Origin of the sequence: Natronobeatus ordinarius, assembly GCF_024362485.1 — an archaeon.
Classification (GTDB): domain Archaea; phylum Halobacteriota; class Halobacteria; order Halobacteriales; family Natrialbaceae; genus Natronobeatus; species Natronobeatus ordinarius.
Genome location: NZ_CP101456.1, coordinates 1 through 110,403, shown reverse-complemented (window position 1 = coordinate 110,403; position 110,403 = coordinate 1). Strand labels below are relative to the sequence as shown.

Below are 110,403 nucleotides of genomic sequence, written 5' to 3'. Positions count from 1 at the left end.
TGTTCCTGTCCTGCTTCGTGTTCTGTTCCGTGCGCTTGCTCTGACTCGTGTTCCTGTCCTGCTTCGTGTTCTGTTCCGTGCGCTTGCTCTGACTCGTGTTCCTGTCCTGCTTCGTGTTCTGTTCCGTGCGCTTGCTCTGACTCGTGTTCCTGTCCTGCTTCGTGTTCTGTTCCGTGCGCTTGCTCTGACTCGTGTTCCTGTCCTGCTTCGTGTTCTGTTCCGTGCGCTTGCTCTGACTCGTGTTCCTGTCCTGCTTCGTGCGCTTCTGTTTTATTCTCTGATTCCGTCCCATTCTGTTTCTCGACCGTTATTGTTGCCGATTCGTTGTCATCGGGTGAGCTAACTGTGTGCTGATACTGTCCTGCTACAGCTGGAACAACACTGCCAAATTCAACTGTGACCGTCTCGTTTCGCCTGACATCCGTAGTACTCTCGTTCTGTTTTTCACCATCGAACGTGTGTGTGACCGTTACCGTTCCGTTGGCCTCACCTGTATTCGTAATCGTTGCTGTTACGTTGTGGAGCGTTCCTGGTGTTACGTTCTCAGAGACAGTAAGCTCGGTTACTTCGAAGAACGGCTCAGAGTGTGTCGACACGTTGATCGTTGTAGTGTTCGTGTCCACGTTTCCTCGTTCGTTTTCGACAGTCAGCTCGATCTCTTTCTTCCCGGGCTTCTCGAAAGTCGTGTTGGTCTGCTTTCCGGTCAACACCTCACCGTTAACGGTCCACTCATAGGCAACGATGGCTGTGTCGCCGCCAGTGGATCCACTGGCCGTTATCGTCACATTTTCGCCGGTGACTGGTTCTGACGGTACTGTATCGATAACGGCCTCCAGCTCTTCTCCGTCGGACCGGTCTCTCGGAGCGTCTTGGGAGGGTGCAGAGTCGACGTTCTCTCCATCAGTAAGCTCGAGGACGATCGTTCCATCGTCAGGTGTTTCGACTTTGATATACTCCTCGAGCGTGTCACAGTATTCGTCGGCAACATCTCCGCTCTCGAGGACGTCGGCCTCGGTGGGTTCGACCGATCCATCGGCCATATAGAAGACGAACGGCCCATCGTACCAGTGGTCGGTAGCGTCGAACGTGACGTAGCCCGCAGTTCCTTCGTATGTTACACTCCAGATAACGTGATCGTCACTTTCGACGGGTGCGGACTCTGGCGAATTGCCTGCTTCGAGGGGCGTTCGGTCGTCGTAATCGCCATGAAGACAAGCGTGATCGTGGTCTACGCTTTGCTCGGCAAGTAGTTCGAGGACGTATTCATCCGAGTCAGGATCGGGATCGGGATCCGGCTCAGGCCTCGGTTCGGGGTCAGGTGCAGTCGAATCGTCTTCGAACGTGTCTGACGGGAACGTGAGTGGCTGTTCACTCGTTCCTGGGCTCAGGTTGATCGGACTCTCGAGCGCTTCTGGGCCTGCTGGCTCTCCGACGTGGAACGATACCTCGTCGCCTGCAGCGCTGTCGAGACTCAGTTTCTCGTCGAACGCGTCAGGGCCTCCGTACTCACCTGCGGTATCGACGGTGACCTGTCCCCGAACGTCGCCATCGACGACAGCGACGATCGTTGTACCGACAGCTGCAGGGTTGCCATCTTCGTCAACGGCCTCACCGTAGAAACTCGCGGGTTTTCCTGGTGGCTCCTCTTGCCCGACTGCAATCGCCACGCTACCGGCTGTGACGATGGAAATCATCACGAGAGCAATAACGAGTGTGCTGTAGTTTTTCATTGGAATTGTGTCATGAGTGGGTTTTAGCTCTGCTTATTCGTCCGTTTCGTGGAGAATCGCCGAACGCTCAGCTGGGTCGTAGCTTGGGCTGACTACCCCACGTTCGGTTCGTTCGGGATCGTCGACGAACATCCAGTAAGTGTCGAACGTATCAACTGTCGATGATGTATCCAACTGCGTCCGCTGCTGGGTGTCGACGACCGTGACACCGTTGGCAGCCGGCTCAACGTTCACCAGATCTGTGTCGAGGGTTCGGATACCGTCGTCCGCATCGACTGCGAAGTTAGAACTCGCAAGATGCCAGCCGTTGGATAGGTGGACGTCACCAGGCGCTGGGACGCTACTCGTCTCGAACTCGTATCCGATTCTGCCATCGTGTTCCCCACTGATGTAGAATCCGCGGTGGAGATCATCCGGATCATCGATGAGTTCACCGTCGTCGTACTGTGCTCCGAGACTGACGTACGTCCCGTTTTCAGTGTCCCATCGTTCGATCGTGTCTATCGATTCGGTGTGCAGGATTGCCGGCTGTGGCAGCGACTTCGATGCAGATTCGGTTTCGAGAGTGTACGCTTCGTGGACGAGTTCGACAGTGGCTTCGGTTTCGGTTTCGACTCCCGCTATCACGACAGTCGCCGGCCCGGGTTCGACGTCGTCGTTGATCGCTTCGGTGTCGATCGTCGCTCCGGAGATTTCACCGTCCTCGATCGACACGCCGTGGGTTTCCGCGAGCACCGTCCCGTTGCGAACCAGTTGAACGGTTGCCTCGTCGTCATCGATCGTGGTTCCATCCGCGTCGGTCAGCCCGTCGGCTGCGACCGGCAGCGGCTCGTCGTCGGCAACGATACCAGCGAAGTCGTTCTCTACAGTAGTACCGTTCGCTGTGACGTCTCTGCTGACTTGGAGGTGGATCTTTCCATCTTCGGGCGTTTCGACTTTGATGTATTCCTCGATAGTGTCGGTCTCATATACGGTACCCGTGTTGGTTTCAATCTCCTCGACTTCACCGCGTTCGAGAACCTCTGCGTTGACAGGTTCTACTGAACCATCAGCGGTATAGAAGACGAACGGACCGTCCCAGAAGGTCTCATCCGAGAGAGCATCGAACGTGACGTAACCCGCACTGCCGTCGTACGTCACGTTCCAGTAGACGTGATCGTCCTCTAGTACTGGCCCGTCACCGGGTGCAGCACCAGCGTCGATCGGTGTCCGCGGATCGATTTCACCGTGGAAGGCAGCATGATCGTGATCAACGTTCGTCTCTGCAAGGAGTTTTACTCCCTGTGGCGCGTCAATATCGATGGTGGTGACTGGAGTCTCATACTCAGTGCCATCTGCATCGCGAATCTGGAAGGCAACCTCGGCCGTAGCGTTCCCTTCACCATCTAGTACAACGCTGTCTCCGCGTTCATCAATGCTCAGCAGTTTTTCAGCGGTATCGTCGACGGGCTCGACTCCGAGTTCGTAGGCAGAGTCGGGACCGAGCTCGATTTCGTTTCCGTGTTCATCTTCAGCCGCGGCGCTGAGGGTAACAGCGATGAAGTTACCGTACCGCTTCTCGCCCGGTTCGAAGACGATGCCAGGCAGTTCGCCATCCCACCCGTCATCATCGACCGAGGCGACTACCTTACCGTCCTGGTGAAGTTCAAAGACGCCGACCTCGTCGAATTCGGTCCCGTCTCCGTGGTCGTGGTGTTCGACCTCGACTTCTATCGAGGGCGTCTCGTAGTCGACGTGGTCGTCGTGAACGAGCTGGAAGACAACCTCAGTGTGTCCTTTCTCTTTACCCTCAATGTGCACGTGATCGCCATACTCGTCGAAGGCGACGACACCTTCCGCAGCTTCGTCGGCGAGTTCGACGCCGAGCGAGTATTCGTCACCGCTCAGGTCGATTTCCTCGCCGTCGGCGGTCTCGATGTTCGCACCGAGCGAAACGTGCTCTCCCGCATCGACGTGTGGTAGTTCGCCGTGCCAGTGGTCACCGTGAACGTACGCAGCCACTTCGTCCGTGCTGCGGTCAACTACCTCGAACTCCTCGATCTCGTCACCGACAGCCGCGTCGACGGTCGTGCTGTCGGTGTCGAGTTCGTTCTCCTGACTGTCGCTTTCGTACAGCGTTGCGGTAACGTCCTCTCCGTCGTTGAGGTCGAGCCCAGCGCCGCTAACGTCGACGATGAGCGTCTCGCCCTCGCCGACTGAGTCGTAGGTTTCCTCGTTACCCTGGCCGTCCTCAACGAGCACGACCCCGTCAGTGAGCTCCGTGTAGTTCGACGTCGTTACGTCGAAGCTCTCGTCGTCAGCGTTGATGTCGTCTTGCACGCCGACCGCACCGTCAGCGTCGTCGTCAGCGTGTTCGTCGCTCGTGAGCTGTAAGTTGAACACACCGTCCTCGGGTGTTTCTACCTCGACGTAGCTGTCGAGGCCGCACTCAGGCACGTCTCCGGTTTCCAGAACCTCGCCGTCGGCGGGCTCTAGGTCACCGTCAGCGTAGTAGAAGACCCACGAGTCGAGGCCAGGGTACACCTCGTGCTCAGTGTTATCGAATTGAACGACTCCCTCGCCCCCGTCAGTGGTGACGTTCCAGATAACGTGATCGTCCGTTACAACAGGTGCATCCTCGGGCGAATCACCCGCGTCAAGCGGTGTCCTGTCGTCGTGTTCATCATGTGTGCATGCGTGGTCGTTATCGACGTTTGTTTCGATAAGCAGCTCAACGCCGTCAGCTTCTTCGGGCGCGATATCCCCGCTCGCCCCAGTTCCCGTGACGAGTGCCACACTGCCAACTACCAGTGCAACGAGCAGGATCGCCCCACATTTGCGTGTCCGTCGGCCTACCTGTTGGTTATCGAGACTCCTCACAGTAACAGAATATTTCCATTTGTTTAAAGATATTATGGTGCGGGCCGATTTTAATATTGATTCGAGGTAATGATCGATCGAGAAGGATGGCTGTCAACGACACACGCAGGCGAACAGCCAACGCTATAGTAAAAATTAGAAATAATTGCTCACTTTTGGTATAGGGATCTGGTCAAGAGCTGTATCAATCGCCGTTGTAAGATCGTCGAGTGACTCAAAGAAACGGTTGCTGAGAGCGGCTTGGAGTTGTCTCCAGCACTCCTCGACAGGATTGAGCTCTGGCGAGTACGCCGGTAACGTGACGAAGTCGAGGTCGTCACGGGCCGCCAGGTCCGTGACGGCCGACGCCTGGAAATACGACGCTCCATCCAGCACGATGAGCAAATCATCTTCAAATTCTTCGCATAATGCAAGAATGAAATGTTTGGCGTGTTCGGCGGTTACGTACTCTTCGAATCGAGCGAAAAAGCGATCACCGTCTTCGGTGATCGCGCCCAACAGGCACGTCCAGTCGCGTTGGCCGGATAATTCGACGGCCGGCCGCGTGCCGCGAGGAAACCACGCGGCACGCGGCTCGACTTGCACGGATTTCTTGGTCTGATCGATACAGACTACTGTGGCGTCCATCTCCCGCCGCTTTTTTTGAACTCTTCGCGGAAGGTTTCTTGCTCGTCAGCATCAGATTCGGCGGCTGTACGGCGTGGTTTTTGATAGCTCAATCCCGCTTCTTTGAGTAACCGCCGGCAGCTCGGGATTGAGTACTCGACATCGTAGGTTTCCTCAAGATATTGCTGGACGAGCGCCGGCGTCCACGCCGGCGCGTCGATCCCGACTTCCTTGGGAGGTTCGTGAACGGTTTGTTCGAATTCTTCCTGCTGTGTTTCTGAGAGCTTCCGGTTTCTTCCGGAGCGGTGAGCATCAGAAACGGCTTGCTCAAACGGTTCGTCCGTATCGAGTCGCATGAGCCAGCTGTAGATCGTTCTTCGACCGGTGTCGTGCCACTCTGCAAGTTCGGTCTGCGTAACGCCGTTTTTGTACGCGATCGCCGCTAGTAACCGCTGTGTCGGCTTGTTCTCCTCAACCCTGTCGAGAGCGTCTTGGAGTTCTTCGACGGAGATCTCGTCGAGATGGTCCATTGACTACAGTAACAATATCTGGGCGGAAAATTCTAACGGTTACTATAGCAAGAGTCACTCGTTCTCGATACTGGTCGTGAAGGGAGGTCCGGGATCGGTGCCTCTTCTGACTCGCCGACTCTCGTGAACAGTTACTCCGCGGCGGTCAACTCGAGGACGATCTGGCCGTCCTCGGGTTCGACCTGGAGATATTCGTCCAGCTCACTACAGTCCTCGTCTGGAACAGTATCCTGTACGACTTCGGTTCCGTCGACAGGGGACGCTGACCCACCGGCTGTATAGAAGACGAACGCGCCGCCATAGGCGTGCTTGTCTGCATCGAAACGCACGTATCCGATATCGTCTTCGTACGTCACCTCCCAGATGATATGCGTGTTGCTCACCGTTGGAGCGTCGTCAACCGAGTCACCTGCCTCGAGAGGGGTGCGCTCGTCATACTCGGCGTGAAAGCACGCATGGTCGTGATCGACGTTCGCTTCTGCAAGTAGCTCTAACGAACGCTTTGCGGATTCCGCTCCAGCTTCATCCTCCTCTTCGTCGTCCTCTTCGTTGCTGCTCTCTGGTTCTGGCTCTGTCTCTGGTTTCTCGTCAGCGTCAGTTTTCTCTTCTGACTCTGTGGTCGGTTCTGACTGTGAATCGTCGTTGCTCTCCTCTTCTGAACTAGCAGACGTACACCCAGCGACAGTTACTATCGACAGGATGGTACCACTCGTTTTGAGTGCCTTCCGGCGTGATAGTTCCATGCCTATCACTTCGACTACTTGTTTAAAATTGTGGGGTGTCGAGTCGTGGGACGATCGGGCGGCCTCGAGTGACCAGCACCGGCCAAACCGTGAGGGCTTTGGCCGCGGAGTCGTAACCGTCGACCGTGAACTCGAGCGACGACGGCGGCTACGTCCACGACCCTGGCCGGTTCGACGAGGATGGGACGGACCAGGTGGCGGACGACGACGCGGACGACGACTGGCTCCGCGATCCCGTCCATCCCGAGGCGGCCGACCGGGAGTTCGACTGGCGTGGCTGGGCGCTCGTCGGCGTCATCGTCTTCGCATTCGTCGTCTGTCCGATCGCAATTTTGCTCTATCCGCCCGAGGCGGCCGGCTACCGCTTCGCGCTGATCATCCTGCCGCTGGCCCCGGCGCTGGCACTCGCCGTCACTGCAGTGTGGGCGACGACGCGACCGTAGCCCCCTCTCGCGAAACGTGAACTGGCGGGGGCCGATTTCGACGGCTACGCAGCACGTAGCGTCAGCTCGAGAACGAACGATCGCAGGATCGCGGGCCGCCGGGGGGAGGGCGGCCCGCATCGACAAACGGGAGAACGCCTCGTTGCCGCTGGTGTGGCAATAGTGGGGGGAAGGGGTGCTATGGTGGGTTGCTGGAAGTCACGGGTCGACGAGGCGTTAGGGGGGTGCCTCCGCAGGTGTGTAACCCGTCGACCTCCACTTCTTCATAGCGGTCGATGCTACTTGAACGGGGATGACGGTATACCGTTTTTACGCCGAATTCCCCCGCAATTTAGGCCAGTTCAATCGGCCGGATTCGCCACGGAGACCGTTCACAGCGCCGATGTTCGAACGTAATTCTCTCGAGACAGACCATCGCGTCCAATACGAGATTACCGTTCTACAGGTGTAACGGCCTCACGTCACAGTCCCTTCGTGACGACCATCTCGGATACGAACTACTGCAAGACGGTGCCATCGAACCCGCCTCCGGCGAGGGCGCCGGTCTCTCGGTACAGCGAACCGACTCAGTCGACCAGCTCGTCGGCGACCACGTCGACGCCGATAAGCCGCGGATCGACGGCCAGGTCGAGTTGCCCCTTCACGAACTCCGGGACCGAGTCGCGGGCGTAGACGACCGTCCGGAGCTCGTCGGTCAGGTCGCGAACGATCGGAATCGTCGTCGCCTGGGAGACGTCGGTCAGTACGTAGAGGTCGGCGTCGACGATCCCCGCTTCCTCGAGGTCGGGTCGCGTGAGCAGCCCCTCGAGTCGTTCGACGTCGGCGCCCGCGTCCTCGAGCGCGTCGGCGATACCCTCCTCGTCCGGTCCGGCGACGATCACCTGCATCGTCACTCGTACTCGATGGTCGCGGGCGGTTTGTGCGTGACGTCGTAGACGACGCGGGCGACGGTCTCGTTCTCGCCCGTGATCCGGGACTGGATGCGCTGGAGGGTCTCCCAGTCGAGTTCCTGGGCGCGGGCGGTCATCCCGTCGCGGGAGTCGACCGAGCGGACGGCGACGACCCAGCCGTGGACTCGGTTGTCGCCCTTGACGCCCGTCGCCTTGCCGATGACGGCGGCGAGCGCCTGCCAGGGCTCGTACGCCTCGAGTTCGTCCTCGACGACGTGACACGCCTCGCGAGCGACCTCGAGTTTCTCCTCGGTGACCTCGCCGATGACGCGGACGGCGAGTCCGGGACCAGGGAACGGCATCCGCTCGGCGACGATCTCCTCGAGCCCAAGGTGGCGCGCCACTTCGCGGACCTCGTCCTTGTAGAGGTCACGGACGGGTTCGACGATGCCGTCGAAGTCGACGACCTCGGGCAGGCCGCCGACGTTGTGGTGGGACTTGATGCCGCCTTCACTCTCGATGCGGTCGGGGTAGATCGTCCCCTGGACGAGGTAGTCGGCGTCGGTGTCCGTGGCCTCGCGTTCGAACTCGCGGATGAACTGCTCGCCGATCACCTTCCGCTTCTCCTCGGGATCGGTGACGCCCTCGAGGGCACCGAGGAATCGCTCTTTGGCGTCGACGATGCGCAGACTCTCCATGTAGGAGAACGTCTCCTCGATCTGGGCCGTCTCGCCTTTGCGCATCAGGCCGGTGTCGACGTAGACCGGGGTGAGCTGGTCGCCGATGGCCTCGTAGGCCAGGGCGGCGGCGACAGAGGAGTCGACCCCGCCCGAGAGCGCGATGACGGCGTTAGCGTCGCCGATTTCGTCTTCGATCTCTGCCACTGCGTCGGGTACAAACGTCTCCGTGTTTACCATCAGTGAGTCACCTCGTGTTCGTTCGCGTCGGCGTCACGCGCCTCGAGCGCCGCTTCGACCAGCCCGAGAAACGGCGGGCTCGGGTGGCCCGGTCGGGAGCTGTACTCGGGGTGGAACTGCGTCCCGAGGAAGTACGGGTGATCCTCGAGTTCGAGGATCTCCATTCGGTTGCCGGCGGTGCCCGAGAAGACGAGCGCCTCGTCTTCGAACTGCTCGAAGTACTCGGGGTTGACCTCGTAGCGGTGGCGGTGGCGCTCGTTGCACGACGTGTCGCCGTACAGCTCGTAGGCCAGCGTTTCGGGTTCGATCACCGTCGTGTGCCCGCCCAGGCGCATCGTCCCGCCCAGATCCTCGACCTCGTACTGCTCGGGTAAGATGTCGATGACCGGGTGGGGCGTCTCGGCGTCCATCTCCGCGGAGTGGGCGCCCTCGAGGCCCAGCACGTTGCGGGCGTACTCGACGACGGCCATCTGGAAGCCCAGACAGAGGCCGAGGAAGGGGACGTCGTGCTCGCGGGCGTACTGCACCGCGTCGATCTTGCCCTCCGTCCCACGCATGCCGAAGCCGCCGGGGACGATCACCGCGTCCGACTCGCGAAGCCGTTCTCTGTGGTGGTCGGCCATCTCGTCAGCGTCGACCCAGTGGACGTTCACGTCGACGCCGAGTTCGAAGCCGGCGTGCTTGAGTGACTCGTGAATCGACATGTAGGCGTCCTCTAAATCGTACTTTCCGACGAGTGCGACGTCGACCTCGCCTTCTTTATCGGTGGTGACGACCTCACGCCACTCGTTGGCACGCTCGCCTGCCGGCAGCGCCTCCTCGGCGAGCCCGAAGTGCTCTAAGACGTACTGATCGAGACCCTCGTCTTCGACCATCAGCGGCACGTGGTAGACATCATCGACGTCGGGATTCGAGAAGACGGCGTCAGTCGGGATGTCACAGAACAGCGCGATCTTCTCTTTGGTCGCGGGCTCGAGTTCGGTCTCACAGCGGCCGACGATCACGTCGGGCTGGAGGCCGATCGATCGCACTTCCTTCACGCTGTGCTGGGTCGGTTTGGTCTTCTGCTCGCCGTTTTTCGAGTACGGGACGAGCGTGACGTGGACGAACAGCACGTTCTCCTCGGGTTCTTCGTGGGCGAACTGGCGCAGCGCCTCGAGGTAGGGCATCCCCTCGATGTCGCCCACCGTGCCGCCGACCTCGACGATACAGACGTCGCTTCCCTCGGCGGCTTCCCGAACCCGGCGCTTGATGTCGTCGGTGATGTGGGGGATGATCTGGACGGTCTTCCCGAGGTAGTCACCGGCACGCTCTTTCTCGATGACGTGCTGGTAGGTCTTCCCCGTCGTGATGTTGTGGTCTGAGGTCATCTCGATCCCGAGGAACCGCTCGTAGTTCCCCAGGTCGAGGTCGACCTCGCCGCCATCCTCTAGGACGTACACCTCCCCGTGCTGGAAGGGGTTCATCGTCCCCGCGTCGACGTTGAGGTAGGGGTCGATCTTTACGGCCGTCACGTCGAACCCGGCGTTTTTCAGGAGCCGGCCGGTACTCGCGGCCGTGATCCCTTTTCCGAGTCCCGACATGACGCCCCCGGTGACGAAGATGAATTTGTTCCCGAGGGATGGGTCATAATGGGTGTCCGCTTCCGTCGGCATACCGAGTGTCCGCGGGTGCAGTTGAAAACGATTTCGGGAGTGATCGGCATCGGCTGGCGGTGACTAACACGCCGAAAACTCGGCCGCCGTCAGTCGTTCCAGATACGCTTCGCTCACGTATCGGTACTCGATCTGGTCCGGAAAGCCGTACTCCGGAACCAACGTTTCTGCGGCCCGTCCAGCGGGCTTGTCTGTCGTTAGCAGGACGACCCGTTCAGCGTCGCCGTCGTCCAGAAGCTGCGCTGTGAGGCCAACGAGTGCCGTATCGGCCTTTTCGATCCGATCCTCCGGACGGCCGGTCTCGTTCGCGATGAAGCGCCTGGCCGCATCCATGATCCCGGAGACGAGCGGATTCGCGTACTCGAGTTCGTCGGCCACGACGATCCAGCCGTCGTCGATCCCCGCTTGCCACGGACTCTCACTTGAGGGGTAGGGTTCGTCAGAACCGCCCAGCTCGAGGTACACTCGCCGAGGGACGAGGAGTGAGGCGCCTGCCCCCCGAACCGCGCTTCGGAGCCGTCGATACTTCTCGCCGCCGGGTCCACCGCACCGGACGAACACACCCGTGTCCGCGACGTACGCCCACGTCATTCGTCGTCTCGATGCTGAAGGACGACCGGTTCGAGCGCCTGGAGGACGACTTCCGCCTCGAGCGGGGAGAGGTCCAGTTCGCGGGCCATGATCCGGTGGTTAACTGTCCCGTCCACGTACTCGTGGGCGTACTCGAGTGCGGTCGCGAGACCGTCGACTCCGTGGCGCTCGAGGTAGCGGTCGACGTCGGCGTCGGTCTCGCGTCGACCGACCGCGTCGACGAGTTCGGCCGTGATCGTTCGGGTTTCCCCGTCCGTTGTGAGCGTGAGCGAGATCGGCTCAGCCGTGAATTCGTACGGCCGTTCGTTTCGGGTCTTTCTCACCAGTCCGGCCTCCTCGAGGTCGCCGACGTAGTCGTACGCCGTTCCCTGCGGAACGTCGAGTTCGGTGACGAGGTCGCTCACGGTGGCCCCATCTGAGCGAAGCAGGCGGACGTAGATCCGGGCGAGCATCGGGTTCTCGAGGAGCGCGACGAGCGTCCGGAGGCGCTCGATCGGGGGCGTCCCGAGGGGTGTCTCGGATCGGGACATCGTATTCTGAGTTATACACAACTCGTAATAACGGTTCCGTCGTCGAACCGTTGAACTCATCCCCGCCCGTACTCGTCGTCGATCGATCTATGGCAGACCTTCGCGTCACCGTCGACGGAATCGACCTCGAGGCGAGCTGGAGCCACGACGCCCCCGAGACCCGCGCGGCGCTCGAGGAAGCGCTTCCCCTCGGCGGAGACGCCACGCGCTGGGGCGACGAACTGTACTTCTCGGTGCCGGTGGACGTCGAGTCAGAGAACGCCAGCGCCGAGGTTCCCGAGGGAGCCATCGCCTACTGGCCGGCTGGGAACGCACTCTGTCTGTTCTGGGGGCCGACGCCCGCCAGTCGAGGCGACGAGCCGCGAGCGGCCTCGCCCGTGAACGTGGTCGCCCGACTCGAGGACGTCGCGCCGCTGGCCGGCCTCGAGGGCGGCGCGCGGGTGAGCCTCGAGCGGCCGTGACTGCGGTGTCAGTCGCCAACAGACACGCGTAAGTGCAGGCGCTCCTAACGGCGCCTCATGGCCGAAGCGACCGATCTCGAGGAACTCCGACGCGGGACTGACCTCGTCAAGCGCGGCTTTGCCCGGATGCAGAAAGGCGGCGTCATCATGGACGTCGTCGACCCCGAACAGGCGCGAATCGCCGAGGACGCGGGTGCCGTCGCGGTGATGGCGCTCGAGGCCGTCCCCGCCGACATCAGAAAGCGTGGCGGCGTCGCCCGGATGGCCGATCCGGCGGACGTCGAGGCGATCATCGACGAAGTGTCGATCCCCGTGATGGGCAAAGCCCGCATCGGGCACACCAAGGAAGCGCAGATCCTGGAGGCGATCGGCGTCGACATGATCGACGAGTCCGAGGTGCTCACGCCCGCCGACGACGCCTACCACATCGACAAGCGCGACTTCACCGCACCGTTCGTCTGTGGCGCGCGCAACCTCGGCGAGGCCCTGCGCCGAATCGACGAGGGCGCGGCGATGATCCGCACGAAGGGCGAGGCCGGGACGGGCGACGTCAACCAGGCCGTCCACCACCAGCGGACGATCAAAGGCGAGATCCGCAAACTCGAGGGGATGAAATACGAAGAGCGCGAGGCCTATGCCCGGAAGATCGAGGCGTCCGCCGAACTGGTCCACGAGACGGCCGAAATGGGTCGCCTTCCCGTCGTCAACTTCGCCGCCGGCGGCATCGCCACGCCCGCCGACGCCGCGCTCATGATGCACCACGAGTGTGACGGCATCTTCGTCGGCAGCGGCATCTTCGGCGCCGAAAACCCCGTCGTGATGGGTGAGGCAATCGTCGAGGCGACGAACAACTGGGACGACCCCGAAGCGCTCGCGGAGATCTCGAAGAACCTCGGCAAGGGGATGAAAGGCGACGCGAACGTCGACCTGCCCGAAGAGGAGAAGCTCCAGGGCCGCGGCGTCTAGACGCCTGTCAGCCGTCCAATTCGAGAATTTACCTCCATTCTCTGTCACCGTCTCTTTCCCTTTCCAGCTCCGTTTTTCGTTCTCCACTTCCGTATTCTGAGCGGCGACGTTCTCTCATGGTAATAGTTATCTCGGTGCACAAAGAACGACCGAGCATGACGGAACCCGAACACGTTCTCGTCCCGGTCGACGACTCGGAGCCAGCCCGCGACGCACTCGAGTTCGCCGTGACGAACTTCGCCGACGCGACGCTCACGCTGTTGCACGTGATCAACCCGATCCGGACGCTCGACGCCGGCAATCCGAACCTCTGGGACGAGAGCCACGTCGATTCCGAACGCGAGCGAGCGGAGGGGCTGCTCGAGGCGGTCGCCGCGGACGTTCCCGACGACGTCGACGTCACGACCGTCGCCGAGTTCGGCGACCCAGCCGAGACGGTCGTCGAGTACGCCTCGCGAAACGGCGTCGATCACGTCGTCATCGGGAGCCACGGCCGATCGGGCGTCAAGCGGCTGGTGCTCGGAAGCGTCGCCGAGGCGGTCTCCCGGCAGTCACCGATCCCGGTGTCGATCGTTCGCTAGGTGGCTCAGCCACCAGCCGGATCGAGCGCTCCGAGCCAAACGAGCGCCAGGTACAGCAGATAGGTCACGAGCGTGCCGATCCCCGCCGAGAGGACGCTCGAGGGGGCGATCAGCGCGCCGAGCCCGGCAAGCGCCACCGCGAGCGCGAGCGACGCGAGTTGCACCGGCCGACGATCCCAGTACTCGCGAACGGCCGCGGGGTCTCGGGCGGCGAGGAGCTCGAAGGCGATCGTCCCGGCGCCGCCGAGGGCCAGGAAGGGAGCCGAGAGGGTGGCATCGACGGCGAGAAACGCGACGACGAACGCTCCGAGGGCGAGTAGCGTGAGGGCGGCGTCGGTTCGGCGCCCCATCGGTCAGCCGCGGTGCAGCGTCGCCCCGTCTCCGACTGCGGTCTGGTAGGCTCGACTCTCGACGCCGACGTCGTCGAAAGCGTCGACCATCGCGCCGGCGACGGCCCGGCGATCGGGTCGGTGACAGACCGCGAGCACCGTCGGTCCCGCGCCGCTGACGGTGACGCCGGTGGCGCCGACCTCGAGTGCGGCCTCGCGGACTGCGTCGTAGCCGTCGATGAGGGCGGCGCGCTCGGGCGTGACGATCCCGTCGCTCATACCGCGGCCGACGAGGTCGGGATCGTTGCGAGCCATCCCGATGGTGAGCGTCGCGGCGTGGCCGACGGTTTCGACGACGGCCGACATCGGGGCCGACTCGGGGACGACCTGTCGGGCGTCGCGCGTCGAGACGGTGATCTCGGGGAGGCAGGCGACGAGGGAGACGGCGGTGTCGACCTGGGTGACGCCGTCGTCGGTGACGATCGTGAAACCGCCCAGCAGGGCGGGAGCGACGTTGTCAGCGTGGGCCTCTCCCGACACCAGGGCTTCGCCCTCGGCGGCGACGGGGACGAGTTCTTCTCTGGTGAGTCCGCGATCGTACAGTTCGTTGAGCGCGACGGCGGCTGCGGCCGCGCTCGCGGCCGACGAACCGAGGCCCGAGGACGGCCTGACGCCCTTATCGATCCGGATGTGCGCGGGTGCGTCGAGTGCGTCGGCGACCGCCCCGACCGTGTTCTGTTCGGGGTCTTCGGGGATGTACTGACTCCCGACGCCGGTGACCGTGATCGTGGTCTCCGCCGCGCGTTCGACCCGAACCACGTCGGCAGGCGTCTCGAGCGCGACGCCGAAGACGTCGAAGCCACTACCGAGGTTCGCGCTCGTCGCCGGGGCCCGCACAGTGAGCATGTCGTGTCATTTCCACACCGAACGCAAAAAGGTAGCGAACCGGCCGGTGTGTCGACCCTGCCGTCCGTCTTCGACTGCGGCCGTCGTCGGCTCGTACGGGTTGCAGTACCGCGACCGTGGGGCGGTTGCACCGGAACTGACGGACGGCGGTCCGTCTCAGTCGTCTGAATTCGCCCCGGCCGGCCCACCCATCGTCAACCCGAGTCGGTCGACCCCGACGAGCAGCCCTACAGAGAGGAGGGCCCCGGCGAGAGCGAAGCCCGCGACCAGGTAGAAAAACGACGACACCGACGCTCCGAGGGCGAAGCCGCCGATGGCGATGCTGGCCGAGCCGAGGCCGAACTCCCCGAGGTAGGTGTAGCCGTAGGAGAGCCCCCGGCCGTCAGGCGGCGTGTAGACGGCGACGGCCTCCTGGTAGAACGGCTGGATCGCAAAGAGGAAGAAGCCGAAGACGCCACAGAGGAGGACGATCGGTCCGATTCCCATGTTCACGACGGGGACGAACGCCAGCGCGAGCAACGCGAAGACCCCGAACAGGACGGTCAGCCCGCGGGCGGGCGAGATTCGGTTCGTCAGCTTCCCGCCGGCGTACTGACCGGCCATCCCGACGACCAGCAGGCCGACGTAGACGTAGAAGCCGGGATCGATGTCGTAGGCCTCGAGTGCGGGGAACACCTCGATGTCCCCGATCGCGGGCGTCCCGTGGAGGATCTCCGGGAGGTAGGTGAGCATCCCGCGGTAGTACAGCCCCTCGAAGGTGACGATCACGAACACGAGCGCGAACGCGCTGGCAAAGAGCGCCCGTGAACTCGAGACGAGGTCGGAAAGCGACGCGGCCTCGGGGCCGACGTCGACGTCGTCGTCGACGGCAGCGGTGGAATCGAACCGCGCCCGCAGGCCGTAGGCGGCCGCCAGCAGCCCCGGGATCGCCAGCAGGGCAGCCACGACCGGCCACTCGAGGAAGATGAGCAGCGTCGCGGCGACGAACGGTCCGAGCGCGATGCCGACGTTGCCGGCGATGCCGTGCCAGGCAAACACCGTCCCCCGGTCCTCGACGCCGGTGCTGATCAGCGCCAGCCCAGCCGGGTGGTAGACGCTGGCGGCGACGCCCCACAGGATCAGGCCGGCGGCGATGGCGTAGATTCGCGTCGCCGGATCGAGGACGATCGCGACCGCGAGCACGAGAAACGAGAGGCTCATCCCGACCAGACAGACCAGGACGAGCCGCTTGGGTCCGTACCGATCGGCGAGGATTCCCCCGGGAAGTGCGCCGATTCCGAACGGGGCGTAGCCGAGCGCGACGACGATCCCCAGCAGCGCGACGGAGACCTCGAGTTCGGCGAGCCACACCACGAGGAAGATGGGAATCGACGTCTCGAACCAGTGGACGAGGGCGTGGCCGGTCATCGTGAAGCCAGCGATCGATCGGTCGTTCTGAGACAGGGTCATGACGGACTCGAGGTTCGTACCTCGTACCCGAACGTCGCGCGTACTTAGCGGCTCTGAAAGGAACTCGGTGTGGCGGTCACGACGCCGTCGACAGCCGTCGCTCGGGCCAGGAACCCCGGCTTACGCCGGATAGTGGTCGTGCCAGGGTCGTTCGCGTTCGAACGCGGCGCCCGCCGCCAGCACGGCCTCGTCCTCGTACGGTTGGCCGACGATCTGCAGTCCGACGGGGAGTCCGTCGTCGGTGAGTCCGGCCGGCACCGAGACCACCGGGTGTGGCGTCTGGTTGAACAGCCAGGTCAGCGTCCACTCGAGCCAGGGGTCGATCGGCTCACCGTCGACGTCGCTCGGGCCAAGCCGAAGGTCAACGTCGAACGGCGGGACCGTATTCGTCGGCATCACGAGGAAGTCGTACTCCTCGAAGAGCGCCTGGACGGCCTCGAAGAGCTCCGTACGGACGACCTGTTGCATCCGGAGGTCGACGGCGCTGTACTCGAGGCCGCGTTCGATCTGTTCGACCAGTTCCGGTTCGACGTCGCCGTCGTCCGCGCCGAGGAAGTCGACGTTGAACGGCTCGTGTTTCCACTGCATCGCGGTTTCGGCGACGAACGTGGTGAAGTTCGCGTCCCACGCATCGCGGAGTTCGGTGACGCTGTAATCGATGCCGACCGTCGTCTCCTCGACCGTGGCACCTGCCGCTTCGAACGCCCCAACGGCGTCGTCGACGACCGTCGAAACGGACTCGGCCACCGGGAAGACGTCGAAGTCGGGCGTGTACCCGATCGTCGAGCCTTCGATGGATCGCTTCGTCGCCGCGAGGAAGTCGGCGTCGTCGGTTGGTCGGCTCCGTGGATCGTACGGGAAGTACCCCGAAAGTACGTCGAGAAACAACGCGACGTCCGCGACCGTCCTCGCCATCGGGCCGGTGTGCAGGTACGGCTGGAACTGCACGAACGCGTCCGGTCGCATGTCGATCGGCACCGTGCCGGGGGTCGGCTTGATCGTCGCGACGTTACACATCGACGCCGGCATCCGTAACGACCCGCCGACGTCAGAACCCTGTGCGAGCGGGACGTAGCCGGCCGCGAGCGCGGCCGCGCTCCCGCCCGAGGAGCCGCCAACCGACTTCGTGGGATCGAACGGGTTTCTGGTCGCCCCGACGAGCTTGTTGTCCGTATGACCCTTGTGTCCGGACTCGGGCGTGTTCGTCTTCCCCACGATGATTCCGCCCGCCTGCTCGATCCGTCGGACGAGGACGCTGTCCATGGGAGCAACGAAGTCCTCGAGGAGTTTCGAGCCGAACGTGTGTCTGACCCCCGCTTTCATCGCCAGCAGGTCTTTGACGGCCACCGGAACGCCGTGAAGCGGGCCGAGCTCCTCGCCGGATTCGACGGCTGTCTCCGCTTCCAGCGCGGCCTCGCGTGCGTCCTCCTCGATGACGGTGATGAAGGCGTTGACCTCGTCGTCCTGGGACGTTATGCGTTCGAGCGACGCGTCGACTACGTCGACCGGAGACAGTTCTCCGTCGCGGATTTGCTGAGCGAGTTCGGTCGCCGACGAACTGGCTATGTCGAAAGACATTCTCTAACACCCTCTGGCACACTAAGTAATCGTTTCGGTATACTGGTAGTGCTCAGCCCTCGACACTTGTTGGGCTCGTGTCAGTAATCGGCGTTATTGCGGCTCTCCTCGCCAAATTGGAGCTCGGTTTCGCCACCTGCCGGCCCTCGGTCACTCTCGAATCAATTCTTCACTGACACTTAGGGTATCGTGGTGGACACTTCAGGTTCTGCCCGTGGTGATTTCAGTCCCGCCCGTGGTGGACAGTTCAGGTTCCACTCGTGGTTGACGTGTCGATGACGTGCGCTCGGAGCCGAACGAACTGTCCGTCTCGAGCGCACGTAACCGGTGGCTCGCCAGCCAGCGGCCCCCGGTCGTCACAGGAGTAGCGACACGATGGCCAGGACCAGGAAGATCAGCACGAGCCACTTCGCGATGCTCATCGAGATGCCGGCGACGCCGGTGGCGCCGACTGCAGCGGCGACGATTGCGATGACGAAGAACAGGATTGCCAGTTCTAGCATGGGTGGACACAGCGCCGTCGCAAGCAAGTGGGTTGGGGCTGAATACGCCAGCCGTCGCGCCGTTCGCGAGGCTGAAGTGCCCGATTGAGCCCCGCTTCCGTCACGCGACGAGCTCGTCCACTACCGCTGTCACGTCGCTTCGTCGACCGCGTCGACGATCGCCTCGACGTCGAAGGCGTCCTCGACGTGCGTGCCGTCGACGATCACCGCTGGGGTCCCCTGGACGCCCGCCGCGATGCCGCGCTCCCGGTCCGCCAGGATCGTCGAACGGTACGTCTCCTCTTCGAGGGCGCTCGTGACGGCGTCGGGGTCGACACCGACCTCATCGGCGAGTGCCGCGAGACCCTCGTCGCTCCAGTCCTCGGCCTCGAGTACCAGCGATTTGTACTCGAAGAACGCACCGGCCGGATCGTCGTCGCGTCGCGTCTCGTCCTGGACGGCGCGGGCGGCGGTCGCCATGGCCATCGATCGCTCGTGGGCGGGGATCGGGAGGTCGAAGTGGCGGTACGTCGCCTCACCGGTGTCGATCAGCGCCTCCTCGAGTGCGGGGAAGACCTGCGCCTGGAACTGGTGACAGGCCGGGCAGCCGAAGTCCTCGTAGACGTCGACCGTGACGGGGCCGGAGCCGAGCGTCGGGGTCGGGAGTTGCGCTGCGTCGGTGTGATCCTCGCCCGCCGCCGGCTCACCGTTGTCGGTCCCGTCGGTCGCTCCACCTTCGTCGCCGCCCGTTCCGTCCTCGCCGCCGTTCACTCCACCCTCGTCGTCGGTCCCGTCGCGTTCGGTCTGATCCCGCTCGCCGAGACAGCCGGCGATGCCGAGCACGCCGACGGCGCCACACGAGTGGAGCAGCCGACGACGAGAGATAAGCGGTGCAGTCACCATACGACACGGTCGTCGGTTCCGAGCTAAAGTATTTCGTGACCGTCGGTCAGTTCGTCACGACGGACGCTGGCTGGTCGACGACGGCTGCTCGATCTGCGACACCTCTCGGGCATGGTGACACTCGTCGAGCAGTTCTATTCCGCTCGAGGCGGTCCCGACCCGTCCGTCGTCGGATCTCCGCCCGATCGTCACTGTGCGTCTTCGACTGCGCTGGTGATCTCCTGGAGGTCGAAGGCGTCCTCGACCTCGGTCCCGTCGACGACCACCGACGGCGTTCCGCCGACGCCGTCGTCTCTTCCGCGCTGCCAGTCGGCTGCCAGGGTTGGGTAGTACGTTCCCTCCTCGAGCGCGCTCGTGACTGCGTCCGGGTCGGCACCCACGTCCTCGGCGATGGCCGCGAGACTCTCGTCGCTCCAGTCGTCGGCGGCGAACACCCGCGACTTGTACTCGAAGAACGCGCCGTTCGGATCGTCGCCGGATCGCGTCTCGTCCTGGACGGCGCGAGCAGCGTTCGCCATGGCCATCGATCGCTCGTGGGCGGGGATCGGGAAGTCGCGGTGGCGATACGTGACGGCGTCCTCGTCGATCAGGGAGCTCTCGATCGGCGGGAAGACCTGCGCCTGGAACTGGTGACAGCCGCCACACCCGAAGTCCTCGTAGACGTCGAAGGTGACGTCGCCGGCGCCGAGCGTCGGCGTGGGGAGCTGGTCGGGGTCCGCGTCGACGTCGGCGAGATCGTCCGGTGAGCTCCCGCTGCAGCCCGCAAGCGGAGCGCTCACGCCGATGCCGGCCACGGCGACGAGAAACGAACGACGGTTCATAGATGGCGCTACGAAGTCGTCGCTGTTAGACGTGTCGACACGCGATCGATTCCCGGACCGGCGGAGCTGCCGACTCGAGCGAGCGGTTCGAGCCGCCGAATCGCTCCGTGGGAGCCCAGATAGCAACCCACTTTAACCCCCGTTACGAAGCGTGTAATCATGACCGAGTACGTCATCATCGGGGACGGGATCTCGGGCAGTTCGGCTGCCGAGACGATCCGGGAGGAGGACCCGGACGGCGGGATCACCGTCATCACCGATGAGGGGGAGCCACTGTACAACCGCATTCTGATCAAAGAGCACGCGAAAGGCAAGCTCCCCGAAGCGCCCATCTCGATCCACGACGAGGAGTGGTACGAAGAGCGCGACATCGACCTCTCGCTCAACACGCACGTAACGCGCGTTGACGTCGACGGGAAGGTCGTCCACACCCACGAGGGCGAGGAGATCCCCTACGACAAACTGCTGATCGCGACCGGCGGGACGCCGACGCAGCTGCCGGTGCCGGGCAGCGACGCCGACGGCATCCACCACTTCTGGACCTTCCAGGACGCCCGCGGCATCCGCGAGGCCGCCGAGAACTCCGAGGAGGCGGTCGTCATCGGCGCCGGCCTGCTCGGGATCGACTTCGCCGCCGTCTGTGGCGCCCAGGGCGTTTCCGGCAAGTACCTGATGCGCGGCGACCGCTGGTGGCGCTACGCACTCTCGAGTGAGGGCGCCGAGATCATGCACGAGGGAATGCGCGAGGTCGGCGTCGAGCCGGTGTTCGACAGCGGCGTCGACCACTTCGAGGTCGACGACGACGGCCACGTGACCGCGGCGGTCGACCCCAACGGCGACCGCTATCCGTGTGACTGGGCCGGCGTCGCCATCGGGCTGACGTTCAACACCGAGTTCCTCCGCGACTCGGGCATCGAACAGGACAACGGCATCGTCGTCGACGAGTACATGCAGACGAACGTCGAGGACGTCTACGCAGCGGGCGACATCACCCGCTTTTTCGACGTGCTGCTCGGCGAGCAAGCCCAGAACGGCTCGTGGGGCTCGGCGAAAGAACAGGGCCGCGTCGCCGGCGTCAACATGGCTGCCGACGACGAGGCCGAGGTCTTCGAGTGGGTTTCTTCGTACTCGATCACGCACTTCGACTTCCCCTTCCTCTCTTTCGGTCACCCGACGATCGGCGACGAGCACGCCGAACGCAAGTACTCCGACACCGAGTGGCGCCGCATCGCCTTCAAGGACGGCAAAGTCGTCGGCGGCGTCCTCATCGGCGACCTCTCCCCCCAGAGCAAGCTCAAACAGCTGATGCGCGAAGGACGCGTCGTCTCCGATCAGAAGGAGGTCTTACTCGAGAAGACCGTCGACCTCGATAACCTCGCGCCGACCCAGGAACAGTAACGGGCTCACTCGAGGTCGTCCACCTTCGCACGGTCGTGCTTTCGACCAGTGGAGTCCCCCTTCTCTTACTCGACAGCTACCGGGACGACCCGTAGCGGGCTGACCGAACCACCGAATGGTCGCTGAACGGAACGTTTAAGCCGTAGTATGTCAATAGATACCAAGTAGCATGCCGACGACCGATGCGGCCACCCGAACGCTCACCCTCTCCAGAACCGACTCGATCCACGAAGCGCCGCGGATCCGGCACGTCGACGAACTGAGCGACGCCGCCCGTGAGCGGTTCTACGGTCTCCTCGAGTCCGGCTCGTCTGCTCCCGCGGTCGGCGACGCGGCCTTCTCCGACGGCGAGGTGATCGTCTTCACCGACTTCTACCGGGTCGATCTCGCCTGACCGATCTGCCGTATCGAAGCCGTTTTGCCCCGCGCGGCCGTCGGTTCGGACATGAACGGCGGCAGCGACATGACCCTCGCGTTCGAACTCGCCGCGCTGGAGAACTTCGCCTACCCCGAGGGCGTCTTCAACGACGCCCGCGAGTGGAGCACGTACATCGGCATCGTCTCCGACGAGCCGACGTACGTCGTCACCAACTTCACGCGCAAGAACCGCGTCCGCCAGGACTTCTTCTCCGGGCCGCGGGGCAAAGCCGAGAGCCTCCAGAGCATCAAAGAGCAGTTCGACACCGAACGGCACGTCTTCGTCGGCGCGAGCGAGGCGGACGAGGAACTCGCCGAGGAGTACGGCTGGGAGTTCCTCCACTACGAGGACGCCGGCGAGGCCGCGGGCTGGCCGCTGCTGGCCGAGAGCCCGACCGAAGCGGAAGGGAGCGAGCCCGCCCGGGACGACTGGCCCTGAGATGGCGCTCTCCGCCGGTGACGCCGTCGGCGACGGGATCGACCGGCTCACAGACCGCCGACTCGTCGCCGTCTTCGTCGCGTTCTACGCCGCCCACCTCGCGCTCAACGTCGGCACCCAGAGCCAGCTCGCCGCCCAGCGCGAGACCTTCGAGGAGGAGGCGTTCCTCCTCGGCCCGGAGTTTCTCCCCCCGGAACTCCCGCTCGCACTCGAGCTCCCCCTCGGCGTCGCGACGCTGCTGTGGACGCTGGCGATGATCGCGCTCGTGACGGTTTCGATGCTCGCTCTGCGGGCGTTGCTCACCGACGACCGACCCGGAAAGCTGACCGACGGCCTGCTCCTCGCAACCGTCCACGGCCTCGTCGGCGGACTCCTCGTTAGCGTCGGCGTCGGCGTCGGCCTCCTCTTGCTCGTCGTTCCTGGCCTCTTTCTCGCCGCAGCGTTCGCGTTCACCTACCCCTACGTCGCCGTCGACCGCGAGAACGCCCTCGAGGCCATGCGCCGGAGCTGGTCGCTCACGAGCGGCCACCGGTTGCGGGTGTTCCTCGTCCTGGTCGCCATCGGCCTGACCTTTTTCACCATCTCTTTCGCCGGCGGCGTCGTCGCGCTCGCACTCGGCGCGTTCCCGCTCGTCGCCGAGGTGACGAACGTCGCCTTCGTCGCCCTCGCGTGGCTCGCCTCGCTCGCGATCCTCGCCAGCGCCTTCGACCAGCTCGAGGACGCGCGGGCGGAAGCCGAGGCGAAGTGGGAGGGGATCGACGACGAACTCCTGCCCTGACCGGGAGCGTCGGGCTTATTGGCGCGCCAGCCAAAGTCGGGTCGATGGTAACGCCTCGCGTTCCGGGTGACGAGTCGGAGACGATCACGCTCCCCTGTGGCGAGTCCGTCGACCCGCGCGAGCTCGACCTGGGGATGCGCGAGTACACCTGCTCGAACGGCCACCGCCACGCCGTCGTGATGGACATGCATCCGCCGTCGCGGTTTTTTCCCGAGTCGCTCGTCGCGATCTTGCGCGAGACGATCGAGCCGGCCGACGAGTTCGATCAGTTCGGGACGCCACACCTGATGGGGATCGTCCTGGAGGAGTTCCCCGAGAAGGTCGTCGTCCACGACGCCGCCGAGAACGGCGCGGTCGGCTACGCCATGGTCTGGGTCACCGAGTTCGACGCCCGCCGCCTCCACGAGATCGTCGTCGAACTCGTCGTCGAGTTGATGGACCACGCCGTGAGTCACGCCGAGGACGACACCGTCGCGGCGGAGTTCGAGTCCCAGCTGCTCGAGTTTGACGTCTCGGCGTTCGTCGAGGAGTACCGGCGGGTGCGTGACTTCGAGAGCGAACACGATCGCCCGGTCTGATCGGAGCGAAAAACGGGCTCAGACTGGCTCGCCGAACGCGTAGACGGTGTTGTGCCCCGTGACCTCGAGGTCGACGAAGTCGCCGGGCTCGAGGCCGTGATCGCTCGCCTGCTGGACGATGAGCTGCCGATAGGCCGAATCGCGACACTTCACGGAGTCGCCCGTGCCCTCCTCGACGACCAGCACGTCCTCGCGGACGTCGCCGACCATCGCCTCGTAGGCCTCGCCGACGACCGCCATCTTCAGTTCGCTCATCTCCTTCGAACGTTCCTTCTTGATCGTCCCGCCGAGCCCCTTCAGCGTCGCGGCGTCGGTCCCCGGCCGTTTCGAGAACCGGGTGACGTTGAGCTTCTCCGGACGGGTCTCGCGGATGAGCTCGAGCGATTTTCGATGATCCTCTTCGGTCTCGGTGGGAAAACCGACGATGAAGTCCGTCGAGAGCGTCCAGTACTCGAGGGCGTCGTCGAACGTCTCGACGACCTCGAGATACTCGGCGACCTGGTGCTGGCGGCGCATATCTCCGAGCACGTCGTCGCTGCCCGACTGGACGGGCGCGTGCAGGAAGTCATACAGTTTCTCGTTCGCCGCGAAGACGTCAGCGAGCTCCTCGCGGATGCCGTGGACGCCCTTCGGGTTGGCCATGCCCACGCGAACGCGGAAGTCGCCGTCGATTTCACAGATGCGCTCGAGCAGCTCGTGAAGTGTCCGTTCACCCGTGTCCCAGCCGTAGACGCCGGTGTCCTGGCCCGTAACTCGAAGCTCCTTCGCCCCCGCGTGGACGAGCGCGCGCGCTTTCTCGACGTTCTCCTCGATCGGCGGCGAGTCGATCTTACCCGTCGCGTGCTTGGTGATGCAGTACGAACAGTCCGACATACAGCCCCGGGCGATGGGGAGAATGCCGACGACGCCGTCGAGGACGGGCGCGGCGTCGGGCGTCGTCGTCGGGCACTCGCCGTTCGTGACGGCCTGTGGAACCTCGTCCCAGTGAAGCACCTGTCCGTCGATGCCGGCCTGGGCGAACTCCTCACCCTGGGCGAGGGCCATACAGCCCGTGATGAAGAGGTCGACCGTCTCGTCGGCGAGTTCTTCGGCCCGCCGGAGCATGTTCCGTTCGGTCTTCTCGACGACGGTGCAGGTGTTGAGGATCGCCACGTCGGCCTCCTCGGGGCCGTCGACCCGGTAGTGGCCGGCGTCGCGGAGCCGGCGCTCGATCTCGCGGCTCTCCCCGCGATTGGACGTACAGCCGTACGTCTCGATGTGATACCGGGCCATTCGGTACGTCTATCGGGCCCCGCAAGTCAAAAGGGCGACGGATTCGTTCGAGTCCGAGGCTCGGGATCACCCTTCGGATCGGCTCTCCCTCGCCGTCGCTTGCGAGCTTTTTCTGGTAGAGAAATCAATAGAAACGATTAATGTCTTAAGGTTGTGACCTTCGGGTATGAGTTATCGTACAAAACTCGGAGCATTACTGCTCGCCATCTTGCTCGTGACGAGCACTGGCGCAGTCGCGGTCGGTGGCGCATCGACCGCAAGCGACGACACCGACATGGACGTCGCAGACGAAGTGTACGTCGACGACGACGGGAACGCGATCCTCGTCTACGTTGACGAAGACGAGGAGTTCGACGCGACCGCCGTCGGCGAGTTCGGTATCGATACGCAGGCGGGGCTGCTCTACTTCCTCTACACCGGCGAGTACGAGGACGACCTCGACGCTACCGGCCAGTTCGACGCCGCGATGGACCCCGACAGCGTCGTCAGCGATGGCGAGTTCACCGCGGACAGACCCGACGAACTCGTCGACCTCGACGTCGACGTCGACTACACGCAGACACAGGTGACGTCGGAGGCGAACGCCGAAGCGACGATGATCGTCGACGCGGCGGAGCCCGACCCGATGATGCAGGACGTCTCGTTCGACCTCGAGGCAGCTATGACGACGTCCGCGTCGACGCTCTCCTCGAGCGGTGTCGCAACGATGGAAGCCGGCGCAGGCATGGGTGGCGGGATCGAAGAGTCCTTCGAGCTCACGCTCACCGAGGTCGACGACGGCTACGACCTCGAGGTCGCCGAACAGCAGCTGGTTTTCGACTGGGAGCGGGCGAACTGGGAGAGTGAAGCCGCCGCCGAGTCGACCCTCGAGAACCAGTACGCCGGTATCGCGATGGGCCTCGGTGGAACGGCCGACGTCACGCTCGAGGAGTACCAGTTCGGCGAGACGGCCAGCGGCGACCTCGTCTCGGTCGAGTACACCGTCGAGTTCGAGGGCGTCAAAGAACAGGTCACCGAGATGTTCGCCCAGGAGCTCGCCGACGATCCCGAGGTTGACCTCAGCCAGCAGGAAGCCCAGGCGATCGCCGATCGCATGGCCGAGCTGCACATCGAGGAGTTCTCGGTCTCGATGCACACGACCGGCACCGACATGTCCTTCGAGTGGGACGCCGAGATCGAAAACTACGACGAACTCGTTCTCGGCTTCGTCGAACTCGCCGAGTCGGTCGACGAACTCGAGGATGGGCTCGCAGACCAGTACGACGACATCGGCGAACTGCTCGAGGCACAGGCCGATGCCGATCTCGTTCATGAGGCGTGGATGGACCTCTCAGTCGCCGTGGAGGGTGAACGGACGACCGTCGAGTTCGAAGCGGCGTCCGACACCGAGAACTGGGAGGCCTACGTCGACGAACTCGAAGCGCGCGGCCTGATGGAACACACCGCGGAGACGACGTTCGGCTTCACGGCCAACACCGTCGGCGACGAGGTCCAGGTGGCGTTCGACTTCGAGTCCGTCCAGGAGCAGTGGCTCGAGCTGGCGCTCGACGAGATGCTCCTGCTCGCCGAGCAGGACCCCGAGGTCGACGACGAGATGGTCGACGCGATCGAGAACTTCCGGGACGCCTCCTTCGAGTCCGCGGAACTGCTCGTCTCGGTCGACGACGACGTCGTCGACGTCGACGCCAGCGCACAGTTCGGCGACCTGATGGCGTTCGAGGGCTTCCCGATCGAGACCGACGAGGGCTTCCTCGTGACGGACATCGAGGGTGAGATCCACGACGGAACCGCCATCGTGGAAGTGACCGCGCTCGAGTTCGTCGGCGCGAACCCGACCGAAGACGACGTCCGAAGTAGCGACGCAGTCGGTGACGAGACGGTGATTCACATGAACGTGGACGACGTCACCGACATCGAACTGGATCACACCGACACCGACACTGCCACAGAGCAGGTCGAAGGCACCAGCAGTGAGGACGACGGGGCCGACGACGGTGCAGATGACGGGGCCGACGACGCCAGCGGTGCTGCTGACGGAGACGACGATATCCCCGGATTCGGTGCTGTCGTCGCTATCGTCGCGCTCGCGAGTGCGCTGCTCGCGATGCGTCGGCACTGACGCGGACGCACCGTACCCGCAGTTTCGATCCGATTTTCGACCACACTTCGCTTTTTTCCGTCACGTCGGTGACTCGTCCTCGAGTCGGTCGTAGTGGTCGTCGACGACGGTGAGCGTCGCGGCGAACGCGCCGAGGACGACGGGGCCGAAAAAGAGTCCCATGATGCCGAAGGCGTAGACGCCGCCGAGGACGCCGAGGATGATGATCGCGGGACTGAGGTCGGCGTAGCGGTCGACGACGATCGGCCGGAGGTAGTCGTCACAGAGGCCGACGACGATCGCGCTGTAAACGAACAGCCCCGCGGCGAGCAACGGTTCGCCGGTGAGGAGGAGGTAGCCGACGGCGGGTCCCCACACCAGGAACGCCCCGATTAGCGGGATCAGCGAGAGGATCACCATCACGAACGTCCAGAACGCGGCGTTCGGAATGCCGGTCGCGAACAGTCCCAGCCCCGCGATGACGCCTTCGACGATCGCGATCAGGACGTGTCCGGCGAGGACGGCCCCCATCACGTCGTCGAGTTCTCCGTAGAGGTCGTCCTGGACGTCCGCCGGCAGCGGCGTCGTCTCGCGAAGCCAGTCGACGAACGCACGTCCGTCTTTCAGCAGGTAGTACAGCAGAAACAGGGCGAGGCCGATGCCGATGAGGGCGTGGGTGGCGACGCCGACCCAGGCGGTCGTCCGCTCGAGGGCGATCGTCCCGAGTTCCTGGCCGGCCGAGAGCAGTTCGGACAGCAGGTCGACCTCGATTCCCGTCGTCTCCTCGATCGTCTCCTCGAGCTGGGCGAGTTCGAACGCGCCGTCGTCGATGGCCTGGGCGATCCGGACGGCGTCGTCGGCGATCATGCCGGTGACGACGACGAACGGGATCAGAAACCCCACGACGGCGAGGGCGACGAGTGCGAACGCCGAGATCGTCGGCGACGTTCGCGGCGCGAGCCGCTTCTGGAGCGGGTGGAGGACGTAGGCGATCAGGATCGCCGCGAGGACGTACTGGAGAAACGGGAGGAGGAGTAACAGCGAGAGGTACGCGAAGACGACGACGAGGACGAGGAGGTAGCCCTTCCGGAGGTTCACTGGTAGCGACTCCACGGAGGAAACCACGTCGGATGGAATAACCTCTCGGCGCGCGCTCGCAGGCACCCCGTTTCGGACGCACCGTCGGCAGTCGGCACCGCCACCGTAGCGCTCCAGCGTCGCCGGGGGCGACGATAACGTATCCGAGCGTGCGACTGTCTGGAACTGGCGACACACGGCTTCAAGACGCTGGTCGGTGAACGATTCGGTGGATGTCGACCCAGCTCGACCCCCTCTCGATCTCGGCCGATCTGCTGTACGAGGTCAAAACCGGGGGTGACGTCGCGCCACTCCGGACACAGCTCGCCACGTTCGACCGTGACCGGCTGGCCCGTGCCCTCTCGAGCCGGCAGCGACGGCTGGCGTTCTGGCTCAACTGTTACAACGCCTACGCACAGCTCCTGCTCGAGGAGGAGCCGTCGGTGCTCGAGGGCGGACCCCTCGAGCGGTTCAAATTTTACGCCCGCGATCGCGTCCCGGTCGGCGGCGTCTGGCTGAGCCTCGCCGACGTCGAACACGGCATGCTCCGGGGATCGAAACACCCCTGGGGGCTCGGCTACCTTCCCCGCCCGTTTCCGTCGTCGTTCGAACGCCAGTTTCGCCTCGAGTCTGTCGACCCGAGAATTCACTTCGCGATCGGCTGCGGGGCCGAGTCCGGGCCGCCGATCGCCGTCTACTCCCCGGCCGACTGCGAGGCGGAACTCGACGTCGCGACCGAGTGGTACCTCGAGGAGAACGTCAGCTACGATCCCAGCCGGGAGCGCGTGACCGTCCCGCGGCGGTTTCTGTGGTATCACGGTGACTTCCGCGGTGACGGCGGGATCGTCGGCTTCCTGCGCACCTACGGTGCCGTCCCCGAGAGCGCGACGCCGTCGCTCGAGTACGAGACGGTAGACTGGTCGGTGGACGTGAACGATTACCGGCCCTAGGGCTCCAACTGGTCGATCTGTGCGTCGGCCGTCGCCCGCATCACGCCGCGCGCCGCCCGGGTCGCGTTATACCGCGAGGCGTACCCTTCACCGCTGTCGGCGATGATATTGCCGTTCCAGTGAACGAGCCGCCAGCGCCACTCGCCGGCTCGATCGCGATAGACCTCGAACCGGGACCGGCGACCGTCGGTCGACGGCTCGTCGGCGTCGACCTCGTCGTCGGGACCTGTCGGATCTGTACCCGAGGCGAACGCGTTCGACGGCATCACGCTCGACGCCGGTTCGGGTGGGGCGGACTCCGCTTTCTCCTCGTCGGCCGTGGGGGCGGGTTCGATCTCCGCGACGGGAGCCGACTCGTCCTCGGCCGACGTGAACCGGACTCCTCGCGTCCCGGCGGCGTCCCACTCGAGCGCGAGCTCGATCCCTTCGGTCGGTGGCGTCTCCTCGTGGACGCTGGTGAGCCTGACGCTGACCGGTGACGGAAACGTGATCTCTGCGGTTCCGCCGTCGACGTCGATCGTCGCCGGCCGGTCGTCCTCGAGCGCCGCAGCGAACTCGCCGAAGAGCGCCGCCAGTTCGGACTGGTCGTACGGACGGTCGAGTGTGAACGGTGAGGGTTCCATACGGGGTCGTACATCGAGGCGTGGGATATACTGTCGGGTCACATGGTGCCGGCAGGCGCCCAGAATCCATCAGCCGGAGCACTTTTCTCACCGCCCGCCAATCGGTGTGCAGTGGATTCCCGCGAGCGCCGAGCGGCGATCGATCGAGACGGATTCGAGTGCCAGCACTGCGGGACGATCGACGTCCTCGCCGACGACGGTGGGCTGGAGGCCCACGCCGTCGGACCGACGACTCCCGGTTCGGCCACCCGTCACTCGCTGGTCACCGTCTGTGGAGACTGTGCCGACTGGCTCGAGGAGTCAGCGCCCGTCTCGAGTCGGGACGTGACCGACGCCGAACTCTTCCAGGCAGTTCGGACCCTGACACGAGCGCAGGCCGCCGCAGTCTCGGACGCGGGCGAGTTCGCCACGGCCGCGACGTCGCTTCCGAACGACCTCGAGTCCAACGCCGAACGCGCGTATCCCGCCGATCGGCGGGCGCTACTGCTCACCCTCGACGTCGTCGACGCCCGACTCGAGGCCGTCGCCACGGTCGATCGATCGTCGTTCGACGTGACGGTCTGCGAGGCGCTCGACGCGTTTCTCGAGGAAGCAGGCACGCTCCAGGCACAGCTCCGGACGGTCGTCGGCGTGGTCGCGGTGCTGGCGTCGGCACTCGAGCGCTGTCACGTCTGTCTCGCCGAGCTCGAAGCTGGTGTGTCGTGTTCGCGGTGTGAGACGGCGCCACTCGACGTCGACGACCTCCGGGACGCCGACGGCGCCATCCGGTTCGATGCGGTGCAGTCCGTGATCGGCGACTCGCTCGAGGAGACCTCGAAGATCACCGACCGGGTCGTCGAGCGGACGACGGTTCTCGCCGAGGCTCTCGTCGGCTAAAGTTGGGTCGACGCCTCGAGGGCGATGTCGATGGCGCGGGCGACGTTGTCTTTCGCCTTCGCGGGCAGTTCGTCGTCCTCGACGTCGGTGCCTTTCTGGGTGCCCTCGACGAGGTTGCCGTCGACGGTGCAGATGGCACCGGCGCGCAGCCCCTTCCGGCGAGCGAGGGTGAAGAGCGCGGCGGCTTCCATCTCGACGCACAGCAGGCCGGCGGCCTCCCAGTCGGCGACGTACTCGTCTGTCTCGGCGTAGTAGGCGTCGTCGCTGGCGATCGGGCCGACGTGGACGTCTTCGTCGTTGCCTTCCGCGGCGTCGACCAGCGCCGAGAGCACGTGATAGTCGGGGACGGCGGGGTACTCGACGGCCTCGTACCGTTTCGTGGTTCCTTCGTTTTTCGCGGCGCCGGTGGCGACGACCATGTCGCCGATCTCGATGCCGGACTGCAAGGCGCCGGTGGTGCCGACGCGGACGAACGTCTCGACGCCGACGGCGGCGAGCTCCTCGACGGCGATCGCCGCGGAGGGACAGCCGATTCCCGTCGAGCAGATCGTCAGCTCGCGGCCCCCGTACGTGGCGTTGACGACTTTGTACTCGCGGTTTTCGGCGATCGTCTCTGCTGTCTCGCAGTGGTCGGCGATGCGGTCGACGCGACCGGGGTCGCCGGGGACGAGCGCGAGGTCGGCGACGTCGCCCTCGTCGACCAGCAGGTGTGGCTGGGTTGCCATACCGTCGCGTTTCGCGGGTGATGAGAAAAAAGACCCGCTCCAGATCAGCCGCCCGGGTACACCTGGACGCTGTCGGATCGGACGACGACGGCCGCCCCGTCGACGGTGAACTGCACCGTACCGCTCGAGCGCGCTCCGCCGTCGTACCTGTCGGCGAAGAGCGTGTCGAGGGCCTCGGGATCGACGTGGTCGTACAGCCGCGTGCTCGCCTCGACGACGTCCTCGTTGCGGTAGCGTGCGAGTGCCGTCGCGACGGCGACGCTCGGCGGTTCGCCCTCGTCCCGATCGTATCGTACCTGTCCCGGGCGCCCCCCGTTTCCGTTCTTCGGCCTGCCTGTAACCTGTCTACTCATGCTCTCACCGTCACGGTGACGTGACGTTCTGCTTCAGTGACCAACGGCCCGATAAATATAGCTATCGTCAGACATCAGCCGATGAGAGCTCATGCGAGTGCTGGGCCAGCACATACCATGAGCTTATACATATCGGTGTCGGTTATCGTCACGATTCGAGAAATGCCGCCACGGTTGACGCCGTCGGTGCGCTTCGGGCGCCATCACGGCTCGCGGCCAGCGCTCCGCAGGCGTTGGCGTACTCGAGCGCCCGCTCGAGGTCGCCGCCCGCGAGCCGGGTGGCGATGAAGCCGGCGGCGAAGGCGTCGCCTGCGCCCGCGGTGTCGACCGCCTCGACGTCGAACCCGGGGTGGACGTGCGTGCCCTCCGGCGTTCGGACGGACGCCCCGTCGCCGCCGTGCTTGACGACGACAGTGTGGCCGTCGACGTCGGCCGCGACCGACTCGAGGAGCGTCTCGGCCTCGCGGTCGGTCGCGAAGAGCACGTCGGCAGCCGCGACCGTGTCGCGATAGTCGCGGTCGGCGAGGCGGCGTCCGGGGTCGAAGCTGACCGAAACGCCGGCCTCGCTCGCGACCTCGGCGAGGGTGGCGGCGGTCTCCGGCCGCTGGCTCGTGAGGTGGACGTGATCGACCGCCCGAACCCGGTCGGGATCGACGTGCTGGGGCCGGACGGCCTCGTTGACGCCGTCGGTTCCGAGGACGGAGACCTCGCCACCGTCGTCGACGAGCAGGTACTTCACCGCCGTCTCACCCTCGACCACGCGCAGGCCGTCGAGGTCGACGCCCGCTTGCTCGAGCTCGCGACGGGCGAGCAGCCCGTTCTCGTCGTCGCCGACGCTGCCGATCAGGGCGGCGTCGACCGCGAGTCGGCAGAGGGCTGCTGCGACGTTCGCTGCACTGCCGCCGCCGGACGCACGCTGGGACCGGATCGACGCCTCGCCGTCGGGCTCGGGGAGCCTGTCGACGCGGAGGGTCACGTCCCAGTTGACGTGGCCGGCCGTGAGCACGGAGACCATTCGGACTGGGTGAACGACTGCCGGTGACAAAACCCTGACGGCTCATCGCAGCCGACGCGTTCGACGGCTGCTCACGTAGCCGCAAAGAGGAGGAGGTTGTGTGTACCGGGCCCGAGTCCGACGGCGGCGATCAGTGCGAGGAGGATCCGTCCCTGACGGGGCGCTTCGCGGACGTACTCTTTGAACAGGCCGACGACGACGAGCGCGAGGGCGACTTTCACCAGGACGAACAGCCAGCCGGCGCCGACGTACTCGTAGGTGGGGAGGTCCGCTCCCGCCTCGAGGACGAGCCGCGAGAGCGGGATCTCCTCGTGGGCGCCGAGGACGTCGTAGCCGATGGCGGTCGAGACGCCGTCGAGCGCCTGGGAGAAGACGACGAACGCGCCGGTGACTCCCGTCACGGCGGCGACGTCGGTGTACCAGAGGCTCAGGGCGATCCAGGCGATCGCGGTGACGATTCCGGTGACGACGATGGCGATCGCCGGCCAGAACGGCTGGAGCGTGCCGAGTTCCCAGCCGGTGAAGAGGACGAACATCGCGAAGACGGCGAAAAAGCCGGTGCCGACGACGCCCACGACCCGCTCGATCGACGGCTGTAACCCCGCAGCGTAGACGAAGCTCGCGACGATCCAGACGAACCCCGCGACGACCGCCGTCGTCAGGTAGACACTCGGGGCGCTGAACAGCGGTTCGACCGTCGAGGGGTATGAATCGAGCTTGTGAAGGACGTGTAACGTCGAGCCGAACATCATCCATGGCGCGAACGCGACGACGGTCGCGTCGGTCACCGGTGGCTCGAGTGCCCACAGGAGCGCCACGATCCCAGCCAGCACCAGCACCAGCGGTACCAGGAGGTACCACGGCGGAACGACGAATCCCTCCGGGACGACCATGCTATGACTGGGACATAGCTGGAACTAACACTTTCCGGTTTTCTTCGATTGAGTGGTCGAATAATTGTAGGCGGTTGCTGGATCACGATTCCTGGCTCCTGATCGACTCACCGATCCCAGGGCTCTCGCGTCGTCTCGCCGAACAGTTCGCGCATGAGCGTCACGATGCTCTCTGGCGGGAACTGGCCGTGTTCGGTGACGATCGCGTCGACGTGACGCGGCGGCGTGACGTCGAAGGCGGGGTTCTCGACGGTGAGTCCGTCGTCGTCGAGGTCGCCGCCGGTGAGCTCGCGCCGGTCGGCCGGTGAGAGCACTTCAGCCTCGTCGCGGGTCTCGATCTCGACGGTGTGGCCGGTCATCGTGTCCGGGTGGAGTTTGATCGTCTGGGCGGCGACGACGATCGGGACGCCGCGCTCGCGGGCGCTCACCGCGAGCCCGCTCGTGCCGATTTTGTTGACCACGCTGCCGTCGGCGGCGATGCTGTCCGCGCCGACGAGGACGTGGTCGACCTCGTCGAGGTAGCGGTGAGCGGCGTTGTCGACGATCAGCGTGACGGGAACGTCCCACTCGCGCAGCTCTCGCGCGGCGATGTGTCCCTGGTTGCGCGGCCGAGTCTCCTTGACGATCGCCTCGATCCGTTTTCCCTCCTCGACCGCCGCCTTCACGCAGGCGAGGGCGTCCGTCGAGTGACAGTGGGTCATCACCACGTCGCCGTCACGCAAGCGGTTCGCCCCGACGCGACCGAGCGTCTCCTGGGCGTCCTCGAGGTCGGCGCGGAACCGTTCGGCGCGCGCTACGGTGGACGCTCGAAGTTCGGAGACCGTCTCGCCCTCGGCGCCGACGAGGACGTACCGGAGCGCGTTCGGCAGGCTGACGGCCGTCGGCCGGGTCTCGTAGAGCGCCTTCGCGGCGGCGCGAAGCTCTCCGCGGAACGCCTCGGGTGTGGTCGCCTCCGAGCGCTCGGCCTGCGCTGCGAGGGCCGCGGCCGCTGCGTCGGCGATGGCCGCTGCGCCCCGGATCTCCATCGAGGCGATCTGTTCAGCGGTCTCCTCGACGACGGGGGCAACGGCGGGCCGGTGGTCGCTCATACCCGGGCGTTGGTCGCGACGGACCAAAAACGACGTGGCAGCGCTCCGAACGGTCGAAACCGGCCGGGTTTTTGGTCGTCGGCCGAGTCCGGCCCGTATGAACCGACGCGAACTCGCGCCGATGATCGACCACACCGTCCTCGGCCCGGAGACGACGATCGCGGACGTCGAACGACTCCTCGAGGAAGCCGCCGAAGACGGCATGAACGCCTGCGTCCCGCCCTGTTTCGCCGAGGAAGCGACCGAGTACGCCCCCGACGTCACCCTCGCGACCGTGGTCGGCTTCCCCCACGGCCAGCACGACCACGACGTCAAACGCCGGGAAGGCGTCCTCGCGTGGAAAGCCGGCGCGGACGAACTCGACGTCGTCATCAACGTCGGCCGACTGCAGGCGGGCGAGTACGAGGCCGTCGCCGCCGAACTCGAGGAACTCGTCGCCGCGGTCCCGATCCCGGTGAAGGTGATCCTCGAGACGGCGCTGCTTTCCGACGCGGAGAAGCGACGGGCCTGTGAGGTCGCCGTCGCGGCCGACGCCGCGATGGTGAAGACCTCGACGGGATTCGCAGCTGGCGGCGCGACCGTCGAGGACGTCGAGCTTATGAGCGAGTACCTCCCCGTCAAGGCCAGCGGCGGCATCGGCACGTACCAGGAGGCGATGGCCATGATCGACGCCGGCGCCGAACGGATCGGGGCCTCGAGCGGCGTCGCGATCCTCGAGGGTGCGCCAGAAGCCTGATCGACGAGCAGTCTCCGATCACTCGCTCTCGAGCAGGCGCTCGACCACCGGCGACTCGTCGGTCCCCAGCGCCGAGCGCACGAGCAGGTGGCCGCCGAGTTCGGCCAGCCCGATCACGTCGTCCGCGCCGGCGCGCTCGAGTTTGCGGACGTTGCGCCGGTCCGTCGCTGCGGTGACGATGCGGACGTCGGGGTTGAGCTCCCGGGCGGTGAGGACGGCGAGGGCGTCCTCGGCGTCGTGGTCGGTGGCGACGAGGACCGCTTTCGCACGCTCGATCCTCGCGCGACGGAGCGGCTCCTCGTCGCTCGGGTTGGCCGTGAGTGCCTTGATCGCGCGATCCGAGAGGGCGTTCGCTGCGGTTTCGTCGCTCGTCACGACGACGAACGGGACGTTCGCGTCGTCGAGTTCGGTCACGATCGGTTCGGTCAGGTCCCCGTAGCCGAGCACGAGGACGTGGTCGTCTAAGAGTTCGAGTTCTGAGTCGGTCATCTTTCCGAGGGTCTTCGAGATGCGAGCCTGAATCGCCGGGCCGACGAGCGCCCCGATGGCGATACCGAAGCTGGCGACGCCGAGGACGACGACGGACATCGTAAAGAGCTTCGCCTGTTCGGTCTCGGGGCCGATGTCGCCGTAGCCGACGGTGCTCGAGGTGATGAGCGTGAAGTAGAAGGCGTCGAGTGGGGTGTCGATCCCGTCGAACTGGTCTGCGAGGGCGAACGCACCCAGGGTGCCGTACAGCTGGACGCCGACGAGCGCCCCGCCCGCCGCCAGCTGCGTCGTCGTGAGCGAGAGCGAGCGGTCGAACCGTCTGCGGGTGAGCAAGAGGGTGGGAATCGACGCGAGCGAGAGGACGACCAGAGGGACCGAGTACGGACTGCCCTGCAACACGCCCTGGATCGCCGTGATCGGCATGAGGATCAGCGTGGTGTACCAGCCGGCACGCAGCCCGCGGCGCAACGCGAACGCGCTCGCGACCATCAGAAAGCCCGTCAGCACGCCGGTGAAGCCGACCGCCTGCTGAACGGCGGCCGGGACGTGCGGCGCGAACGGTCCGAAGTCGGCGGCTCTCTGTTCGATGTTGATGAGCCCGGTCGCGACCGAGAGGAGCGCCACCAGGAGCGCGAGGGCGACCGCTGCCCGCGTCGTGACGGCCCACTTCCAGTTTTCTGGAAGTCGTTCGACCAGCTGCTCGCCGACCATATACACGATCCAGGGCGGAACGGAATAAGTATCATCGGTTCCTCAGCTTCCGTCCACCCGCGAAGCCGCCGCTCACGCGACCGAGCGGTAGCTACTTGCCTCCGGGAGCGAAAACGCCGGATATGGAGTGGAAACTGTTCGCCGACCTCGCCGAACACGCGGGCGATCGACGTGTGACCGTCGACGCCGGGCCCGGCGAGACCGTCGGGGACGCCCTCGACGCGCTGCTCGCCGACCGGCCGGCACTCGCAGATCGGGTGCTCGACGAGGACGGCTCGCTGCGCTCACAGATCAACGTCTTGCGCAACGGCAAAGACGTCGGTAGCCAGGAGCAGGGCCTCGAGACCGAACTCGAGGCGGGCGACGAACTGGCGCTGTTCCCGCCGGTCAGCGGCGGCTAGCCGGCTTTTCAGTCGAACACCGACGCGACCCGGGCGAAAGCGTTGCACCTGCACGTTCCGGGACTGCGGACATCGCCGGGTCGGGTCAGGGCCCGAGATTCTCCACGGGAACCGACTCGCCACAGTTCGGACAGGTGCCAAAATCAGACGCGCCGGTGTGCGTCCACGTTTTCCCGCACTCGTGACACGTGAGTTCGACTTGTTCCAGGTCCTCGGTCACGACTGCCTCTCAAACGCGCGAAGCTATCATCGTTGGCCCAGGATAGGACGGCCCACGAGGTCGGCCCCGAGCACGAAGTCGCCGTGTTCTGAGACCTCCCCGGCAGCGTACACCGCGTCGCTGACCGCGGCCGCGGTTTCGGGGATCAGCACGCGTGTGCGGTCCGCCCCGAGCGCCGCGGCGTCGCGCGCGACGGCCGCGAGCAACGCCTCGGCTGACTCGAGGTCGTCCCAGGCGCCGACGCCGTACTCGGCCCAGGTCTCCGTGACGCCCTCGTCGTTCTCCCGATCGTACTCGCGGGTACGGTAGGTCATCCCCGAGACGCCCTCCTCGCCGAGGACGGCGAGGACGGCCGTCTCGTCGGCTACGCGGTGGAGATCGTCGTGGGTGAGTTCGCGCATCGCCCACGACTCCTCGAGGTCGAGCCCGAGTCCGCGGAGGTGTGCGCGCGCGTCACTGTCGGTCCAGTAGCGCCAGGCGGCCGATGGGTCGGAGACGACCTCGAGTGGACTCTCGGCCCCTGGATCGGGTTCCGGGTGGGCCCACCGGAACTCGGTGACGGGCTCGAAACCGCTCGCGCGGGCCGCGCCGAGACCGGCGACGTTCCACGAGAAGATCATGTTCCGGGCGACGGTCGCGCCGCGCTCGCGCGCCCAGTCGAAGCCCGCCTCGGTCAGCCGCCGGCTCACCCCGCGGCGGCGAACGGTCGGGTCGACGCGCATCCCCTGAAACCAGGCCTCGTCGGCCGAAAGGAGCACGCCCTGGACGATCCCTGCGACCGCGCCGTCGACCTCGGCGACGAACGTTTTTCGATCGATCTCGTCGTCGTCCTCGAGCCAGTCGTGGTACACCCGCGGCAGGTAGTCGCCGCCGCGGTCGGCCCAGAGGTCGCTCGTGATCGCCACGACGCCCTCGTAGTCGTCGTGGGTCGCCCGGCGGATCTCGAGCCCCGTCATTTCTGTCAGATCCACGGCACCGAGCGTCGCTGCAGTTCGCCGGCGAGCGACGTGCTCATCGCTTCCTCAACGTTCTCCGCGTTCTCGAGCGCCCACATCAGCTTGACCTTCGCCGTCCCGGGAAGCGTGTCGCCGGCCTCGATCACGCCCGCCTCGAGCAGGTCTCGACCCGTGTCGTACACCCGGTCACAGACCCGACCCTCGAGACAGCTGCTGGTCATCACGACCGTCGTGCCCTCGGCGATCAGTTCCTCGAGCCGGGGGACGAGGTCGGTGTGGACGTGTCCCAGCCCGGTGCCCTCGAGGACCAGCCCCGCCTTGCCCTCGACGACGTCGAGGAACGCGGGGTCCATTCCGGGGGTGAATTTCAGGAGTTCGACCTCGCTCTCGAGCTCGGAGGTGAGCTCGAGGTCGGCCTCACCTCGCGCCTGATAGTCGCGGCGGAACGAAACCTCGAGGCTGTCGTAGTCGACCTCGCCCAGGGGCTCGGCGCCGACGGTCTCGAAGGCGTCCCGGCGGGAGGTGTGGTTCTTCCGGACGCGGGTGCCGCGGTGGAGCGCACAGACGTCGTCGGACTCGCTTCCGTGCATGCAGACGAGCACCTCCGCGCAGTCGCTTTTGGCCGCCTCGACGGCACAGACGGCGTTCATCACGTTGTCCGAGGAGGGCCGGTCGGCCGAGCGCTGGCTGCCGGTGAAGACGATCGGGACGGGCGTCTCGAGGGTAACGGCGAGCGCGGCTGCCGAAAACTGCATCGTGTCGGTGCCGTGCATGACGACGATGCCGTCGGCGCCGGCTTCGACCTCCTCGGCCACCGCCTGCGCGAGCTCCTGCCAGACGTCGGGCGTCATGTTCTCAGAGAGGATGTTCGCCACGACGCGCCCGCGATAGTTCGCCAGACCGGCGAGGTCGGGAACCGCCCGCAGGACGTCCTCGGCGTCGAACTGCGCCGTCACGGCGCCGGTGCGGTAGTCGACCGTCGAGGCGATCGTCCCGCCCGTCGAGATCAGCGCGATCGTCGGCAGCTCCTCGTCGAACTCGATCTCGGAGTCACCGTCGCCGTCTTGTGCGCCCTCCACGTCGTAGACGCCCTCCTCGAGGACGGCCACGTCGGCCGCCTCGCGGTCGATGCCGACGTTGTAGCCGCCCTCGAGTTTGACGACGAGGTGGTCGTCGTCGCTCGAGGGGAGCAACACGCCCTCGAAGGTCTGGTCGTCGCGTTCGACGCGAACGCGGTCGCCTGGGTTCATGCGGGACGGTTGCCCGCCGGCGAACTTGAAGGCACGCTTTCGGGTCGACGGCGCGTCCGAGTCGCGTCTCGCCGGGTGCGAGCCGTCAGCACACGTTCCCGACCGTTTATTACCGCTCCGTTCGATGTGACGCGAAGATGACGATACTCGAGGGGCGGTCACTCCTGACCACGATCGAGTACGGTGACGAGGGCGAGCGGCGGCGGGGCGTCGAACGCCTCGCCGAGATGGCCGAGGACGAGCGGGCAGCGGCGGTCGCCCACGTCACGTCGTCGACGGCCGAACGGCTCGCCGACGCGGCCCTCGAGGTCGGCGGCGAGGCCGGGCTGACCGTCTGTCGGACGACCGTCCTCGCGGCCGAGTCGTACGTCGACTTCCCGGCGATCGTCGAGCGGCTGGTCCAACTCGATCACCCCGACGCCGTCGACGTCGCCCTCGAGGCCTACTGCCGTGGCGACGCCGAGGAGCGGGCGACCATCGCCCGCCTGCTCGCCGGCCAGCTCACGCCGTCGCTCGCGGACGCGCTCGAGGCCGCGGCGGCGGACCCAGGCTGGCTGTCGCGCAAACGACACGGCCGACGGCTCCGCAAGCGGTTCCGGTCGGGCACGGACGTCACTCGACGAGCCGCCGCGCTCGGCCTCGGAGCCCTCGGAACCGAGCGGTCGGTCCGGACGCTCGCGAACGCGCTCGAAGACGAGGACGCGGTCGCGGACGCGCTCGCCGGGCTGTCGATCGCGCCGCCGGGGCTCACAGCGGTCCCGCTGGCCCGTGCCTGTCGGAACCCCGACATCGCGAGAGCGGCGAGCGAGACGCTCGTGACGGCCGTCGATCGACTCGAGTTCGACGTGCTGCTCGAGGATTCAGACGGCCACCAGCTGGTCGACGCGATGGTCGCCGTCGAGGACTCGGCTGTTCGGGCTCGGCTCGTCCACGCGGTCCACGAAGGCGTCGCCGCCGACGTCTACAGGGACCGCGAGGACGTCTTCGAGACGCTCGTCGCCGCCGGCGATCTCCCCGATCCGACGGCACGGGAAGAGAGTGCGCAGATGCTCGCGTTCACGGGACGGGCGGCCGCCGTCGACGCGCTGCTCGAGCGGTTCGACGATCCGGACCCCGACGCCCGGGCGGCCGCGGTCGAAGCTGCCTCGAAGGTCGGCGTCGATATCGGGCTGGAGTACGCCTCGCTCCTGGAGTCGGCGACCGCCCACAGCCACCGAACTGCGGCGGCCTACGGCGCGATCGAGGAGACGACGGCGGCGCTGCCGGCCGTCCGCGAGCGACTCCTCGTGGACGACCACCCGGCGGTCAGGCGGGCTGCGGCCACGGCCCTGGGGAACATGGGCGACGATCGAGCCGTCCGAGCGCTCGTGTGGGCGCTCGAGACGGACCCATCACACGAGGTTCGACGTGACGTGGCCAGGGCCCTCGGGCGCATCGCTCACCCGGCGGCCGTCCCGCCGCTCCGGCGAGCGCTGGCCGACCCGGAGGGCTACGCCAGATCCGGCGCGGCGACGGCGATCGGAAACCCCGCGTTCGACCACCCCGAGCTGCTGGTTGACCTGTTGTGCGACCACGACGACCCCAACGTGCGAAGCTCGATCGCCTACAGCCTCGCCCAGCACTCGCCGGACGAGGCGCTCGACCCGCTCCGGACGGCACTCGAGACGGAACCGGACGACGGTGTCCGATCCTCGATCGTCCGGGCGCTGGGCGACCTGGGTGAGCCCGCACGCCCCGCCATCCGAACGGCACTCAAGGATCCGTCCGACCGCGTCGCCGAGGTCGCCGCGGAGATCCTCGAAAAACTCGAGTAGGGGCCGCAGTGGCGCGGTCGCGGCGCCACTCGGCCGGCGACGACCGGCCCGACAGCGCCCGGAAGCAGGCCGTTCGCGTGCGATCGGGCACGATTTCGAGACCGTTCGTCGGCCACTCGACGCCGGGGGAAAGGTCCATGAACCGGGCCGTCCTCGGGTCGACCATGAGCGACCGTTCCGACGAGCTGACGGCGGACCGGGAGCCGGCCTCGACCGATGACCTCCTCGAGGAGACGGAGCGACTGCTCTCGGGGGAGGGCTCGAGTGGGCCCGACGAGGCGTCGGCGAGTGAACTCGAGGACGCGCAAGCGACGCCGGAGACGGAGGCTGCTCGCTCGAGTGCGAAGGCCGGCTCGCGACTCGGCTCGCTCAGGTCGCGTCTCGGCTCACTCGGGTCGCGGGCCACTCCTTCCAAGTACTTTTCGCCGAAGGCGTTTCTCGCGCTCACGCTCGCAGTCGTCGCCGGGCTGTTCGTCGGGAACCTCCTCGTCCCCGTCGGTGGCCCCGTCGGCGGACTGCTCGGGGCGTTCGTCGTCGCCTTCGTTCTCGGGCTGGTCACCTCGAAGCGGCGCTATCTCGAGGTGAGCGTCGCCGGCGCGGCGGTCGGGTCGGTCGCCGCGTTGCTCGATTTCGTGATCACGGCGATCGCCGTCGGCAGTTCGGTGACGCGTCTCGTCGCCTTCGGCGCGGCCGCCGGGCTCGTCGTTTGCGTCGCCGGCTACTACTTCGGCCGCGACCTGCGAGACGGGCTCTCTCGAGAAGTCTAGCGTAGTCGTGAGTAGTCGTTGAACGCCAGTGTACACCCGATCGCGAACGGCCGTGTTCTGCCTCGGCAACGAAACCGGGGCTGGCCGCCCGGCTGTGATCAGGCGTCCATCGGTTCGACGACCACGACCGTTACCCGCTCGTGGAGAGCTCCCAGCCGCGTTCGGTGCGCTGGACGACGCCCTCGTCGGCCATCGTCTCGAGTAACTCGGCGACGACCTCTCGCGGGATGCCGACGTCCTGGCTGAGTTCACCGACGTTCTTTGGCTCCTCGCGGACGCTCGTCAGGACGTCGGTGTAGAGTCGACTCTCGGGGCCGGCGTCGACGGCCTCGGAGATCTGATCGAGGACGTCACAGAGCCGACCCTGGACCCAGCGCTGGGCCAGCGAGAGTTCGTTCTCGAACTGTTCGAGATTTTCGAGAGCACCCAGTAGCTCGTCGAGTTCGCTGTCGTCGTCGTAGCTGACGTCGAGAGAGAGGTGCCGACAGGTGGTGATGTCGAAGCTGTTGTTCGACGGATACGCGCTCTTGCTCGCGAAGCCGTACGGCGAGACGTTCACCTCGAGTCGGACGTTGCGGGCGATGTGGAAGTACTTGCGTCGCTGGTCGTCCGTCCGGCTCTCGATCAGGCCGGCGTCCTCGAGCTTTCGCAGGTGTTCGATCACCGCCTTCGGGCTGACGTTGAGGTACTCCGATATCTCGGTGACGTAGCAGGGTTTCCGTGCCAGCAGCCTGAGGATCCGTCTTCGGTTCTCGTTTCCGAGTAGATCCAACAGCGCGGCGGAGTCCATCACTGCAACCTTAGCGACCACCGCTGAAAAGGGTGTCTCTCGCCCGCTCTGCCCACTCTAGTCGTCGGTTTCGGGGCCGCCGGGTCCGGGAGTCGTTTCGCCCCGGTCGGTTTCGTCGGTGTCCGATGGACCCCCACCTCGTTCCGTCTCGTCGTCAGTCGGTGGGCCTCCGCGGTCGTCGCCGTCGCTCGGCGGGCCTCCGCGGTCGTCGCCGTCGCTCGGCGGGCCTCCGCGGTCGTCGCCGTCGCTCGGCGGGCCACCGCGGTCGTCGTTGTCGGCCGGGGGACCCTCGCGGTCGTCGCCGTCGCTCGGCGGGCCACCGCGGTCGTCGCCGTCGCTCGGCGGACCCTCGCGGTCGTCGCCGTCGCTCGGCGGACCCTCGCGGTCGTCGTTGTCGGCCGGCGGGCCACCTCGCTCGTCGCCGTCGCTCGGCGGGCCACCGCGGTCGTCGTTGTCGGCCGGCGGGCCACCTCGCTCGTCGTCGCCGTCAGGCGGGCCACCTCGCTCGTCGTCGCCGTCAGGCGGGCCACCTCGCTCGTCGTCGCCGTCAGGCGGGCCACCGTCTCGATCGCCGACGTGACCCGGCGGCCCGCGTGGTGGATCGACCCCCGCGAGTCCTTCTGCCGCCGCTGCAACCTTGGGACCGCTCGCGTTCGCCGTCTGGTTCCGAAGCGCCTCGAGGCGCTCGACACCGACGCCCGTCTTTGCGGCGCGGGGCGCTGCGTCGTCGATCGCTCGCTCGAGGCCGTCGATCTGGACGGCCAGCCGGCTCATCCGAGCGTCGTAGGCGACGGGGTTGAGGTCGTCCTGTTGGTCGCGGAGCTCGTCGCGCTCGGCCTCGAGGGACGCGAGGCGTTGCTCGAGCTGCTCCGTCCGGTCGGCGATCACCGCTTCGCGCTCGTCCTCGTCGGCATTCTCGTAGGCGCTGGCGAACAGTTTCCCGTCAACGGACGCACTCGAGTCCGCAGCGGTCGACTGCATGAACGCCGAAACGTCGGCTCCCATCGGTTTCGAGTCCGTCGGCTCGTCGTCCGATCCGTCGTCCCCGACGGCGGGAAGTCCCGCGTCGAACGCCAGTGCGACGGGCGCAATCGTCAACGCGCAGAGGACGATCAGAGAGGCGAGCACCACGGTACGAGTCGTGGCCATCGATCTAGCATAGGGAGAAACATCATAAAAAGGAAGACCTTCGTTCGAACCGTTTACTCACCCAAACCGATTGTTCAACTTCGTTCTGAGCGTTCATCGGGACCGTTCGCCGCAAAATCGGCCCGACCTGATGCGGCCCGGTTCTGATCACCGTCTGGGAACGCCTACTGGCCCCTGTTGCCTCACCGCCGATGCTGAAATGGGATCTTGAACCTCAACGTTCCACCCGTTTGATGAGTCGGCCGACGGTCGTTGTGCACCCACGATACGTCGTTGATTGCAGTCGCATTAACTGTCCCGGCGAATAGTTATGTCACTCCGGCCCTAGACACACAATGACATGTTCGAGGCATTCTCTCGAGGCTACTACCTCGGACGTCTCTACGTGACGCCGACGGCGGGGGAACACGCGGTCATGCAGCGCGAGCAGCACGAACGCGTCAACGAACAGGTGTACGCGACCGGCGAGGGCGTCGAGCGACTCGACACGCCGCTCGTGATGAAACTCGAGTCGGGGCACTTCCCCGTCCTCGGTGACGAGGGCGTCCCTGCGAACACCCTCGCCGTCCCCGAGCCGATGCTCGAGGGGACGTCGATCCGAAATCCGCCGGCGTTGCACGAGGTGCTTCTCGCCAGGCGCGAGCGGGCGCGTCAGCTCCTCGGGCTCGCCGGCGGCTGGGAGGGGCCTTCGGACGCCGGAACCTAGAAGTGGTCCGGCTTCGCGTTTTCGGTCGATGATCGACGAGTTGCTCGGTCGCGCCGCGCTCAAAGAGCGGATCGACGACCTCGAAGACGAGAACGAGCGACTGCGTCGCCGGTACGAGGCCGAGTCCGATCGCCGCGCGGATGCCGTCACCGCCCGGCAAGAGGCCGAACGGCGCGTCAACCGCCTCGAGGATCGCATCGCCCAGCTCGAGGGTGAACTCGAGCGCCTCGACGACGACGAGCGCGACCTCGAGTTTCGCCACCGTGAGCGGCTGCGTGGCGAACGGCTCGAGGCGGTCCTCGATCGGCTGGCGTCGTATCGAACGGACGCCGAGGGGGCGCTGACGGCGACCGTCGCCGACGCGGTGCCCGACGTCGTCGCGGACGCACTCGGTGAACGGGCGGCGCTCGTCGACGAGGCCGCGCCGTGTCTCGTCTGTCTCGACGACGCCGGCCTCGTCTCGGCCGTACTCGATCCGCCGCTCGCCCCCACTCTCGAGCCGACGTGGGGAGATCGGTTCGTGCTCGAGCGCGAGTGGTTCTCGCCCACCGGGCGGTACGTCCTCGCGGTCGTCCGCGCCGACCTGTTCGCCCTGGGCGTCTACGAGGGTGACGAACGCCTCGAGTATCGAGGGTTCGAGAGCGACGTGAAGGGGAGTCACTCGAAGGGTGGGTTCTCACAGGCGCGATTCGAACGGATCCGCGACGAACAGGTCGACGATCACCTCGACCGGTGTCGGGAGGTGCTCGCGGAGTACGAGACCGAGTGCGAACGGCGCTACCTCGTCGGCCAGCGCGGGGCCGTCGACGCCGTCGCCGAGACGATCGAGGCCGACGCGACCGCTGCCGTCGACGCCACCGGGAAGCCGAAGTCGGCGCTCGAGGACGCCTTTCGATCGTTCTGGACGACCGATCTGCGAGTGCTCTGACATCCGTGGGAGCAATGCGCACATTCTTAAGCCCCCCGTGTCCTATGGGCCCGATATGCGCGTTGCAATTCTCGCTCACGAGAAGTTTCCCGAGCGGGCGAAAACCGCTCTCGGGGTACTCAGGTACGCTGACTACGACGTCGTCGCGGTGCTCGACCGCGAGACGGCCGGAACTCGCGTCAACGACCACGTTCACGACGTCCAGGACGCTCCCATCGTCACCGGGATGGACGACGTCGAGGCGCAAGTCGACGCCCTGCTGATCGGCATCGCTCCCATCGGCGGCGGCTTCGAGGAGAGCTGGCGACCGGACGTTCGGACGGCGCTCGAGCGCGGCTGTGACGTCATTTCGGGGCTGCACTACTTCCTCTCCGAGGACGAAGAGTTCACTGCCCTCGCCGACGAGTACGACTGTGAGCTCTGGGACGTTCGCGAGCCACACGACGACCTCACGGTGAGCCAGGGCGTCGCGAGCGAGGTCGACGCCGAGGTGATCCTCACCGTCGGTACCGACTGTTCGGTGGGGAAGATGACCGTCTCGATGGAGCTCGCCCGCGATGCGCAGGAGGCGGGCTACGACGCCGCGGTGATCCCGACGGGGCAGACCGGGATCATGATCGAGGGCTGGGGCAATCCCGTAGACCGCGTGATCAGCGACTTCACCGCAGGTTCCGTCGAGGAGCTGATCCTCGAGAAGGGGAACGACCACGACTACCTCTTCGTCGAGGGGCAGGGCAGCATCATCCATCCCGCCTACTCGGCCGTGACCTGTGGCATTCTCCATGGGGCGATGCCCGACAAGCTCGTCCTCTGTCACGCGGCGGGCCGGGAGGCGGTCCACGGCTACGAGTCGTTCCCCCTGCCGTCGATTTCGACGTACGTCGACCTCTACGAGCAACTCGCTGAGCCGGTCGCCCCGGCCCGGGTCGACGCCGGCGCGATCAACACGTACGGACTCTCCGAGGAAGACGCGCAGGCGACCGTCGAGGAGTACGAGGCGGCCCTCGGCGCACCGGCGACCGATCCCGTCCGGTACGGCACCGACGAGTTGCTGGAGGTTCTGCTGTGAGCCTCGAGACCTCCTTCGAACGCGTCGAGCTCCCATTCGAGTTCCCGTTCACGATCGCCCGCGGGACGGCGACCCACGCCGAGAACGTGATCGTCACGATCGAGGACGAGGACGGCGTCGTCGGCGTCGGCGGCGCGGGCCCGTCGGCCCACTACGGCGAGACTGCCGATACGATCGAGGCCGTCCTCCCCGACCTGCTCGGCGTCGTCGAGGCGGTCGGCGACCCCCACCAGCTCGCCCGGATCGAGCGCCGGATGCGCGAGACGGTCCGGAACAATCCCGCCGCGCGGTGTGCCGTGAGTATCGCCCTCCACGACCTCGCCGCGAAACAGCTCGAGCAGCCGCTGTTCCGTTACTGGGGGCTCGACCCGGCCGAGTCGGTCGAATCGTCGTACACCATCGGTATCGACGACACGGAGACGATGCGCGAGAAGACCGAGACGGCCGTCGAGCGCGGCTACGGGACGCTCAAGGTCAAACTCGGCACCGATCGCGACGAGGAGATCGTCCGCACGATCCGCGAGACCGCCCCCGACGCGCGCATCTACGTCGACGCCAACGAGGCCTGGACGCCGAAAGAAGCCGTCGCGAAGATCGAAGCCATCGCCGCCTACGACCTCGAGTTCGTCGAACAGCCCGTCCCCGCGGAGAACCCCGAGGGATTGGGCTACGTCTACGAGCGCTCGCCGCTGCCGATCGCCGCCGACGAGTCGCTGATCACGGTCGACGACGTGCCGCGAATCGCTGATCGCTGTGACGTCGCCAACCTGAAGCTGATGAAGTGTGGCGGCCTCCGGGAGGCGATCCGGATCGTCCACGCCGCCCGCGCCCACGGGCTCCAGGTCATGTGTGGCTGTATGTCGGAGTCGAACGCCTCGATCGCCGCCGCCTGCCACCTCGCGCCGCTGCTCGATTACGCCGACCTCGACGGCTCGCTGTTGCTCGCCGAGGACGTCTATGACGGCGTCCCGATGCCCGGCGGCTACATCGACCTCGAGGCGCTCGAGCGGTCCGGGACGGGCGCCGTCTCCGAGTAATCGCGAATCCGGGTTTTCACCGTCCACGTTCCGTCGCGGCGAGCACGGCGAGCACCATCGCCGCACTCACTTCGGTCAGTTTCGTGACGAGCGCGACCGTGTCCTCGAGGAGGTGGTCGGCGACGGTCTCGAGGGTGTCGTCACCGTGATCGTGGTCGTTGTGATCGTGGTCGTTGTGATCGTGACCGTTGTGATCGTGACCGTTGTGATCGTGACTGTTGTGTCCGTTGTGATCGTGACTGTTGTGTCCGTTGTGATCGTGACTGTTGTGTCCGTTGTGATCGTGACTGTTGTGTCCGTTGTGGTCGTGACCGTTGTGTCCGTTGTGGTCGTTGTGCAACTCGGCACCCGTCAGCGACTCGAGATAGCCGAGCCCGTGGACGTCGACGTACGCGAAGACGTACACGAGCATGAGTCCACAGCCGAGCGTGTAGCTGGTGAACGGCGAGGCGATGCCGGTCGCGTAGCCGACGACGAGCGCGAGCACAGCGAGCCCACCGAGAGTCAACAGCACGCCGTAAGCGAGCGTTCCCTCGCCGGTGAACGCGGCGAACAGTTCGCCGAGCCCGAGGACGAGGTGAATTCCCGCCGTGAGGAAGACGAGGATTCCCGCAGCGTACACGAGGTGGACTCGTTCGGCCATGGCTGTCGTTACCACTGCACCGGTGGATACGGTTGTGGTTCACTAGTCGAAAGTAATTACGTCGCAGCGCCAGTGGCCCCAATTCCCGTACGCTTATTCCAATCGGCTACACCTGTTCTGCCATGACTACTCCGGCGACGCGCATCCTCACGAACGCGGAGGTGCACACGCTGACGGACGCCGACGGGACGATCGACCCCTCCCGGACGGACGAGTCCGCCGACGAAGTTCACGAGGCGGTCGCGATCCGCGACGGACGGATCGTCCGCGTCGGCTCGGCGTACGAACTCGAGTTCCTCGAGGGCGTCGAGACCGAGGTGATCGACTGCGATGGGCGCGTGGTGCTCCCCGGATTTATCGACGCCCACGTCCACATGGAGATGCTCGGCCAGTACCAGGTGCACGCCGACCTCTCAGAGGCCGACAGCGCGGCTGCGTGTCAGGCCCGGCTCGCAGCGCAACTCGAGGACGACCACGAGTGGGTGGTGGGCTTTGGGTACGACGAGAGCGACTGGGACGATCCCCACTATCTCACCCGCGAGGAACTCGACGCGGTCAGCGAGGAGCGCCCCGTCGCCGCCATCCGGATCGACATGCACACGGCGTCGCTGAACGGGGTCGCCCTGGAGCGCCTGCGAGAGGCGATGCCGGCCGAGGACGTCGAGACCGAAGGCGGCGAGCCGACGGGCGTCGTCGTCGAGACGGCCGCCGAGGTCGTCTGGAAGGCGATCGATCCCGACCTCGAGGAGACGCGGGAGCTGCTGATCGCCGCCCAGGCGTACGCCAACGCCCGCGGCGTCACCGGCATCCACGATATGGTCCGTAACTCCCACGCGCCGCGGGCCTATCGCGATCTGCGGGCCGACGACGAGCTCACCCTGCGCGTGCGACTCAACTACTGGAGCGACCACCTCGAGGCGGTTCGTGAGGCCGGCTTGCGGACGAACGTCGGCGATCCGTTCGTCCGGATGGGGGCGATCAAGACCTACACCGACGGGAGCATGGGCAGTCGGACGGCCAGGCTGTTCGAGCCGTACGAAGACGGCGACGGCCGGGGCCTGTGGGTCGTCGATCCCGAGGCGCTTCGCGCGTTCGTCGCGGACGCCGACGGCGACGGCTACCAGCTGACCGCTCACGCGATCGGCGACGAGGCGATCGAGGAAGTGCTCGCGGCCTACGAGACGACCGACGATCCGGGCGCGGCGCGCCATCGGATCGAACACGTCGAACTCGCGACCGACGATCACGTCGACCGACTCGCCGAGACGGGCGTCGTCGCCTCGATGCAGCCGAACTTTCTCAAGTGGGCCGACGAAGGGGGCCTCTACGACCAGCGCGTCGGCGTCGACCGCCGGAACCGGGCCGACCGGCTCCGGACGCTCGCCGACGCCGGCGTCGCGCTCGCCTTCGGCTCAGACTGCATGCCTCTCGACCCGCTGGGCGGAATCCACCACGCGGTCACCGCCCCTCACGAGGAGCAGCGACTCACGGTGACCGAGGCAATCCGGGCGTACACCCTGGGTGCGGCCTACGCGGGCTTCGACGAGGACCGCCTCGGGACGATCGAACCCGGCAAGTGCGCCGACCTGGTCGTGCTCGAGGCCTCGCCCTGGGAGCGGCCGAAACGGATCGACGAGATCGACGTGGCGATGACGCTGGTCGACGGCGAGGTCGTCTACGACGGCCGCTGACGCTCAGTACCCTCCCAACCGTCGACTGCTGAGCGAACCCAGTTGAACGCGATCGGTTTCGCTCAGCAGTTCAGGCGTGGAAAGCCACTCAGACGACGGTGAACTGGACCTGTTTGACGCCGGTTATCGACTCGATCCCCTGGACCTGGTCGCGGATCGCGGTGCCAGGTCCGTCGACGACGATCGTCTCGAGACAGCGGTGTTCGTCGAAGTGGACGTGCTGGGTTGCGACGATGACCGCCCCGCAGTCGTGCTGGACCTCGAGGAGGGTGTCGTTGACGCCCGGCGCGTCGTGGTCGTAGACGATCGTGATCGAGCCGCGGTGGTGGCCGCCGACGTTCTCTCGCCAGTCGCGATCGACCCGGTCAGCCGGCGGTCTCCCCGGGGCGCTCGTCCAGCTGCTGGATCAGGATCACGGTGCCGTCCAGGCAGACGACGCGGACGATGTCGCTTTCCTCGAGGAACGGCCACTCCTCGTGGGGGACGACGGCCTGATCGACGACCTCGTCACCGTCCTCGAGCAGGATGACGACGTGCTCGCCGTCGACGATCCGGTCGACGACGCCGATGTAGACACCCGTTCGCGACGGGTCCACCACGGTGTCACTCGCCCCCGCATCCGCTGACCGGGTGGTTCGAGGACGTCGACCGCCCTGTCCGTCCTGTTCGACGTCCTCGGCTCGTGCGCTGACGGCGGCTGGAATCGCCAGTGTCCCGAGACCGAGTGCGCCGAGCGTTTTCAGTGCCGTCCGTCGGTTCGCATCGGGTTCGTCCGACATGGAGGCGATCGCTTCGTGATGTGTTATAAACTCGCGGCCGACGCCGCTGGCGGACCGGTACGGCTGTCTGGCCAGCACTCGAGGGCGTAACCGTTCATCGTGCCGGACCGTTCGCTCTCGGCACCAAAATACTCATTCCCGTGTCAGGTGTATGCCAGTCACTGTCTGGGTACTGGCCCGGTAATTCGATGAGCGAGCCACCACAGCGCGAGCCCGACCGTATCGATCCCGAGTTCGACCACGTGCGAGCGGGGGGTGCAGACGAGTCGGTACTCGAGGAACTGCTCGAGCCGTATACGATCGGTCGCGACGCCCACGAGAACGCGCCGGCGTTCGTAATCCGGCCGGACGAGGTGCAAGAGGCGCTGGGGACGCTGCGCGACGAGGCGGGGTTCGATCACCTCTCGTGTGTCACCGCTCAGGAGTACGCCGACCGCTACGAGTCGATCTATCACCTGACGACGTACGACGACCGCGAGGAGGAGGTGACGCTCGTCGTCCCGTTGCCGAGCGACGAACCGGTCTGTGAGACGGCCGAGCCGATTTTTCGGACCGCCGAGTGGCACGAGCGAGAGGCGTACGATCTGGTGGGAATCGAGTACGAGGGCAATCCGGATCTCCGGCGAATTCTCCTGCCGGAGACGTGGCAGGGCCACCCGCTCTCGCGGGGCTACGATCAGGACAAGCCCCAGGTGGTCAGGTTCGCCGCCCACGAGAATCCGCTCGAGGCCACCCGGAAGGAGGCCGAGTCGGACACGATGTTCATCAACATCGGGCCGCACCATCCGGCGACACACGGCGTGCTCCATCTGAAGGCGACCCTCGATGGCGAGACGGTCGTCGACGTCGACCCGGACGTGGGCTACCTCCACCGGTGTGAGGAACAGATGTGCGAGCAAGGCACGTATCGGTACCAGATCATCCCCTACTCGAACCGGTGGGACTACACGGCGAACCTCCCGAACGAGTGGGCGGTCGCCCGCGCGATCGAGGACCTCGCGGACATCGAGGTCCCCGCCTACGCTCAGGTGTTGCGGACGATGGCGACCGAGCTCGGGCGGATGCTCGGCCACTTTCTCGCGCTCGGCACCTTCGCACTCGACGTCTTCGGCGACTTCACGGCGATCTTTCAGTACAGCTTCCGCGATCGTGAGGTCGTCCAGGACATCTTAGAGGACCTCACGGGCCAGCGGATGATGTTCTACTACTTCCGGCTGGGTGGCGTCGCCTGGGACTTGCCGGAGCCGCGCGAGGCGTTCTTCGAGAAGGTTCGGGACTTCCTCGACGAGTTACCGAAGAACGCAGACGAGTACCACGACCTGCTGGTCACGAACGAGATCTTCCAGATCCGCTGTGTGGACACCGGGATTCTAGAGCCCGAGATCGCCAAACAGTACGGCTGTACCGGCCCCGTCGCCCGCGGCTCGGGGATCGACTACGACCTTCGCCGGGACGACCCCTATGGCTACTACCCGAACCTCGAGTGGAACGTCGTCACCGAGGACGGCTGTGACAACTACTCGCGCGTGCTCGTTCGGCTGGGCGAGGTCGAAGAGTCGGCGAAGATCGTCGAGCAGTGTCTCGACGTCCTCGAGGAGTGGCCCGAGGACGAACGCGAGTTCCAGAGCAACGTCCCCCGGACGCTGCGGCCGGACGCGGATACGGAGACCTACCGGGCCGTCGAGTCGGCGAAAGGCGAACTGGGAATCTACGTCCGCGCCGACGGCACCGATTCGCCCGCCCGCTTCAAGATTCGCAGCCCGTGTTTCCACAATCTCTCGGCGCTGCCGGAGATGGCAGAAGGGGAGTACGTCGCGGACCTGATCGCCTCGCTCGGGAGCCTCGATATCGTGCTCGGGAGCGTCGATCGGTGACCGTCTGGCGCACGGCCCGTTCCCTGTCCGAGTGAAGTGAGACGGCCGTCTTGCCGCTTTCCCGGAAGTCGTATACGATCCACCCGTGGCCTCCGCCATGTCAGCGGAGATTCCACAGCCGGGCTTTGGCACCTCGAGACACGAGGGCGAGACGTGCGTCGAGAGCGTCGTCAGGGCACTCGAGGCGGGCTACCGCCACGTCGACACCGCACAGATGTACGACAACGAGGCCGAGGTAGGCGAGGCGCTCGCCCGCGCCGATGTCGACCGCGAGGAGGTGTTCCTCGCGACGAAGGTCCACCACGGCAACCTCGGCTACGACGACGTCCTGGAGACGACCAAGGAGAGTCTCGAGCGTCTGGGCGTCGACGCCGTCGACTTGCTGTACGTCCACTGGCCGATGGACGCCTACGAGCCCGAGGAGACGTTGCCGGCGTTCGACGAGGTTCGCGACCGGGGCCTGACGCGCCACGTCGGGGTGAGCAACTTCACGGTCCCGTTGCTCGAGGAGGCCCTCGAGAGACTCGAGTCGCCGATCGTCGCCCATCAGATCGAGGTCAACCCCTGGCTCCAGCAGGACGAGCTGGTCTCGGTCGGCCGCAAGCACGAGATTACGACCGTCGGCTACTCGCCGCTGATACGCGGCGAGGTGATGGAGATCCCCGAACTCCTCGAACTCGCCGAGAAGTACGACGCGACGCCGGCGCAGGTCGTGATGGGCTGGTTCGCAGGGCGTGAGGACGTCGTCGCAATCCCGAAGGCGACGGGCGATCACGTCGAGGAGAACCTCGCGGGACACGAACTCGAACTGGACGCCGAGGACGTCGAGCTGATCGAGTCCCTCGACCGCGGCGAGCGGCTGATCGATCCCGACGACGCGGCCTGGAACCGGTGACCGACCCGCTCGAGGCGGTTCGGTCCCGTCTCGTCGTGCATACCGTTACGCTCCCGTCGTCGGTGTCGTGCTGATTTCGAACCGGGCACCGCCGCTTTCGCTGTCGGTCACGCGAAGCGACCAGCCGTGGGCCTCGACGATCGTCTGGACGATGGCCAGTCCCAGCCCCGTTCCGTCCGCTTTCGTCGAGTAGCCCTGCTCAAAGATCGTCTCCTCCATCCCGTCGGGGATTCCGGGGCCGTCGTCCGCGACGTAGAACCCGGGCTCGTCCTCGAGGACGCCGACCTCGATCGTGACCGTCGGCTCGTCGCGTTTGGCAGCGGCCTGGCGAGCCTGCGATTCGAGCCCTGTTTCCCCCTCCTCGTAAACGTACGTCCGGTGGCTCGTCGAGCCGTGCTCGACGGAATTTCGAAAGAGGTTCTCGAACACGTGATACAGGTGCGTCCGGTCGGCGGACAGCGTCTCGTCGGCTCGCAGCGTGAGCGACGCCCCGTCGACGTCGACGTGTTCCCAGGCTGACCGCGCGATTTCGGCCAGCTGACACGGTTCGGGCTCGACGCTCTCTGCGTCCAGTCTGGCGAGGCGCAGGAGGTCGCCGAGCATGGCGTCCATCCGCTCGAGGCGCTTTCGGACGGCCTCGAAGTCGGCTTCGTCGCCCGTCTCCTCGGCGAAGTCGAGGTACGACGAGGCGATTCCGAGCGGGCTTCGCAGGTCGTGGCTGACGAAGCCCGCGAACTGGTCGAGCCGTCGGTTCGTTCGCTCGAGTTCCCGCTCCCGGCGCTTTCGTTCGGTGACGTCGCGGACGACGACGAGGTCGCCGACGTGCTCGTTGCGACGGCCCGCCAGTCGAGCGAGCACACCCCTCGCGTCGTCGTAGACGGGTGAAACGGTCAGGTCGTAGTGGCGCGTCTCGCCGTCGCGCTCGACGGCGACCGTCGTCGATTCGAGGCCACCGGCGAGCAACTCGAGAAGTGCCGGATGGTCGGCGAAGACGGTCTCGAACGGGCGGCCGACGACGTCGTCGTCGACGCCGAAGCGGTCGCGTGCTGCGGCGTTGACGTCGATCACGCGACCCCCGGTATCGAGGGCGATCACGGCGTCGGTCATGTTCTCGACGAGCGTTTCGCGAGCGATGGGGACGACCTCGAGGAAGTCAGCGTAGAACAGCGCCCACAGGAAGACGCCGGCGACGAACGGACCGCCGAGTGAGAGGCTGTTCGACGGCCCGGGGACGCTATCGAAGACGTACATGAGCGCCATGAGCATGTACAGTCCCATCGCAGCCACCATCGCAGCGGCCTGCCGGCGGTAGACACCTCGAGCACGCCGGTACTCGTCGACGACGAGTGCAATGCCGATGGTGATCGCGGTCAGCGCCAGGGCGACGTGGACGTAGTAGAGCGCAGCCGGCTCGACCGACGCGAGGTCGGCGTAGAACAGCCCGTGGAGCGAATTCGTCCACTGGACGGTCTGGTTGACGGCGGGGACGGCGACCAGCACCGGAAGCATCGACGGCACCCAGTTCGACTCGCGGCTCGAGTACTCGAGGGCGATGTAGAGCCAGGCGACGACGGTCAGGTCGATGAACACGTAGCCGAGGATCGTTCCCCAGTAGACCCAGCTTCGCCCCAGCGCGAAAAAGAGCAACTCGGGAACGATGGCCCAGCACGCACCCGCAACGCTGAACACGACGAGCGGGAAGCCGGCCGGTTTGTCGCGGTGTCGCCACGCGACGGCTGCGGTGAAACTACACAGTACCACTGCAGCGAGATTCATCCAGATGTACAGGTCGACGTCTTGAACCATGGTGACGTGCCAGCGGCGACGGTCGCCCTCCGTCGAGAGCGTCACAGACGTGCGCGAGTACGGCTCCGATCCCGGTGCCCATCCCGGGTCGCGTACTGTCGACCCAAAGAGGGGACGGGCATAACAGTGTCGATCGTTCGTGCTCGTTTCGAGTCTCGCACCGGGGCGTCCCGACTCGCTACCGACGCCGACGGCGATACGCGCCGACGGCTATACGTGGACGGACGACGATCGGTCAACGATGGACGGCGCCGAGTGTGAACGCCAGCAGCGAATTCCGACGCTCGACGTGGGTGCGTCCGATGGCTAGTACGGTCGTGCTCGCGGCGTCGCCGCTGCTCGTCGTCGCGATCTTGCTGGTCGTCCTGCTGTGGTCTCCAGCTCGAGCCATGCCGATCGCCTGGCTCGTCGCCGTAGTCGTGGGCTACACGGCCTGGAACGTACCACTCGAGTGGCTCGCCGCGGCGTCGATCGTCGGCGTCGTGACGGCGATCGAGATCGGCTGGATCGTCTTCGGCGCGCTCGTCTTGCTCTACACGCTGATCCACTCGGGTGCGGTCGACCGGATCAACGACGGATTCGCCTCGATCAGCGAAGATCGGCGGGTACAGGTCGTCTTGCTCGGCTTCTTCCTCGCGACGTTTCTGGAGGGCGTCGCCGGTTTCGGGACGCCGGCTGCAGTCGTCGCACCCTTGCTGCTCGCACTCGGCTTTCCCGCACTCGCGGCGGTCGTCGCGGCGCTGGTGGGCCACGCCATCGCGACGACGTTCGGGGCCGTCGGGACGCCGGTGATCGTCGGCCTCGAGTCGCCGCTTTCGAGCGTCTCGGGCTCGATCGCCGAGGGCGGGATGTCGGTCGCGGAGTTCGCCGCGACGGCGGCCGGCTGGGCGGCGCTCGTTCACGCGATCGTCGGCGTGGTGATGCCACTGCTCACCGTTGCGATGGTCGTTCACTTCTTCGGCGACCCGGAGGACGGCTCGCTCGAGCCGATCCGCGAGGTCGTTCCGCTCTGTCTGTTCGCCGGCGTCGCGTTCGTCGTTCCCTTCTGGGCAGCGGCGTGGTTCGTCGGTCCCGAGCTCCCGTCGCTCGTCGGATCGATGGTCGGTGGCGGGCTCGTCGTCGCGGCCCTCCGAACGGGATACGTCGAACCCGAAACCCAGTGGGACTTCCCGCCGCGGGAGGAGTGGCCCGACCACTGGGTCGGGGACGTCGAACCGGGCCGAAGCGGGGCTGTAGCGGACACACCGGTCTCCACCGACGCACTGCCCGGCACCGACGATTCGCCGTCGATGTCGTTGGCTCGCGCCTGGGCACCCTACCTGCTGCTCGTCGGATTCCTCCTGCTCACCCGCCTCGTCGAGCCGCTCGAGGCGACGCTCCGTGAGACGCCCGGCCTCGTGCTCACGTGGTCGAACGTTCTCGGGACGACCCTCGATGGGGGCCTCGAGTGGGCGTACGTCCCCGGAAGCTGGCTCCTGCTCAGCGCGCTCGTCGCTATCCCGCTCTATCGGATGGACCGTGGGCAGGTCCGCGAGGCGTGGACGGACGCCGCGGATGCGATCGTCCAGCCGCTTTTCGCGCTGGTGTTCGTGATCGCGGCGGTCCAGATCATGCTCGAGACGGGCGAGCATCCGGGTGCGCCCGACGCCGGGAGCATGATCGTCGTCCTCGCCGACGGGACGGCTGTGGCCGTCGGACCCGCCTATCCTGCAGTCGCGCCGGCCGTCGGCGCGCTCGGGGCGTTCATCACCGGCTCGATCACGGTGAGCAACGTCACCTTCGGCGCCTTCCAGTTCGAGGTCGCCGAGCGCCTCGGCCTGTCGACGCAGCTGATCGTCGCCGCCCAGGCGGCCGGCGCGGCCATCGGGAACGTGATCGCCGTCCACAACGTGATCGCCGCGCTCGCGACCGTCGGGCTGGTCGGCGCGACCGGCCGCGTCATCCGGCTGACGCTCCTCCCGCTGGGCTACTACCTGATCGTGACTGGACTCGTGACGACGCTGCTCGTGACGGTACTGTTTCCCGGCCTCTTTTGATACTGCCGGACAAAACGGTTCACACATTGATCGCACGCAACCGGCCGTCAGCGAGTCCGACGGCCGGTCACAGCGCGATCGAGTGTTCACTGACTGTTGTCCAGTAGTATGAGGTGTCCGGTCGGAGTGGCGACACGAAACGCGTCACGGCGACCTGGAACGGGAACCGTCGTTCTTTTGGGTACTGCTACCCTCGTCCACGTTAACTGATTACGACGCACGGACCATGGCAACTGAACGATATCCACTTCCGACGGACGACGATCGCGTAAATTACGACTACCGGAGCGACGAGGTCGACCGGCCCGGGCTCGTCTCCGACCTCGAGTCCCTCGTCGACGGCGACGTTCGTTTTGACACCTACTCTCGACAGCTGTACGCCACCGACGCCAGCATCTACGAGGTGACGCCGATCGGCGTCGTCTTCCCGACGTCGACCGCCGACGTCGTCGGAGTGATGGAGTACTGCGCCGAGCGGGAGATTCCCGTCCTCCCACGGGGCGGCGGGACGAGTCTCGCCGGCCAGACCGTCAACGAGGCCGTCGTCCTCGACTTCAGCCGGTACATGAACGACGTCGTCTCCGTCGACCCCGACGAAGCGCTGGCGATCGCCCAGCCGGGGGTTTACCTCGGGGCACTCAACGAGGAACTCGCCCCCCACGGCCTGAAGTTCGCCCCCGACCCCGCCTGGGGCGACAAGAGCGCCCTCGGCGGCGCGATCGGCAACAACTCGACGGGCGCCCACTCGCTGCAGTACGGCAAGACCGACGCCTACGTCGAGGAGGTCGAGGTCGTCCTCGCCGACGGCACCGTCACGCGCTTTGGCGAGGTCACCCTCGAGGAACTCCACGAACGGGCGGGCGAGGAGGACCTTGAGGCTCGAATCTACGCCGAGGTCGCCCGGATTCTCGAGGAGGAAGGCGACCTGATCGAAGAGCTCTACCCCGACCTCAAGCGCAACGTCTCGGGTTACAACTTAGACTGGCTGGTCGACGATGCACGCGGCGTCGAGCGTGGTCTCGGCGAACCCGACTCGCCGGGTGGCGTGGTCAACGTCGCGAAACTGCTCTGTGGCAGCGAGGGGACGCTCGCGATCGTCACCGAGGCGACCGTCTCGCTCGAGCCGATCCCCGAAGAAAAGAGCATGGTGCTGCTCGCCTACGATACCGTCCTCGACGCGATGGCGGACGTCGCGCCGATCGTCGAGCACGATGCGGCGGCACTCGAGGTGATGGACGACGTGCTGATCGACCTCGCCCGGGACACCGCCGAGTTCGCTCCCGTCACCGAGATTCTCCCCGACGGCACGGGGGCGGTGCTCGTCGTCGAGTTCTACGCCGACAGCGACGCGGCGGGGAGACGGAAGGTCGCGAACCTGCTCGCAGACCGCTGCCCGACCGTCGAGCCCGAAGCCGAACCCGACCCCGAGGACGAGCGACTGACGCTCGAGACAGAGACCCACGCCTTCGACGCGATCGAGGCCCACGACGACGAGAGCCGGACGAAGATCTGGAAGCTGCGCAAGTCCGGCCTCCCGATCTTGCTCTCTCGAACCACCGACGAGAAACACGTCGCGTTCATCGAGGACACGGCCATCCCGCCGGAGAATCTCTCCGGCTTCGTCGCCGACTTCCAGGAGATCCTCGAGGCCCACGACACCTACGCCAGCTTCTACGCCCACGCCGGCCCCGGCGTCCTCCACATCCGTCCGCTCGTGAACACGAAGACCGAATCCGGCCTCGAGGAGATGGAGTCGATCGCCGACGCCGCGACCGACCTCGTCGTCGAGTACGACGGCTCGGTGTCGGGCGAACACGGCGACGGTCGCGCCCGCACCCAGTGGAACCGGAAGCTGTACGGCGAAGAGTTATGGAAGACGTTCCAGGAGCTCAAGAGTGCGTTCGACCCCGACTGGCTCCTGAATCCGGGCCAGGTCGTCTTCCGGGACGAGAACCCGACGGACATGAAAGCGAACCAGCGCATGGGCCCCGACTACGACTTCGCCGACTTCGATCCCGTCCTCGAGTGGGACGAGGACAACGGCTTCCAGGGGATGGTCGAGCTCTGTCACGGCTGTGGCGGCTGTCGCGGCGACCAGTCGACGACCGGCGGCGTGATGTGTCCCACCTTCCGGGCCAGCCGCGAGGAGATCACGGCCACCCGCGGCCGGGCGAACGCACTCCGCCAGGCGATGAGCGGCGACCTCGAGGGGGAGGAGGCGTTCACCGACGAGTTCGTCGAGGAGGTGATGGGCCTCTGTGTCGGCTGTAAGGGCTGTGCGATCGACTGTCCGAGCGAGGTCGACATGGCGAAGCTCAAAGCCGAGGTGACCCACGCCTACCACGAGCGCAACGGCTCGACGTTCCGCGACCGGCTGTTCGCCAACGTTCACGAGTTCTCGCGACTGGGCAGCAAACTCGCCCCGCTCTCGAACGTCGGCCCGAAGCTGCCGGGCTCGCGCTGGCTGCTCGAGAAGACGGTCGGAATCGGCGCCGACCGGCCGCTCCCGCGATTCCACCGGACCACATTCCGCGACTGGTTCGAGGGGCGAGGCGGGGCTCGCGTACCAGAAACCGAGGCGACCCGGAACGCCATCGTCTACCCCGACACGTTCACGAACTACAACAACCCCGACGCGGGGAAGGCGGCCGTCCGCGTGCTCGAGGCCGCCGGCGTCCACGTCCGGGTCCCCGAGGGGCTCGGCGACACTGGCCGGCCGGCGTTCTCGAAGGGCTTCCTCGAGCAGGCGAAGGAGACCGCCCGGGAGAACGTCGACGCCCTCGGCCCGCTCGTCGAGGACGGCTGGGACGTCGTCGTGGTCGAACCCTCGGATGCGGTGATGTTCCAGCTCGACTACCTCGACCTGCTCTCGGGGGAGGACGTCGAAGCCGTCGCCAACCGCACCTACGGCGTCTGTGAGTACCTCGACGTCTTCCGCCTGGACGAAGAAATCGAGTTCGCCCCGCCCACCGAATCGCTCACCTACCACGGCCACTGCCACCAGAAGGCGACCCGGAAGGACCACCACGCCGTCGGCGTTCTCCGGCGGGCCGGCTACGCGGTCGACCCGCTCGACTCGGGCTGCTGTGGCATGGCCGGCAGTTTCGGCTACGAGGCCGAACACGCCTCGATGAGCGACGCCATCGCCGCGATCCTCTACGACCAGGTCGCAGAGAGCAACGGCGAGCGGATCGTCGCCCCCGGCGCCTCCTGTCGCACCCAGCTCGAGAACCGCCCCGGCGCGACCGAGGAGCCGCCGACGCCGATCGAGACGCTCGAGGCGGCGTTGCGGTAGCGAGGTCGTTCGAGGCCGGCGTTCCGGCGCGCTGCGTTTCGACACGGTGGCCCCAGAGTGGCCGCCACGTCGCCGGTGATCGGAACCAGTAGTCCGGGCACGGCCGGCTCGATGTGCGTCGGGAACTCGAGCTCGGAGTTGGCCGTTCGGTGCACGAGGAGAGGATGCGGGTGGCGTCGATGCACGACGTTCACGGGACCGAACTCGGCGCTCCTCGCCCCTTTATGCCCGTCGGGGGCGTACTGAACGGCGATTCTCATGGCCTCGTTCCTCGTGTGCTACGGAACCGGAGAGGGACAGACGGCGACGATCGCCACCCGCATCGCGGACGTGCTGGGCGAGCGCGGACACGACGTGACGACAGTGGACGCGAGCGAGGTGCCGCCGACGCTCGAGCTCGACGACTTCGACGCGGTCCTCGTCGGCGCGTCCATCCACGTCGGCAAGCACCAGCCGTCGGTCCGGGAGTTCGTCTCGTCGAACCGCGAGACGCTGTCGGCGATGCCGTCGGCCTTTTTCCAGGTGTCGCTGTCCTCGGGCGCCGAAGGCGGGGAGGCCCAGGCGGCGGGCTACGTCGAATCGTTCGTCGAGGACACCGGCTGGCACCCCGATCGGATTGGCCTGTTCGGCGGCGCGTTGCGCTACTCGGAGTACGGCTTCCTGAAACGGCTGCTGATGAAACAGCTCGCCAAGCGGACCGTCCCCGAGCAGCCGGCGCCGGATCCCTCCGGCGACGTCGAGTTCACGGAGTGGGACGAGGTCGAGGCGTTCGCTGCCGACGTCGCCGCGTTCGTGGAGGGGCGGCTCGGCATCGCTCCTCCGGCCGACGACCGAGACGAGGACGGCTGAACCGCCCGGGGTCGAACCAAGGCCTATGCGACTCGTCGGTGAGGTGACCCTATGGCAGGACGCGACACGACCGAACCGTTCCCGATCCAGCGACGCGGCACCGTCGACGCGATGCGCATGGCCGGCCGGCGAAGCGACATTCACGGGCTCGTCGAGTTCGACGTCACCGAGGCCAGCGCACGCATCCGCGACCGACGGGAGGAGACGGGCACCGGCCTGTCGTTCACCGCGTTTCTCGTGTGCTGTCTGGCTCGAGCCCTCGCGGACCACCCCCACGTCAACGCCTACCGCGACTGGCGGGGGCGGATCGTCCGGTTCGACGACGTCGACGTGATGGTGATCGTCGAGACCGAGATCGACGGGAACCGGATCGGCGTCCCGCACGTTATCAGGGCGGCGAACCGGCGCTCGCTCGAGTCGATCCACGACGAGATCCGGGCGGCCCAGACGGGGCCGGACGGTGGGCTCCAGTCGGGAGCGGCCGACCTGGCTCTCCGGCTCCCCGGCCCCCTCCGACGGCTGTTCTTTCGGCTCCCGCAGTGGTTTCCTCGACGCTGGAAACGGATCGCGGGCACTGTGGCTGTGACCTCCGTCGGCATGTTCGGCGCCGGCGGCGGGTGGGGCATTACTCCGACGAACTACACGCTACAGCTCACCGTCGGCGGTATCGCCCGGAAGCCGGGAATCGTCGACGGGGAGATCGAACCGCGGGAGTACCTCTCGGTCACGGCGACGTTCGACCACGACGTCGTCGACGGCGCTCCCGCGACGCGGTTCGTTCAGCGATTGAAGGAACTCGTCGAGGAGCCCGCGGGACTCTGAGGCGCCGACACGCCTCTTCCCGTCCTCGAATCGGCACACTTGGTCACGAACTCCGCCGCGATCGTCACGGATCGGGCGCGCCACGCTCCGCCGCCCACCGTACTAACGGATCCAGCAACGCACAGAGTTCCGCCCCGTCGTCGGTGATGCGGTACTCGACCCGCGGGGGGATCTCCGCGTACCGCTCGCGGTGGAGCAGGCCGGCCTCGGTGAGTTCCTCGAGCCGCGTCGAGAGCGTCGAGCTACTCACGTCCTCGAGCGCCGCTTCGATCTCGGCGTACCTGGCAGGCTGGAGCGCCCACACCAGACAGAGCACCTGGATCGCGTACTTCCGGGTGAGCACCTCGAGGAGTCCGTCCAGCCGGCAGTAACACTGGATGTCCTCGACCGAAACGTCCGATCCGTCCGTCCCGCAGCACTGTTCCGTCATAGGTTCGATCGTTCGCAGTTACTCTATTACTTCGGACTCGACAGCATAAGTACTTCGGTAACCGAAGCTTTGGTGTATGACCGATGATGACCTGACTCAGACTGTCGCCTGCACGCTGACCGACGCGGAGGCACGGGAACGTGCGGACGAATGGCTTCCGATCCTTGGCGAGGCGTTCGTCCGCGCTGACGAACGGCCGGGCGGCTACACGTTCGTCTTCGACGGCATCGACGAGTCGCTGGTCGCGCTCGCTCGGTTCGTCGCCGACGAACGCCGGTGCTGTTCGTTCGCGACGTACTGCATCGACGTCGAACCACCGTACGACGAGACACACCTCACGATCACCGGACCCGACGGCACGAAATCGCTGTTCGGCGAGGAGTTCGTCACCGAGCTGGAGTCGGCGGCCGGAACGGCTGGGGAGGACCCAGGGAGCCGCGGGGAGACGCCTCCGCCGGCGTCCGACGACGAGAAGACGCCCTCGTCGGGGCCAGACGACGGGGCACTCGGCGCGAGCGAGCGACGACGAGCGGTGCGAGAACGCTACGCTGTGGTCGCCGATCGGTCGGTGGCCGACGAACGGTCCGCTCCGGCAGCCTGCAGTAGCGACGCGGCGACCTGCTGTGGCGATGCGACAGGCGACGTGGCCGTCGACGAGTACTCCCGCCTGCTCGGATACGCTCCCGAGGACCTCGAGCGCGTCGAGCCGGGCGCGAACCTGGGCCTCGGCTGCGGGAATCCGACCGGCATCGCGAGCCTCTCGGCGGGCGACGTCGTCCTCGACCTCGGCTCCGGCGCGGGCTTCGATTGCTTTCTGGCGTCGCAGGAGGTCGGGGAAGCGGGCCGGGCCATCGGCGTCGACATGACGCCGGCGATGGTCGAGACCGCCCGCGAGAACGCCGCGGCAAACGAGGTTTCGAACGTCGACTTTCGGCTCGGCGAGATCGAACACCTCCCCGTCGCCGACGCGTCCGTGGACGTGATCCTCTCGAACTGCGTCCTCAACCTCTCACCGAACAAGCCTCGCGTGTTCGACGAGGCGTTCCGCGTGCTCAGACCGGGCGGACGGCTCGCCATCTCGGACGTCGTGGCGACCGCGTCCCTCCCGACTGACCTCCGATCTGATCCGTCGTCCGTCGCCGGCTGCGTCGGGGGCGCGGCGTCGGTGGACGCCCTCGAGTCGATGCTACACGACGCGGGGTTCGAATCGATCGCTATCGAGCCCGACGAGGGGAGCGAGGCGTTCATTCGCGAGTGGGACCCCGAGCGGGACGTGAGCGACTACGTCGCCGCTGCGACGATCGAGGCGGAGAAACCGGTGTCGAAATCCGGCTGAGCCAGGCGTGCGGTCGGTCGACCCGACCGTGTCGAGTCGGTCACTGCATACCGGTCGGTGAGCGTCGATCGTTGCCGTCAGCGGGACCAGGGTTGCCCGCAACGCTGGTCGGAATCGCAACTCTGGTGACAACTGAAACGGAGTACCCCAGTACGACTATTGCGTGTGGGAGAGTACCATTGACATGGGCACGACACTCGACGACATCGAGTTCCTCGTCAGTTCGGACCATCGCGTTGGGGTGCTCGACGCACTGGCAAGCGGTCCGTGTGACCGGGACGACCTCCGTACCGCAACGGGTGCGTCTTCTCCGACCATGGGCCGAATCCTTACCGACTTTCAGGACCGACACTGGATCGAGCGAGATGGGAGGACGTACCAGCTGACCGATCTGGGCACGTTCGTTGCCGATCGATTCGAGGAGTTCAGGGGCGCGATGGCGTCCCAGCGGCAACTCCGCGAGGTCTGGCCGTGGCTGCCACACGAACTTGAGGGATTCGATATCGAGCTGTGCTCCGACGTGGTGGTCTCCCAGCCAGGGCCCGGCTACCCCTATCGACCGATCGAACGCCTTACAGCGTGTCTCACGACGACGAGAACGATGCGCGGATTCGGCATGGCACTGCTCAAGTCGGGGAACTTAGAGCCGTTTTTCGACCAGGTCCGGAACGGCCTGGAGTGTGAATACATCTACCCACCGACCGTTTTCGAGGAACTCCTCTCGTGGGACGAAGAAACGGTCGTGGAGATGGTGACACGAGCCAACTACACCGTCCTCCTGCACGATGGCCTCCCACTCGACGAGCGATGTGGCATCTGCCTGTTCGACGACCGCGTCAGCATCTGCTGCTACGACCCGGAAACGGGGGCGTTGCAGTCACTCGTCGACACTGAGAGCGACGGGATGCGGACGTGGGCGGAGACCTACTACGACCAGTTCCGGGACGAGGCCCGACCGCTCGAGGACGCAAGTGACCTGCTCTCGGTCGAATCGCTCCACTGATCGACGCCAGCCACTCCGAATTCGTCCCGACGACTGTGCTTTCACGGCGTGAAATATTTCACTAGACAGTTACACGTACGCTCGCGGTGTATCCGCGTTCGTGGTGAACGCACATGAGCAATCACGCACGTCGATCGACTGGCTGGCAACTCGAGCAGAACGCCTCCGAGGCCTACGAACAGTACCTGGTACCGTCAATTTTCGCGTCGTGGGCCGACCAACTCGTCGAGACTGGCGAGATACACGACGGTGATCGCGTCCTCGACGTTGCCTGCGGAACCGGCATCGTGGCGCGTCGGGCCGCGTCTCGAGTCGGCACGAGTGGCTCCGTCGTGGGGCTCGACGTCAACGACGGAATGCTTGCAGTGGCGGCGGAAGCCGCTGCCGACGCCTCCCCCTCCATCGAGTGGCGACAAGGCGACGCGACCGATCTCCCGTTCGCCGACGAGGCGTTCGACGTCGTCTGCTGTCAACAAGCCCTCCAGTTCTTCGACGATCCCGTCGCTGCCGCCGAAGAGATGCGACGAGTCCTCACACCAGGTGGGCGGATGGCACTGAGCGTCTGGCGCCCGCTCGAGTTCCAGCCTGCGTACGTGCTACTGGCCGACGCGTTAGCGCGACACGTCGGTGACGAGGCCGGGGCAATGATGCGCTCTCCGTTTCCTGCGTGGGATGGGGAGAACCTTCGAACACTCGCTCAGGACGCCGGATTCGATGACGTGTCGGTGACCCTCGAGATCGGTTCTGTGCGGTATCCGTCGGTCGAGGAGTTCGTTCGCCGCGAGGCAGCGAGTTCGCCGCTGGCTGAACCACTTGCGGCCGTCGAGCGAGAGGTGCGGGACGGACTGGTTCGTGAGGTGGAGGATGCGTTAGATCGGTACCTCGACGACGACGGCATCGTTTCGCCCATGGAGTCGTACGTCGTCACCGCAGAGCGTTCGCAGTAGCGAGCAGTGTATTCTTTCGAAATATGCACCCTGTATCTCGCACGCCTCCGCACTCTACAGCCGATAGCAGGACTTCAACGGTGGACCACAGCGTTGCGGTAACTACGATTCAAATCGGGGATGATCTCCCTCTATCCGACTGAGAACTCACAGAGAGATGAGCTCACAGGCTCTGTAGCAGCAACTCGGTCGTGTACTTGTCAACAAACGATAAGAGCCTAGGCCGGGATTTGAACCCGGGCTCTCGTCCTTACCAAGGACGCGCTTTACCGCTAAGCTACCCAGGCGCGCATTCGTTGATTACCCGGAGTCGTCTTTATGGGTTTCGATTCGCCCCGGGGGTGGGTGGGCCTCGCACTCACGGATCGGTCACCGACGTCGCCCGGTCCGTCGCCACGCCGTCGCCGGGCGTCGCGTCCGTCTCCGGCGAGTCGACCGTCGACAGACACTCCTCCGCAGGTGGGAAGCCCGTCCCCACGGCCTCACCGACGTCGTTTGCGACGGCGACGAGTTCCGGCGTCGGCGTCGAACCCACCGCGGCCGCTCCGGTCAGCACCGCGAGCTCTAAGACGTCTCGCTCGAGGTTCGAATCCAGTCGATCGACGTCGGCACCCGGCTGGTCGCGTCGCGTCTGATCGCGGCCGAACGCCTGAACGGTGCGGACGGCTTTACCGGCGGCGTCGGTACGAGCGAGTAAGTAGAAGCCACGGGCGACGAGGATGTCGGCGGCGAGAATCTCGAGATCGCCGTCGCCGTTCGCGTCGCCGTGGGTCCAGGGCTCGTCGTGAGCCAGCGTTCTCGTCAGTCGTAACCCCTCGTAGATGAGCTGGACGCCCGCCGCGTGGTGGGCGATTCCCGAGCGGTCGACGCCGGGATCGATCGCCGCAGCGCTCTGGAGCGTGAGTACGCCGGGAGTCATCGAGGCACCGTCGAGCGTGCCGGTGATGACGTCGTGGAGGCGAGGGGGCTCGACATCCGAGACGGCGTCACGGGCGGCGCGCCGGCAACTGGCGGCCTGTTCCATCACGGAGGGGGTTACGGCGGAGGAGCCAAAGACCTTTGGAAACCGCCCGCCGACCTGCCTGCATGATTCAGACCGACGCCGACGGGCGAATCCGACGGATCACGATCGACCGGCCGGACGCCAGAAACGCACTCACCTGGGAGGGGCTAGACGCACTCGAGGAAGCCGTCGAATCGGCCACCGAGCCGGTGGTCACCCTCGAGGGGGCCGGGCCGGCCTTTTGTGCGGGGGCGGACCTCGACGTGGTCGCCGACCTCGACCGCGACGAGGCTGAAGCGTTCGCTCGGCGAGGGCAGCAGGTCGCGCGAGCGATCGAGGAATCGCCGTCGGTCGTCGTCGCGGTGATCGACGGCGCGGCTCGCGGTGGCGGCCTCGAGCTGGCGCTCGCCTGTGACGTTCGCGTGGCGACGCCGGCGGCGACCTTCGGCGAGCCGGGGGTCACCTTCGGCCTCTTCGGGGCCTGGGGCGGCACGGCTCGGCTGCCGCGGGTGCTCGGTGAGGGCGACGCCCTCGAGTTCGCGCTCTCGGGGCGGGTCGTCGGTGCCGAGGAGGCGCTCCGAATGGGACTGGTCTCTCGGATCGAGGACGAGCCGCAGTCGGTCGCAGCGGCGATCGCTGAGAACGCGGCGGACGCACTCACCGTGCTGAAGCGGCGCATCCGAGACGACGGCGAACGGACGATCCAGGAACGCCGTGAGGCGCGGGCGTTCGGCGACCTCGTGGCCGCCCACGCCGACGATCTCGACGCCGTCCTCGAGTGAGTTGGCTGGACTCTGGTACCATGCCTCGGACAACGTTTTAGTAAACCGACCGAAACGAGCGATCGTGCCAGCCATCGCATTTCTCCCCGGCGATCGCGTGGACCTGCGACCGATCGAGGAGGACGATCTCGAGTTCTTGCAACGGGCGATCAACGATCCTCGAATCTGGCGGCCGATCGGCGGCTCGCGACCGCTCAACCGCGCACAGGAGCGGGACTTCTTCGAGGACGTGGTCTGTAGCGACGAGTCGGTGACTCTCCTGATCGTCGCCGACTCGACGCCGGTGGGGACGATCGCCCTCGAGTCGTTCGACTGGGAGGCCGGGCGGGCAGAGCTGGGCTACTGGCTCGATCCCGATCACCATCGGCAGGGCTACGGCAGCGAGGCCGCAGAGCGAATCGTCGCCTACGGCTTCGACCAGTTGGGGCTCCACCGGATCGAGGCCCGCGTCTTCGAGTTCAACCAGGCCTCACAGGGGTTGCTCGAGGCGGTCGGCTTCACCCGGGAAGGCGTCCACCGAGAGGCGGCGTTCATCGACGGCGCGTACCAGGACGTGGTCTGGTACGGCCTGCTCGAGGACGAGTGGCGAGCGCAGCAGGCGTAGCCGTCGCGAACGACGTCGGTGCGTGGCGTCTCACGCCAGCGGGTCGGGCGCCGGTGGAACCGCTCGCTTGTGCTCGCTCGCCTCGTACAGGCTGCGAACGCGGGCGACCGTCTCCTCGTCGACCTCGAGGTGTCGGCAGGTGGCAGCGACCGAGAGCGGGCCGTCGACGTGAACCGCGAGGATCGAGTCGAGGGTGTCGTAGTCCATCCCGAGTTCGTCCTCGTCGGTCTGGTCGGCCCACAGCTCGGCCGTCGGGGTCTGGGTGACGAGCTCCTCGGGAACACCGACGTGGCGGGCGAGCTGGCGGACCTGTGCCTTGTAGAGGTTCCCAATGGGGTGGCAGTCGACCGCGCCGTCGCCGTACTTGGTGAAGTAGCCGACGGCGGCCTCGCTGCGGTTGCCGGTGCCGAGGACGAGTCGGTTCTCGTGGTTCGCCACGAGGTAATTCACCACGGCGCGAACGCGCGCCCGGGCGTTCCCGACGGCGAGGTGGTCGCCCTCCGCTTCGGGGTAGGCCTCGAGCAAGCCGTCGACGACGGGTTCGATCTCGAGGACGTCGGAGGACATCTCGAGCAGCTCGGCGACGCGTTCGGCGTCGCTCATCTGGTCGTCGTCGCTGACTTTGGCGGGGAGGACGAGTCCGTGGACGCGCTCTTCGCCGAGGGCCTCGACGGCGAGATAGGCAGTGAGCGTGCTGTCGATCCCACCGGAGAGCCCGAGGACGGCCCCGTCGGCGCCGGCGGCGTCGACCTGGTCGCGGATGAACGAGGTGAGGTGTTCGCGGTGGCGCTCTAGTTCTGCCTCCGAGAATCGAAGGTCTATCATCGGACGACAGTAGGGTCGGAGAACGCAAATAGGCTCCCCTCTCGGTGAAAAGGTGGACGATCGTCGGGTTCTGAACCGCTCTCGGCCGGGAGTCGGGTGAGTTTCCCTCTGAATCGCCACGCATCGACCAGCTCGAGCGACGTCGTGTCGCGGGCTCGACGGCTGCGCTCGGTTGCTCCCTAACTGCTCTCGTTCGTGACGTCGACGGCTACAACTGCCGTCTGGCCGGCCGACGATTCGTCGAAGCGCTACGTTCAAGTGCGATCACGAGCAACGATGGAACACGGCAGCGCGCCGGTGGTCTAGTGGGAGGACATGAGCTTCCCAAGCTCATAGCCCGGGTTCAATTCCCGGTCGGCGCATGTTGCGACGAACAGTTCGTGAGTCGCAACTTCGGTCACGGGAATTGAACCACGCGAGTCGCAGCGCGAGCGGAGCGAGCGACCGTCTCGCCATCGGATTCAATTCCCGGTCGGCGCACTCCTCAGCCCTTCTCTCCGCGGCTTTCCGGGTTTCCCCACGAAACCCGACCATGCCGAAAAAAAGCTCACATCCCGGGTACTCGAACGGTATCGTCCCGCCGTCTAACGAGTATAAAACGTCTCAGGCTTACTAGAGCTAGCAGTCTGTCCGCCCCTCTCTTTTGGGACGTGAGGCGGCAGATTACGATGTGTCGAAATGAGTGAGTGAGTTAGTTACGCAACGAGGTCAACTTGTGCAATTTAGACGCTTTTTTGTAAGAAAATGAGGCAGAGAATACCTTGGAAAAGAATAAAGCTAGCAAGCAAACCAGTTAAAACCCATACGAATGCTAGCGGCGAAACTCCTCCAGCGTCACCAATGTACTGGTGATAAATATAAACAATAACCAATTTAGGAATGGGGGCCGCAAGTATAACGAGCACGATTGATATGAGAACACGAGAGAACGACACGTTATACAAGCGATTGTCGGTGCTTGATGTAATATTATCTGATACAAATCGCACTCCCTGTAAAACGACTCCAACCATAACTGAGAGGGCTAAAAGCACAGGAATTATGACGAAAGATATAACAGACGCAATATCTAGCACTGGCTCTAAGGAAAGAGAAGTTGGAATCATAATAAGAAATGAGGAGGAGAGAAGAAATATGACTGATAAGACATAATTGAATTGTCGCCTGCTAATGGGTCTTTTAAATTTCATAACGCTCATAATCCAAAAACAATTCACTGTAATATAAATAGTTCGGTCATCTGCTTTTAGCTAGGGACCTCTGCGGTACGTGGCTGGACCATGGTAGCCAGTCGTTCTTAGAAAATAAGACGCTGCTGATGGATTTTCAGGGCGTCTTTGATTAGCCGGTCAAAATACTTACGCCCGTGAAATCACGCGTTCAAACAAGGTCCTATGATCCAACTCATGTTCTGTATTTTCAATGAAGCGTACTGCAGGACGCCAAAGTCCGAGCTGTAGACACTGAGGGCGGACGTTCCTGCTCACTACGATAGCGTCCCAGACGCCAGACCAGCCGCTGTAGACGTTATTCGTCGTCTGCTTTGCTCGCTTTAATATCCTGGAGTTGTCCGAGGAGCGCGTCGGTTGATTCACCAGTTTCGACGGAGATCGAACCGTCGTACTCGTTCTCGTGGAGGTTCACGACAGCATCTTCGTCCGCTTCCGTGTCCCGATTCTGCTGCTGTTGCTCCGACTCGTCATAGCTTCCAAAACCCATACTACAGTAGCCACCAGCCAGTCGTATATCTCCTGCGATCTGTTCGGCGATGGAAGACGAGGTGCTCGGGACGACGCGCTGGCGAACCCGGTTCTGAAGGCGAGTCGACTCGAGCGGTTGCGGCGGTGTACTCGAGGGGGGACGGCGGTCGGCCGGGGGCGAATTCGCCCGTCAGATGGCCGGCGTCGCCGCTGTGGGTGTCGTCGGCCAGAAGCGCTATGGTGGTCTGTCGGCCACAACGCTCAATAGGTGCGTTTTCCTCTTCACGCTCGGCGACGACGGCCAGGAACGGTCGGGGAGGATGGTATGGGCGAAGGACGGCGTACAGGGGCGACTGCGCCCTGCTCCGATGGGGCGTCCGGTGTCGGGCTGTCTCAGGTCATTGACACACCAGACAAGTGGTACCGGACACGTGAGCCGAGACCGCGAGGGCACCACCGCACTCGGCTCACACATCGTTCAGACGTCATCTTTTGGCGGCGTGCTCGATTCGGTGAGTGTCGAACTCTCGTGTGAGCGCGTACAGGGATCCTCGTGACTGCAGGTCGCGGGTATCTGCGTGCGGGTTGTACCCGGTGGTGAACACTGGTCAGAGGACGCCACGGAGGTGGACGGCGTCGTCGGTAATCTCTTCGATGCTGCCTTCGTCGAGGGGGTGTGCCTCGGCGGTAACGTCACCCCAGCCGAGTTTGGCCTTGATCGTGTCGGTCATGCTGGGGTCCGGAACGACGTACCCGCGACCGTCCTCGACGGAGACGATTCGACCGACTTCGGTCCCGTCGACGTTCAGTACGCGTTTTCCCTCGTCCGCTGGCGTGAGCGTTCGTCTGGCCACGTGCGAGACACGGACGACCCGAAAATAAAGCGACGAAATCGTTGTCTCCTCTCACCGGTCGTTGTCGGTGAAACCCACCTCGTAAGGGAGTTATTACGTCGGTTGCAGGAGAAAACGTCCCGTTTATCGCAGGAGGTCCCCGTTCTCGGGGCCGGCGCGGGTTCTCGCGTCGGCGAACGCCGGCGGTGGCGACACTACGGCGTCGCCGTGACCCGCTACGTGTGCCATCGCCGGTGGCCACCACGACGCTGCGTTCCGGTCCGGTCTGCAGGTCTGACGGCGTGGTCGCACCTGGCAGGTAGCACAGCCGTGCCATGGCGCAGAATGCGGTGTTCCGTGCCCAGTCGCCCGGCGAAAGCAGCTGTTTTCGAACGCAACCACTCGTTGGACGTCGACAACAGAAGGGTTATGACGGCTCTCACGGACTAGCTGTCGACGATATGGCTGTGTCTCCGCCCGTTGTCCCGACCGAAGACGATCCACGAGTCAACGATCGATTTCTCCGCCGAGTCGCCGGCGACGATGGCGACGTGACGCTCGTCGGCGTGGTCCACGACCACCCCGCGAGCGTCGCGCGCGTCGAACTCGTCCTCGAGTCGGTTCGGCCGGACGCCCTCGCGCTCGAGTTGCCACCGGCTGCCGTGTCGCTGTACCGTGCGTATGCACGGGATGGAACGACACGCCTCGGCGGCGAGATGAGCGCGGCGATCCGCGCCGCCCCCGACGCGGACGTCGTCGGGATCGACGCGCCGAACTGGTCGTTCCTGCGTCGACTCGTCGTGCGGCTGGTCGCCGACCGCGTTCCGCCGACGACCGCACGGCGACTCGTCTCGAGTGTCGGTGGCGCGACCCGGCAGGCGGTGACCTGTCGGCTGGCCGCGACGCTCACCAACGCGACGTCGGTGACGGTGACGTGTGACGAGCCGATCGAGTACGCCGTCGACCGGACCGATTCACCGGCGCGACAGGCCGAGCACGAACACGGCCACGTCACTGCGGTGCAGTCGCTGCTGGCGAACGCCGACGGCGGGCCGATGAGCTACCGCGACGAACTCCGCGAGCGGTGTATGGTCGACCGACTCGAGTCGCTTCGCGAGGGTGGCTCCGTCGTCGCCGTCGTCGGCGTCGACCACCTGGACGCGATCGAGGCGGGGCTCGAGCGGTAGGCCGTCGAGCGCGACGGGCGACGTGGCCGCTCACTGTCTGAGCGTCGAGATACAGTTCCAGCAGTAGGTAAACGTCTGGTCGGCTTCGTTCTGGAGACCACAGTGTGGACAGCGGATCGTCTCCCCGTCGAACTCGATGTCGGCGTCGGTGTCCGCGTCGTCGGTCGGTCCGGCGAACCGATCGGGGCTCGAGGCGTACTGGGCTCCCGTTCCGTTGCCGTCGGTGAGCGACGGCGACGGCGAGCGCGAGCCGTCGTCGCCCTCGCGGCGGACGTACACGTAGTAGAGCACCAGGTGAAAGAGGGCGAACAGGATGACGTAGCCGACGAGCCAGCCCCAGAGCTCCATTGGTGTGCGATACGTTCTCTATGCACTTGGCTATTCCGTGGCCAGTCGCCGACGGTGACTCTCATCGGCGGGAGAACGACTCACGATAGTCCGTATCAGTTCGGCGGCTGGCGGTCGCGTCCGAACTCGTCGAACACCTCGAGGTCCGCCGGGAGCTCGTACTCGATGCGTCGTTCTTCCTGGCGGTTTTCGCCAGCCTCCTCGATGGGGGTTGCGACGTCCTCCCAGCCGGGTTTGATCCGGACGCTTTTCGCGGGCATGCCGACGGCGATGTGGTGGGCGGGGACGTCGGTCTGGACGATTCCGCGGGCGCCGACGATGGCGTTCTCGCCGACGCGCATGCCGGCGCGGACGACCGCGTCGTAGGTGAGCCGGACGTCGTCTTCGATGATCGTGTGGTAGTTTCTGACCTCGGTCTGGTCGACGACGTCGTGGTCGTGGCTGTAGACGTGGACGCCGTCGGAGATGGAGACGCGGTCGCCGATCGTCAGCGTTCCGCGGTCGTCTAGGTGGACGTCGTCGTGCACGACGACGTTGTCGCCGATGGAGATGTTGTGACCGTAGGTGAACGTAATTCCCCTGAAAAAGCGACAGTTCTCACCGCACTCGGCGAAGAGATGTTCGGCGAGCATCGCTCGAAAGCGAAGCGCGAACTCGACGTTGTCGGCGATCGGCAAGCTGTCGAACTGCCGCCAGAGCCACTGGAGGTGTTTCGACCGTTTGAACGCCTCCTCGTCCTTCTCGGCGTAGTACTCGCTCTCGAGGGTCGTGTTACAGGGATCGTAACTCTGCAGTCGAACGCGCTCTGCGGGCGACACCGGCTCGCCGGCCTGCCAGCGCTCGTACGCCTCCCGATCGCCGGAGAGATCGAGCAGGACGTCCTCGACGACCGAACAGGTGTCTTCCTCGCCGGACAGCCGCCGATCGACCTCCGCTATGAACTCGCGCATCCCCGTTTCGGCCTCCGCGGGGAGTGAGACGTACCGCTTGGTCATGGCACTCCTTACTGCTGCGGAGTTGATAGGGGTTCGGTTGTCCGTCCCGTTTGCCTCCTCGAGACGGACGCGAGCGACCGTGGTTCGGTCACTTTCCGTCGGGTCGTCGACGGCCGATCAGGCTCAGTATGGCGCCGGCCGCGATCGCGGCGATGGCGATCAGGTAGAGCAACGCGAACGCGCCGGTTCGGTCGACGACCGCGAGGATGCCGACGACGACGGCGAGCGAGGCCAGCGCGAGGCCGAACACGGCCTGCGCACGTCGACGTGGACGCCACTCGCTCATGTCCCCTCGGTTTCCATCAACCGTCGTAAACGTTCGGTTCGGGGACCAATCGTGCCGGCTTCTCGAGCGGAACCAGGGGGCGGTCGCGTTTGATATGGTTGTGCGTCGACGGGAGGGACATGCACTCCCCGATCGGACCGCCGGCCGTGATCGTGAGCCGATCCGACCGATTCCGACGGCCGTTCCAGCCGCGAGGTGAGCGCCGATGGCGACCGTGCTCGTGAGCTACGGCTCGAGTGAGGGCCAGACCGCGGCGATCGCCGAGCGGATCGGCGACGTCTTAGACGAGGCGGGCGTCGACGTGACGGTCGTCAACGCGAACCACCCGCCGGCGAACCTCGATCCCGGCCGGTACGACGGCGTCGTCGTCGGCGCGTCGATTCACGCGGGTCGACACCAGCGCTCCGTCGAGACGTTCGTCTCGACCCACCGCGAGGCGCTGAACCGTCTCCCCTCCGCGTTCGTCTCGGTGAGCCTCTCGGCGGCGAGCGCCGACCCCGGGACGCGCGAGGACGCCGAGGGGTTACTCGAGGCGTTCCTCGAGGATATGGGCTGGGAGCCCGACCTGACGTTGCCGGTCGCCGGGGCGCTCAAGTACAGCGAGTACGGCCTGCTCACGCGGTTCGTAATGAAACGGATCGCCGGCAGGGAGCGCGGCGACACCGACACCTCGCAGGACTACGAGTACACCGACTGGGACGAACTCGAGGCGTTCGTCCTCGAGTTCGCCGACCTGCTCGAGGCGGAACCCGCGTCGGGATGACGTTCCGTGCGGGACTGTGCCGTGCTGGGCGCACCCGTGAGTGCGGTGCTGGGCACACCCGTGAGCGGCGAGGAAGCCACTCGAGAAACGCACACGAAACACGAATGGCCCGCCCGTCCTCGAGCGGGCCTCGCGTCGCTCGGCCCGCGCTCGGGGATGGCTCCCCACGCCTCCCCGGCGGCGCAGGAAGTGAGCCGCGCCGTCGCTGTCGCTCCGGCGCGCCTCGGGTGCGCCGCCGCGACCCGTGGATCGGTCAGTCCGTCGAAACGACGATGGCGGGGAAGGAACTGGTGCGGTCAGACGATCCCCAGCGCGCTCGAGACGACGACCAGGGCGACGACGAGCGCGAGGACGGCGCCGGCGGCGAGTGCGGGGTTCTCCATCGCCTGCTCGTGGATCGCCATCTCCGAATACTCCTCGCGAAACGCCTCACGGTTTTCCTCGTCGTAGAAGTACTTCGTCTTCAGCGCGAAGCGATCGGTGACGGCACAGCCGGTGCAGACGGGTTCGCCCTCGAGTCGCTCCGTCTTCGTGTGGGTGGGGCAGTTGATGCTGCCGCAGTTGGCGCAGTAGGTGTAGGTGGCGGCGTCGTCCTCGCCGCAGTGGACGCAGCGGTGGAACCCGTCTGCCGTCGTGGTTCGGGAGGGGCCGGCGGCGTAGTAGGCGTAGCGGTAGTCGTACTCACCGAGGGTAACTCGCGAGTCGACGTGGGGGAGGTAGACGGGGTCGATCGACTTGATCGAGACGTCCGATCGGGTGGGTTCGCAGGTCTTCTCGTAGTCGACGTTGTTCCCACCCGTGTAGTGGACCGTCGTCGTGTGCTGTTGGCGGAGTCGGTCGACTGCCCACGCTTTGTACTCGGTTTCGGTCGCGCCGAAACGCTCGCGCGTTACCTCGTCGAACCGTCGCTCGAGGGGTGCCGTCTCGAGGTCGATCCGGGGAGCGTTCCGGTTGGCGACGAGCTCGCGGACGTCACCGGTCGCGACCTGCGGGCCGTCACGATCCGCGCGGAGGACGAGGGCGTCCGTCTCGTCGAGCCGGTGGATCACCCCGACGCTCGTCTCGAAGGTGGCGCTCGTCTGCGCCCGAATCGTGACGGTCGGCTCGAGCGTGACCGCCGTCTCGGGGGTCGGCAGCGCCTCAAGCGGGAGGTTCTCGACGTCGCGGACGGCCTCGAAGACGGGGGCGTCACGGCCGGCGGTCGGGTGCGTGGGAGCGAGCGCTTCCTCACAGAGGATCTCTATCCGGCCGTTGTAGAGGTCGAGGCCGATCCGGTCGGCGATCTCTCGCAGATCGCGGCCGTCGAGCAGCTCGACTCCGCCGTCGGTTCGGCCGCCGAGTTTGCGGGCGTACTCCCGGGCGGGGTCGGTGAACCGGCCCGTCGTGACGACCAGCCCGCGTTTCGGCCCGTCGTAGTCGTAGGTCGCCACTGCGGAGTGGAGTTTCTGGACCACGGGGCGGCTCACGGTGTCGGTGTGCTTGCACTCGACGACGACCGCACGACGGCGGCCGTCGACGACCTCCTCCATCAGTATGTCCCGGCCCTTGTCGGCCGAGCGCGTCGACTGACGGACGTTTTCGTAGCCGAGCTTGCGGAACACGTCTTCCATCAGGTCCTCGAAGTCGTACCCCGAGAGGTCGTCGAGAATCGCCATTCGTTCACTCGATGCTACCTGTTTGCGAGCCGATAGGCGTTTCGGCGCAGTGAGCGATCCGGAACCCCTTGCCGGGCCGAAAAGCGCTTTCACTCGGTCCGTGGTCGTCAGCCCATGACTTCCAACCCTGACGACCTCGAGCTGAGCGACGCGGAACGGACGGCCCTCCACGAGTGCCAGGTCGCCATCGAGTACGTCTACCGCGCCTACGGGAATCTCCTCACGTTCCACCACAACCTCGGGCACGCGATGGACCGCATGAGCGACGCCGAGGAACACCTCCGGGAGACGGGTCACGAAACGTGGGCCGACCAGCTCCGCAATGAGCACCTGCCCGCTGGCGCGGTCGACGACCGCTGGACGTACGAGCTGGTGACCGAGTTCGAGGACGGCTTTCTCGAGAACGTGACGACGTTCGAGGCGGGAGTTCGCGACGACCTCGCCGACGGGCTCGATCACGTGACCGAACGGGCCCAGCAACGGCGACTGCGCGAGCGGGCCGACGGCTGGTCACCGAAGTGAAGGGTTTTTTCGCTGGCCCACTTACCGCTGGCACATGACCACCCGATACGACGTGATCGTGATCGGCGTCGGCGGGATGGGGGCGGCGACCGTCGCCCACCTCGCCGACCGCGGCGTCGACGTGCTCGGCCTCGAGCGCTACGACGTCCCGCACGACTACGGCTCTTCTCACGGGAACTCCCGGATCATCAGGAAGGCCTACTTCGAGGACCCTGCCTACGTCCCGCTGCTCGAGCGCGCCTACGAGCTCTGGGACGACCTCGAGGCCGACCACGACCGGACCCTGCTCCATCGCACGGGCTCGCTCGAGGTCGGGCCGCCGGACTGTTCGCTGATCGAGGGCTCGACGCGCTCGTGTGAGGAACACGGCCTCGAGTACGAACGCCTCTCGAGTGACGAACTCCTTGAGCGCTACCCCGCCTACGACGTCCCGGAGGAGTACGTCGCGCTCTACCAGCCCGACGGTGGCTCTCTCGACCCCGAGGAGTGCACCGTCGCCCACGCCGAGCGCGCCCACCGCGCGGGGGCGACGATCCGTGCCCGCGAGCGCGTCGTCGGCTGGCGGCCGACGCCCGACGACGGCGTCCGCGTCGAGACGGTCGAGGACGCCTACGAGGCCGACCGGCTGGTGATCACCGCTGGGCCGTGGGCCGCCCGCTTCGTCGACGAGCTCGCGGACGTGCTCGTCCCCGAGCGGCAGGTGGTGGGCTGGTTCCAGCCGTCGGCTCCGGAACGGTTCACGCCCGAGTCGTTCCCGGTGTGGCTCTTCGAGGGGCCCGAGGGCTACTTCTACGGCTTCCCCACCCACGGCGTCCCGGGGGTCAAACTCGGCAAGTACCACCACCGCGAGGAGACGATCGACCCCGACGCGTTCGAACGCGAGCCCAAACCCGAAGACGAGCGCGTCCTCCGGTCGTTCCTCGAGCGGTATTTCCCCGACGCCAACGGGCCGACGATGCGCCTCGAGACCTGCATCTTCACCAACACGCCCGACGAGCACTTCGTGCTCGACACGCTACCAGACCACCCGCAGGTCGCCGTCGGCGCGGGCTTTTCGGGCCACGGCTTCAAGTTCGCGAGCGTCGTCGGCGAGGTTCTCGCGGACCTCGCGCTCGAGGGCGAGACCGACCACGAGATCGGGATGTTCTCGCTCGAGCGGTTCTAGGGCCGGTCGTCGAGGTACGTGATCGCCTCCTCGTCGGAGACCTGGCCGAACTGCCGGTAGAACTGTCCGACGGCACCGAAGTGAGGGGGTCGCTCGAGGGCGACGACCTCGTCGACCTCGCTTGCGATCTCCTCGAGTGAGTCGGGTGAGCCGACGGGGACCGCGAGGACGACGTGGTCGGCGCCGGCCTCGGTGACCTGTCGGAGACACGCCCGCGCAGTCGCGCCGGTCGCGACGCCATCGTCGACGACGACGACCCGTTTGCCCTCGAGGTCGGGGACGATCCCGTCGTCGCGGTAGCGATCGGCCTTCTCGCGGGCGTAGGTCGCCTCGCGCTCGCGTTCCTGCTCGACGTACCCTTCTGAGACGCCGAGTCGGGCGACGAGGCCCTCGTTTCGCCAGACGCTCCCGTCGCTCGCGACCGCGCCGATGGCGAGTTCGGGGTTGGTCGGGGCGCCGATCTTCGACGCCACCACGACGTCGAGTTCCGCCTCGAGTTCGTCCGCCACCGGGCGAGCGACTGGGAGTGCGCCACGCGGAATCCCGAGGACCACGTCCGCGTCGACGCCTCGACGGGAGAGGTCGGCTGCGAGCCGTTCGCCGGCGTCGGTTCGATCGTCGAACATAGGTGCCCGGTCGACGCCCAGTACCTTCGTTGTTTCATGCGGTCCGCTCGCGTCCTCGCGACCCGGCCGGGCCGACGGCAGACGGGCGGGACCGGGTCCGTCGACTCCGTGGCGGGGGGTTATCCCGCTCGCCATCGAACGTCGACCGATGCTCGTCCTCGGCGACGTCCACGCCTCGGAGCCGGCGAATCGGGAAACGCTGTTGAACCTCTACGAGGCCGTCGACCCCGACGCCGTCCTCCAGGTCGGCGACCTCGAGTACTACGACCTGCCCGCACCGACCTGGTTCGTCGCCGGCAACAACGAGGAGCTCGACGTGATCGACGCGCTCCGGGCGGGGCGAGGACCGCCGGCGACTCGCAACGCCCACCTGCTCGCAAGTACGGCGGCCACGGTGGACGGACTGTGCGTCGCTGGCCTCTCGGGGAACTACGCCCCGACGCAGTTCGACCGGCCACGGCGCGACCTCGAGGGCGGTCGACGCCGCCACTTCACCCGCGAGGACGTCGAGCGCGCCGCCGACCTGCGCGACGTGGACGTCGTTCTCACCCACGAGGCCCCGCGCGGGCTGCTCTCCTACGGCTACGATCCCGGCTGTGAGCACGTGAACGCGTTGCTCGAGACCCTCTCGCCGGCTCTCTGTCTCGTCGGTCACCACCACCGCCACCGCGAGGCCGAACTTGCAGGGACGCGCGTCGTGAGCCTCGCCCCGGTCTGGGAGGGGTACTACACGCTCGACGTCGAGACGCTGACGCTCGAGTCACACGAGGTGGCGGACGAGTAGTCGTCCGCCGACAGGCGGCTGTCGCGGTGCTGGCGTGAGACTGCCTGCGCGGCGTACAGGTTTTTCCCGCTCGCCCCCGTTCGGTGCCCTATGAAGGCATCCATCGACGCGGTGCGAGTCGCCGGCACGCCCCAGGGTCCGGTTCCCGTTCTCGTGCTCGCAGTCGAGGGCGAAGACGACGTCGTGCCGATCTTCATCGGCTTCGAGGAGGCGACCAGCATCGCGCGTGGACTCGAGGCCGAGGACATCGGCCGGCCGCTGACCCACGACCTCTTACTCGACGTGATGGAGGAACTCGGCGGCCGGATCGACCGCGTCGTCGTCAGCGAGATCCAGGAACGTGAGGACGGCATGGGCGGGACGTACATCGCCGACCTCCACCTCGAGACGCCCCGCGACTCGGTCGTCATCGACGCCAGACCGAGCGACTCGCTCGCGCTCGCCGCCCGAACGAACGTCCCCATCGAGCTCACCGACGAGGTCTTCGCGAACGGGCGTGACGACAGCGAGAAGTTCGAGCAGTTAGAAGACCTCCGTGACGTACCCGGTGAACTATAGATGGACGACACGCTCGAGGAGCTGTTCGCGGTCATCGAGGACCGCAAGGAGACGCTGCCCGAGGGCTCGTACACCGCCTCGCTCTTTACCCACGAGAAAGGCGAGAACGCGGTGCTCGAGAAACTCGGCGAGGAGACGACCGAACTGGTGTTAGCGGCGAAAGACGACGACCGCGAGGAGCTGGCCCACGAGGCCGCCGACATCGTCTACCACCTGCTCGTGTTGCTCTCGATGAAAGGGATGGAGCTCGAGGAGTTGCAGGCCGAACTCGAGGCGCGGCGGTAGGCTGCGTTCCTTGGATACTGTTTTCGGTCCGTCCACCATACAGCGCGTGCAGTCAGCACGGTGGCGTCGTGCATCTCGATTCTTCAGGAGTCGTCGAGAAGGAAAGTTAGATCGACTGCTTGGCCTCGAACAATATATTTTGGCTATAAGAAGAAATATGTGGGATTGACCCGTTGATAGAAGTATGACGGACGACACCCGCCCCGATGGCCCGCCCCCGTTCGATAGACCGTTCGAAGGCGAGGACACGAAACAACGGGTGTACGGCGCGGTGCTACACGCCCGAGAACCGACGACGGCAGCCACCATTGCCGAGCGGGCGGACTGCTCGACGGAGTCGGCGCGGACACACCTATCCTTCTACGCCGACCTCGGGATCGTTATTCGGCACGAAGGGCGACCTGTCAGATACGAACGCAACGACGACTACTTCGAGTGGCGCCGGGTGAACGAGTTGGCGCGGGAGAACACCGTCGAGGAGTTGCAAGCTCGCGTCTCGGAGCTGACCGAGCGACTCGAGGAGTACCGCGACGAATACGGCGTGGAGTCGCCCGCTGCGGTCAACGTCCTCGAGTTCGATGCGGAGCGGGTTGACGACGTGTACGTGGATCTCGGTGAGTGGGCGACTGCCATCGAGGAGCGTCGCTTACACGAGCGTGCGCGGAGGAAGGCCGTTGGGCAGACGGCCCCGTCACACACCTGACGATGGTGCCGGCCGACGACGGTGCGAGTCCCGCACCAATAGACCGGGCGGTGTTGGAGCGGATGCGTTCTCGGTTTCGCGGGCGTCGCACGTTCGAGTCGGCGGAGATCGTTGCGGAAGGGAACCTGTCTCTCTGCGTCGAGCTTTCCGGTGACTACTATCCGACTGAGGCATCCGCTCGCCTCGAGATTCGCTGGTACCGCAACGACGACTTCAACTTCCACTACCAGGAGGAGTGTCGGGACGGCGTGTGGAAGTGTCGGTGGGATCGGCATCCGAACGAGCACAATTCGCGAGATCACTTCCATCCGCCGCCAGACGCCAGTCGTACCGATGCAGAGGACGCACAGTGGCCGGACGACCATCGTGACGTGTGTCGTCTCGTACTCGCTCGCGTCGAGGAACGCATCGAGACGTTGTGGGAGGAGCAGTAGCCGGGTCCACTCGTACTCCTTCGTCGTTCGCTCCCACTCGACTTTCTTCCCCGGCGAGTTCTGGGTTACTGATGTTGGTGGCCAAACCAGTTCTGATGCGTCATCGCCCGCTCGCAGACGGCAGCGCGGTCCGCACCAGCTCGAGGTCGTACCGGTCGGTCCGGAACAGCCCGACGCAGAACGCGCCGGCGACCGCGGCGGCGGCCCAGTTGCCGTAGAGGAGGTTGATCGTCCCCCACAGCAGGACGAAGCTCACCAGGTCGTCGAGGATGAACTCACACGAACGCACGCGCTCGAGCAGTCCCGCCCGGTCGAACGCGAGGTCGACGAGGGTAACGGCGACGGCCCCGGAGAGCACCCAGCCGAGGTAGTTGCTGACGGGCACGCCGTAGTACGGACCGGGCGGGGTGAACGCCCAGAAGCCGACGGCGACGGCGGCGGGGTCGAGCACGAGGTCGATCGCGACGACGGCGACGATCGCCGTGAAGAGTCGGACGACGACGTTGTCGCGCCAGTCGCCGAGCACCAGCAGGGTGAGCAGGTAGGCGTTGAGCACGAGCGGGATGAAAAACACCGGCAGTGCGAGGGGCACTTCGCCGATCAGCATCGGGCCCAGCTGGATCGTGTACTCGAAGGCGCCGTAGGGCCAGTCGGTGCGCACCCCGACGAGTTCGATGGCGTAGGTGTAGGCCGTGAGGACGCCGAGACAGCCCAGCGCCCACCAGCCGATCCGCGGGAGGAGTCCGACGAGCAGCGGCGAACGCATCACCAGCGTTCCGAAGAGGATCAGCAGGGGGTTGTACTCGAGCGGCCCCGGCAACAACCCCTCCGCGCTCCCGACGAGGGTCACCGCACCCACGAGCGGGAAGATCACGGCGATGGTGAAGCGGTTCTCGCGGATCACGCCCTCGAGCCGTCGCTGGACGTCGGTGCGCGTCCAGGACGGTTCGGCGTGGCTCGCGCCGGCGTCGTTAGCCATGGGCCACCCCCCAGAGGCCACCCATCGTCAGCGCCGCGCCGACGACGGTGTTGATCGCGGGGAACCACCAGTACGCCCGGGAAACGCCGACGCTCGCGGTCGCGATCGCCGCGACGAGGGCGGGGTAGACGAGCATGAGCGCGCCCAGTCGGAGATCGAGGGCGGCGAACGCGACGGCGGCGGCGAGCCAGGTCCCGGCGCAGTAGGCGTACGTCCGGGACTCGCCGAGCACCGTTGCCGTAGTCTGAATGCCCGCCCGCCGGTCGGGCTCGAGGTCGGGAATCGCCGAGAACGTGTGCATCCCCATCGCCCAGAGCCAGCCACCGACGATCGCGAGGGCGGGCGGCTGGCTCCCGGCGACGGCGGCGTAGGCGGCCGCCCCGGGGGCGATGTAGAGGCCGTTCGAGACCGAGTCGAGCAGGGGCGTGGTCTTGAACCTGGCTGGCGGCGCGCTGTAGGCGGCCCCGAGGACGAGAAAGATGGCGAGCCACGGCCACGCCGCGGGCGGGACGACGGCGACGAGGGCGACTCCGAGGAGGGCACAGCCCGCGACGACGATGGGGACGAACCGCTGGCCCTCGTAGCGCGCCTCTCGGCCCTCCTTCTTCGGGTTCTCGGCGTCGATCTCGCGGTCGAAGACGTCGTTGATCCCGTAGAGGAAGACGTTCGCCGGCAGGAGGAAGTACGCGAAGAGGGCGACCGCCGCGGGGGCGAACAACTCGTCGGTGGTCGTCGCGGCGTAGGCGACGCCGACGAGTACCGGCCCGGCGAGGTAGAGCCAGAAGCGCGGCCGCGAGAGCGTCAGCAGGTAGGCGAGCCGGTCGAGCGAACCCCCGGCTGCGCTCGTCGTCCGGTTCGCCGTCACGGCGGGCCACCTCGAGTGCCACCCGCAGTGTGCGCACGAGCGCAATCGGTCGACGAGCGATCCCTCGAGCCAGTCATCGTCACCGTCACGCTCCGTGGTCCTCGAGGACGGCCTCGGCCGTCAGTTCGCCGCTGATGAGACACATCGGGACGCCGATGCCGGGGGTGGTGTAGGAGCCGGCGAAGTAGAGGCCGTCGACAGCCTTTGACCGGCGCGGCGGCCGGAACAGCGCCGTCTGGCGGAGCGTGTGGGCCATCCCCAGCGCCGTCCCCCGGAAGCTGTTGTAGCGGTCGGCGAAGTCCTCGACGCTGAACGTCTCCTCGACGACGATCCGATCGCGCAGATCGACGCCCGTGTGCTCGGCGACGTCCGCGAGCACGAGGTCGCGGTACTCGGCGCGCACCTCGGGGGTGTCCTCAAGGCCGGGCGCGATGGGGACGAGCACGAAGAGGTTGCTGTGGCCCTCGGGGGCGACGGCGTCGTCGGTCTTCGAGGGCACACAGAGGTAGTAGGCGGGGTCGTCGGGCCAGGCGGGCTCGTCGAAGATCTGGGCGAAGTGCTCCTCCCACTCCGTCGGCAGCACGAGCGTGTGGTGGGCGAGTTCCTCGACGTCGCCCTCGACGCCGAGATAGCAGAGGAAGGCGGAGGGGGCGTACGTTCGCGACGCCCAGTAGTCGGCGTCGTAGCCCCGTTTCTCGGGCGGGAGCAGCTCCTGTTCGGTGTGGGCGTAGTCGGCGTTGCTCACCACGAAATCCGCCTCGAGGTCGCCTTTCGGGCTCTCGACGAGAAACCCGCCTTCGCGGCCTTTGATCTCGGTCGCCGGGCAGTCGGTGACGTACTCGACGCCGAGTTCGGTGCCGAGTTCGACCATCCCGTCGATGACGCCGCCGAGGCCCTCTTCGGGGTACCAGACGCCGAGGTTGAAGTCGACGTGGCTCATCAGGTTGTACAGCGCTGGCGTGTTCCGCGGCGAGCCGCCGAGAAAGACCAGCGTGTACTGCATGATCTGCTGGAGTTTCGGGTGCTCGAAGTAGTTCTCGACGTGGCCCTGCATCGAGCCCAGAAGCGAGAGCCCGCGGGCCTGCCGGGCGACGTCGAGGTCGAGGAAGTCCCGCAGCCGCGAGCGATCCTCGTAGACGAAGTGTTTCATCCCGACCTCGTAGTTGAGTTCCGACTTCTCGAGGTAGCGCTCTAAGGCCTCGCCCGCGCCGTCCTCGTACGCCTCGAAGCGCCGTTTGGTGCGCTCGAGATTCGGGGTGATGTCCACCCGATCACCATCTTTGAAGAAGATTCGATAGTGCGGATCGAGGTGGGTGAGTTCGTAGTAGTCGGTGGGCGTCCGGTCGAAGTGGCCGAAAAAGCGCTCGAAGACGTCGGGCATCAGATACCACGACGGCCCCATGTCGAACCGGAAGCCGTCGACCTCGAGTACCGACGCGCGGCCGCCGAGCTGTTCGTTCTTCTCGATCACTCGGACGTCGGCGCCCGCGCCGGCCAGATAGCAGGCGCTCGAGAGGCCGCCGACGCCGCTCCCGATCACGACGACCGACTCCCCGGCCAGCGATTTCATGGTAGTGAGTGAGTATCGGCTCGTTGATAAGCGTACGTCTTACGTGCGTAGGGGTTTCGGCCGAAACGAGCGGTTCCGCCTCCGGTGGGTTCCTGTGGACTGGCGCCGTAGCACACGTATGGACGAACGGACGGATCCCGACGGAGAACCGGGCCTCGACGGGCAAACGGTCGTCGTGACCGGCGGCACGGGCGGCATCGGGCGGGCGGTCGCGCAGGCGTTCGCGTCGGCGGGCGCGGCCGTCGTCGTGGGTGCTCGAGACGCCGACGCGGTCGAGAACGTGGTCGCCGACCTCGAGGACGCGGGCGGGACGGCGGCCGGCCTGCGAACCGACGTGCGCGACGAGTTCGACGTCGAACGGCTGGTGGAGACGGCTTCGCGGTTCGGGGAGCGAGGCGGGATCGACGTCGTGGTCGCGGCGGCGGGGATCTACCACGGCGAGGCGGGGGAGACGCCGACCGACGCCGAGTCCTACACCGCGTTCGACGACAGCTGGCGAACGAACGCCCGCGGCGTCTTCACGACGATCACCGAGGCGCTCGCGCACCTGACCGACGGCGCGCGAATCCTGGTCCCAACCGGAGCTGTCGCCCGCGAGGCCAAACCGGGCTACGGCGCGTACGCGATCTCGAAAGCCGGCGCCGAAGCCGTCGTTCGGGGCTTCGCCGCCGACACCGAGTACGTCGTGGGCTGCCTCGAGCCCGGGGTGCTCGCCACCGACCTCACCGGCGGCGCTGGCCGCGACCCCGAGTCGGTCGCCGGGATGTTCGTCTGGGCGGCGACCGAGGCCGATCCGGACGAGCTAGACGGCGAAATCGTCGGGCTCAGGGAGTGGAAGACGGCGACGCGGTGAGCTCGAGCGGACCGTGTGCCCGATCGTTCTGGCTTCCAGACATCGATCTCACGCGGCCACGATTCGCTCGAACTCAGTAGGTCACCGTCTCGAATCCCAGGCGCTCGAAGTCGTCGACGTTCCGCGTGAGCACCGGTTCGCCCTCGAGGTCGGCGGTCGCGCCGATCGCGGCGTCACCTTTCCGTTTTTTCATCGTCGACGCGTCGACCTCGCCGATCCGGACGCCCGCGCGCATGGCGATTCGGTGGTCCATCGGGACGATCGGATGGGGCTCGAGAATCGCCCTGACGGCCCGTTTCTCTTCGTCCGACAGCGCCGCACCGATCCCGATCCCGAGCTCGAGGACGGCCATCGCCGGAATCTTGATCGGCTCGTTGCGCCCCTCCAGTTCCCGGAGTTTCTCGTGGGCGTCCGCGTCGTCTTTCAACAGGTCGATCAGGAACGACGTGTCGGCGATCATCGACCGCCGAACTCCTCGAGTACGTCGTCGACTTCCGCCTCGTCGGCCTCGTCGGCGGATTCGATCGCCGCTTCCATCCGTTCGACGCGCGCCTCGTCGACGATGCCGCCGAGCTCGGCGAGTGACGGCGTGTCGGTGAGCCGGTCGATCGCCTCGGAGAACGTCTCGTCGGGTCGCTTCCGGCACCTGATCCGTTCGTAGGTGTCCTCGTCCAGCCGAACCGTCCGCGTTCCCATGGTGTATACGTCGTATACAGCACGTTTCAATCTTTCCCGGATCGATACCAGGCCGTGCCCGCTCCGTCGGTGCTCGTTTGCAGCAGGATCGCCGACGCCGACTCGCCTCACCGGACTCGCCTCGAGGCCGACGAGGCGTTGCTCTCATCGTGCCGGTCGCTCGGGGATCCCCTCGCCTGCGGTGTCAGGTGATGGAGCCCTTGCCCGGGTCGATCGATCACTCGCCTCGTCGCTCGCGCAGCCGCTCGAGGTCGATCGCCGAGTTGTCCCAGGAGAGCCACCGCGACGGCTCGACGCGGAACCACTCCCACGGTCGGCCCTGGTAGAGCAGCGACATGTACTCGGGACGTTCGTCCTGGTCGAAGTACTTCCGACACCACGCGCGTTCGATCCGCTCGCGCTCGTCTGCGTCCTCGAGGACCGAGACGGTGCCCTCGACGACCACCGCCCGGAGATCGAAGTAGTACGCCCCCTCGTCCACGGTGAGCGACGCCTTGGGCGTCTCCTCGAGGTCGCGCACCTTCCGGGAGTCCTCGGGCGTCGAGAAGTAGATACAGCCGGTCTCACGATCGGCGACGTACCAGATCGGCACCACGTGTGGCAGGCCGTACGGGTCGACGGTCGCGAGACGCATCACCATCCCCTCCTCGAGCAGTTCCCAGCGCTCGTCCGCGTCGAGTTCGATCGCCATACGCCCCGTGCTCGCGGTGACGGCTTGAGCGTTTTCCCCGGGCCAACCAACCGAACTTCGGGGCGAACCCACTCTCGTCCCTTCGAGGCGGCGCTGTCGGCCGCTGCCGAGTCTCGATAGCCGACTCGAGCGTGGCGGGCGTGCGCTCGAGCCAGTGGGCGAGCGTCGTGTGGCGTGCGCACTCGCCTGTTCCTGTCCAGTGAGCCGTCGACCACCCCTGCTCACCTGAAACATTTATCCGGTGACGTGAAGAATCACACAGCATGGCAGACCTCCTCCGACTCATCGGCCTCCTGGTCGTCGTCCTCATCGGGGTGTACGTCGTCCTCCAGGTCCTGTCGATCCTCTTTGGGATCGTCTGGTCGATCGTCACCACCCTGTTCACGCTCGCGATCATCGCCGCCGTCGTCTACCTGCTCTACCTGGTCGTCAGCTGACGCGCCGTCGGCTGGTTCTCGAACCGTTCGCCGGGACATAGCGTGGAGTGGTTCCGACAGTAGCCGGGCGCCAGCGTAGCGCACCTTCGCCACGCGCCGGGGCAAATCCGCGTCTATGCCGCTGTACTCGCTGATCGCCGACCACCAGACGTCGGCCCGCGAGTGAACGCCCTGGGCAGCCGTCCAGAAGCCGGGTCGCACCGCTCCTCGAGCGGATCAGCCGTCAAAAAAACGGATACCGGGGGATCGATGGACGGTTAGCAGGCGCAGGAGGTGGCTTGCAGGCTGGCCTGGCCGTCGTCGTCGTTCGCGTCGTCGTTCACGTCGTTGTTCTCGTCGGTCGTGTCATCGTCCGCCACGTCGTCGACGGGTTCGTCGACGGGTTCGTCGACGGGTTCGTCGGCGAAGACGTAGATGGTCGCCTGCTCGATGGTCACGTCAATCCGGTCCTCGTCGAGGGCGTCGTCTTCGTCCATGGCATCGTCTTCTTCGTCGAGGGCATCATCCTCGTCAACGGCGTCGTCTTCTTCGTCGAGGGCGTCATCCTCGTCCATGGCATTCTCCTCGTCGAGGTCGGTCAGGTCGTCGAACGTCTCGTCAGCGTAAACGATGATGGTCGCCTGCTCGATGGTCAGATCGAGGGCGTCGTCGACGTCATTTTCCTCGTCAACGGCGTCGTCCTCGTCAACGGCGTCATCCTCCTCGTCGAGGGCATCGTCTTCCTCGTCAACGGCGTCGTCCTCGTCTATTGCGTCATTTTCCTCGTCGAGGGCGTCGTCTTCCTCGTCAACGGCGTCGTCCTCGTCGAGGGCATCGTTATCGTCGACCGGCTCGTGGTCAACGACGACGAAGATGGTCGCGTGGTCGATGCGGTCCTCGTCGAGGTCGTTCACCTCGTCGTCGTCCATGGCATCGTCGTCCTCGTCGAGAGCGTCATCTTCCTCGTCAACGGCATCGTCCTCGTCGAGGGCGTCATCTTCCTCGCCCATAGCGTCGTCCTCGTCGAGGGCGTCATCTTCCTCGTCGAGGGCATCGTCCGCGTTCGTTTCGACGTCGTTGTCGTTGACGTCCTCGTCATCGAGTTCGTCGACGGGGCCGTCCACGACGACGAAGACGGTCGCGTGGTCGATGGTCACCTCACGATCCTCGGCGACATCGTTGTCGTTCAGCTCGTCGTCCTCGTCGAGAGCGTCATCTTCCTCGTCAACGGCGTCGTCCTCGTCGAGGGCATCGTCGTCCTCAGCAGGTGCGTCGGCCTCATCCGCGTGCTCGTCGACCGCATCGAGGCTGACGAACTCCGCCATCTCGAGGGTCACCTCGATGGTGACGTCGTCGTAGCGCTCGACGTCCTCGGCGTCGACGTCGTTCAGTTCATCGGTCTCGTCGAGGGCGTCATCCTCCGCGTCGAGTTCTTCATCGTCTTCCGCTCCGGCGTCATCCTCCGCGTCGGTCGCCGCCTCGTCTTCGGCGTCGACGTCGTGTTCGTCATCGACGTGGTCCTCGTGGATCACGAAGATCGTCGCCTGTTCGATCGTTACGTGGATCTCTTCGCCCTGTTCGTCGTGTTCGTCCGTCACGTTGGCTGCGCCCGGGGCCGCCGCACCCGCTGCGGCGAAGCCCGACGCCAGCATAATCAGCGCCAGGGTGACGGCTATCAGCTGTTGTGCACTCATGCCTGCAAGTGAAACTTCAGACGGGCGTGAAGGGTAAACCGAATGGCTGCATGTTCAACTACCGATGAGGCTGATGATCAGCACGAGATGACTATTTCCAAGAGAATCCGTGAACAGAACAATTACGCGACTGCTGGTCGATTCCTGCCTGACAGGGTTCGAATGCGATCCGTACGGGCGACAGTCCGTGTTCGGGGCAGGACGACCGACGTCTCCGCACTCGATACCGTCAATCAGTCAGAACAGCCGACCGAGGTGATGTGATAGCCCTGGAGCTGGGTCGCGCCTGATCCGGCCGCCCTCGAGCAATCCACTGGTTCGATCGTCGTCGTTATCGTGACGGTTCACCCGGGCACGGCGTCGTCCTCGGTGGATCGGTCGGCGTTCATCTCCGCAGACGAGACATGAGGACGACAGGCACGGCAGGAAATGAAATCTTACTAGTGGATTGTGTGAGAAATGAATAGCTGTGGCGAATCGAAACGATCGCTCAGTCCCCGAGATGGGGCGGCTGGTCTCGATCAGCCCGTCGATCAGCCAGCCAGCGCCAGGTTGGCGGTACCGAATCGCTCGACGCTCGCACCCGCTTTGTCGCCGTCGATCGGGTCACCGCTTCGCCAGGCGTCGATGACGTCCCGGAGCAGATCGGTACCGATCTCGCCGCCACGCCAGGCGTCGATGGCATCACGGAGGCCGTCGGTCTCAACGACGCTATTATGCTCTCGGTTCGAAAACGGAGATTTCTCGCTCCACTACCACGAGGAGCACGAGACCGGAGCGTTCGATCACCGATGGGACAGACATCCTTCCGGTCACAACGCCCGTGACCACGTCCATCCGGGGCCAGATGCACCGACACCTGGTGACGATACGTCGCATCCAGCGAACTGGCGTGACGTCCTCTCGATGGTTTTCTCAGAGATGGCGTCTACTGTGAACTGCGGGAAGGGAGAAGCCTCGGGGTCGTTCGGAAGCTCTTCGATCTTCCGTGACTGAGCGGAGCGAAGCTAAGCGGGAACGAGCAGGCGAGTAGGGCGGAGTAGTTCACGTGCTGTTCATCCGTATCTTTCGTCGTCTCGTTGCCATAGATCACGACCCCATCACGGAGCGCGTTCAAGGCAACGTCGTCGGGGATTGCCTCCAGATCACTTACGTCGACGAACTGCGTTGCGTATCGCTGGACGACCGAATCGATCCGGTTCCGTCGATCGAACCGTTCTCGCGGGGAAAGGTCATCGGAGAACCGGAGACAGAGGTCGATATCCGAGGTAGCCGTGTCTTCGCCTCGAGCAACCGATCCGAATACGATGGCGTACCGAACGTCGTTGTCAGCGAGCACCGATCGAATTGCCTCGAGATCGGTCGCATCTGACTGGACGTCCGACACAGTAGGTCCTTCGTTGGGCAATACGTTACCTATCGTCTCGGTTTGTCTTATCAGTTTGCGGTGGGTGCACGCCCAGGATTAAAATAATTCATCGATGGGGCGATCTGCGTTCTCGGCAGTCTCTGTGTTGGAGTCGTATTTGATTGGGGGCGCATCGAAGAGCGAGTCGGATTGCTGTACAGTCAGTGCAGCGTCAATCGCTTCTTTCGTGTCAGCCTCGAGGTCAGGCGCCCTGAACGCTTGGTCAACGGTTTCTGGAAGCGATGGCCGAGGTGCAGTTCGGTGTCGTTCGATCTTCTCGGTAAGGTGGAGATTATCCTGGAGCGCTCGTAGTACGGGTGCGTAGCGGAGATAGTCATACTCATCGAGGAGGGTGATCCCGTACCTGGTCAGTCCCCAAAACTCGCGTGGGTCGTACTGACCAGCCGCGTCGCCCTCGTAGACATACTTATCCATGATGTGTTTCTCGGCGAGTCGATCGAGATGCTCTCGGATCGTCGAGCGGTTTTTCGGCACGAGATACTCGAGTTCGTCGAGTGTAGCGAGATGGGATGGATGGCCGAGAATCGCCTGGATGATGTGGTAGCGGGTTTCCTGCGTGAGAAACCGATGTGCACGCCGCTGTTTCTCGAACGGCATGACGTCGTCACCACCAAATGGGGAGGGCTGCGGGGTGGACTCCCGCACGTCGTTGGCGCTATTGCTCATGTTCGTTGTTTCAGTCTCTACCACCGTAACTGTTCGGATCGAACAAGTTGTGATTTGCTCTGGGAACCAACCTGCTTCTAAAGATTTAAACCCGAACAGTAGTAGTGAATCACATGAGCGGGCCACGTGTTCCACGAAACTCGACTGCACTCTACCGAGCAGTCGAGCGGATTTTCGACGGGGTAGACGCACCCCCAAGCGATTATCATGCGGTTGTTCAATATATGAACGAGGAACTTCCACGGTTTGAGCAAGCTACTGTAAGTTATCTCGTTCTCGGGAGCTATCGCGGCGAATATGGCTATCGCCTTCGAGAATTCGCCAATCGGCTAAATATGCCCGCTACTGCAGAGTCGATTGTGTTAGGTGACACGATGGAGCTCACTACAACGGTCATTCCCGAGTTCGATATCAAGCTCAACCTGCTTGGGGAGGCCGCAACGTACATCGCTGGGGTCTATGAGAAAGAAGACGGCGGCGAAAGTCCGGAACTCGGCGTTATTCGGGCGCTGTTTTCGTCGAAAACGTTTGTTCTCCCACGTGATTATGTCGGGGTTGCTCAGGAGAGTCTCAATACTCGGGAGGATATTATTACTGCAGCACTCACAGTGTACTACTCGGACGCATCCGATGAAGAGCGAAAGCGAGAGCTCCTTTCGTTACTGCGGGTTGCTGAAGAGAGCGAGATCGAAATTACCGAACGTGAGCTAACCGATATCCTTCTTGAGCGAGATGGGGAGATTGCTGAGCCACCAGCCTCGTATAGCTGGGTTCACCTGAGCCTCTTTAAGCGATTCGAGGCGCTCAATCGGTGCTATCCGTGGACCACATTGTCCGAACTCCGTGCTCACGCTGATGAGCTGCCCGGACCAACGCGGCCGAAATGGGAGACGGAATTCGATCCGAACGATCTTCTTTGAACGTGGAACTGCCAACGCTCTGAGGGTGTCATACAATAGCTCTCAAGCAGAACATTCCGACCACCCTGACCACGGATTGAATTCTGAGATGGTGTTTTCAGGCAGTGAGGGGCAGAGCGAGGCCCGTATGATCACCAGGTAGGGGTGTGAGACGTATTCTATGACACCCTGAACGCTCTTCTGAAGCGGTATTGTTCTCTCCAGAGACACCTGTCGTCTCCAGACGCTCCATCGAACCTCGTCCGCCGTGATGACCACCGACGACCACTCGAGGGAGACACCCACGACTATAGTAACAACTGAAACGATTTACACACTGCTCGCAGCAGAGCGGCCAGTACTGACGGAATCTCGCCAGTACTGGCCGCTGAGTCGCGAGCAGGTGTGCACTGACTTTCAGTGGCTACTATAGCCGACCCACCAACCAACCGCGGTCGTGTGTAACGGGGGTGTCCGTTGGAGATGATGGTCCTCTCTCGAGGGTGGGGTTCTAGTCGCTGTCCATGGTTAGCCGCGGACGCCAGCTGTCTCCGGACGCGTTGTGTTCTCCGCGGTCGTGGTTGCTGTCTCACCCGGAATATCGACGTCCGCGGGGAGGATCAGTCGGCGTTCGGTGCACTCGAGGCCGTTCTTTCGTTCCCGACGTTTGCGCACGGCCAGCCGGTTCGTCGAGAGCTCGAGCATGGCGTCGATCGTCCGCGAGACGAGTTTCTTCGCGTAGGTCTCGCTCGTCCCCGGCTCCTGTCTGCGGATCCAGTGTTTGAGATCGCTTGCCTTGACGAATTCTGCGATATCCTTACATCCCCGTTCCCACGGGTTGTCGCCGATACTCGGATCCGTCCGTGCTCGCCAGAGCTTCGCAGCGAGTCGCGTCGGCAGTGAGTTGGACGTCGAACGAAGCATCTCCTCGTCCATCCGGGCGAGCTGCTGAATCGGGAGTAAGTCACTATGGGCGAGTGTGACGGTCCCCCCACGCTCGAGTGGGTCGGCCTGCTCGGGCAGCCGGTAATAGGTGTGGCCGTCGGCTTTGGTGAGTTGCTCGAGGCGACCGCCGTCGACGTCGATCTCGTGTGCGTCGACGTTCGGCTCGCGGAGATGGGCTCCTTTCTCGAGTTCGCGCGCCTGGAGCTCTTCGATCCGCTGTTTGTTCACGCCCGATCGCTTGCGTGCCGCATCCGTGAGCGCATCGACTCGCGTGAGATCTCGCTCACACGCTTCGAGGCGGTCGCGAAGGTGGTCGTTGGTTTGCTGCAGCGTCTCGTGTTCGCTCTCGAGTGTCTCGAGGTTGTGCTCGGTCTCTTCGAGGTCACACTCGAGGTCGTCGACGCGCTCGAGGAGTCGCTCGTTTTGTTTCCGGAGGTGGGTAACCGCCTCGAGGAGGTCCTCGAGGTCCTCAGGTTCTGTGTGGCTACTCATCGTCCTCACCTCCGTCTCGGAGCGCTCGAGTCGGATCTGGGGTGACCGTGATCTCCGTGAGATATTCGACGCCGACCTGACGCCACCGAGTGTCACGGCGTTCGAACTCGAGGCGAGCCCACGGATACTCGCCGTCGGGTTGGGGCTCGAAGACGAGCTTTCGTGTCGCGCCGTGTCTGGGCGTCCACTGCAGTTCGAATCCGCGGCTCATCGTCCCACCTGCTCGAGGAGTTCACAGTACGCCCGCTCGAGGTCACCAGGCGTGATCGGGTGCTCGAGTTCGATGGTGACCGTGGTGTGGTCGCTATTGCTCATCGGCGAACGCCCCCTTGAGTGCCGTGGTGAGGAGTGCCTGGAGGTCACGCGGGCGCTCTCGCCAGCCTCTGACCGACTCGACGTACGCGATCCAGTGGGTACGGTCGCGGTTGGTGTGTTGCTCGAGGTCTTCGACGTGATCGACGTCGCCACGGACGCGAAACCAGTACAAGCCTGCGCCCTCGGGAAGAAAGCGCTCAGCGCGGTTCTCCGTCACGTAGATCGTGTTCGTGGCCTCGTCGACGTGATGGTGGTAGCCCTCGCCGTCTTCGCCGAGGTAGCCGTAGTAACTCCCCGATCGCTCGAGGACGATGTTTGCTTGTGGTGCATCCGAAATCGTTTCGTGTGTGGTCGTCGTAGATGACATTGCCTTGTTCAGGGCACGGTCGAACGCGTTGGCGCGCGTCGGCCACTTTTGGGACGTCCCGTACCTATAGATAGTAATTTCCTGACCGACTTAGTACTTTGTATTGCATAGTGAATAGGCTATTGCTTGGCAAAGTATATTGCATATGATATTGTACTATAGGGCATCCATGATTACACTTGAACAAGACATGGTGAATGATCGGTACTCGCCTACCGACAATGATGAGAAAGTGCTAAGCGCACTGAAAAAAGGTCGAAATAGTGGTGAGCCATGGGGCCGTGCAAACCCTCGCTGGCTAATAGATGAGACTGGTCTCTCGAAGAGCAACGTGGAATTTTGTCTCAGAAGTTTGCACGATGCGGGTTGGATCCATCGCCCTTCTCGTGGACTGTACGAATTCGTTAGTGATCCCCGAGAAGAAAGCTCACATGGAGAGTGAGTGGGGACCCGAACATTCGTAGTGGGTGATTTTTCTCGACTGGTGAAATTTCTCGTGCTCGAGTTCACAGGCCGATTGGAGTATAACACCATCAAGTAACCGTAAGCGTCAACCCGTCCGAGGGCGGGTGTCACCCGGTCAGTCCCTCGTAGGTCATGCCGTCCCGGCGGTCGACGATCCGTCGACCGACAACGACGAACTTCGTATTCATCGAGTGAAACTCCTCGTCCAGGTCGGCGAACTCGGCCCAGTCGGTGACGACGAGGACGCCGTCGGCCCCCTCGAGTGCCTCTGCGGCCGAATCGGCGTACTCGAGGTCGGGGAACCGCTCGGCCATCGCATCACTCGCGACCGGATCGTGAGCGACGACGTCGGAACCTTGTTAAACCAAGTACCATTTCAATAATAAGGTTCAAGTATCTATGGAAAGGCTATCTTTACAATGAAAACGAAGTCGAACAGTAACTCAGACGATAGGACACAGATAACGGTCGATATACCCCTTTGGGACGACCGGTTGTTCAGGGGTGGGGCCACGGACGACGTCCTTCTCTTTTTAACGCGCCACCGCGACGAATCGTTTTCGATGACGGACCTCGCCAAGGCGGTCGATTACACGCGGCCGACGATCACCAAGACGGTCGACGTCCTCTCCAACAATGGACTCGTCGTCGAGGAACGCGACGGAACGCGTCGCCTCGTACAGATCAACCGCGACCGGTTGATCCTGCCGGACGACCCCTACCTCGAAATCCCGCAGTCGGCGTTCCACGCCCCGGTGAAGGCAGCGACGGAGGCGTTGCTGGACGAACTCGACGGTGTTCTCGGCATCGTCCTCTATGGAAGCGTTGCTCGCGGTGAGGCCGACCGCCGTAGCGACGTCGACCTCTGGGCGTTAGTGCGCGAGGACAGGATGGGCAACCAGCGGCGGGCGAACCGCGTCAGGCAATCTCTCGAAGAAGACGCGTTCGACGGCGACCGTTATGCCTTCGAGATCGACGTCGAGGGCCTGCAAGCCGTTCCAAACTACGCAGACGAGCTTCGAGAAATCCTCCGCGACGGCATCGCCGTCCATCGAACGGAGGAGTTCGACACCGTCCGTGGAATGATTTTACACGGTGATGCCGGTGAGTGACCCGAACGCCATCAGGGAGGCGGTCGATGCGGCCGTCGACGCCTTCAACGAGGAGGGTCATGGCATTCCGACACGAGAACCGGAGCTCAACACGGACGCCGACTGGAAGACGCAACTCACCAAAGGGTGTCGGCTCCTCGCCGTCGCCGACGAGCTCGAGGACGATGGCTACTACACTGCCGTCGTCGAGCTGTGCTTCGGCACCATCGAGCGATCACTGGAGGCGTTCGCCATCGCAGAGGGTGGCGACGAGTTGCGCGATTTCCAGACGGACTCGCACGAGCGTTGCTACGACCGGGCGACACGGTTTGGCCTCTTCACCCGGGAACTGGCGCGCGAGCTCAAAGCCCTGTACGGCGACAATCGGACGGACAGCTACTACGGTGGGCGCCATCCAACGAAGCGGCAGGCCGAAACCATGCACCGGTTGCCTCGCGAAATCCACCGGCACGTGACCAACCAGGTCCGCGAAGGCGGCGTCTGCAACTGCGATCGTTGACCGAGCGGAACCCTGGCCTCCGAACTCGAGGAGTGTTCGTCTCTACGGTGTCTTAACTAGTTCTGAACAATATCGTCGGAGACGAGTAGCTGGACACCTTCGTCGGACGGCCGAAGCAGTGCCTCGAGTGGACGACCGCCGAACCCGAGCGCCGAAACGATGACGTACGTATCGAAGACTACTCGAACCGGGCCCAGGCAATCGCGTCCTCGATGCTCTCGAGTAACGATTCTGGCTCCGCAAAAAACTCGGTCGGTCCGCTCGAGTCGATTCCGAGCGCGTCACGGCCGCCTCGAGTGAGTTACCAGGTCAGCCCCTCGTACGTGAGTTCATCTCGGCGTTGGACGATCCGGCGGCCGTCGACGACGACCGTCGTGTTCATCGCGTCGAACTCCGCATCGAGCGTCGCGAACTCATCCCAGTCGGTGACGACGACGGCGCCGTCGGCGCCCTCGAGCGCGCCGGCCGCCGAGGTGGCGTACTCGAGGGCGGGGAAGCGTTCCTGCATGGGGTCGTTCGCCACGGGGTCGTAGGCGACGACGTCGGCGCCACGGGCCTGAAGCCCCTCGATCACCGGGATCGCCCGCGAGTTTCGAATGTCGTCGGTCCGGGGTTTGGACGCGAGGCCGAGCACCGCGATGCGTGCCCCCTCGAGGGCGACGTGAGACTCGTGCGTGACACGATCGCTCAACCAGACCGGTGTTTCATGTGGCGCTACCGCTCCTCTCGAAACCACGTTGCGACCTCCTGCTGAAATCGGTCAAACCACTGCAGATCACTCTCGAGAACGTCGTAGATGAGGTCGTGATCGACGTCACCATACCGATGTGCGAGAAGATTTCGAAGCCCGACCGCATCTGCCAGCTTCGTTCCCGTCTCAGGCGTCACGATGCCAGCGTCGACGAGGGCTTCGATCTCTTCTCGCGACGTCGCTGTAGTCCCGAGATCCTCAGCTGCTCGGATGTGTGCCGCCAGATCGATACAGGACTGGATCGCGTTCATCAGTGATCGTTCGACTGCACGCTGGTGAACGACATCCTCGAGATACTCCGCTTTGGAGAGCCGTCGCATCTGTTTGAGTTCGTTATAGTACTCGTTGAAACGATTTACACCCGGTCACAGCCGAGCGGTCAGCCTCGACCTTGTCGACGAGGCTGACCGCCGATGGTCGTGACCGGGTGTGCAATGACTTTCAACGGTTACTATAGTGTACTGATTGATGTGCTCGAGGCGATCGACGACGATATCTTCCTCGACCATCCGGATCAGACGTTTCCTTCAGCGAGTCGATCGATGAACTCACGACGCTCCCGGGTGTGTTCGTCTTTCGAGCTCCTCACGCGGTCCGTTAGGCGCTGTTCATCCGTCGCTTTCATCGTCTCGTTGCCATAGATCACGACCCCCTCACGGAGCGCGTTCAAGGCAACGTCGTCGGGGAGTGCCTCCACGTCACTTACGTCAACGAACTGCGTTGTGTATCGCTGGACGACCGAATCGATCCGGTTCCGTCGATCGAACCGTTCTCGCGGGGAAAGGTCATCGGAGAACCGGAGACAGAGGTCAATATCCGAGGTCGCCGTGTCTTCGCCTCGAGCAACCGATCCGAATACGACGGCGTACTGAACGTCGTTGTCAGCGAGCACCGATCGAATCCCCTCGAAATCGATCGCCTCAGACTGGACGTTCGATGCAGTCGGTCCCTCGTCGGCCATGCGGTAGCTATCGTCCCGGTTCGACTTATCTGTTGGCTCCGATCGTCCAGTCGTCACTGTCGACGGTCGTCGTCCTCCCTCAGCCATCGAACGCGTCGAGTTCACGTTCCCGGTCAGCAGCATCCAGAAACCTGACGTTCCGACTGCTCCCGCGGTCAGCGAGTTCGTCTTTGAACGGATCCGTAGCGATGACGACGTCTCCTCGCTCGTAACTTACTCGTCCGGACTCCCGGCAGCGTACTCACGCCACTCGTCGAGGTCTTCCTCGCCGAATCGATCGTCGGCGTCCTCGAGCAATCGGTGAAACTCGTAGGCGTCCCGAATCGCGTCCTCGTCGCCGGCTGCCCAGTACGCCCCCTTGTGACGAACGAGCCCCCGTTCCTCGAGTCTCCTGAGTACGGTCCCGATGGAACTCCGCTTGACGTCGGTCCGATCGGCGATTTCTGCGGGCGTAAACGCCTGCTCGTCGTTCTCGACGAGAAATTGCACGACCCGCTTCCCGTTCGTCGGCCTCTCGAGGTCGTCCTCGGACGCCTCGTCGAACGTCTCGATGTCGATCGGCATGGCTGTCACTACTATCTCTGATGTCATAACTGTTAGTCTGTCACCGATGTCATTCGGGCGCCGCCCATTCTGGGACCAGCCCCGGATTCCCGTGTTCGTACTCGACGCTACCCGGTTCTTCGACGGACTTCGTTCTCGAGGCGGCTCATCTCTCGTCACCGGTCGGCCGGAGCCACCACCGGGACGACCGTTGCCCACCAGGGGGCCGGTGAGTCCTCGAGTCGACGGCCGTCTCGAGCGCAGTTGCGAGTAGGTCACTTGCCTGCCGGGGTATGTGGCACGTCCAGTCGCCGTCAACCCAGTCAGCCAATCACGGCGGCGAGTCCCAGCGACCAGCGCGGCCAGCTACACCGATCACGGCTCAGAGACGGTTCCTGACTGTCACACGTACTCGAGGCGGAAGCCCACGACTTCAGTCGTGGGAGGAAGCCGACAAGGGACGACACAAACCACGAGCGATAACCGTCCGACTCCCCCACGCCTGTCATAGAACTTATAAAGCTATACCTCATATGTGAGGTTACAGATGGAGGTCAAAAGAACCATTCCGGTCAAACTCTCGGTTCCAGAAGACCGAGAAGAAGACCTTCATCAGACCATCGACCAGTTCAACCACGCCTGCAACTACACCGTCCGACACGGCAGGAACGACGACGGCTACCTCATCCTCAACAAGTCCACGATACACGACAAGGTGTACCACGACTTGCGAGACGAGACAGACCTCCCCGCAAACCTCTGTGTCCGTGCCTACTCGAAAGCCGTCGAAGCGATGAAAAGCACCGTCGCTGACTGGAAGAAGGGCAACAGCCGACCACTACCCCGATTCAACGAGCCGTCTGCAGTCTACGACAAACGGACGTTGACCATCAAGGACAGGTCGGCCACCCTCTCGACCATCAACGGCAGAGTCGCCGTGGACTACGTTCTCGGGGACTACCAGAAGTCCTACCTCGATGATGACGACTACGAGAAACGGATGGGGACGCTCCACTACCGCGAGGACGAGGACGCGTTCTACCTCCACATCGTCATCAAAAAGGAGGTCGAAGAACGCGACGGTGATAAGGTACTGGGCGTGGACTTGAACGTCAAGAACGTGGCCGTGACCAGCACGGGGTCGTTCTACGACGGTGGCGAACTGTTGTGGGGACAGAACCACTACTTCCGCGTACGTCGTAGCCTTCAGCACAAAGGCACTCGCTCCGCCAAGCAGGTACTCCGGCGACTGTCGGGGCGAGAAACCCGCTTCGTGCTGAACCGCCTGCATACGATTTCTCGACGCATCGTGGAGGAAGCCGACGCCCACGATTGTTCGTACATCGCCGTCGAACGCTTGACCCACATCCGCGAGCAGATGGACAACAGGAACGATCGAGTGAAGCGCCAGATGCACAACTGGGCGTTTCGCGAACTCCAAGAGATGCTCGAATGGAAGGCCGCAGAGTACGGCATCCGCGTCGAGCAAATACCACCTGCGTTTACGTCGCAGACGTGTTCGAAGTGCGGGCATCAGTCGAGTACGAACCGTGATTCGGAGACGGGTTGGTTCGAGTGCAACGAGTGTGGGTATTCGGTTGACGGCGACTATAACGCGGCGAAGAACATCGGTCTTAAACTGTTAACTTTACCAGAGGGCAAACGTCCCTCTGGGTTGGGCGACGGTCATCTCGCCCTCAAGTCCGGGACGCTGAACGGGAACGGCGATTACACTGCCTACTCCGATTCGGAGGCAGACCGGGAGTCCACGGACAAGCCCACGACTTCAGTCGTGGGTCGATGACTCGGCGTTCGCCTGCTCGAGCACCTTCTCGTAGAGGTCGTCGGCGATCCAGAATCCAGCCGTACGGAGTCGATCGAGTTCAGCGCGTAGCGAAACCGTTCCCTCCCGGTTCCCACGCAACAGAATCCCGAGGACGCCCGTCATCGAGAGACCGTGCCGACGGGCCGTTTGCCGCGCTTCTCTCTCATCGAGCAGGACGAGATCTGCATCTGCCTCGATAGCATACGCCAACGCTGCCGCTTCGCCAGTATCGAGCGTCCGTCGGAACTCCGCACCCAGCGGGGTTTCTTCGACCGAAACGATTTCGATGACTCCCTCGTCGTGGACGGTACGAAGTGCCTCGACACCGTCCTCACCAGCCAGCAGTTCGCTCCAGACCTGCTCTGGGACGACGACGGTCGTGAACTGGTCGCGAAGAAGATCGAGCCGGTCGATCAACGCGAGGTTGAGCAACGGTGACGTATCGGAGACGACCAGTTCACCGTCGGGCATACTCGAGGTCGTCTGCGAGCTCCTCGTCGGTGTAGTGACGATCGACCTCGCGGTCGCCGAGCAGGCGGTGGAACTCCCGCCGTGACAGCCCGGCGAGTTCGCGCGCCTTTCCGAACGAGAGGATCCCTTCTCGGTACAGCGACACCGCCAGTTCCCGCCGGATGACGTCCTCGCGCTGATCTTCCGGGACGTTCAAAGCGTCGTATACGTCCGGTGGAACGTCGATCGTCCGCATACGCTACTGTTGTCCGCTCTCCTACAAAGCCCTTGGGTCAGAAATGGCGCGATGGTGGGCCAGTAGCCACCGACACTGTCTGGCGCGACTGGGATTCGTTCGTGGACGGATCGACTGCTGGGACGGCTGGTATCTACAGCGACCCACCCAGCACGGCGAGGCGATCGCTGGCGACGCCGGTGGTCGAACGGGTCGCTCGAGCAGCGACCTACCTCGAGGACTTCCGGAGACAGCCGTCGTCTTCGGAGCCCCGTTCGAACCCTGTCCGTCATGATGACCACCGACGACCACTCGAGCGAGAGACCCACGCCTAGCCGACCCGCCACCCAACCGCGGTCGTGTGTGCTGAGGGTGGTTTGTGGAGCTGGTGATCCGCTCTCGAGGGTGGGGTTCTAGTCGCTGTCCCTGGTCAGCCGCGGACGCCAGCTGTCTCCGGACGCTCTTGTGTTCTCCACGGTCGTGGTTGCTGTCTCACTCGGAATCTCGGCGTCCGCCGGGAGGACGAGCCGGCGTTCGGTGTACTCGAGGCCGTTCTTTCGCTCGGTTCGCTTGCGAACCGCGAGGCGATTCCTCGAGAGCTCGAGGATCGCGTCGATCGTCCTCGAGACGAGCTTCTTGGCGTAGGCGTCGCTCGTCCCCGGCTCCTGTCTGCGGATCCAGTGTTTGAGATCGCTCGCTTTCACCGAGGCGGCGACGCCCTTGCAGCCGTCGGTCCAGGGATCGTCGCCGACCGTCGGATCCGTCCGTGCTCGCCAGAGCTTCGCGGCGAGCCGCGTCGGCAGCGCGTTCGCCGTCGACCGCAGCATCGTCTCGTCCATCCGCGCCAGCTGCTGGATCGGCAGGAGTTCTGCATATGCGCAGGTTACGTCGCCCCCGCGGGCGAGCGGATCGTCGCGTTCGGGCAGCCGGTAATACCGTCGGCCGTCGGCCTTCGTGATGCGCTCGAGGCGACCGTCGGGGACGTCGACTTCGTGGGCGTCGACGTTCGTCTCGAGCAGGTGCGCCCCCTTCTCGAGCTCGCGCGCCTGGAGCTCCGTCAGCCGGGCCTTCGTCGCGTTGGTCTTCCGGCGGGTCGCCTCGGTCAGGCGCTCGAGGTTGGTGGTTTTGTCCTCGAGATCGGTGGTTTTGTCCTCGAGATCGGTGGTTTTGTCCTCGAGGCTCGTGGTCGTGTCTTCCAGGTTCGCGGTGGTGGACTCGAGATCGGTGGTGGTGGACTCGAGGTCGCTCACCGACGCCTCGAGCGTCCGCACCCGCTCGGTGAGGCGCGCTCGATCGGCCTCGAGGCTCTCGATTCGGTCGTCTTTCCGCTCGAGTTCCTCCTCGAGCCCCTCGACCTGGGTCTCGAGGGCGTCGAGACGGTGCTCGAGGGTCGCGCGCCCCTCGTGGCGCTGGGCCTGGGTGATCGACTCGTGGCGCTTGGCCTGGGTGATCGACTCGTGGCGCTTGGCCTGGGTGATCGACTCGCCGGCGTCGTCGACACTCGAGCCGTCAGTTCTCATCGGTACCCTCTCCGTCGGGTTCGTCGTCACGCTCCCCGTCGGGCTCGTCGTCACCTTCTCCGTCGAGTTCGTCGCCACGCACACCCCTTCTCTTCTCTGTCCCTCCGCACTCGCCCCCGCGGACGACCGTCCCCGGATGCGGGCCGAGACACGACGTCGTCGCGACGCCTCGAGCCCGCACCATCCCATCGGCGTCGGACAGCGCCCGCCGTGCACACTCGACTTCGGCCCGAATCTCACGGCAATGGCGCGTGAACTCGGGCCGGTCTTCGTCGCCACTCTGGGTCCGCTCGAGTAGGGCCGCCGCGAGTCGGTCGATGGCCTCGAGGCGGGCTGCGTCGGTGAGTCCGCCTGCGTTCTCTGTCTTCGTCGTCGGTTCGCGCGTTCGGTCGGGAGATTTAGGTTCCCGTGAATCGTCGTTTGGCATGCTTCCGTAGGCTGGTTACGGGAGCTACTCGCGGGCTGGTGGGGCAAACACCAGTCCGCTATTCTGTGGCTCAGCGCTTTAGAGAGCCACGTATAGCTTCCGTACTGAAGAACATACACTCCATTGACATAAGTCTTAACAACGAACGTTGACTGAGAAAAACAACGTTCGTATACAGACTTTGGACAGATAGTGCTGACTTTTCTGTACCGCTGGCGGGAACTCACTAACAGATGGTAGAGCGGGTTCCCTGGATGGCTCCTGTCGACTACGAGATTATGCTCTTTTTCGACGAGCACCCGATCTTAGTCTCGCCAAAAGTGCTCGCGGTGAATATCGAGTACGATCGTCAGTACGTGAGCAGACGGTGTAGTGCACTTACGGATGCAGGGCTGTTAGAATCCGTCGACACTGGCCTGTATCAGTTGACCGAGAAGGGCCAGACGTACCTCGAGGGCGAACTCGACGTCAGCGAACTCGAGCGAGACGAAGACTAATCGGGAATCGCTCGAGCGAATACTACCCAGAAAGCCCCGACGCGCTCGAGGGCTGCGACTCGCTGCGCGCTTCGCTCACTCCGTTCGCTCCAGTGCTTACTCTGCGAGGCCTTCGGCCTCGCTGATCCCTCGCTCGCTCCGCTCGCGAGGACTTCGTCTCGCACCTCGAGCGCGCCGCCCCTTTCGATCCCACCCGGAGTGTTGGACAGGCGGCAATTGTGAGTGGACGGGCCGGACGGCTCTTGAATCGATTATTCGATGAAAAAGCGGCGAAGGCCGTCCCTGTACGTGGCCTTCGATCTCCCTGTTAGGTCCTCGAACGAGTCGCGTGTGTGCGTTAGTCGTCGGCGTGCTCGAGGATAGTCTGGTCGTCCGCGAAGTGTTCGACGGTGCGCTCGAGTCCCTCGCGGAAGCTCACCGCCGGCTCGTAGTCGATCAGGTCACGTGCCTTCGAGATGTCCGCTTTCGAGTGGGGGACGTCACCAGGGCGGGGATCATCGTAGATCGGCTCGATCTCCGTTCCGAGGATGCCGTTGAGCTCGTCGACGAGCGTGTTGATCGTGAAACTGTCGCCACAGCCGGCGTTGAGGGCAACACCCGTCGCGTCGGACTCTATTGCGTTGAGGTTCGCCTGAATCACGTTGTCGATGTAGGTGAAGTCTCGCGACTGGGTCCCGTCGCCGTAGATCACCGGCTGTTCGCCCTCGAGCATCAGGTTGATGAACTTCGGGATCACTGCGGCGTAGTCTCCTTCGGGGTTCTGGTGGGGGCCGAAGACGTTGAAGTAGCGCAGGGCGACGGAGTCGAGGTCGTAGAACTCGCTGGCCTGGACGGCGAGCCGTTCGGTGAAGTACTTCGTGAGCGCGTACGGCGAGACCGGGTTCGCTGGGAGATCCTCGCGTTTCGGGGAGACCTCCGTGGGGCCGTAGACGGACGACGAGGAGGCGACGACGATCTTCTCGACGTCGGCCTCGTGGGCGGCGCTGATGAGGTTGGCTGTGCCCGTGCAGTTGGCTTCGGTGGAGAGGACGGGGTCCTCGACGCTTCGCGGAACCGACGGGACGGCCCCCTGGTGGAGGACGTACCTCGCGTCGGCGACTGCGCCTCGGACGTCGTCTTCGTTTCGGAGGTCGCCGTTTATGAACTCGAAGTTGGAGTTCCCGGTGAGGTCCTCGAGGTTCGACTCGAGGCCCGTCTCGAGGTTGTCGAGGCCGTAGACGGTGTGGTCTCGCTCGAGGAGGTGGCGAGCGAGACTCGAGCCGATGAAGCCGGCGACGCCAGTGACGAGATAGGAAGTCATTAGCTGGTATTTCTAACGTCTCCTAAATGAATTCACCGGACGAAGAGAGTCAGCCGACACGGCCGCTCACAACCGACGAATATTTGAGGAGTAGTGACAGTACACCGGTATGGTAGGCCTCGCGGGCGTAGTGGGAGATGTCGACCAAGATGTTTCAGCGCTTACTGGCGAGCTCTGTTTCTTCGGTGATGAAGCGTCTACCGAACACAGCGACGAGGTCGCGTTTGTCACAGCTGTATCCCATGCTGCCAACGCTGAGCCACAGCCCGTAGAAGTCGAATCGACGGGGGAACTCCTCTGGGTCTGGGGAGAGGTGTACGGGTACTACGACGACGCCGGGACGTACACCTCGAAACGTGAGGGGGCCGCTGATCTCACTCGGGCCGAGTACTGTGCCCGGCTATACGAAGAGCATGGTCGAACGTTCATCGTCGGCCTCAACGGGAGTTTCGTTGGTGTGCTCTACGACCAGGATTCTGACTCGATTCAGTTCTTTACCGATCGACTTGGTTCACGTCCGATCCACTATACGCTCGTCGACGACGGACTCGTCTTTTCGACCCAAATCCAGGCGATCTGTTCACTACTGGAAGGGGAACTTTCGTTCGATTTAGATTATGTTGCGGAGTATTTCGCCTTCGAACGGTCGCTCGGGCTGAAGACACCGATCGATGGTGTCGAGAGGGGACACCCAGGAGCGTTCACGGAAATCGATCTCGACGATCGATCAGTCAGCGTCGATGTACAATGGCGGCCCGTTCACGAGCCGCTCGACCAGTCGTTCGACTATTTCGTCGATCGATTCGTCGAACTCTTTCAGTCGGCGGTGGCCGAGCGATACGATTCCGCTAAGGAGACTGGGGTGCTGCTCAGTGGTGGAAGTGACTCCCGGTTGATCATGGGTGCGTTGCAAGATGAGGGAGTTACTGGGTATCACATCAACGACTGGGAAAACCGCGAGATGGAAGTCGCTCGCCAGGTCGCAGCAATATCGGGGAACGAGTTCGTCTATCTCGAGCGAGACGAGGACTACCACGAACGATCACTCGAGTTCAACTCGCAAATCTCGAACTACATCAGCTGGTACGATCAGGGCCACGCCAGCGGCTTCGCAGACGTGCTGAGAAACGAATGCGACGTTTTGATGAATGGGCATTACGCCGACACTTTGTTTAAACGCAGTTATCTACCATACAAAGGTGTCCCGATACCAGGTCTGGATGTGGAGCTTCCACTGTATATAGAGCAGCCAGTGGAAACAGTTGGCGACCTCATCGAGATGTATCTTGGAACAAAATTCCACAACCGGAAGGCTAGTGGATCGTTGCCCGAATATCTGCAACTGAACACAAACCTGAAAACGATTCTCAAGGATAACATCACAGAGACTGAGGGATTCGTTGACCACCACGGAGTGACCTATAGTTCCCCTCGTGACGCCGCCCTGTTTAGTGAATGCTATCCGATCACAAATCCGGCGACTCATCTGTTCTTCGATGTAATGAAACAAATGGCACCGTTCCGAAATCCGTTTTTCGACGTTCGTCTCATAGAGTTAATGACTCAACTACCGATCAAGTATCGACTTCGAAAGAACGTGATCAATGCGTCTGTTGAGAAAATTGATGTGAATCTTGCCAATCTGGCTCACGCAGGAACGAATATTGACATCAAACGTTCGTTCGCTCTTCAATACCTTGCCATGTGCGTGAACTGGGCCGCGGATCAATTTACGAGCGATAACAAACCGAAACCATACTACACGCACGGTTCTTGGACGAATCAAAGCGAACTCATCAGGCACCGTGATTTCGTCGAAACCACTTTGAACACTCACGAAAGCATGATAGATATAGTCGAATGGATTGATGCGAAGGGCGCCTGGAACGCTTATGATCGACATATTAATGGAGACGATAAATTTGCTGATCTGTATGCTCTCGTTTCGTTCACGTCGATCCCAGTGACCCAATCATTGCTGAATTCGAATTCGTCAGATGACAATTTAAACTGTTCCAACCATTCAGAGATAGTCAATCAATGATGTGCAAGTTTTTCGATGCCTCTGTCAAGAAGACGCTACAAAATGGTTTTCGAGTAACTGGAGGGGGATGTTGGAAGAATCGACTCTGAGCGGCCGATGTGCAATTTCTAAACAAAACACCAACATATGTTTCGAATTTGTGGACAACCACCTATAATATCCCAAATGTCATGAGTTTAGCATCAAAGCTAGGCAACCGGTTTAAAGCGGCGTTCGGAGCACAGATTGTTACTGTCCTTACTGGTGGGATCTTGACTGTTTTTCTCACTCGGATGCTTACCCCGAATGGGTACGGTTTGTTATTTTTATCTATGTCGATATTCGGCATCGCACAATTAATAACAGAATCTGGGGTCCATAGATCTGCTGGCCGTTATATCGCGGAATACAAGGAGTCTGATCCTGGGCAAATCCCACACATCCTTCGGTTCTCGTTTCTCCTTAACCTCACGACTATCATAGTGGTTGTAATTGGGTTACTTCTCACTCATCACTCAATTGCAGCACTTCTTGGAGAGCCTGACCTAGTCCCATTCCTTCTCATAGGGAGTGCGTTCATAGCATTTAGTTCTCTCTTCGCATTCGGTCAACTCACCCTCCAAGGCTTCGAAGAGATTAAACAGTCGTCAGCTGTTACCGCAATAAAGAGCGGCTCACGGTTATTATTGGTTGTTGTAATTGTACTATTAGGTTACGAAGCGATCGGTGCTCTCACCGGATACGTTCTCAGCATGGTATTAGCGGCAGTAGCTAGTCTGTACCTCGTCTTCAAAAAGGGGACTTCGCTGTCAAAGGCGACATCAATCGAACCCGGATTGAGAAGACGAATTGCGGAGTATACGGCCCCACTCACCGTCACGAAGTCTTCTCACGTGATTGATCAGCGTATCGACACGGTTCTTGTAGGATTTTTCGTTGGTCCAGTTGGCGTTGCGTACTATACACTCGGAAAACAAATCGTCCAGTTTATCGAAACGCCGATGAGTGCGCTGGGATTTACCCTCTCGCCGACTTTTGGCTCTCAGAAGGCCAGCGGAAACGCTGATAGAGCAGCACGAATTTACGAGATGGCGCTCTCAAACGGCCTACTACTGTACCTTCCAGCAGCTGCTGGTCTAATACTCGTCGCTGAACCGGCTGTTGAACTCATCTTCGGAACGGACTATTCGGGGGCGGTTCCAGTTGTTCAGGTCTTTGCGATCTACGCTGTATCGTTATCGATAACGAAGGTGACTAGTCACGGATTAGATTATCTCGGACGTGCTCGTGAGCGCGCTATTGTAAGGGGGACAACTGCCGTTTTGAACCTTGGATTAAACCTGATTTTGATTCCCATGATGGGGGTGATTGGTGCCGCAATAACGACCGTGATAACGTTTTCAATTTACGCTCTTTTTAATATCTACATTATGCACATAGAACTTGGCCTCCGTGTAGAATGGCTACTTCGCCAACTTGGGCAAGCGATTGCCGTGACCGGAGTAATGTCGTTAGTCGTGTTTTCCACGGCTGGTTATATCACAGGCTTCATTACGTTATTCGCAGTCGTAGGGTTCGGCGCTGCAGTCTGGGGAGTGCTAGCCATTTTATTTGGTTTAGTAGATGTGGAAAAGATAGTGAACACACTCTCCTAGAACATTAACGGTAGATATGATACCATGAGGATCACCGTGCAGAAGATGAACGCTAAACAAGCGGTCGTTTGTAGAAACTCAGCCATCAAGCGCTCGTACGGTGTACCATTCAAAAGTGCGACTGGTTCCGCAGTTCCGCGAAATTATCCTCATGACCGACGTTTTCAACGTCAAACGTACTGACAAAGCGTGAGATTCCGAAAATCGCCGGGTTCAGTGCAGCCAACGCGATCAGAGGGCATATGTTTGTTGAAGCCTATATAGAATTTCAATGCAATTTGGGAAGGGAACTTCGATAAAAATTTCATTAATTATTTCACTCACGTCAGTGAGTATCAGCTATTTGTTAAAGGGCCTGAAGGTAGATGATTTTTCCCCAAAGCATATAGAACAGTCATATTTGACTGCACGGGATGGTACGTTGACAAGCAGTATCTACGTAGATCAGATCCCTGGTTTTTATACGACAGGTGCAGTCTTCTTGGAGATTTTGGGGTTAGATGCGGTAGGGTTACTCTTCGTTCCAATTCATCTATTCCCATATTCAGTTCTATTTTTTGCAATTATATATAAGATATCTAATAGTATGATTTTGTCGAGTGTATTACTCTCCGCCCAACTAATATCTGGGAGTAGCGGTTCGGGCGAGCTCACTTTATGGCCACATGCATATGGATTTATGCTCTTACTTTCTATTGCCATAATTCTATTAATCGTGACCAGACAAGGTGGCTACAAAGCCAGGCATCTTCTCTTAATATCATTACTTTCTGTATCTTTAGTTTTCATCTCATACAATAGACTTTTCATGACCATGATTTTGTTAGTTGGCTATTGGTTCTTCGTTCGGCATAGTGACATAATATACAGGTCAAATAATAAGTCAGGGAACCAGTTGACAGGGTTTTTCATGACCGCTATAATAGTCCCTTCAGTTGTTCTCCTAGGGTTACATACATTCCTCTATAATGTATTTCTTCCAATGATAACTGGCCCGTCCGCAACGGATTTGACATCTCTTGATAGGTTCTTAAACAGATGGGTCGGAGAAGGTAGGGGTGTGTCACCATTAGAACCACTATTAGTTAGTCAATCTGAAATCCACCTATACATCACATAGTTAGATATTTAGCCATTCTTCTAACGCTGCTTCTGTTATTATACGTGTTTTTAGCTGGAATCTACGACAAGGAAAAACCGATTATCTGTTCACATTTGTCGTAATA

The 110,403-nt window shown here is 64.3% G+C and carries 113 protein-coding genes, 2 tRNA genes and 4 pseudogenes (1 of these 119 only partly in view); 53 read left to right on the top strand and 66 right to left on the bottom strand.

The features are described 5' to 3' along the window. From NMQ09_RS00585 to NMQ09_RS00570, 4 genes are all read right to left on the bottom strand, one after another. On the bottom strand, positions 1-1,730 hold the 5' portion of the coding sequence (locus tag NMQ09_RS00585) for a PKD domain-containing protein (protein ID WP_255192524.1). It extends 187 nt beyond the left edge of the window; the window shows 1,730 of its 1,917 coding nt (coding positions 1-1,730); it begins with the start codon at positions 1,728-1,730; its stop codon lies beyond the left edge, outside the window. A 33-nt stretch (positions 1,731-1,763) separates the two neighbouring features. Beyond that, the gene (locus NMQ09_RS00580; RefSeq protein WP_255192523.1) at positions 1,764-4,505 is read right to left on the bottom strand and encodes a hypothetical protein; all 2,742 of its coding nucleotides are present in this window, start codon (positions 4,503-4,505) and stop codon (positions 1,764-1,766) included. Between the two features lie 219 nt (positions 4,506-4,724). Next, positions 4,725-5,725 (bottom strand): IS630-like element ISNma5 family transposase gene (locus NMQ09_RS00575; protein ID WP_255192522.1). Its coding sequence is split into 2 segments (ribosomal slippage): positions 4,725-5,233 and positions 5,233-5,725, totalling 1,002 coding nucleotides; the frame shifts between segments, so codons are not numbered across the junction. Between the two features lie 131 nt (positions 5,726-5,856). Continuing rightward, positions 5,857-6,468 carry a hypothetical protein gene (locus tag NMQ09_RS00570; protein ID WP_255192521.1) on the bottom strand — a complete coding sequence of 204 codons (612 nt, stop codon included), beginning with the start codon at positions 6,466-6,468 and terminating at the stop codon, positions 5,857-5,859. Positions 6,469-6,593: 125 nt separating this feature from the next. Between NMQ09_RS00570 and NMQ09_RS00565 the strand changes: the two genes are divergently transcribed. Continuing rightward, entirely contained in the window at positions 6,594-6,911 is a 318-nt protein-coding gene (locus NMQ09_RS00565) for a DUF7977 family protein (protein ID WP_255192520.1), read from the top strand. 566 nt (positions 6,912-7,477) lie between these two features. Here the strand turns inward: NMQ09_RS00565 and NMQ09_RS00560 are convergent. The 5 genes from NMQ09_RS00560 to NMQ09_RS00540 all read right to left on the bottom strand — a co-directional run bounded on the left by NMQ09_RS00560 (position 7,478) and on the right by NMQ09_RS00540 (position 11,494). Beyond that, a complete protein-coding gene (locus tag NMQ09_RS00560) occupies positions 7,478-7,798 on the bottom strand; it encodes a DUF7126 family protein (protein WP_255192519.1) in 321 nt (106 codons plus the stop codon). 2 nt (positions 7,799-7,800) lie between these two features. Then, a complete protein-coding gene (gene guaA, locus NMQ09_RS00555) occupies positions 7,801-8,718 on the bottom strand; it encodes a glutamine-hydrolyzing GMP synthase (protein WP_255192518.1) in 918 nt (305 codons plus the stop codon). Beyond that, the gene (gene pyrG, locus NMQ09_RS00550) at positions 8,718-10,373 is read right to left on the bottom strand and encodes a CTP synthase (RefSeq protein ID WP_255192517.1); all 1,656 of its coding nucleotides are present in this window, start codon (positions 10,371-10,373) and stop codon (positions 8,718-8,720) included. Before pyrG ends, guaA begins: the two co-directional genes overlap by 1 nt. Positions 10,374-10,436: 63 nt before the next feature. After that, a complete protein-coding gene (locus tag NMQ09_RS00545) occupies positions 10,437-10,964 on the bottom strand; it encodes a PIN domain-containing protein (protein ID WP_255192516.1) in 528 nt (175 codons plus the stop codon). Then, entirely contained in the window at positions 10,961-11,494 is a 534-nt protein-coding gene (locus tag NMQ09_RS00540; RefSeq protein WP_255192515.1) for a DUF7437 domain-containing protein, read from the bottom strand. Before NMQ09_RS00540 ends, NMQ09_RS00545 begins: the two co-directional genes overlap by 4 nt. Before the next feature lie 89 nt (positions 11,495-11,583). Here NMQ09_RS00540 and NMQ09_RS00535 point away from each other — a divergent pair, with 89 nt between their 5' ends. From NMQ09_RS00535 to NMQ09_RS00525, 3 genes are all read left to right on the top strand, one after another. Further along, positions 11,584-11,955, top strand: a complete 372-nt coding sequence (locus tag NMQ09_RS00535; protein WP_255192514.1) for a cyclophilin-like family protein — start codon at positions 11,584-11,586, stop codon at positions 11,953-11,955. 57 nt (positions 11,956-12,012) lie between these two features. Further along, the gene (pdxS, locus tag NMQ09_RS00530) at positions 12,013-12,921 is read left to right on the top strand and encodes a pyridoxal 5'-phosphate synthase lyase subunit PdxS (RefSeq protein ID WP_255192513.1); all 909 of its coding nucleotides are present in this window, start codon (positions 12,013-12,015) and stop codon (positions 12,919-12,921) included. Between the two features lie 155 nt (positions 12,922-13,076). Further along, positions 13,077-13,502, top strand: coding sequence for a universal stress protein (locus tag NMQ09_RS00525; RefSeq protein WP_255192512.1), 426 nt, complete (start codon positions 13,077-13,079; stop codon positions 13,500-13,502). 5 nt (positions 13,503-13,507) lie between these two features. Here NMQ09_RS00525 and NMQ09_RS00520 read toward each other — a convergent pair whose 3' ends face one another. The 7 genes from NMQ09_RS00520 to NMQ09_RS00490 all read right to left on the bottom strand — a co-directional run bounded on the left by NMQ09_RS00520 (position 13,508) and on the right by NMQ09_RS00490 (position 19,970). After that, complete coding sequence (locus tag NMQ09_RS00520) at positions 13,508-13,852, bottom strand: hypothetical protein (RefSeq protein ID WP_255192511.1); 345 nt, start codon at positions 13,850-13,852, stop codon at positions 13,508-13,510. Between the two features lie 3 nt (positions 13,853-13,855). Continuing rightward, positions 13,856-14,737, bottom strand: coding sequence for a homoserine kinase (locus NMQ09_RS00515; protein WP_255192510.1), 882 nt, complete (start codon positions 14,735-14,737; stop codon positions 13,856-13,858). A 156-nt stretch (positions 14,738-14,893) separates the two neighbouring features. Beyond that, positions 14,894-16,186, bottom strand: a complete 1,293-nt coding sequence (locus NMQ09_RS00510; protein ID WP_255192509.1) for an MFS transporter — start codon at positions 16,184-16,186, stop codon at positions 14,894-14,896. A gap of 120 nt (positions 16,187-16,306) precedes the next feature. Continuing rightward, positions 16,307-17,764 (bottom strand): amidase, encoded by a 1,458-nt coding sequence (locus NMQ09_RS00505; RefSeq protein WP_255192508.1) that lies wholly within the window; start codon positions 17,762-17,764, stop codon positions 16,307-16,309. Positions 17,765-18,120: 356 nt separating this feature from the next. Beyond that, positions 18,121-18,267, bottom strand: a complete 147-nt coding sequence (locus NMQ09_RS00500) for a DUF1328 family protein (RefSeq protein WP_255192507.1) — start codon at positions 18,265-18,267, stop codon at positions 18,121-18,123. Positions 18,268-18,396: 129 nt separating this feature from the next. After that, a complete protein-coding gene (locus NMQ09_RS00495; RefSeq protein ID WP_255192506.1) occupies positions 18,397-19,149 on the bottom strand; it encodes a DsbA family protein in 753 nt (250 codons plus the stop codon). Between the two features lie 188 nt (positions 19,150-19,337). Next, positions 19,338-19,970, bottom strand: coding sequence for a DsbA family protein (locus NMQ09_RS00490; RefSeq protein ID WP_255192505.1), 633 nt, complete (start codon positions 19,968-19,970; stop codon positions 19,338-19,340). A 159-nt stretch (positions 19,971-20,129) separates the two neighbouring features. Between NMQ09_RS00490 and NMQ09_RS00485 the strand changes: the two genes are divergently transcribed. The 5 genes from NMQ09_RS00485 (at position 20,130) to NMQ09_RS00465 (ending at position 23,580) form a co-directional block, all read left to right on the top strand. Next, a complete protein-coding gene (locus NMQ09_RS00485) occupies positions 20,130-21,368 on the top strand; it encodes an NAD(P)/FAD-dependent oxidoreductase (protein WP_255192504.1) in 1,239 nt (412 codons plus the stop codon). Between the two features lie 169 nt (positions 21,369-21,537). Next, positions 21,538-21,762 carry a DUF7979 domain-containing protein gene (locus NMQ09_RS00480; RefSeq protein WP_255192503.1) on the top strand — a complete coding sequence of 75 codons (225 nt, stop codon included), beginning with the start codon at positions 21,538-21,540 and terminating at the stop codon, positions 21,760-21,762. 51 nt (positions 21,763-21,813) lie between these two features. Beyond that, the gene (locus NMQ09_RS00475; protein ID WP_255192502.1) at positions 21,814-22,224 is read left to right on the top strand and encodes a DUF7124 domain-containing protein; all 411 of its coding nucleotides are present in this window, start codon (positions 21,814-21,816) and stop codon (positions 22,222-22,224) included. Between the two features lies 1 nt (position 22,225). Then, positions 22,226-23,002: a DUF7847 domain-containing protein gene (locus NMQ09_RS00470; protein WP_255192501.1), complete on the top strand. Its 777-nt coding sequence runs from the start codon at positions 22,226-22,228 to the stop codon at positions 23,000-23,002. A gap of 44 nt (positions 23,003-23,046) precedes the next feature. Then, positions 23,047-23,580, top strand: a complete 534-nt coding sequence (locus NMQ09_RS00465) for a DUF5815 family protein (RefSeq protein ID WP_255192500.1) — start codon at positions 23,047-23,049, stop codon at positions 23,578-23,580. Positions 23,581-23,598: 18 nt separating this feature from the next. Here the strand turns inward: NMQ09_RS00465 and NMQ09_RS00460 are convergent, their stop codons facing one another. Beyond that, positions 23,599-24,852 (bottom strand): tRNA (N(6)-L-threonylcarbamoyladenosine(37)-C(2))-methylthiotransferase, encoded by a 1,254-nt coding sequence (locus NMQ09_RS00460; protein ID WP_255192499.1) that lies wholly within the window; start codon positions 24,850-24,852, stop codon positions 23,599-23,601. Positions 24,853-25,018: 166 nt separating this feature from the next. Here NMQ09_RS00460 and NMQ09_RS00455 point away from each other — a divergent pair, with 166 nt between their 5' ends. Beyond that, positions 25,019-26,971, top strand: a complete 1,953-nt coding sequence (locus tag NMQ09_RS00455) for a PGF-CTERM sorting domain-containing protein (RefSeq protein WP_255192498.1) — start codon at positions 25,019-25,021, stop codon at positions 26,969-26,971. A 60-nt stretch (positions 26,972-27,031) separates the two neighbouring features. On the opposite strand, the gene NMQ09_RS00450 is transcribed toward NMQ09_RS00455, so the two are convergent. Further along, on the bottom strand, positions 27,032-28,063 hold the full coding sequence (locus NMQ09_RS00450) for an AI-2E family transporter (RefSeq protein ID WP_255192497.1): 1,032 nt from the start codon (positions 28,061-28,063) through the stop codon (positions 27,032-27,034). Positions 28,064-28,260: 197 nt separating this feature from the next. On the opposite strand from NMQ09_RS00450, the gene NMQ09_RS00445 reads away from it, so the two are divergent. Then, positions 28,261-28,977, top strand: a complete 717-nt coding sequence (locus tag NMQ09_RS00445; protein ID WP_255192496.1) for a DUF547 domain-containing protein — start codon at positions 28,261-28,263, stop codon at positions 28,975-28,977. Here NMQ09_RS00445 and NMQ09_RS00440 read toward each other — a convergent pair. Continuing rightward, positions 28,974-29,600 carry a DUF1508 domain-containing protein gene (locus NMQ09_RS00440; RefSeq protein ID WP_255192495.1) on the bottom strand — a complete coding sequence of 209 codons (627 nt, stop codon included), beginning with the start codon at positions 29,598-29,600 and terminating at the stop codon, positions 28,974-28,976. The two genes, NMQ09_RS00445 and NMQ09_RS00440, sit on opposite strands and share 4 nt — an antisense overlap. A gap of 111 nt (positions 29,601-29,711) precedes the next feature. On the opposite strand from NMQ09_RS00440, the gene NMQ09_RS00435 reads away from it, so the two are divergent. Then, entirely contained in the window at positions 29,712-30,476 is a 765-nt protein-coding gene (locus NMQ09_RS00435) for a hypothetical protein (RefSeq protein WP_255192494.1), read from the top strand. Here NMQ09_RS00435 and NMQ09_RS00430 read toward each other — a convergent pair. From NMQ09_RS00430 to NMQ09_RS00410, 5 genes are all read right to left on the bottom strand, one after another. Then, the gene (locus tag NMQ09_RS00430; RefSeq protein WP_255192493.1) at positions 30,473-31,201 is read right to left on the bottom strand and encodes a guanosine phosphorylase; all 729 of its coding nucleotides are present in this window, start codon (positions 31,199-31,201) and stop codon (positions 30,473-30,475) included. The two genes, NMQ09_RS00435 and NMQ09_RS00430, sit on opposite strands and share 4 nt — an antisense overlap. 44 nt (positions 31,202-31,245) lie before the next feature. Continuing rightward, positions 31,246-31,554 (bottom strand): HalOD1 output domain-containing protein, encoded by a 309-nt coding sequence (locus NMQ09_RS00425; RefSeq protein WP_255192492.1) that lies wholly within the window; start codon positions 31,552-31,554, stop codon positions 31,246-31,248. Positions 31,555-31,702: 148 nt separating this feature from the next. Continuing rightward, positions 31,703-32,569 carry an ATP-dependent ribose-1-phosphate kinase gene (locus NMQ09_RS00420; RefSeq protein WP_255192491.1) on the bottom strand — a complete coding sequence of 289 codons (867 nt, stop codon included), beginning with the start codon at positions 32,567-32,569 and terminating at the stop codon, positions 31,703-31,705. Between the two features lie 71 nt (positions 32,570-32,640). Further along, on the bottom strand, positions 32,641-33,462 hold the full coding sequence (locus tag NMQ09_RS00415; RefSeq protein WP_255192490.1) for a DUF63 family protein: 822 nt from the start codon (positions 33,460-33,462) through the stop codon (positions 32,641-32,643). Positions 33,463-33,569: 107 nt separating this feature from the next. Then, a complete protein-coding gene (locus NMQ09_RS00410) occupies positions 33,570-34,550 on the bottom strand; it encodes a ribose 1,5-bisphosphate isomerase (protein WP_255192489.1) in 981 nt (326 codons plus the stop codon). Positions 34,551-34,647: 97 nt separating this feature from the next. On the opposite strand from NMQ09_RS00410, the gene deoC reads away from it, so the two are divergent. Next, complete coding sequence (gene deoC, locus NMQ09_RS00405) at positions 34,648-35,286, top strand: deoxyribose-phosphate aldolase (protein ID WP_255192488.1); 639 nt, start codon at positions 34,648-34,650, stop codon at positions 35,284-35,286. Positions 35,287-35,304: 18 nt separating this feature from the next. Here deoC and NMQ09_RS00400 read toward each other — a convergent pair whose 3' ends face one another. Then, positions 35,305-36,486: an NAD-binding protein gene (locus NMQ09_RS00400; RefSeq protein ID WP_255192487.1), complete on the bottom strand. Its 1,182-nt coding sequence runs from the start codon at positions 36,484-36,486 to the stop codon at positions 35,305-35,307. Positions 36,487-36,608: 122 nt separating this feature from the next. Between NMQ09_RS00400 and NMQ09_RS00395 the strand changes: the two genes are divergently transcribed. Continuing rightward, a complete protein-coding gene (locus tag NMQ09_RS00395; RefSeq protein WP_255192486.1) occupies positions 36,609-36,887 on the top strand; it encodes a ubiquitin-like small modifier protein 1 in 279 nt (92 codons plus the stop codon). A gap of 246 nt (positions 36,888-37,133) precedes the next feature. Here the strand turns inward: NMQ09_RS00395 and NMQ09_RS00390 are convergent, their stop codons facing one another. Both NMQ09_RS00390 and gatD read right to left on the bottom strand, forming a co-directional pair. Continuing rightward, positions 37,134-38,063, bottom strand: coding sequence for a GNAT family N-acetyltransferase (locus NMQ09_RS00390; RefSeq protein ID WP_255194620.1), 930 nt, complete (start codon positions 38,061-38,063; stop codon positions 37,134-37,136). A 5-nt stretch (positions 38,064-38,068) separates the two neighbouring features. Next, positions 38,069-39,313, bottom strand: coding sequence for a Glu-tRNA(Gln) amidotransferase subunit GatD (gene gatD, locus NMQ09_RS00385; RefSeq protein WP_255192485.1), 1,245 nt, complete (start codon positions 39,311-39,313; stop codon positions 38,069-38,071). 137 nt (positions 39,314-39,450) lie between these two features. On the opposite strand from gatD, the gene NMQ09_RS00380 reads away from it, so the two are divergent. Both NMQ09_RS00380 and NMQ09_RS00375 read left to right on the top strand, forming a co-directional pair. Further along, positions 39,451-41,127: a HEAT repeat domain-containing protein gene (locus tag NMQ09_RS00380; RefSeq protein WP_255192484.1), complete on the top strand. Its 1,677-nt coding sequence runs from the start codon at positions 39,451-39,453 to the stop codon at positions 41,125-41,127. Positions 41,128-41,291: 164 nt separating this feature from the next. Next, positions 41,292-41,894, top strand: a complete 603-nt coding sequence (locus tag NMQ09_RS00375; RefSeq protein ID WP_255192483.1) for a DUF456 domain-containing protein — start codon at positions 41,292-41,294, stop codon at positions 41,892-41,894. A gap of 130 nt (positions 41,895-42,024) precedes the next feature. On the opposite strand, the gene NMQ09_RS00370 is transcribed toward NMQ09_RS00375, so the two are convergent. Both NMQ09_RS00370 and NMQ09_RS00365 read right to left on the bottom strand, forming a co-directional pair. After that, positions 42,025-42,684, bottom strand: a complete 660-nt coding sequence (locus NMQ09_RS00370; protein ID WP_255192482.1) for a metalloregulator ArsR/SmtB family transcription factor — start codon at positions 42,682-42,684, stop codon at positions 42,025-42,027. Between the two features lie 57 nt (positions 42,685-42,741). Beyond that, positions 42,742-43,833: a hypothetical protein gene (locus NMQ09_RS00365; protein ID WP_255192481.1), complete on the bottom strand. Its 1,092-nt coding sequence runs from the start codon at positions 43,831-43,833 to the stop codon at positions 42,742-42,744. A 340-nt stretch (positions 43,834-44,173) separates the two neighbouring features. Between NMQ09_RS00365 and NMQ09_RS00360 the strand changes: the two genes are divergently transcribed. Genes NMQ09_RS00360 through NMQ09_RS00345 form a run of 4 tightly spaced genes read left to right on the top strand, consistent with a single transcriptional unit; the run spans position 44,174 to position 47,573 of the window. Further along, positions 44,174-44,539, top strand: coding sequence for a DUF5802 family protein (locus NMQ09_RS00360; protein ID WP_255192480.1), 366 nt, complete (start codon positions 44,174-44,176; stop codon positions 44,537-44,539). Between the two features lie 28 nt (positions 44,540-44,567). After that, entirely contained in the window at positions 44,568-45,467 is a 900-nt protein-coding gene (locus NMQ09_RS00355; protein WP_255192479.1) for a Vms1/Ankzf1 family peptidyl-tRNA hydrolase, read from the top strand. A gap of 55 nt (positions 45,468-45,522) precedes the next feature. Further along, positions 45,523-46,536 carry an N-acetyltransferase DgcN family protein gene (locus NMQ09_RS00350; protein WP_255192478.1) on the top strand — a complete coding sequence of 338 codons (1,014 nt, stop codon included), beginning with the start codon at positions 45,523-45,525 and terminating at the stop codon, positions 46,534-46,536. Beyond that, entirely contained in the window at positions 46,533-47,573 is a 1,041-nt protein-coding gene (locus tag NMQ09_RS00345) for a dipeptide epimerase (RefSeq protein WP_255192477.1), read from the top strand. Before NMQ09_RS00350 ends, NMQ09_RS00345 begins: the two co-directional genes overlap by 4 nt. Positions 47,574-47,589: 16 nt before the next feature. Here the strand turns inward: NMQ09_RS00345 and NMQ09_RS00340 are convergent, their stop codons facing one another. Further along, positions 47,590-48,216, bottom strand: a complete 627-nt coding sequence (locus NMQ09_RS00340; protein ID WP_255192476.1) for a hypothetical protein — start codon at positions 48,214-48,216, stop codon at positions 47,590-47,592. Positions 48,217-48,338: 122 nt separating this feature from the next. Here NMQ09_RS00340 and NMQ09_RS00335 point away from each other — a divergent pair, with 122 nt between their 5' ends. Then, entirely contained in the window at positions 48,339-49,907 is a 1,569-nt protein-coding gene (locus tag NMQ09_RS00335; protein ID WP_255192475.1) for an amidohydrolase, read from the top strand. Positions 49,908-49,995: 88 nt separating this feature from the next. On the opposite strand, the gene NMQ09_RS21125 is transcribed toward NMQ09_RS00335, so the two are convergent. Further along, positions 49,996-50,214 (bottom strand): hypothetical protein, encoded by a 219-nt coding sequence (locus NMQ09_RS21125; RefSeq protein WP_425607275.1) that lies wholly within the window; start codon positions 50,212-50,214, stop codon positions 49,996-49,998. A gap of 58 nt (positions 50,215-50,272) precedes the next feature. Next, the gene (locus NMQ09_RS00330; RefSeq protein ID WP_255192474.1) at positions 50,273-50,686 is read right to left on the bottom strand and encodes a hypothetical protein; all 414 of its coding nucleotides are present in this window, start codon (positions 50,684-50,686) and stop codon (positions 50,273-50,275) included. A 188-nt stretch (positions 50,687-50,874) separates the two neighbouring features. Here NMQ09_RS00330 and NMQ09_RS00325 point away from each other — a divergent pair, with 188 nt between their 5' ends. After that, the gene (locus NMQ09_RS00325; RefSeq protein ID WP_255192473.1) at positions 50,875-52,560 is read left to right on the top strand and encodes an NADH-quinone oxidoreductase subunit D; all 1,686 of its coding nucleotides are present in this window, start codon (positions 50,875-50,877) and stop codon (positions 52,558-52,560) included. A gap of 97 nt (positions 52,561-52,657) precedes the next feature. Further along, on the top strand, positions 52,658-53,455 hold the full coding sequence (locus NMQ09_RS00320) for an aldo/keto reductase (protein WP_255192472.1): 798 nt from the start codon (positions 52,658-52,660) through the stop codon (positions 53,453-53,455). A 45-nt stretch (positions 53,456-53,500) separates the two neighbouring features. On the opposite strand, the gene NMQ09_RS00315 is transcribed toward NMQ09_RS00320, so the two are convergent. Next, positions 53,501-55,306: a sensor histidine kinase gene (locus tag NMQ09_RS00315; RefSeq protein WP_255192471.1), complete on the bottom strand. Its 1,806-nt coding sequence runs from the start codon at positions 55,304-55,306 to the stop codon at positions 53,501-53,503. A 257-nt stretch (positions 55,307-55,563) separates the two neighbouring features. Here NMQ09_RS00315 and NMQ09_RS00310 point away from each other — a divergent pair, with 257 nt between their 5' ends. The 4 genes from NMQ09_RS00310 to NMQ09_RS00295 all read left to right on the top strand — a co-directional run bounded on the left by NMQ09_RS00310 (position 55,564) and on the right by NMQ09_RS00295 (position 62,263). Further along, positions 55,564-57,297 (top strand): L-lactate permease, encoded by a 1,734-nt coding sequence (locus tag NMQ09_RS00310; protein ID WP_255192470.1) that lies wholly within the window; start codon positions 55,564-55,566, stop codon positions 57,295-57,297. A gap of 226 nt (positions 57,298-57,523) precedes the next feature. Then, positions 57,524-60,592, top strand: coding sequence for an FAD-binding and (Fe-S)-binding domain-containing protein (locus NMQ09_RS00305; protein WP_255192469.1), 3,069 nt, complete (start codon positions 57,524-57,526; stop codon positions 60,590-60,592). Positions 60,593-60,850: 258 nt separating this feature from the next. Further along, complete coding sequence (locus tag NMQ09_RS00300; protein ID WP_255192468.1) at positions 60,851-61,441, top strand: flavodoxin domain-containing protein; 591 nt, start codon at positions 60,851-60,853, stop codon at positions 61,439-61,441. A 51-nt stretch (positions 61,442-61,492) separates the two neighbouring features. After that, positions 61,493-62,263 carry a 2-oxo acid dehydrogenase subunit E2 gene (locus tag NMQ09_RS00295; RefSeq protein ID WP_255192467.1) on the top strand — a complete coding sequence of 257 codons (771 nt, stop codon included), beginning with the start codon at positions 61,493-61,495 and terminating at the stop codon, positions 62,261-62,263. A 64-nt stretch (positions 62,264-62,327) separates the two neighbouring features. Here NMQ09_RS00295 and NMQ09_RS00290 read toward each other — a convergent pair whose 3' ends face one another. Continuing rightward, positions 62,328-62,693, bottom strand: coding sequence for a winged helix-turn-helix transcriptional regulator (locus NMQ09_RS00290; RefSeq protein WP_255192466.1), 366 nt, complete (start codon positions 62,691-62,693; stop codon positions 62,328-62,330). Between the two features lie 76 nt (positions 62,694-62,769). Between NMQ09_RS00290 and arsM the strand changes: the two genes are divergently transcribed. The 3 genes from arsM (at position 62,770) to NMQ09_RS00275 (ending at position 65,979) form a co-directional block, all read left to right on the top strand. Beyond that, positions 62,770-64,029: an arsenite methyltransferase gene (gene arsM / locus NMQ09_RS00285; protein ID WP_255192465.1), complete on the top strand. Its 1,260-nt coding sequence runs from the start codon at positions 62,770-62,772 to the stop codon at positions 64,027-64,029. A 184-nt stretch (positions 64,030-64,213) separates the two neighbouring features. Beyond that, positions 64,214-65,032 carry a helix-turn-helix transcriptional regulator gene (locus NMQ09_RS00280; protein WP_255192464.1) on the top strand — a complete coding sequence of 273 codons (819 nt, stop codon included), beginning with the start codon at positions 64,214-64,216 and terminating at the stop codon, positions 65,030-65,032. A gap of 113 nt (positions 65,033-65,145) precedes the next feature. Continuing rightward, positions 65,146-65,979, top strand: coding sequence for a class I SAM-dependent methyltransferase (locus NMQ09_RS00275; RefSeq protein ID WP_255192463.1), 834 nt, complete (start codon positions 65,146-65,148; stop codon positions 65,977-65,979). Between the two features lie 215 nt (positions 65,980-66,194). Here the strand turns inward: NMQ09_RS00275 and NMQ09_RS00270 are convergent. Together NMQ09_RS00270 and NMQ09_RS00265 are read right to left on the bottom strand one after the other, a co-directional pair. After that, a tRNA-Thr gene (locus NMQ09_RS00270) sits at positions 66,195-66,266 on the bottom strand. Between the two features lie 71 nt (positions 66,267-66,337). Further along, on the bottom strand, positions 66,338-67,003 hold the full coding sequence (locus NMQ09_RS00265) for a DUF7114 family protein (protein WP_255192462.1): 666 nt from the start codon (positions 67,001-67,003) through the stop codon (positions 66,338-66,340). A 62-nt stretch (positions 67,004-67,065) separates the two neighbouring features. On the opposite strand from NMQ09_RS00265, the gene NMQ09_RS00260 reads away from it, so the two are divergent. Together NMQ09_RS00260 and NMQ09_RS00255 are read left to right on the top strand one after the other, a co-directional pair. Beyond that, a complete protein-coding gene (locus NMQ09_RS00260; RefSeq protein WP_255192461.1) occupies positions 67,066-67,764 on the top strand; it encodes an enoyl-CoA hydratase/isomerase family protein in 699 nt (232 codons plus the stop codon). Between the two features lie 64 nt (positions 67,765-67,828). Beyond that, positions 67,829-68,368 carry a GNAT family N-acetyltransferase gene (locus NMQ09_RS00255; RefSeq protein ID WP_255192460.1) on the top strand — a complete coding sequence of 180 codons (540 nt, stop codon included), beginning with the start codon at positions 67,829-67,831 and terminating at the stop codon, positions 68,366-68,368. Positions 68,369-68,398: 30 nt separating this feature from the next. Here NMQ09_RS00255 and NMQ09_RS00250 read toward each other — a convergent pair whose 3' ends face one another. Then, the gene (locus NMQ09_RS00250) at positions 68,399-69,193 is read right to left on the bottom strand and encodes an NAD+ synthase (RefSeq protein WP_255192459.1); all 795 of its coding nucleotides are present in this window, start codon (positions 69,191-69,193) and stop codon (positions 68,399-68,401) included. 291 nt (positions 69,194-69,484) lie between these two features. Here NMQ09_RS00250 and NMQ09_RS00245 point away from each other — a divergent pair. Then, positions 69,485-69,555: transfer RNA gene (locus NMQ09_RS00245), tRNA-Gly, on the top strand. Between the two features lie 1,165 nt (positions 69,556-70,720). On the opposite strand, the gene NMQ09_RS00240 is transcribed toward NMQ09_RS00245, so the two are convergent. Together NMQ09_RS00240 and NMQ09_RS00235 are read right to left on the bottom strand one after the other, a co-directional pair. Further along, on the bottom strand, positions 70,721-70,912 hold the full coding sequence (locus tag NMQ09_RS00240) for a DUF5786 family protein (RefSeq protein ID WP_255192458.1): 192 nt from the start codon (positions 70,910-70,912) through the stop codon (positions 70,721-70,723). A 589-nt stretch (positions 70,913-71,501) separates the two neighbouring features. After that, positions 71,502-71,747: a PRC-barrel domain containing protein gene (locus tag NMQ09_RS00235; protein WP_255192457.1), complete on the bottom strand. Its 246-nt coding sequence runs from the start codon at positions 71,745-71,747 to the stop codon at positions 71,502-71,504. Between the two features lie 440 nt (positions 71,748-72,187). On the opposite strand from NMQ09_RS00235, the gene NMQ09_RS00230 reads away from it, so the two are divergent. Beyond that, the gene (locus NMQ09_RS00230; protein WP_255192456.1) at positions 72,188-72,913 is read left to right on the top strand and encodes a TraB/GumN family protein; all 726 of its coding nucleotides are present in this window, start codon (positions 72,188-72,190) and stop codon (positions 72,911-72,913) included. A gap of 30 nt (positions 72,914-72,943) precedes the next feature. Here NMQ09_RS00230 and NMQ09_RS00225 read toward each other — a convergent pair whose 3' ends face one another. The 3 genes from NMQ09_RS00225 to NMQ09_RS00215 form a co-directional block, all read right to left on the bottom strand. Continuing rightward, positions 72,944-73,261, bottom strand: coding sequence for a DUF7577 domain-containing protein (locus tag NMQ09_RS00225; RefSeq protein WP_255192455.1), 318 nt, complete (start codon positions 73,259-73,261; stop codon positions 72,944-72,946). 95 nt (positions 73,262-73,356) lie between these two features. Further along, entirely contained in the window at positions 73,357-74,256 is a 900-nt protein-coding gene (locus NMQ09_RS00220) for an acyltransferase (protein ID WP_255192454.1), read from the bottom strand. Between the two features lie 88 nt (positions 74,257-74,344). Beyond that, positions 74,345-74,542, bottom strand: coding sequence for a hypothetical protein (locus tag NMQ09_RS00215; protein ID WP_255192453.1), 198 nt, complete (start codon positions 74,540-74,542; stop codon positions 74,345-74,347). A 205-nt stretch (positions 74,543-74,747) separates the two neighbouring features. Here NMQ09_RS00215 and NMQ09_RS00210 point away from each other — a divergent pair, with 205 nt between their 5' ends. After that, entirely contained in the window at positions 74,748-75,305 is a 558-nt protein-coding gene (locus NMQ09_RS00210) for a flavodoxin domain-containing protein (RefSeq protein ID WP_255192452.1), read from the top strand. Between the two features lie 296 nt (positions 75,306-75,601). Here the strand turns inward: NMQ09_RS00210 and NMQ09_RS00205 are convergent, their stop codons facing one another. After that, positions 75,602-76,960 carry a restriction endonuclease gene (locus NMQ09_RS00205; RefSeq protein ID WP_255192451.1) on the bottom strand — a complete coding sequence of 453 codons (1,359 nt, stop codon included), beginning with the start codon at positions 76,958-76,960 and terminating at the stop codon, positions 75,602-75,604. 114 nt (positions 76,961-77,074) lie between these two features. Between NMQ09_RS00205 and NMQ09_RS00200 the strand changes: the two genes are divergently transcribed. Together NMQ09_RS00200 and solA are read left to right on the top strand one after the other, a co-directional pair. Beyond that, entirely contained in the window at positions 77,075-77,482 is a 408-nt protein-coding gene (locus NMQ09_RS00200) for a hypothetical protein (protein WP_255192450.1), read from the top strand. A gap of 34 nt (positions 77,483-77,516) precedes the next feature. Continuing rightward, on the top strand, positions 77,517-78,647 hold the full coding sequence (gene solA / locus NMQ09_RS00195; protein WP_255192449.1) for an N-methyl-L-tryptophan oxidase: 1,131 nt from the start codon (positions 77,517-77,519) through the stop codon (positions 78,645-78,647). Here the strand turns inward: solA and NMQ09_RS00190 are convergent. Next, the gene (locus NMQ09_RS00190; RefSeq protein WP_255192448.1) at positions 78,644-79,273 is read right to left on the bottom strand and encodes a phosphoribosyltransferase; all 630 of its coding nucleotides are present in this window, start codon (positions 79,271-79,273) and stop codon (positions 78,644-78,646) included. The genes solA and NMQ09_RS00190 overlap by 4 nt on opposite strands. Before the next feature lie 148 nt (positions 79,274-79,421). Here NMQ09_RS00190 and NMQ09_RS00185 point away from each other — a divergent pair, with 148 nt between their 5' ends. The 5 genes from NMQ09_RS00185 to NMQ09_RS00165 all read left to right on the top strand — a co-directional run bounded on the left by NMQ09_RS00185 (position 79,422) and on the right by NMQ09_RS00165 (position 82,037). After that, complete coding sequence (locus tag NMQ09_RS00185) at positions 79,422-80,057, top strand: metallophosphoesterase family protein (protein WP_255192447.1); 636 nt, start codon at positions 79,422-79,424, stop codon at positions 80,055-80,057. Positions 80,058-80,147: 90 nt separating this feature from the next. Continuing rightward, entirely contained in the window at positions 80,148-80,615 is a 468-nt protein-coding gene (locus NMQ09_RS00180) for a bifunctional nuclease family protein (protein WP_255192446.1), read from the top strand. Continuing rightward, positions 80,616-80,900, top strand: coding sequence for a phosphoribosyl-ATP diphosphatase (gene hisE, locus NMQ09_RS00175; protein ID WP_255192445.1), 285 nt, complete (start codon positions 80,616-80,618; stop codon positions 80,898-80,900). It abuts the gene before it with no gap. A 184-nt stretch (positions 80,901-81,084) separates the two neighbouring features. Next, positions 81,085-81,603: a DUF7342 family protein gene (locus NMQ09_RS00170; protein WP_255192444.1), complete on the top strand. Its 519-nt coding sequence runs from the start codon at positions 81,085-81,087 to the stop codon at positions 81,601-81,603. Positions 81,604-81,665: 62 nt separating this feature from the next. Next, positions 81,666-82,037: a toxin-antitoxin system TumE family protein gene (locus tag NMQ09_RS00165; protein WP_345781274.1), complete on the top strand. Its 372-nt coding sequence runs from the start codon at positions 81,666-81,668 to the stop codon at positions 82,035-82,037. 100 nt (positions 82,038-82,137) lie between these two features. Here the strand turns inward: NMQ09_RS00165 and cruF are convergent, their stop codons facing one another. The 3 genes from cruF to NMQ09_RS00150 all read right to left on the bottom strand — a co-directional run bounded on the left by cruF (position 82,138) and on the right by NMQ09_RS00150 (position 85,451). Further along, positions 82,138-83,016, bottom strand: coding sequence for a bisanhydrobacterioruberin hydratase (gene cruF, locus NMQ09_RS00160; RefSeq protein WP_255192442.1), 879 nt, complete (start codon positions 83,014-83,016; stop codon positions 82,138-82,140). Beyond that, complete coding sequence (locus NMQ09_RS00155) at positions 83,009-83,881, bottom strand: prenyltransferase (protein ID WP_255192441.1); 873 nt, start codon at positions 83,879-83,881, stop codon at positions 83,009-83,011. Before NMQ09_RS00155 ends, cruF begins: the two co-directional genes overlap by 8 nt. Before the next feature lie 85 nt (positions 83,882-83,966). Continuing rightward, complete coding sequence (locus NMQ09_RS00150; RefSeq protein WP_255192440.1) at positions 83,967-85,451, bottom strand: phytoene desaturase family protein; 1,485 nt, start codon at positions 85,449-85,451, stop codon at positions 83,967-83,969. A gap of 118 nt (positions 85,452-85,569) precedes the next feature. Between NMQ09_RS00150 and NMQ09_RS00145 the strand changes: the two genes are divergently transcribed. Then, a complete protein-coding gene (locus NMQ09_RS00145) occupies positions 85,570-86,304 on the top strand; it encodes an SDR family NAD(P)-dependent oxidoreductase (protein ID WP_255192439.1) in 735 nt (244 codons plus the stop codon). A 73-nt stretch (positions 86,305-86,377) separates the two neighbouring features. Here NMQ09_RS00145 and NMQ09_RS00140 read toward each other — a convergent pair whose 3' ends face one another. From NMQ09_RS00140 to NMQ09_RS00130, 3 genes are all read right to left on the bottom strand, one after another. Further along, a complete protein-coding gene (locus NMQ09_RS00140; protein WP_255192438.1) occupies positions 86,378-86,764 on the bottom strand; it encodes a PIN domain-containing protein in 387 nt (128 codons plus the stop codon). Further along, on the bottom strand, positions 86,761-87,000 hold the full coding sequence (locus tag NMQ09_RS00135; RefSeq protein ID WP_255192437.1) for an antitoxin VapB family protein: 240 nt from the start codon (positions 86,998-87,000) through the stop codon (positions 86,761-86,763). Before NMQ09_RS00135 ends, NMQ09_RS00140 begins: the two co-directional genes overlap by 4 nt. A gap of 217 nt (positions 87,001-87,217) precedes the next feature. Then, positions 87,218-87,691 carry a pyridoxamine 5'-phosphate oxidase family protein gene (locus NMQ09_RS00130; protein ID WP_255192436.1) on the bottom strand — a complete coding sequence of 158 codons (474 nt, stop codon included), beginning with the start codon at positions 87,689-87,691 and terminating at the stop codon, positions 87,218-87,220. A 263-nt stretch (positions 87,692-87,954) separates the two neighbouring features. Between NMQ09_RS00130 and NMQ09_RS00125 the strand changes: the two genes are divergently transcribed. Further along, a complete protein-coding gene (locus NMQ09_RS00125; protein WP_255192435.1) occupies positions 87,955-88,128 on the top strand; it encodes a hypothetical protein in 174 nt (57 codons plus the stop codon). Positions 88,129-88,385: 257 nt separating this feature from the next. Here NMQ09_RS00125 and NMQ09_RS00120 read toward each other — a convergent pair whose 3' ends face one another. Next, positions 88,386-89,801 carry a hypothetical protein gene (locus tag NMQ09_RS00120; protein WP_255192434.1) on the bottom strand — a complete coding sequence of 472 codons (1,416 nt, stop codon included), beginning with the start codon at positions 89,799-89,801 and terminating at the stop codon, positions 88,386-88,388. Positions 89,802-90,527: 726 nt separating this feature from the next. Here NMQ09_RS00120 and NMQ09_RS21050 point away from each other — a divergent pair. After that, positions 90,528-90,797, top strand: a pseudogene (locus NMQ09_RS21050) (toxin-antitoxin system TumE family protein); the annotation flags it as partial. Here NMQ09_RS21050 and mntA (NMQ09_RS00115) read toward each other — a convergent pair. Both mntA (NMQ09_RS00115) and NMQ09_RS00110 read right to left on the bottom strand, forming a co-directional pair. Continuing rightward, positions 90,730-91,188: a type VII toxin-antitoxin system MntA family adenylyltransferase antitoxin gene (gene mntA, locus NMQ09_RS00115; protein WP_255192433.1), complete on the bottom strand. Its 459-nt coding sequence runs from the start codon at positions 91,186-91,188 to the stop codon at positions 90,730-90,732. The pseudogene NMQ09_RS21050 and the gene mntA (NMQ09_RS00115) sit on opposite strands and share 68 nt — an antisense overlap. Before the next feature lie 78 nt (positions 91,189-91,266). Continuing rightward, a complete protein-coding gene (locus NMQ09_RS00110) occupies positions 91,267-91,896 on the bottom strand; it encodes a hypothetical protein (protein ID WP_255192432.1) in 630 nt (209 codons plus the stop codon). A gap of 113 nt (positions 91,897-92,009) precedes the next feature. Between NMQ09_RS00110 and NMQ09_RS00105 the strand changes: the two genes are divergently transcribed. Continuing rightward, complete coding sequence (locus NMQ09_RS00105) at positions 92,010-92,816, top strand: DUF8170 family protein (protein WP_255192431.1); 807 nt, start codon at positions 92,010-92,012, stop codon at positions 92,814-92,816. Between the two features lie 507 nt (positions 92,817-93,323). Here the strand turns inward: NMQ09_RS00105 and NMQ09_RS00100 are convergent. From NMQ09_RS00100 to NMQ09_RS00085, 4 genes and pseudogenes are all read right to left on the bottom strand, one after another. Continuing rightward, complete coding sequence (locus NMQ09_RS00100) at positions 93,324-94,232, bottom strand: DUF8008 family protein (protein ID WP_255192430.1); 909 nt, start codon at positions 94,230-94,232, stop codon at positions 93,324-93,326. Beyond that, positions 94,225-94,443: a hypothetical protein gene (locus NMQ09_RS00095; protein WP_255192429.1), complete on the bottom strand. Its 219-nt coding sequence runs from the start codon at positions 94,441-94,443 to the stop codon at positions 94,225-94,227. Before NMQ09_RS00095 ends, NMQ09_RS00100 begins: the two co-directional genes overlap by 8 nt. A gap of 93 nt (positions 94,444-94,536) precedes the next feature. After that, complete coding sequence (locus tag NMQ09_RS00090) at positions 94,537-94,914, bottom strand: hypothetical protein (RefSeq protein ID WP_255192428.1); 378 nt, start codon at positions 94,912-94,914, stop codon at positions 94,537-94,539. Positions 94,915-95,486: 572 nt separating this feature from the next. After that, positions 95,487-95,738 (bottom strand): annotated as a pseudogene (locus NMQ09_RS00085) (UDP binding domain-containing protein); the annotation flags it as partial. Positions 95,739-95,798: 60 nt separating this feature from the next. Between NMQ09_RS00085 and NMQ09_RS00080 the strand changes: the two are divergent. Both NMQ09_RS00080 and NMQ09_RS00075 read left to right on the top strand, forming a co-directional pair. Next, positions 95,799-96,491: a MarR family transcriptional regulator gene (locus NMQ09_RS00080; protein ID WP_255192427.1), complete on the top strand. Its 693-nt coding sequence runs from the start codon at positions 95,799-95,801 to the stop codon at positions 96,489-96,491. Next, positions 96,478-96,990 carry a DUF8154 family protein gene (locus NMQ09_RS00075; RefSeq protein WP_255192426.1) on the top strand — a complete coding sequence of 171 codons (513 nt, stop codon included), beginning with the start codon at positions 96,478-96,480 and terminating at the stop codon, positions 96,988-96,990. Before NMQ09_RS00080 ends, NMQ09_RS00075 begins: the two co-directional genes overlap by 14 nt. A gap of 301 nt (positions 96,991-97,291) precedes the next feature. On the opposite strand, the pseudogene NMQ09_RS00070 reads toward NMQ09_RS00075, so the two are convergent. The 4 genes and pseudogenes from NMQ09_RS00070 to NMQ09_RS00055 form a co-directional block, all read right to left on the bottom strand. Next, positions 97,292-97,654: pseudogene (locus tag NMQ09_RS00070) on the bottom strand (UDP binding domain-containing protein); the annotation flags it as partial. A 50-nt stretch (positions 97,655-97,704) separates the two neighbouring features. Then, positions 97,705-98,082 (bottom strand): annotated as a pseudogene (gene hepT / locus NMQ09_RS00065) (type VII toxin-antitoxin system HepT family RNase toxin); the annotation flags it as partial. Between the two features lie 173 nt (positions 98,083-98,255). Beyond that, positions 98,256-98,702, bottom strand: a complete 447-nt coding sequence (gene mntA, locus NMQ09_RS00060; RefSeq protein ID WP_255192425.1) for a type VII toxin-antitoxin system MntA family adenylyltransferase antitoxin — start codon at positions 98,700-98,702, stop codon at positions 98,256-98,258. A 213-nt stretch (positions 98,703-98,915) separates the two neighbouring features. Then, the gene (locus tag NMQ09_RS00055) at positions 98,916-99,266 is read right to left on the bottom strand and encodes a MarR family transcriptional regulator (protein ID WP_255192424.1); all 351 of its coding nucleotides are present in this window, start codon (positions 99,264-99,266) and stop codon (positions 98,916-98,918) included. Between the two features lie 526 nt (positions 99,267-99,792). Between NMQ09_RS00055 and NMQ09_RS00050 the strand changes: the two genes are divergently transcribed. Beyond that, entirely contained in the window at positions 99,793-101,049 is a 1,257-nt protein-coding gene (locus NMQ09_RS00050) for an RNA-guided endonuclease InsQ/TnpB family protein (RefSeq protein ID WP_255192423.1), read from the top strand. Here NMQ09_RS00050 and NMQ09_RS00045 read toward each other — a convergent pair. The 4 genes from NMQ09_RS00045 to NMQ09_RS00030 all read right to left on the bottom strand — a co-directional run bounded on the left by NMQ09_RS00045 (position 101,032) and on the right by NMQ09_RS00030 (position 103,702). Continuing rightward, entirely contained in the window at positions 101,032-101,541 is a 510-nt protein-coding gene (locus NMQ09_RS00045) for a PIN domain-containing protein (protein ID WP_255192422.1), read from the bottom strand. The genes NMQ09_RS00050 and NMQ09_RS00045 overlap by 18 nt on opposite strands. Next, positions 101,528-101,776 (bottom strand): UPF0175 family protein, encoded by a 249-nt coding sequence (locus tag NMQ09_RS00040; protein WP_255192421.1) that lies wholly within the window; start codon positions 101,774-101,776, stop codon positions 101,528-101,530. Before NMQ09_RS00040 ends, NMQ09_RS00045 begins: the two co-directional genes overlap by 14 nt. Before the next feature lie 392 nt (positions 101,777-102,168). Continuing rightward, positions 102,169-103,275: a DUF8008 family protein gene (locus tag NMQ09_RS00035; RefSeq protein WP_255192420.1), complete on the bottom strand. Its 1,107-nt coding sequence runs from the start codon at positions 103,273-103,275 to the stop codon at positions 102,169-102,171. Then, on the bottom strand, positions 103,265-103,702 hold the full coding sequence (locus NMQ09_RS00030; protein ID WP_255192419.1) for a hypothetical protein: 438 nt from the start codon (positions 103,700-103,702) through the stop codon (positions 103,265-103,267). Before NMQ09_RS00030 ends, NMQ09_RS00035 begins: the two co-directional genes overlap by 11 nt. A 233-nt stretch (positions 103,703-103,935) precedes the next feature. On the opposite strand from NMQ09_RS00030, the gene NMQ09_RS00025 reads away from it, so the two are divergent. After that, positions 103,936-104,199 carry a MarR family transcriptional regulator gene (locus NMQ09_RS00025; protein ID WP_255192418.1) on the top strand — a complete coding sequence of 88 codons (264 nt, stop codon included), beginning with the start codon at positions 103,936-103,938 and terminating at the stop codon, positions 104,197-104,199. 337 nt (positions 104,200-104,536) lie between these two features. On the opposite strand, the gene NMQ09_RS00020 is transcribed toward NMQ09_RS00025, so the two are convergent. Continuing rightward, positions 104,537-105,499 (bottom strand): NAD-dependent epimerase/dehydratase family protein, encoded by a 963-nt coding sequence (locus tag NMQ09_RS00020; RefSeq protein WP_255192417.1) that lies wholly within the window; start codon positions 105,497-105,499, stop codon positions 104,537-104,539. A gap of 109 nt (positions 105,500-105,608) precedes the next feature. Between NMQ09_RS00020 and NMQ09_RS00015 the strand changes: the two genes are divergently transcribed. The 3 genes from NMQ09_RS00015 to NMQ09_RS00005 all read left to right on the top strand — a co-directional run bounded on the left by NMQ09_RS00015 (position 105,609) and on the right by NMQ09_RS00005 (position 110,297). Next, positions 105,609-107,543, top strand: coding sequence for an asparagine synthase-related protein (locus NMQ09_RS00015; RefSeq protein ID WP_255192416.1), 1,935 nt, complete (start codon positions 105,609-105,611; stop codon positions 107,541-107,543). Positions 107,544-107,713: 170 nt separating this feature from the next. Beyond that, positions 107,714-109,177, top strand: a complete 1,464-nt coding sequence (locus NMQ09_RS00010) for a flippase (RefSeq protein WP_255192415.1) — start codon at positions 107,714-107,716, stop codon at positions 109,175-109,177. 271 nt (positions 109,178-109,448) lie between these two features. Beyond that, positions 109,449-110,297 (top strand): hypothetical protein, encoded by an 849-nt coding sequence (locus tag NMQ09_RS00005; protein WP_255192414.1) that lies wholly within the window; start codon positions 109,449-109,451, stop codon positions 110,295-110,297. Positions 110,298-110,403: the final 106 nt, after the last annotated feature.

Bases quoted from the DNA above. Each gene is read 5' to 3' on its own strand.
- NMQ09_RS00380 (WP_255192484.1), top strand. From the start codon at position 39,451: ATGACGATACTCGAGGGGCGGTCACTCCTGACCACGATCGAGTACGGT.
- pyrG (WP_255192517.1), bottom strand. From the start codon at position 10,373: ATGCCGACGGAAGCGGACACCCATTATGACCCATCCCTCGGGAACAAA.
- NMQ09_RS00140 (WP_255192438.1), bottom strand. From the start codon at position 86,764: ATGATCGCCGACACGTCGTTCCTGATCGACCTGTTGAAAGACGACGCG.
- NMQ09_RS00305 (WP_255192469.1), top strand. From the start codon at position 57,524: ATGGCAACTGAACGATATCCACTTCCGACGGACGACGATCGCGTAAAT.
- NMQ09_RS00300 (WP_255192468.1), top strand. From the start codon at position 60,851: ATGGCCTCGTTCCTCGTGTGCTACGGAACCGGAGAGGGACAGACGGCG.
- NMQ09_RS00120 (WP_255192434.1), bottom strand. From the start codon at position 89,801: ATGAGTGCACAACAGCTGATAGCCGTCACCCTGGCGCTGATTATGCTG.
- NMQ09_RS00130 (WP_255192436.1), bottom strand. From the start codon at position 87,691: ATGGCGATCGAACTCGACGCGGACGAGCGCTGGGAACTGCTCGAGGAG.
- NMQ09_RS00050 (WP_255192423.1), top strand. From the start codon at position 99,793: ATGGAGGTCAAAAGAACCATTCCGGTCAAACTCTCGGTTCCAGAAGAC.
- NMQ09_RS00295 (WP_255192467.1), top strand. From the start codon at position 61,493: ATGGCAGGACGCGACACGACCGAACCGTTCCCGATCCAGCGACGCGGC.
- NMQ09_RS00510 (WP_255192509.1), bottom strand. From the start codon at position 16,186: ATGACCCTGTCTCAGAACGACCGATCGATCGCTGGCTTCACGATGACC.
- NMQ09_RS00230 (WP_255192456.1), top strand. From the start codon at position 72,188: ATGGCTGTGTCTCCGCCCGTTGTCCCGACCGAAGACGATCCACGAGTC.
- NMQ09_RS00360 (WP_255192480.1), top strand. From the start codon at position 44,174: ATGTTCGAGGCATTCTCTCGAGGCTACTACCTCGGACGTCTCTACGTG.
- NMQ09_RS00310 (WP_255192470.1), top strand. From the start codon at position 55,564: ATGGCTAGTACGGTCGTGCTCGCGGCGTCGCCGCTGCTCGTCGTCGCG.
- NMQ09_RS00330 (WP_255192474.1), bottom strand. From the start codon at position 50,686: ATGTCGGACGAACCCGATGCGAACCGACGGACGGCACTGAAAACGCTC.
- NMQ09_RS00225 (WP_255192455.1), bottom strand. From the start codon at position 73,261: ATGGAGCTCTGGGGCTGGCTCGTCGGCTACGTCATCCTGTTCGCCCTC.
- NMQ09_RS00400 (WP_255192487.1), bottom strand. From the start codon at position 36,486: ATGGTCGGCGAGCAGCTGGTCGAACGACTTCCAGAAAACTGGAAGTGG.
- NMQ09_RS00350 (WP_255192478.1), top strand. From the start codon at position 45,523: ATGCGCGTTGCAATTCTCGCTCACGAGAAGTTTCCCGAGCGGGCGAAA.
- pdxS (WP_255192513.1), top strand. From the start codon at position 12,013: ATGGCCGAAGCGACCGATCTCGAGGAACTCCGACGCGGGACTGACCTC.
- NMQ09_RS00280 (WP_255192464.1), top strand. From the start codon at position 64,214: ATGGGCACGACACTCGACGACATCGAGTTCCTCGTCAGTTCGGACCAT.
- NMQ09_RS00475 (WP_255192502.1), top strand. From the start codon at position 21,814: ATGAACGGCGGCAGCGACATGACCCTCGCGTTCGAACTCGCCGCGCTG.
- NMQ09_RS00340 (WP_255192476.1), bottom strand. From the start codon at position 48,216: ATGGCCGAACGAGTCCACCTCGTGTACGCTGCGGGAATCCTCGTCTTC.
- NMQ09_RS00465 (WP_255192500.1), top strand. From the start codon at position 23,047: ATGGTAACGCCTCGCGTTCCGGGTGACGAGTCGGAGACGATCACGCTC.
- NMQ09_RS00410 (WP_255192489.1), bottom strand. From the start codon at position 34,550: ATGAGCGACCACCGGCCCGCCGTTGCCCCCGTCGTCGAGGAGACCGCT.
- NMQ09_RS00335 (WP_255192475.1), top strand. From the start codon at position 48,339: ATGACTACTCCGGCGACGCGCATCCTCACGAACGCGGAGGTGCACACG.
- NMQ09_RS00365 (WP_255192481.1), bottom strand. From the start codon at position 43,833: ATGGCCACGACTCGTACCGTGGTGCTCGCCTCTCTGATCGTCCTCTGC.
- NMQ09_RS00150 (WP_255192440.1), bottom strand. From the start codon at position 85,451: ATGAAATCGCTGGCCGGGGAGTCGGTCGTCGTGATCGGGAGCGGCGTC.
- NMQ09_RS00415 (WP_255192490.1), bottom strand. From the start codon at position 33,462: ATGGTCGTCCCGGAGGGATTCGTCGTTCCGCCGTGGTACCTCCTGGTA.
- NMQ09_RS00390 (WP_255194620.1), bottom strand. From the start codon at position 38,063: ATGACGGGGCTCGAGATCCGCCGGGCGACCCACGACGACTACGAGGGC.
- NMQ09_RS00200 (WP_255192450.1), top strand. From the start codon at position 77,075: ATGACTTCCAACCCTGACGACCTCGAGCTGAGCGACGCGGAACGGACG.
- NMQ09_RS00355 (WP_255192479.1), top strand. From the start codon at position 44,568: ATGATCGACGAGTTGCTCGGTCGCGCCGCGCTCAAAGAGCGGATCGAC.
- NMQ09_RS00425 (WP_255192492.1), bottom strand. From the start codon at position 31,554: ATGAGTAGACAGGTTACAGGCAGGCCGAAGAACGGAAACGGGGGGCGC.
- NMQ09_RS00265 (WP_255192462.1), bottom strand. From the start codon at position 67,003: ATGGAACAGGCCGCCAGTTGCCGGCGCGCCGCCCGTGACGCCGTCTCG.
- guaA (WP_255192518.1), bottom strand. From the start codon at position 8,718: ATGGTAAACACGGAGACGTTTGTACCCGACGCAGTGGCAGAGATCGAA.
- NMQ09_RS00095 (WP_255192429.1), bottom strand. From the start codon at position 94,443: ATGAGCCGCGGATTCGAACTGCAGTGGACGCCCAGACACGGCGCGACA.
- NMQ09_RS00170 (WP_255192444.1), top strand. From the start codon at position 81,085: ATGACGGACGACACCCGCCCCGATGGCCCGCCCCCGTTCGATAGACCG.
- NMQ09_RS00545 (WP_255192516.1), bottom strand. From the start codon at position 10,964: ATGACGTGGGCGTACGTCGCGGACACGGGTGTGTTCGTCCGGTGCGGT.
- NMQ09_RS00395 (WP_255192486.1), top strand. From the start codon at position 36,609: ATGGAGTGGAAACTGTTCGCCGACCTCGCCGAACACGCGGGCGATCGA.
- NMQ09_RS00500 (WP_255192507.1), bottom strand. From the start codon at position 18,267: ATGCTAGAACTGGCAATCCTGTTCTTCGTCATCGCAATCGTCGCCGCT.
- NMQ09_RS00445 (WP_255192496.1), top strand. From the start codon at position 28,261: ATGTCGACCCAGCTCGACCCCCTCTCGATCTCGGCCGATCTGCTGTAC.
- NMQ09_RS00240 (WP_255192458.1), bottom strand. From the start codon at position 70,912: ATGGGTTTTGGAAGCTATGACGAGTCGGAGCAACAGCAGCAGAATCGG.
- NMQ09_RS00145 (WP_255192439.1), top strand. From the start codon at position 85,570: ATGGACGAACGGACGGATCCCGACGGAGAACCGGGCCTCGACGGGCAA.
- NMQ09_RS00090 (WP_255192428.1), bottom strand. From the start codon at position 94,914: ATGTCATCTACGACGACCACACACGAAACGATTTCGGATGCACCACAA.
- NMQ09_RS00040 (WP_255192421.1), bottom strand. From the start codon at position 101,776: ATGCGGACGATCGACGTTCCACCGGACGTATACGACGCTTTGAACGTC.
- NMQ09_RS00495 (WP_255192506.1), bottom strand. From the start codon at position 19,149: ATGGTGACTGCACCGCTTATCTCTCGTCGTCGGCTGCTCCACTCGTGT.
- NMQ09_RS00290 (WP_255192466.1), bottom strand. From the start codon at position 62,693: ATGACGGAACAGTGCTGCGGGACGGACGGATCGGACGTTTCGGTCGAG.
- NMQ09_RS00015 (WP_255192416.1), top strand. From the start codon at position 105,609: ATGGTAGGCCTCGCGGGCGTAGTGGGAGATGTCGACCAAGATGTTTCA.
- NMQ09_RS00125 (WP_255192435.1), top strand. From the start codon at position 87,955: ATGGCAGACCTCCTCCGACTCATCGGCCTCCTGGTCGTCGTCCTCATC.
- NMQ09_RS00455 (WP_255192498.1), top strand. From the start codon at position 25,019: ATGAGTTATCGTACAAAACTCGGAGCATTACTGCTCGCCATCTTGCTC.
- NMQ09_RS00135 (WP_255192437.1), bottom strand. From the start codon at position 87,000: ATGGGAACGCGGACGGTTCGGCTGGACGAGGACACCTACGAACGGATC.
- NMQ09_RS00570 (WP_255192521.1), bottom strand. From the start codon at position 6,468: ATGGAACTATCACGCCGGAAGGCACTCAAAACGAGTGGTACCATCCTG.
- solA (WP_255192449.1), top strand. From the start codon at position 77,517: ATGACCACCCGATACGACGTGATCGTGATCGGCGTCGGCGGGATGGGG.
- NMQ09_RS00045 (WP_255192422.1), bottom strand. From the start codon at position 101,541: ATGCCCGACGGTGAACTGGTCGTCTCCGATACGTCACCGTTGCTCAAC.
- gatD (WP_255192485.1), bottom strand. From the start codon at position 39,313: ATGAACCCAGGCGACCGCGTTCGCGTCGAACGCGACGACCAGACCTTC.
- NMQ09_RS00260 (WP_255192461.1), top strand. From the start codon at position 67,066: ATGATTCAGACCGACGCCGACGGGCGAATCCGACGGATCACGATCGAC.
- NMQ09_RS00185 (WP_255192447.1), top strand. From the start codon at position 79,422: ATGCTCGTCCTCGGCGACGTCCACGCCTCGGAGCCGGCGAATCGGGAA.
- NMQ09_RS00525 (WP_255192512.1), top strand. From the start codon at position 13,077: ATGACGGAACCCGAACACGTTCTCGTCCCGGTCGACGACTCGGAGCCA.
- NMQ09_RS00190 (WP_255192448.1), bottom strand. From the start codon at position 79,273: ATGTTCGACGATCGAACCGACGCCGGCGAACGGCTCGCAGCCGACCTC.
- NMQ09_RS00035 (WP_255192420.1), bottom strand. From the start codon at position 103,275: ATGAGAACTGACGGCTCGAGTGTCGACGACGCCGGCGAGTCGATCACC.
- hisE (WP_255192445.1), top strand. From the start codon at position 80,616: ATGGACGACACGCTCGAGGAGCTGTTCGCGGTCATCGAGGACCGCAAG.
- NMQ09_RS00540 (WP_255192515.1), bottom strand. From the start codon at position 11,494: ATGTCCCGATCCGAGACACCCCTCGGGACGCCCCCGATCGAGCGCCTC.
- NMQ09_RS00020 (WP_255192417.1), bottom strand. From the start codon at position 105,499: ATGACTTCCTATCTCGTCACTGGCGTCGCCGGCTTCATCGGCTCGAGT.
- NMQ09_RS00010 (WP_255192415.1), top strand. From the start codon at position 107,714: ATGAGTTTAGCATCAAAGCTAGGCAACCGGTTTAAAGCGGCGTTCGGA.
- NMQ09_RS00210 (WP_255192452.1), top strand. From the start codon at position 74,748: ATGGCGACCGTGCTCGTGAGCTACGGCTCGAGTGAGGGCCAGACCGCG.
- NMQ09_RS00080 (WP_255192427.1), top strand. From the start codon at position 95,799: ATGAAAACGAAGTCGAACAGTAACTCAGACGATAGGACACAGATAACG.
- NMQ09_RS00075 (WP_255192426.1), top strand. From the start codon at position 96,478: ATGCCGGTGAGTGACCCGAACGCCATCAGGGAGGCGGTCGATGCGGCC.
- NMQ09_RS00250 (WP_255192459.1), bottom strand. From the start codon at position 69,193: ATGATAGACCTTCGATTCTCGGAGGCAGAACTAGAGCGCCACCGCGAA.
- NMQ09_RS00105 (WP_255192431.1), top strand. From the start codon at position 92,010: ATGAGCGGGCCACGTGTTCCACGAAACTCGACTGCACTCTACCGAGCA.
- NMQ09_RS00205 (WP_255192451.1), bottom strand. From the start codon at position 76,960: ATGGCGATTCTCGACGACCTCTCGGGGTACGACTTCGAGGACCTGATG.
- NMQ09_RS00560 (WP_255192519.1), bottom strand. From the start codon at position 7,798: ATGCAGGTGATCGTCGCCGGACCGGACGAGGAGGGTATCGCCGACGCG.
- NMQ09_RS00370 (WP_255192482.1), bottom strand. From the start codon at position 42,684: ATGGACTCCGCCGCGCTGTTGGATCTACTCGGAAACGAGAACCGAAGA.
- NMQ09_RS00515 (WP_255192510.1), bottom strand. From the start codon at position 14,737: ATGCTCACTGTGCGGGCCCCGGCGACGAGCGCGAACCTCGGTAGTGGC.
- NMQ09_RS00485 (WP_255192504.1), top strand. From the start codon at position 20,130: ATGACCGAGTACGTCATCATCGGGGACGGGATCTCGGGCAGTTCGGCT.
- arsM (WP_255192465.1), top strand. From the start codon at position 62,770: ATGACCGATGATGACCTGACTCAGACTGTCGCCTGCACGCTGACCGAC.
- NMQ09_RS00460 (WP_255192499.1), bottom strand. From the start codon at position 24,852: ATGGCCCGGTATCACATCGAGACGTACGGCTGTACGTCCAATCGCGGG.
- NMQ09_RS00215 (WP_255192453.1), bottom strand. From the start codon at position 74,542: ATGAGCGAGTGGCGTCCACGTCGACGTGCGCAGGCCGTGTTCGGCCTC.
- deoC (WP_255192488.1), top strand. From the start codon at position 34,648: ATGAACCGACGCGAACTCGCGCCGATGATCGACCACACCGTCCTCGGC.
- mntA (WP_255192425.1), bottom strand. From the start codon at position 98,702: ATGGCCGACGAGGGACCGACTGCATCGAACGTCCAGTCTGAGGCGATC.
- NMQ09_RS00535 (WP_255192514.1), top strand. From the start codon at position 11,584: ATGGCAGACCTTCGCGTCACCGTCGACGGAATCGACCTCGAGGCGAGC.
- NMQ09_RS00100 (WP_255192430.1), bottom strand. From the start codon at position 94,232: ATGAGTAGCCACACAGAACCTGAGGACCTCGAGGACCTCCTCGAGGCG.
- NMQ09_RS00025 (WP_255192418.1), top strand. From the start codon at position 103,936: ATGGTAGAGCGGGTTCCCTGGATGGCTCCTGTCGACTACGAGATTATG.
- NMQ09_RS00505 (WP_255192508.1), bottom strand. From the start codon at position 17,764: ATGTCTTTCGACATAGCCAGTTCGTCGGCGACCGAACTCGCTCAGCAA.
- NMQ09_RS00055 (WP_255192424.1), bottom strand. From the start codon at position 99,266: ATGCCGATCGACATCGAGACGTTCGACGAGGCGTCCGAGGACGACCTC.
- NMQ09_RS00520 (WP_255192511.1), bottom strand. From the start codon at position 13,852: ATGGGGCGCCGAACCGACGCCGCCCTCACGCTACTCGCCCTCGGAGCG.
- NMQ09_RS00420 (WP_255192491.1), bottom strand. From the start codon at position 32,569: ATGGTCTCCGTGCTCACGGCCGGCCACGTCAACTGGGACGTGACCCTC.
- cruF (WP_255192442.1), bottom strand. From the start codon at position 83,016: ATGGCTAACGACGCCGGCGCGAGCCACGCCGAACCGTCCTGGACGCGC.
- NMQ09_RS00490 (WP_255192505.1), bottom strand. From the start codon at position 19,970: ATGAACCGTCGTTCGTTTCTCGTCGCCGTGGCCGGCATCGGCGTGAGC.
- NMQ09_RS00325 (WP_255192473.1), top strand. From the start codon at position 50,875: ATGAGCGAGCCACCACAGCGCGAGCCCGACCGTATCGATCCCGAGTTC.
- NMQ09_RS00005 (WP_255192414.1), top strand. From the start codon at position 109,449: ATGCAATTTGGGAAGGGAACTTCGATAAAAATTTCATTAATTATTTCA.
- NMQ09_RS00470 (WP_255192501.1), top strand. From the start codon at position 22,226: ATGGCGCTCTCCGCCGGTGACGCCGTCGGCGACGGGATCGACCGGCTC.
- NMQ09_RS00320 (WP_255192472.1), top strand. From the start codon at position 52,658: ATGTCAGCGGAGATTCCACAGCCGGGCTTTGGCACCTCGAGACACGAG.
- NMQ09_RS00030 (WP_255192419.1), bottom strand. From the start codon at position 103,702: ATGCCAAACGACGATTCACGGGAACCTAAATCTCCCGACCGAACGCGC.
- NMQ09_RS00110 (WP_255192432.1), bottom strand. From the start codon at position 91,896: ATGAGCAATAGCGCCAACGACGTGCGGGAGTCCACCCCGCAGCCCTCC.
- NMQ09_RS00480 (WP_255192503.1), top strand. From the start codon at position 21,538: ATGCCGACGACCGATGCGGCCACCCGAACGCTCACCCTCTCCAGAACC.
- NMQ09_RS00165 (WP_345781274.1), top strand. From the start codon at position 81,666: ATGCGTTCTCGGTTTCGCGGGCGTCGCACGTTCGAGTCGGCGGAGATC.
- NMQ09_RS00375 (WP_255192483.1), top strand. From the start codon at position 41,292: ATGAGCGACCGTTCCGACGAGCTGACGGCGGACCGGGAGCCGGCCTCG.
- NMQ09_RS00220 (WP_255192454.1), bottom strand. From the start codon at position 74,256: ATGACCAAGCGGTACGTCTCACTCCCCGCGGAGGCCGAAACGGGGATG.
- NMQ09_RS00275 (WP_255192463.1), top strand. From the start codon at position 65,146: ATGAGCAATCACGCACGTCGATCGACTGGCTGGCAACTCGAGCAGAAC.
- NMQ09_RS00430 (WP_255192493.1), bottom strand. From the start codon at position 31,201: ATGGCAACCCAGCCACACCTGCTGGTCGACGAGGGCGACGTCGCCGAC.
- NMQ09_RS00180 (WP_255192446.1), top strand. From the start codon at position 80,148: ATGAAGGCATCCATCGACGCGGTGCGAGTCGCCGGCACGCCCCAGGGT.
- NMQ09_RS00440 (WP_255192495.1), bottom strand. From the start codon at position 29,600: ATGGAACCCTCACCGTTCACACTCGACCGTCCGTACGACCAGTCCGAA.